The organism is Sphingomonas sp. 2378, from assembly GCF_038084995.1.
Lineage (GTDB): Bacteria > Pseudomonadota > Alphaproteobacteria > Sphingomonadales > Sphingomonadaceae > Sphingomonas.
Genome location: NZ_JAXCMJ010000004.1, coordinates 57,187 through 172,529, shown reverse-complemented (window position 1 = coordinate 172,529; position 115,343 = coordinate 57,187). Strand labels below are relative to the sequence as shown.

Here is a 115,343-nt window from a genome sequence, read left to right as displayed (position 1 = left end):
CGAGGGGCGGCTGATCGGACTGGCGTCGCGGCTGGGGACGCCGGGCGGGATGCAGTGGATACGGCCCGTGACCGGCGCGGCATAGGCATGGACCTGCCGCTCCGCCTCGTCGCGGGTGGAGACGATGATGGCATCGGCCCCGGCGATGGCGCTGCGTTCGGCGGCGATCCGTCCGTCCAATGCGGGGCTGTTGCCCTGATGCTTGCGCTTGTCGATGCCCAGCGCATGGGGGGTGTAGATGAAGGGGATGGCGAAGCGGCGCCGTGCCTCGGCCGCGACGGCGGCGGCGTCGGAGAAATGCGCGTGGATCACGTCGGGCAGACGCGGCAAGCCTTCCAGATGCGCGCAGAACGCCTCGGTAAAGGCCGCCAGGTCGTTGGCCAGCGCTTCCTTTTCGAGATAGCGGTGATCGCCCGTCGCGATCCGGTCGATGGTCAGCTTGGGCGAAATCCGCTCGCTGGCCAGACCATGTTCGCGGTCCAGCGCCACATCGTCGAACAACCGGGTGACGATCGAGACTTGATCCGTATCAATATGATCCGCCTGCGCCATCGCTGCATCGAGAATATAGGCGATATGGCCGCCCGTGTCGGCGGTGATGCCATAATGGACAGGCGGCGATTTCAGGCAGCCGCCAAGTGCCAGATGCAGGATGAACAATCTCGCCCCTTTCGTTATGGAGCAAGAACGTTAGTAATATTGATTAGCTCCCAGTTGTTTCAGGGATTTATCGGGGCGGCGGCCACGATGGTTTTCGTTGTTCCGATCTTGATCTTTATCAAGTTTGGCTGGACCGATCAGGTTGGGGCGTTGGTCAGAAAGGCGATGGCTCCCGTGATATCCGCCGGTTCGGCACCGTTCCCCGAAGGCTTCAAGAATGCGCGTCGGGAACACTCCGACAGAAGCGCATGGTTTGGGAGCGCGAGGCAAACTCGTAACGCATGATCGGGCCCACTGGCGCGGGACATGAACATTATTTTATGTTGCGGAGCGGAGCGGCATTTCGCGCTTTTTCGCCTCCATCGACGAATGGTGGAGACGTCAGGATGAATCGACGCACGGCGCGTCGCGCGGTGGGCGCGGCGGTGATGACGGCCATGGCGGCTGCGGCCCAGGCGCAGGATGGTCGGATGCCCGACAAGGCTCCCGGCGCGGATCGGCCTGTGCTGGGCCAGACCGAGCGGGACGCGCCGTTCGCGACCGAGTCCGCGATGGTCTACCCCAGGACGATCGGCTGGCCGGAGGGGCGGACCCCCGTCGCGCCGCGCGGCTGGCGCGTCACCAAATTCGCGGGCGGGCTCGACCATCCGCGCCAGGCGCTGATCCTGCCCAATGGCGACGTGATCGTGGCGGAGGCGCGCACCGCCCTGAAGCCCGACCTCGAACCCGAACAGGCGCGGGCGCGGCATATGGCACGCGGCTATGGCTTTTCGGCCAACCGGCTGACCCTGCTTCGCGATGCGGACGGCGACGGCGTGGCGGAGCAGCGTCATGTCCTGCGCGAGGGGCTGAACCAACCCTTCGGGATGCAATATGCGAACGGGCGGCTCTATGTCGCCAACACCGATGCGGTACTGAGCTTTCCCTATCAGCCGGGGCAGACGCAACTGACCGGTGCGCCGCGCACCGTGGTCTCGCTTCCGGCGGGCGGGTATAACAATCACTGGACGCGCAACCTGCTGCTCTCGCCAGACGGGCGCACGCTGTACGTCTCGGTCGGGTCGGCCTCCAACGTCGCCGAGAACGGTATGGACGAGGAAAAGCGCCGCGCCGCCATCCTCGCCATCGACCTGTCGAGCGGGCGGGAACGGCTTTACGCCTCGGGTCTGCGCAATCCGGTGGGGATGGACTGGGCACCGGGATCGGGGACGCTATGGACCGCCGTCAACGAGCGCGACCATTTCGGCGATGATATCTCTCCCGACTATCTGGTCGGGGTGAAGGAGGGCGGCTTCTATGGCTGGCCCTATAGCTATTACGGCAAGCAGGATCCGCGCCATGCCAACAACCGGCGTGACCTGTTGGCGACGACCCTGATGCCGGATGTGGCGGTCGGTGCCCATGCCGCCGCGCTCGGCCTCGCCTTCGCCAAGAACACGCCGGCGGACGCGCAATATGCCTATGTCGCGCGGCATGGGTCGTGGAATCGATCGACGCTGAACGGCTATGACGTGCTGGTCGTCCCCTTCGCGCAGGGCCGCCCGACCGCCGCGCCGCAGCCCTTCCTGACCGGCTTCGTCGCCGACGCTAAAAAGCGGGAGGTGTTCGGTCGTCCGGTCAGCATCCAGACGCGCTCCGACGGTGCGCTCTATGTCGTCGATGATGCCGGGGATACGGTCTGGCTGGTCCGACGCGCCGGATGATGCTCCGGCTCGCGGGGCTGCTCGCGCTGCTTCCCGCCGCTCCGCTATGGGGGCAGAGCGTGCCGCTGGTCGATACCGAGGACGCCACATTGTCCTCGGTATCGGTGGGCGGGGGCGGGATGCATCCGATCCTGACCCTGGACGTGCGCAACGGCGATTATGCCCGCGCGACCTATGACCAGGACGGACCGGGTGTGGACCGCGTGCCGGTTCATGCCACCATCGGGCTGGCGGTGGTGCTGGATCGCGATGCGGCGGGACGGGGGCGCTGGTTCCTGACGGGGCAGAGTTCCAATGGCTTCCACGCGCCGTCGCCCGGCGAGCGCAGCCGCCCGCGCGCTTTTTACGAAAGCAACACGATCGCGGCGCTGGCGTGGCGTCCGGTCGAGGGGCTGACGGCGGCGCTCGCCTATGCGGTGAAGACCAGCCCCAACGGCGTCGATCCCACGACACAGGAGGCGAGCGTGACCATGGCCTGGACCGGCAAGGACGCGCTGGGCGATCTCGGCCCCAATATCGTGGTCACCCGGCGGACGCAGGGCGATGGCGGGTTCTTCACGCTGGCGAGTCTGTCGCCGTCGCAAAAATTGGGCGAGGGCGAGGATGCGGCGCAACTCTCCCTGCCGTTGGCGTTCGGCATGGGTTGGGATGGGTTCTACGGCGAAGGCCTGGGCGACCGCGCCTATGGCAGCGCGGGGTTTGCTCTGTCGCAACCGCTGACGCTGGGCGGCGCGAAAGCGACCTTGCGCGCGGAGATATTGGCGCTGATCCGCGACGGGGCACTGGCCGCATCGGAAGCGCCCAATGCGACCAGCGACCGGATCATACCACTCGCCACCCTGTCCTTGCGGATGGGGTGGTGAGCGGCGTGGGAATCAGCGCTTGGTGAAACCGCCGATCCCGGCGATCGCCAGCTTTTCGGCGGGCTTGGACATTTCGGCGAAGGTCAGCCGCAGATAGCGGACCGGGCGGACGCTGGTGAAGGGCAGGCGCTGGGTCGATAGGGCATAGGCGATGTTGGAGAATTCGCCCGACCCCGCCGGGGTCCAGCTTTTCCCGTCGACGCTCGTCTCCGCGACATAGCCGCGCGGCGGGGCGGCGTCGATCATCACTTGGCGCGACGGGGTCAGGCTGAAGCCCGCGACATCCTGCGTCTTGCCCATGTCGATGGTCACGCTGGCGGGCTTGCCCGGTGTCGGCGCGGGCTGGATCCAGATGGTCTTGGCGTCATTGTCGAGCAGCTTTTCCGCCCCCGGCGCGCTGGCCGACACGATGGCCCAGCCCTTGGTATCCATGACCGTCGGGTCGCTCGACACGATGGCGGGCACGGGGACCGGCGCGACGCTTTTGAAGAGCGAAACCTCGCTGATCGCGGGGCAGACGGCTGCGTCGACGATGCGCAGGCGGATGCGGCGTGCGGTGATCGGCGCGGGCAGGCGGATGATCCGCTGTGCGCTGATGCACTCATGCTCGGCCAGTTGCTGCCATGCGCCGTTCACCTCGGCATCGACCGCGAAGCGCGTCACGCGGACGCCCAGCGGCAGATATTCGCGGATGCGGATCAGGTCGAAGCTGCGCCCCGGCGGCAGGTCGAGCGTCAGGCTGGGCGTGGTCACGCCATCGGGGGCGGACCAATAGGTATCGCGGTTGCCGTCCAGCACTTTGGCCGCCTCGAACCCCTTGCCGCGCACATGGCTGGCGCTCGCCACCGCGCCTTGGGCGAGGTCGCTCGCGAAGCTGGCGCGGATCGCGTCGCCGAAGCTCTTGAGGATCTTCACATCCTGATCGGGGATGCGCCCGCGCCGGTCGGGCGGCAGGTTCAGGTTCATGTTGGTGCCGCGTGCGACCGAGGTGTCGAAATAGCCGACCAAATTTTCCGGGCTGCGGACCTTGGAGTCCTCGTCGGCATGATAGAACCAGCCGGGCCGGATCGAGGTGTTGGTCTCGGCAGGCCACCAGAGCGCACCCCCTCGCACGCCCGAATTGCCTTCGGACTGGACGTACGGATGGTTCGGCATGGTCGGCCAGCAGGGATCGCCCGCCACGCCATCCTCATTGCCGACCCAGCGAATGTCCGCGCCGAGCGGATCGAAGGTGCAGGCCATGGGCTGGTGCTGGTGGACCAATGCGATGATCGAGGGCCAGTTATAATATTTGGGCGCATCGATCTGCCGCGTCTCGCGCGCGCCGCCATAATAGCCGTCGCCGCCATTGGCCCCGTCGAACCAGAATTCGAACAACTCGCCATAGCCGGTGCAGAGTTCGACCACCTGCTTGCGGAAATACTCCACATAAGCGGGCCGACCATATTCGGGGTGGTTGCGATCCCAGGGCGAAAGATAGATGCCGAACGCCATACCGGCACGCTTGCAGGCATCCGACATCTCGCGAACGATATCGCCCTGGCCGTTCTTGTAGGGCGAGTTGCGGATGCAATGCTCGGTCAGCTTCGTCGGCCAGAGGCAGAAGCCGTCATGATGCTTCGCCGTCAGGATGATGCCCTTCAAATTCCCCGCCTTGGCCGCCGCGACGATCTGGTCGGCGCTGAAATCGCTGGGGTTGAAGGTCCTCGGGTCTTCGTCGCCATACCCCCATTCCTTGTCGGTGAAGGTATTCATGGCGAAGTGGATGAAGGCATATTGCTCGCGCTGATGCCAGCGCCACTGCCGCGCCGAGGGGACCGCGCCATAAGGGGCGGGGGCACCCGGCCCGGCTTTGGCGAAGGCGGGCGTGGCGGAGGCGACGAGCCCGGTGGCGAGGACGGCGCGGCGGGAGAAATCGGTCATCTTCAAGGCGGCTCCGGGAGGGATCAGGCGGGCAGGTGGTCGAAGGAGGGCGGGCGGTCCTTGGGGTTGCGACCAAAGGCGCGGTTGGGCTGCGCGCCCATGGTGAAGGACAGGGTGCCGCCCTTGGACAGCGTCGCATGGTCGATCCAGCTCTTGGTCCAGGGACGACCGTTCCAGGTCACCGACTGGATATAGGGCGTGGTCGGACCATTGCCCTTGGCCTCGATGGTCAGGGTTCGATCCCCGCCCATCGCCACCTGTGCCCGATCGAACAGCGGACCGCCGAACACATAGGCGCCGCTGACCGGATCGACCGGATAGAAGCCGAGCGCGGAAAAGAGGAACCACGCGCTCATCTGGCCGCAATCGTCATTGCCGATGATGCCGTCGGGGGCGTTCTTGTACATCTCGGTCAGCAGGCGGCGGACCATGGCTTGGGTTTTCCACGGCGCGCCGACATAGGCGTAGAGATAGGCGGCATGCTGGTCCGGCTCATTGCCATGCGCATATTGTCCGACCAGCCCCGAAATGTCCGGCGGCGCGTTCTTGGGCAGCGTCGAGGGCGCGCTGAACAACTCGTCCAGCTTGGCCTCGAACTTGGCATCGCCGCCCATGTGGCGGATCAGGCCGTACACGTCATGCTGGTTGAGGAAGGTCGCCTGCCAGCCATTGGCCTCGGTATAATCCCGCCACCAGGGCTTGGGCATATGGCCGAGTTGGACGGGATCATAATCCTTCCACCAGCTACCGTCATCGAAGCGCGGACGGGCGAAACCGATCGAGGGATCGATGACGTTGCGCCAATTGCCCGAGCGCTTGAGGAGGCGGTCCGCCTCGGCCGTCTTGCCGACCCGGCGCGCGATGTGCGACGCGGCCCAGTCGTCATAGGCATATTCCTGCGTCCGGCTGACGCTTTCGAACCATTTGTCGGCGGGGACATAGCCCTTGGCGTCGTACAGGTCGCGGCCCTTGCTATTGTCCAGATCGGGCGCGGAGAAGTCGAAGCTGCGCTTGGCGATGCCGGGCCAGGCGGCGGCGTAATCGGCGGGAATGCCCTTCACCATCGCCTCGGCCATGATCGGCGTGCCGTGCCAGCCGATCATGATGCCCGTTTCCTTGCCCTGAAGCGTCCAGACCGGCGGGCCGTAGAGGCTCTGTTGGGTCTGGCGGATGACGTCCTCGATCAGCTTCCTGGCCTGTTCGGGCTGGGTCAGGATCAGCCAGGGGTGCAGCGCGCGGTACGTGTCCCAGGTGGAATAGGTGCTGTAGGCGAACTGGCCAGCGGGTGTCGTGTGCACCCGCCCGTCCAGCCCGACGTAACGCCCGTCCACGTCGGAGAAGAGCGTCGGCGCGATCAGCGTGTGGTAATTGGCCGAGGCCATGATCGTCCGCTGATCCGGCGTCCCGCCCTCGACCCGGACCCCGCCCAGCGCGGTCGCCCAGTGGCGTTGCGCCGCCTCCAGCACGCGACCGAAGTCCCAATGCGACGCCTCCGCCGCCAGATTGGCCTTCGCCCCCGCCACATCGACTGCCGAGATGCCGCAACGGATCAGCAGCGGCGCATCGCCCAGTTCGTCGAAATGGAGCGCCGCCTTCAACCGGTTGCCCTTGGCGTTGGTGCCCGCAACCGGCGCATCGCCGTCACCATAAAGCTGGATACGGCTCGGCCTCTTCGACAATTGCATCGCGAAGAAGATGCGCCGTCCCTTGGCCCAGCGGAACACGCGGCGGGTGCCGGTGATCGTGCCGTCGGGCTCGATAGTCAGCTCGGCATCGGTGATCAGCGGCCTGGCATCGCTTTTGTCGAGGACCAGATGCGACAGGTCGATCAGGACATGGCCCGGCCCCTTGGGATAGGTATAACGGTGCCACCCCGTCCGCTCGGTCACGGTCAGTTCGGCCAGAACGCCGGACTCCAGCTTCACCCGGTAATAGCCGGGTTCGGCCATCTCGTCGGAGTAGCGCTGGCGATAGCCTTCGTCCAGGTTGGACAGCGGCCCCGGCACCAGCTTCAATTCCCCGCGCGTCGGCACCACCAGCACGTCCAGCATGTCGCCGATCCCGGTGCCCGACAAATGGGTATGGCTGAACCCCATGATCGAGCCGTCGCCATCGTGATAGCCCGAACAGGTGTCCCAGCGCTCGACATCGGTGTCGGGGCTCAACTGCACCATGCCGAAGGGCAGGACCGCGCCGGGATAGGTATGACCGTCGCCGCCCGTCCCGACGAACAAATTGGGGCGGGTCGGTAAGGTGGGCAGGCTGGCCATCACGCCGCGAATGGGGAGGGCGGCGAGCGCGGTTCCGGCCAGGAGCGCGCGGCGGCTCAGGATCATGCAAAGGTCTCCCGCAGGACTTCCGGCCTTATGGCCGCGACATGGACGACCAGTTCGCCGAACAGGCCATTGGCCCAGGCGAACCAGTCGCGCGTGAACTTGGTGGGATCGTCGATATCGACCCCTTCGTGAATGAAGCCGGTTCCGCCGTGCGACTGCCGGATCATGGCGAGGCTCGCGCGAAGCAATGCCGGATCGGTCGAGGTCAGCGCGCGGGTGACGACCGACATGGGCCAGACCTGGCCCGGCCCGGTATGGGGGCCGCCGATGCCGCTGATTGCCCGCCCCTCGAAATACCAGGGATTGTTCCGGCTCCAGCAGGCCGCGACGGTGCGCTGCCACAGCGGATCGGCGGGATCGACGCAGCCCAGATAGGCGAGGCCGGAGAGCGAGGGCACATTGGCGTCGTCCATGAAGACGGCATTGCCATAGCCATCGACCTCATAGGCCCAGACCCGCTCGCCATTCGGCAGCGTCATCGTGCCGAACTGCCTGAGCGCGGTTTCGACTTCGGCACCGAGGGCTGTCGCATCCTGCGCCAAGGCGGCCTCCCCGACCGCGTTCGACAGCGCGGCGAGTTCCCGAAGCACCGTCATCGCGAACAGATTGGCGGGCACGAACTGCCCGTACAGGCACGCATCGTCCGAGGGGCGGAAGCTCGAATGGATCATGCCATTGGGCCGGGTCGGCAGGCCGGTGCCGCGATACAGTGTCTCGGTCGGCTCGGGCGCGGACCGCCGGAAGCGATAGGGGCCGGGGCCATCCTTGCGCTGCTGCTCGCGGAAGGTCTTCACGATCAGCGCGGCGGAGGCCTTCCACTCCGCATCGAACGGCGTCGTGTCCCCCGTTTCGCGCCAATAGCCATAGGCCAGCCGGATCGCGTAGCAGAGCGAGTCGATCTCCCATTTCCGCTCGGCGACGCCGGGTTTCATTTCGGTATCGTCGCTCAGCGCCCATTTCAGGTTCGTCCGGGCGCTCGGGTCCTGCATGAAGGCATTGGCGTAAGGATCGATCAGGATCGACCGCGCCTGTCGCCCGATCAGCCCCCGGAAGAGCCGCCCCAGCGCCGGGTCGCGCTTCACGAGGTGAAGGTACGGCCGCAACTGCGCCGCCGAATCCCGCAGCCAAAGGCACGGAATGTCGCCGGTGATGACGAAGGCATCCGGCTTGCCATTCACCTCGCCCAGCGACAGGACGGTGGTGTCGAGCGTGTTGGGATAGCAGTTGCCGAACATCCAGCGGAGTTCGGGGTCGGCGATCATCTTCGAGACGCGGGTGATCTCCGCCTCGACCGCCTTCGACACGAAGCGGCGTTCGGCCACCGGCGGTCGCTTGCTGATAAGCGAAGGCGCGGCGGCGAAGGCCGGGGCGGCGGCCAGCGCCGCGCCCCCGGCGATCAGTTCACGACGGCTGGGCCTCACTTGGGCAGGTCCTGCGCCTGACCGGTGACGGTGAACTGCGTCCACTGGCCCACGCCGTCACCCGGCTGGCCGCCGCCGATATAGAGCTTGTACGTACCCGGCAGGATGCGGCGGCTGCCGTCGCGCCATACCTGGCTCATCAGGCGCGGATCGATGGTGAAGCGCGCGGTGCCCGCCTGGCCGGGCTTGAGCGCGACACGGGTGAAGCCGACCAACTGGCGTTGCAGCACGGGGTCGGTCATCACCGGCTTCTCGTCGGTCGAGGGCGGGACCAGATAGGCTTGCGCGACTTCCTCGCCGCTGCGCTGGCCGATATTGCGCAACTGCACCGCGACCTCGACCGGCTGGCCGACGGCGACGCTGGCGGTCACGCTCGGCTGGCCATAGTCGAATTTGGTGTAGCTGAGGCCATGGCCGAAGCCCCAGGCGGGCTTGCCGGTGAAATAGCGATAGGTCCGCTCCTTCATGCCGTAATCGGCGAAGGCGGGCAGGTCGGCGGTCGATCGATAGATGGTGACGGGCAGGCGACCCGAAGGGTTCACGTCGCCCGAAAGGATCTCGGCCAGCGCCGTGCCGCCCTCGGCCCCCGGATAAAAGGCCGCCAGCGTCGCGGCGGGCTTGATGTCACCCAGCGACACCGCCGAGCCCGACACGACGACCGCAACCACCGGCTTGCCGGTCGCCTGGAGCGCGGCGAGCAGCTTGCGCTGCATCTCGGGCAGCACGATGTCGGTGCGGTCGCCCCCTGCGAAACCGGGGACCGAGACGCCCAGCGCCTCGCCCTCCAGATCGGGCGACAGGCCGACCACCGCGACCAGCACATCGGCATCGCCCGCGACCTTCAACGCCTCGGCCTGAAGCGCCTCGGCGGGGGGGAGCCATTGCAGGCGGAAACCTTCGTCGCCGCCCTTATGGTCGATCTCGACGCGGATGCGGCGCTGCGCGCTGCCGTCGATCGCGGTTTCCAGCGTCTTGCCGCCGATCACGTCGTCGATAACCAGTTGGTCGTCGATATAGAGCTTCACCGCGTCATGCGCCGGGCAGGCATGCCAGCAGGCCGGGCCGTCGAGCCGCAGACGATACTGGCCCGGCCCCGGCGGGGTCAGCGTGCCGGTCCAGCGGCGCTGGAAGGGCGCGGTCTTGGTATAGTTGAAGTCGATGCGGCGGTCCTGACCCGCCGCCGACCACTGGCCGTTCGCGCCCAGTGTCTCGACGGCGAGGCCGGTCTTGCCGTTCGCCGACAGCGCGGTTTCGGGGACGCCGACGAACGCCCCCTCGGCCAGCACCGAGCCTTGCGCATAGCGGACATCGCGCCCGAACTTCGCGCGGATGCCCTCCAGCGGCGTCACCGGGTTGATCGCGGTGCCGTGGTAATTGCCCTCCAGCACGCCCAGATCATCGGCATTCGCACCGAACACCGCGATCCGCTTGCCCTTGAGCGGCAGCAGGTCGCTCGGATTGTCGAGCAGGATGATGCCCTTGCGCGCCGTCTCCAGCGCCAGCGCGCGATTGGCGGGGGTGGCGAGTTGGCTGGGCTTGATCCGGTTCCATGGGCTATCGACCGTCAGCATGTGCCGGACCGCCAGCGCACGGGCCAGCGCGGTGTCGATCTCCGCCTCGGTCACCAGGCCGCGCTTCACCCCTTCGGGCAGCGACAGATAGGCCTTGCCGCAATTCAGGTCGGTCCCCGCGCGCAAAGCCGCCGCCGCCGCCGCGGGCGCGTCGGGCTGGGCATGGTGGAACATCCAGATATTGCCGACCGCGTCGCAGTCCGACACGACCAGCCCGTTGAACCCCCAATCGGTGCGCAGCCGCTGGGTCAGCAGCATCGGGCTGGCGCAGACCGGCGTGCCGTGGATCGCATTGTACGCGCACATCAGCGACAGCGCCTGCCCCTCGGTGATCGTCGCGCGGAAGGCGGGAAGATAGGTCGCCTCCAGATCGCGCGGGGACACCATCACGTCGAAGCTGTCGCGCCCGCCCTCCGGCCCCGAATGGACCGCGAGATGCTTGACGGTGGCGATGACCTTGGGGTGCTTGAGGTCCGGCCCTTGCAGGCCACGGACGAAGGCGATGCCGATGCGGCTGGTGAGGAAGGGGTCCTCGCCATAGGTTTCCTGACCCCGTCCCCAGCGCGGATCGCGGAAGATGTTGATGTTGGGCGACCAGATGGTGAGCCCCTGATACAGCCCGCGATCGGCGTTCAGCGGCCGGGAATTGAACTTCGCGCGCGCCTCGACCGCGACGACATCGCCGACCTTCTGGATCAGTGCGGGATCCCAGGTGGCGGCCATGCCCATCGCCTGCGGAAAGACGGTCGAGGGCCCGTTGCGCGCGATGCCGTGCAGCCCCTCGCTCCACCAGTCATAGGCGGGCAGGTCGAGCGCGGGTTCGGCGGGGGCCTCGTTGACCAGTTGCGCCGCCTTCTGCTCGATGGTCAGCTTCCGTGCGGCTTCGGGAAGGGCGGGGGGAGCAGCCTGACCGGCGGCGGCGAGGAGGAGGAAGGGGATCACTGGGCGTCCTTCGGACCGAGGGTGTAGATGGCAAGCGTGCGCGCCAGCGTGGCGGCGTCCGCGTCACTCCGAATGGTGAGCGTGATGCTCTCGCCTGGCAACAGGTCGAAGCCATCGTCGGACGGTTCGGCGGCGATGGTGCCGAAATTGACCTGCACCTGCCGCGCGAGGTTGCGCGCGCTCAGCGTCAATTGCTTGCCCTCCCAGCGGGCGGTGATGCCGGGGGCGGGATAGGCCATGTCGCGCGGCACCTTCCGCTCGACGATCTGGCGCGCGATCGCCTTGTCGCCGTCGAACAGTTCGGCGACGGCGTAGCTGCCTTCGGGCGCGGCATTGGCGAACAGCGCTGCGTCGGGAATCATCGCGACATCGCTGGCCGAGGCGGCGGCCATGGTCACGCCGCCCGATTGCGAGCCCAGCTTGCGGCCGTCCATCGCATAGCCGGTGACGCGCCAGCCCAGCGGCTTGGGCGTCGTGGCGTCCGACACCAGGGCGATCCGGGTCGCACCGGGCTTCGTCTCGGCCACGATGGTCTGCGGCGCGAAGAAGCGGCGGACCTCGTGCTGGAGCATCTTGTCATGCCCGGTCCAGTCGATGCTCGACCAACTGATCGCGGGCCAGCTATCGTTGAGTTGCCAGTAAAGCGAACCCAGCGTCACCGGGCGGCAGGCGCGGTGATGGCGCGCGGCAAGGCCGATGGCGCGCGCCTGCATCGCTTGGGACAGATAGACCAGATCGGCAAAGTCGCGCGGGTCGCGCAGATTCTGCTTCAGGTAGAAGGTGATGCGGTCATTGCCTTCACCGCTCAGGAACTTCTGGTGCGCCTTCATTACCGGGCTGTCGATGCGGAAGTCCGCCGGGTCGGCGAAGGTCGCGATGGTCGACAGGTCGGGGAAGGCCTGGAAGCCATATTCCGACATGAAGCGTGGGCAGCTGTCGGTATAGCGCTCGACCGGCTTGGAGCCCGACCAGACGTCCCAGAAATGGCGGTCGCCATCCTTGTCTGTGTCGGTCGGCCCCTCATAATCGGTGGAGGGCGAGCCCGGCCAATAGGGGATGCCGGGTGAATTCTTCGTCACCGCTTCGCGCAGCACGCGGTCGAACAGCACCGCCATGCCGGTGCCGATCCGTTCCTGTTCGTCCGGGCCGACCGCCTTCTTGAACGCCTTGCGATCCGACCAGTTTTCCCAGCCCGACAACACCTCGTTATTGCCCGCCCAGATGACCAGCGAGGGGTGCGATTGCAGGCGCGCGACCTGTTCCTCGGCCTCGATGCGGACATTCTCGCGGAACTTCGCGTCGGGGGGCGTCACGCTGCCGCCGAACATGAAGTCCTGCCAGACCATCAGGCCCAGTTCGTCGGCGGCGTCGTAGAAGCTGTGCTCGGGATAATAGCCCCCGCCCCAGATGCGGACCATGTTCATGTTCGCGGCGACCGCCTTTTCCAGCATCTGTCGCTCGGTCGCGGCGGAGACGCGCGCGGGGAAGGCGTCGAAGGGGATGACGTTGGTCCCCTTGGCGAAGATCACGTTGCCGTTGATCTTCAACCCGAAGCTACCCCCTTCACGGACCAGTTCGACGGTGCGCAGGCCGGTGCGCTTCTCCACCGCATCCGCGCCCGCCAGCGTGGCGTTGACGGTGTAGAGCGGATGCGCGCCGAAGCCGATGGGTTGCCAGCGCTGTGGGCGGGCGATCGAGACGGGGACGGTCACGTCATTCTCGCCCGCCTGCAGCGCGACCTCGCGGCGGACCCGGATGCGGCGACCATCGGGTCCGGTGACGGTGACGTCCATCCGCCCGGTCTGGGCACGGTCCGCCACCACCGAAGCGCGGGCGAGGATACGTGCCTCGGCATCGGTCAGTGCCTCCTGCTCGATGCGCAGGCCATCGATCCGCGCGGCGTCCCACGCCTCCAGCCGGACCGAGCGCCAGATGCCGATATCGACGATGCGCGGTGCCCAGTCCCAGCCATATTGGTATTTCGGCTTGCGGATATAGGGGGAGGTCTGAACGCCCTTGGGCTCGTCGCCATAGGGGGAGTCGTACTCACCGGGCAGCGGATGCTTCTCGGCCAGCACCATCGGCTGGAGCGTCTTGATCGGCGAGGCGAAGGTGACGACGATCTCGTTCGCGCCAGCCTTGAGCAACGGCTTGGCATCCGCGCGCCAGCGGCGATGCGCGTTGTCGGCGGACAGCAGCGTCCGACCGTTCACGCTGACGGTCGCGAAAGTGTCCAACCCCTCGAACACCAGGTCAAGGTGATCGCGGCGGAACATCTCCGGCGTGACGTTCAGCGAGGTCCGATACTGCCAGCCGGTCAGCCCCGCCCATTGGATCGGCGCTTCGTTCGCGCCCTTATAGGGATCGGGGACGATCTTGGCGGCGATCAGGTCCTGCTGCACGCTGCCCGGCACCGTCGCGGCCAGCCAGTTCGCCGCTTGGGGGTGCGCACGCGCGGCCTCTGCGTCCTTCGGATCGATCCGCACTTGCCAGCGGTCGAGTGTCGCCACCGTCTTGGGCGCGGCCAGCGCGGGGAAGGCCATGGGCAGGGGGAGGGCGAGTGCGGCCAGGATCAGGCCGAGGCGATGTTTCAAGCGGATGCTCCCAGAAGCTGACGGCTTCGCAGGTGCCGCGAGCGGCAAGCCGATGGGTGAAATTCCCTGCAATGTCAGGCTCGTCTTCGGCACCCGCATCCCCCTTGCTTACCGGCTTATCATGCGCCGGTATTCTCATGATATGTTTTGGTATCATGGCAAGGCGGACCAAGGGCGTCCACCCTTTTATGAGTTCGCGAGCATCGCACCGGCGATGCAACCGATTGGCGGGTTACTGACGGGCGGCAGGCGGGTTCAGTGCGCGATACCGAGCGCCAGCAATCCAATCACCCAGAGCAGCAGGACAAGCTCCGCCATCACGCACAATATGATGGTCATGACCAGGCCGGACAGCCAGCCCAGCCCATAGGCCCCGCGCGTCTGGAAGAAGAGATGGACCGGGAAGGCGAGCAGCAGAAAGGCCTCGCCCGGCAGATGCGCCAGCTTCGCCCACAGGATCATCATCGCGAGCAACAGGCTGACGAAGCTGAGCGAATAGGTGACGAAGACCGCATGGTCGAACATCGCCACGCCGCGCTTCCAGATGAAGACCAGCCCCATGAAGGGCATCGACAACAGGATCAGCGCCCAGGAGAATTTATAGCCATTGGCCTCCATCTTGAAGAGGAGGAATTCCGGGTCGCGAATGGCATGGGCCAGCTTTTCGTCGAGCGATTTCCAGCCCGTTATGACCCGCTCTTCATGCTCGCCGTCGCCCGACGCACTCGCCTTCGTCGCGCCACCGCCCAATGCGGTGCTGGTCAGTTCGAGCTGGCGATAGCGCTCCGCCAGCCGCGCACGCTCCTGGTCGACCGCCGCTACATCGCCCTTGTCGGCGAGGATGCTCGATCGCTGGCGGTCGAGCGCGGCGATCTGGCCCTGCGTCTTGACCGCCTCGGCATGGATTTCGGTCGCCGCTTCCCGCGCGTCCGAGGCGTTGATCGACCCGAATCCCCCGAATATCGAATAGGCGACGTACAATAGGAAGACGCTGAACAGATAGAGCGCCAATGGCGACAGAAAGCGTCGCCGCTCACCCGCGATATAGCGGCGGGTCAACTCGCCGGGCCTGGTGACGAGCATCGCTATCGTCCGCCACACCTGCCCCTCGATATGCAGCACGCCGTGGCTGAAATCATGCCACCATGCGCCCAGAGTCCGGTGGATATGCGAGGACTGGCCGCAATCATGGCAATAATGCCCGACCAGCGTCGCGCCGCAGTTCAGGCAGTTTTCCCCGACATTCCCGTGCATCCCACACCCCTCGACGCGAACCCCGTTGGCGAGACACGATAATTTTCGCGACCGCGCAAGCGCAAAGATGACGGCCGCGTCAGCTTTGCGCGGAGAGGCGCGTGTCGATCAGGTCGAGTTCACGCCCCAGTTTCTGTGCCGTGCCGGAGCCGATCATCCGTGCGTTGAGCATCTCGAACACCACCCGCCGCTCGGCACGGATCGCGGCGAGGCGCATCTTGCGCTCGACCTCTTCGAAACGCTTGGCATCGGGATCGAAGTCGCCTTCCAGCGTGTCGATCCGGCTGCGATAGCCGTCCATCAGGCGCGAGGCGATCTCGACATATTGGTCGGCATCGTCGCGCCCCTCCGCCATTTCGTGCTGGAGCCGCTCCAGTTCGGCGATGGCGGCCTTGGCGGCGGCGACGCGGGTGCGGTCGAGTTCGCTGGCTCCGTCTTCGCTCGGCAAGGCGAGCCCGCGCAGCAACAGCGGCAGGGTCAGGCTGGCGATGACCAGCGATGACAGGATGACACCACAGGCGAGGAAGATCACCAGATCGCGCGCCGGAAAGGGCGTGCCGTCGGTCAGCGTCAGCGGCAGGGTCAGCGCACCCGCCAGCGTGATCGCCCCGCGCGCACCCGCCACCGACATGGCGGTGATGACCCGGCGCGGCGGGCTGGCGCGGACGGGAATGTGGCGCTGGCGGAACAGGGTCAGGCGCAGCGCGACCCAGGTCCAGGCGAAGCGCAATGCCGCCAGCCCCGCGACGATGGCGAGCACGTACAGGCCCAGCCACCAGACGCTGTCATGCCCGGTCAGCATCACCGTGTCGCGCGCGCCGGCGAAGACCTGCGGCAATTGCTCGCCGAGCAGCACGAAGATGATGCCGTTCAGCGTGAATTGCAGCATGTCCCACACCGCCTGCCGCCGGATGCGGGTCGCGGCCTTGGCCCCGGACGAGACGTTGGTGAAGGACATGGCGATACCCGCCGCCGCCGCCGCCAGCACGCCCGAACTTTCGATATGCTCGGCGACCAGATAGGCGGCGAAGGGGATCAGCAGGCTGACGAGAATATTCGATCCGCTGTCATCGCCGAAGCGGCGGGCGAACAGCCCCTTGGCGGTGATCGTGCCCCAGGCGATCGCGACGCCCAGGCCGACGCCCGACACCGCCATCCACAGGAAGGTAAGACCCGCTCCGGTCAGCGAAAACGCCCCCGTCAGCGCCGCCGCCACCGCGAAGCGCAGGCAGACGAGACCCGACGCATCGTTGAGCAGCGATTCGCCCTCCAGAATGTGCATCATCCTTTTGGGAATCGGCGCCTTTTGCGCGATGGCGGACACCGCGATCGGATCGGTCGGCGACACCACGGCGGCGAGCGCGAAGGCGACCGCATAGGGCATGGCCGGGATCATCCAGTGGATGAACAGCCCCATGCCCAGCACCGTCAGGAACACCAGCCCCAGCGCCAGCCCCAGCACCGCGCCCGCGTCGCGAAACAATTCGTCCTTCGGAATGCGCCAGCCGTCGAGGAAGAGGAGCGGCGGCACGAACAAGAGGAAGAAGATTTCCGGATCAAGCTCCACCCGGATTTGCGCGATGCCCCCGATCACCGCGCCCAGCGCGATCTGCACCAGCGGGCGTGGCAGCGCCGAGGGCAACAGGCGGGAGATGACACCGCTCAACACCACGGCGAGCAGGAGAAACAGGCTGAGCGTAATGACGTCCAATCGGGGACCTTTCGGGTGCAGCGGTTGGAGCGGCCATGGCGACGAGCGGCACGACCGAAAAATCAGCGACAGGCGGGCCAAACCCGCACCGAATCGCGCGAAGCCCATGAATGACATGGGCGGCAAGGGTGGTTCAACCCGTTAAACGGGTTTTCGGGGGAGGGGGTGGTGGTTTGGGCCTCTTCCTCCCCTCGCAGGGGAGGAAGAGCGACCTACGCCGCCATGCGTAGGCTTCGGTCGATCGGGGCGAGGGCCGCCAGGAATTGTTCGGCGCTCGCCCGCCAAGTGAAGCCCTGCCCATAGGCCGCACAGCGATCGCGATCGAGCGTCAGGGCTTTCGTGATGGCCCGCTCCAGTGCCTCGTCCATCACCCCGACCTGGGGGTTCAGCACATCCAGCGGCCCCTGCACCGGCAGCGCGGCGACCGGCGTGCCGCAAGCGAGCGCCTCGATCATCACCAGTCCGAAGGTGTCGGTCCGGCTTGGGAAGACGAACACATCCGCCGCGCGGTAGATGGCGGCCAGATCCTGACCGAACTTGGCGCCCAGGAAGTGAACCTGCGGATATTCCGCCGCCAAGGCCGCGCGGGCCGGGCCGTCGCCGACCACGACCTTCGATCCCGGTCCATCGGTCGCGAGGAAGGCGGCGATGTTCTTCTCCACCGCGACGCGGCCCGCATAAAGCTGGACCGGGCCGGGCAGGGCGCGGACGACGCCGTCGCTTGGGCCATCGGCGCGGAACAGCGTGGTATCCACCCCGCGCCCCCAATGGCGGCTTTGCGGCAGGCCATGCGCCGCCAGCGCCCGCGCCACGCTGGGCGTCGAGGCGAGGATCGCGGCGGAGGGCGCATGGAACCAGCGGACATAGCGCCAGACGAACTCCGGGCTGACCGCCCGTATGCGCGCCGCGACATATTCGGGAAACTGGGTGTGATAGGCGGTCGTGAAGGGCAGCCCCCGGCTCAGGCACCAGCGGCGCGCCGACAGTCCCAGCGGCCCCTCGGTCGCGATATGGACCGCTTCGGGCCGGAACGCCGCCAGCGTCCGCCCGACTTCGCCCGGCCTGGGCAAAGCCAAGCGGATTTCGGGATAGGTGGGGCAGGGGACCGAGGGGTAAAGATCGGGCGAGACGATCGACAGGTCATGCCCCATCGCGCGCAACTCCGCCGCGACCGATTGCAGCGTGCGGACCACGCCGTTCACCTGCGGCGACCAGGCGTCGGTAACGATCGCGATGCGCATGACCCGTCCGTCCCTCTCGTTCAGGCGGCGATGGCGGCGACCGTCGGCAGATTGCGCCGCGCCTCCATCTCATCGCCCCAGTGCAGGATTTCCATCGTGCCGTCGAAATGCTCGACCAGCGCGGTGCAACCCTCCACCCAGTCGCCGTCATTATAATAAGTGACGCCGCCGATCTCACGGATTTCTGCGGTGTGGATATGGCCGCACACCACCCCGTCGACACCGCGCGCGCCCGCCGCATGAGCGACGACTTCCTCGAAATGCGAGATGAAGGCGACGGCGTTCTTGACCTTGGCCTTGGCGTGCTTGGACAGCGACCAATAGGGGCGCTTCATCCACCGCCGGACGATGTTGACCCAGCGGTTCACCTCCATCAGAGCGGTATAGGCGAAGTCGCCGACATGGGCGAGCCAGCGATGCGCCAGGGTGATCGCGTCGAACTCGTCGCCATGCAGGATCAGCAGGCGGCGGCCGTCCGCCGTCTCGTGGATCGCCTTGCGACAGATGGCGATGCCGCCGAAGTCCATGCCGGTGAACTGGCGGAAGATCTCGTCGTGATTGCCGGGGATATAGACGACGCGGGTGCCCCGCTTGGCACGCTTGAGCAGACGCCAGACCACGTCGTTGTGCGCGGCGGGCCAGTAGAATTTCTTCTTCAGCCGCCAGCCATCGATCATATCGCCGACCAGATACATGGTTTCGCTGTCGACATGATCCAGAAAGTCGATCAGCATCTCTGCATTGCAGCCGCGCGTGCCGAGATGGACGTCCGAGATCCAGATGGTGCGATAACGGCGGCGTTCATTGCCTTCCGGCTCCGGCGTGACCGGCGCGCGGGGGATGAAGTCGAGAATGGCGGCGTCTTCGTGCAATGCGCCATCGATCGGAATGCTGGTCATCGGCATCGGCGTTCCCCCACGCTTGGGCGTCGATGCTGTCATGCCCGTCATCTGTTACACCCGCATCGCAGATCGGTGACAGAGGCAAAGCAGTTTCGTGACCGGTTCAAGTCATGGGCAAAGAAAAAGCCCGCCGATCCATGGGACCGACGGGCTGTCTCGACGAACCGAACTTCGTGTGTCTCACGCCCCTCCCGCAAGCGGGAGGGGATGGGGGAGGGCAGGGATTCTCACCGAGGCTATCGCCCGCGGCCTTTCCCTCCCCAAACCCCTCCCGCCTGCGGGAGGGGCTTAAGAAGAGAGGAAAGTTAGAACCGCACCGCCACGGCTGCGGAATAGGTCCGGCCGTTCTTATAGAAGGCGGTCGGACGGTCCGGCGTCGCGTTATACTGGTAATAGGTCTCGTCCAGCAGGTTCTGGGCGTTGAAGGTCAGCGTGATCTCCTTGGACAGGTTCACACCCGCCGAGAAGTCGAGCTGGCTGTACGGCGCCACCATCTCGCGCGAGCCCAAGCGACCGATCGTGCGGAAATAGCTCGAACGATAATTGTAGCTCAGGCGTGCCTGGAAGATCCCGCTTTCGAAGTACGGGATCACGTTGACGGTGTGCCGCGACAGATAGGGCAGGTTGAGCGCCGCACCCGTCGTGTCGACCGACGAGGTCGAGCTGTCTTGGTACGAATAGTTCGCCTGAATGCCGAAGCCGCCCCAGATTTCGGTCTGACCCGAAATCAGCGCGCCATTGACCTTCGCCTTGCCGCCATTGATCGGCTGGTTGATGTTATAGGTGGTCAGCGCACCCGCCAGCGTGTTGAAATACACCGCATTGGTGCGGGTGTTGATGATGTAGTTCGAGATGTCGCGACGGAACAGCTCGACCGCCACCAGCGAGCCGGCGCGCGGATACCATTCCGCCGTCAGTTCGTAATTGGTCGACTCATACGGCTTCAGGTTCGGATTGCCGCCGCCGCCATCGAGGGTGACGTTGTTGAGCGACAGAGATGCCGCCAGATCCTCATAGCGCGGCCGCGAGATCACCCGGGCGACCGCACCGCGCACGATCACCTGCGGGCTGATCGAATAGGCGAGGTTCACGCTGGGCAGGAACTTCAGATAATCGGTGGTGGTCGTGGTGGGCACCGGCACCGGGTTGGTGAGGTTGCTCTGCGTCACTGCGTAGCGGGACTGGTCGCGGGTATAGACCAGACGGCCACCGATATTGCCGCGCAGGCCGCCCTGGTCGAAATTCGCCTGGACATAGGACGCCATGACCGTTTCGCGCACGCGGGTGGAGGCGCCGATCTTGTTGACCAGCGGGCTGTTGATCGCCTTGGACAGGATGTCGATCACCGCCTGGTCGGGCAGGTTCAGATACTGGGTCGCATTGCCCGAGCCGCCGGTTCCGTCGAACACGCCGCCCGGCGTGACCAGCGTGGGCACGCCCAGTTTGTCGGCGGTCATCGAAGTCGTCATATAGGTGTTGATGCCGCGCGCATCGAGCCGGTTGACGTGGTCGGTCACGCGGCTGCCCAGCAGGATCTGGGTGAAGGGGCCGAATTCGACCGGGATGGTCGCGTCATAGCCGCCGTAAATGTCACGGTCGGTGGTGACGCTGTAATCCAGCCCGCCGATCTGCGCGGCGTTCAGCGGCTGGCCGTTGACGATGACCGGACGGCCCTCGATCGTGGCGGCATTGTTGTTCGGATTGGTAAAATAATTGGCGGGGTTGGTCGGATCGCCGACATAGTTCACCGTCGCCGACTTCGGCCCGAACGCATAGCTGAACGGCAGCCTGGTCTGCACGTTGAACAGATATTCGGGGTTGCGGCCACCGACCGCGCGCGACCAGCCGCCCGCGAAGCTGACCTTCGCGCCGTCATCGCCTTCCCAATCGGCGAAGAAGTTGAGGTTGTCGGTCTTCAGCTTGGTCTTGCGGACCAACGTGTCGAGCTGCGACGACTGGCTGTTGGCCGCGCCGAAGCTGGCCGAGTTGACCGTGCCGTTGCTGACATTGGCAGTCTGCAACACGTCGCCGGTCCAGGCGCCGGGGATGGTGTACATCGACTGGCTGTAATTGTTGTAATTGCCGTCGATGTGCAGCCCGTTCAGGGTCAACGTCAGATTGTCTGCCGGGCGATACTGGATCGTGCCCGACACGCTGGCGCGCTCGCGGGTCTGCTGGAAATAGGCATAGTTGATGCCGAAAGGCAGATAGGCGTTGGCCAGATCCTGGCGCGTGCCGCCGGTGACCGTGGCGTTGGTATTCTTCAGCAGCGGCTGGCCGCCCGCATCGTAGATCAGCAGGGGGCGGCCGTCGGCGCCGCGCAGCGTCTCGTCCTTGGCGTTCTTCTGCGTCTGGAAGAAACGCTCGTCGCCGCGCTCATAGCCGAAGAACTCGACACCCGCGCGGGTCAGGCTCTGGCGGTCATAGGTGGCGGCGACCAGGAAGCCGAAATTGTCGGCCTGATTGTGCCAGCTATACAGGCCCGAGGCGCGGACATTGCCCTTTTCGGAACGGTCATTGTACGAATAGCCGCCCGAGGCGAAGACCGAATTGGGCGCGAGGTCGAGCGGACGACGGGTGCGCACGATGACCGTGCCGCCCAGGCTGCCTTCCTCGATGCGCGGTTCCGGCGACTTGTAGACTTCGAGGCGGTCGACCAGTTCGGGGGCGAGCAGCGAATAGTTGAAGGTACGGCTGGACGGGTCGTTGTCATTGCCGCCCCAGTCGGCCGAGGCCAGCGCGTGGCCGTCGAGCAGCATGCGGTTGAGCGCCGGATCGGTGCCCAGGATCGCGACCTTCTCGCCCTCGCCGAAGCGGCGGTCGATGCTGACGCCCGGGATGTGCGACAGCGATTCCGCGACGTTGCGGTCGGGGAACTTGCCCACGTCCTCGGCGGTGATCACGTCGACGACGGCGTTCGCCTCGCGCTTGACGTTGATGGCGTTGCGAAGGCTGCTGCGGATGCCGGTGACGACGACGTCGCCGCTGCTATCGGACTGATCGCTGCCCGGCGCGGTCTGCGTCGGCGCGTCGGCGGTCTGTCCGCTGGTCTGTGCGAAGGCGGTGCCCTGGATACCCGCGAGTGCGGTCGCGGTCAGGATGATGCTACGAAAGCTCAACACGCTGAAATCCCCCCAATTGCTGTCGCGCCATCTCGCGAAGCCTTGTCGATCCTCGGGTCGGGAGGTCGATGGCTTCCTCCCGTCGGCATCTTTTTTATACAGTATGCTCGAGACACCAACTTGTAACCAAAATGACATTGGTCCGTAAACGGGAAAAATGTGACGTTTGGTTCATGGGACCATTATGCTGGCGCATCGCGCCCCGTGCTGCTTAAATGACGCAATCCCGGCGTTCGCCGTGTCAGGAGCGGAGCGGCCGTCGAGAAGAGACTTTGGGGGATGCAGGCCATGGCGATACCACCGTCCCGAATTGGGTCGACGCTGTTGGAGATTTGCGTCGACGATGCCGATGGCGTGGCTGCCGTCGCGGCGGCCGGCGGCGACCGGATCGAGCTGTGCGGGGCGCTGGCGCTGGGTGGGCTCACTCCGTCGGCTGCCCTGGTCGCCTGCGCGGTCGAATCCGGTGTGCCGGTCCATGCCATGGTACGCCCGCGCGATGGCGATTTCCGTTATGACGACCGCGATGTCGCTCTGGCGACGGCGGAAATCGAGCGCATGGTGACGCAAGGCGTTGCGGGCGTCGTGGTCGGCGCGATGGCGGACGACCGGCAACTGGACCTCGACATATTGGCGCGCTGGCGGGATGCGGCCAAGGGCGTCGCGATCGTGCTCCACCGCGCCATCGATCTGGTCGCGGACCCCGTCGCGGCGGTCGAGGCGGTGGCACGGCTGGGCTATGACCATGTGCTGACCTCGGGCGGTGCGGCGACGGCGGAACAGGGCGCGGCGGTCATCGCGGACATGGTTGCGGCGGCCAGCGGGCGCATGGCGATCATCGCGGGGTCGGGCGTTTCGGCGGACAATGCGGCGCAATTGGTCGCCCGGACCGGGGTCGATGCGGTCCATGCCTCCGCCAGCGTGCGCGAGCCCTGGGGGGATTCGCGGATCGAGGCGATGGGCTTCGCATCGGGCCCCCGACGACGAACCGACCCCGCGCGGATCGCGGCGCTAAGACAGGCTATCAAGGGGAGATGAAATCCAATGTATGCCAAATATAATACCTATTGCCCGACCGGTAGGGCTGCGATAGATCAAGTGGCGAAGCGGGGCGTGGCATGAGTGACGCCCGGGCAAAGGGGGATGGCGCGGCCATGACATTTTCGGCGCAGGTCGGCTCCTTCCGAAAGGGGAACCCCGCGCCGTTATACCTTCAGCTTCAGCAGCTGTTGCGCGACGCGATCAACGGCAATGTGCTGGCGGAGGACGATGCCATCCCGGCCGAGCGCGATCTGGCGATCGAATATGACGTGTCGCGGATCACGGTGAGGAAGGCGATCGGCGGTCTGGTCGAGGAAGGGCTGCTGACGCGGCGTCGCGGCGCGGGCACCTTCGTCGCCGGGCGTGTCGAGAAGAGCTTCTCCAAGCTGTCCTCCTTCTCCGAGGACATGATCGCGCGCGGGCGCACGCCGAGCAGCCAGTGGGTCAGCCGCGCGCCGGGTACGGTCACGCCGGAGGAAGCGCTGTCGCTGGGCCTGTCGCCGGGCGCGCCGGTCTATCGGTTCCAGCGCGTGCGCTTCGCCGATGAGGTGCCGATGGCGGTCGAGGTTTCGACCATCGCCGGTTTCGCGCTCCCCTCGATCGAGGCGGTCGACCGCTCGCTATACGCGGCGCTGGATCGGGCGGGGCATCGACCGGTGCGCGCGCTGCAACGCCTGCGCGCGGTGCCGTTCGGCGCGGACCATGCCAAGATGCTGAATGTCGATCCGGGCCATGCGGGCCTGTTGATCGAGCGGCGCGGATTTCTGCGCGATGGACGGGCGGTGGAATATACCCAGTCCTTCTATCGCGGTGATGCCTATGATTTCGTCGCGGAGTTGACAGATGTCTGAACTGATGACCGCCGGTAAAGCGGGAACCGGCACCCTGATGGGAGCGGAAGCGGGGGAGGCGCCGGAGGCGATCGCCCGGCTGCTCGCGCGCAACGCGCCGACCGTCAGGGCGCTGGCCGAGCGGCTGCGTGCCGCCCCGCCGCCGGTGATCATCACCATCGCGCGTGGGTCGTCGGACCATGCCGCGACCTATGGCAAATATATTCTGGAAACCAAGACCGGGGTGCCGGTGTCGTCGGCGGCTCCCTCGGTCGCGTCGATCTTCGAGACGCCGATGAAGGTGCAGGGTGCGCTGGTCATCGCCATCTCGCAGTCGGGGCGCAGCCCGGACCTGCTGGCGACGGTCGAGGCGTATCGGGCGGGCGGTGCGCATATCGTGGCGCTCGTGAACGATGAGGAGTCGCCGCTGGCAACCGGCGCGGACACCTTCCTGCCGCTGTCGGCCGGTCCCGAAAAGGCCGTGGCCGCCACCAAATCCTGCCTGACCGCGCTGGCGGGTCTGGCGCAACTCGCCGCCGCCTGGGCGGGGGACGAAACGCTGGAGGCCGCGCTCGCCGAACTGCCGGGTCAGGTCGAAGAGGCGCTGGGCCTCGACTGGTCCCCGGCGGTCGAGGGATTGCGCGAGGTCAGCCAGATGTTCGTGCTGGGTCGCGGTTACGGTTACGGCGTGGCGCAGGAAGCCGCGCTGAAGCTCAAGGAAACCTGCTCGATCCAGGCCGAGCCGTTCAGTGCCGCCGAAGTCCGGCACGGCCCGATGCGCATCGTAGAGCCCGGCTATTCGGTGCTCGGCTTCGCCACCTCGGATGTGGCGGGCGAGGATGTGAAGGCGGTCGCCGACCAGTTCGCGGAGCGTGGCGCCAAGCCGTTCGTCGCGGGGCAGGGCGGTGCGCTGCCCATGGTCGAAGGCCACCCCGCGCTGGAGCCGATCGCGATGCTCGCCAGCTTCTACCGCATGGTCGAGGCGCTGGCGCTCGCCCGTGGCATGGACCCCGACTCGCCGCCGCACCTACAGAAAGTGACCCGTACGCTATGACCCGCTTCCGCTTCATCAATGGTCATGTCGCGACGGCGGACGGTGTCCTGCCGGGCGCGGAGATCGTCGTGCAGGGCGACCGGATCGCGTCGATCGGCGCGGTGGAGGGCGTTGGTCAGAATGGGGGCGACACGATCGACCTGAACGGCGGCTGGGTCGTGCCCGGCTATATCGACACGCAGGTCAATGGCGGCGGCGGTGTGCTGTTCAACGATCGCCTCGACGTGGACGGCATCGCGACCATGGCGGCGGCCCATGCCGCCTATGGCACGACCGCGATGCTGCCGACCCTGGTCAGCGAAACGCCCGACAAGATCGCCCGCGCCCTCGACGCCATCGATGAAGCGATCGCGGCCGGAGTGCCCGGCATCGTCGGCATCCATGTCGAGGGGCCCGTGCTCAACCCGGCGCGGAAAGGTATCCACGACCCGACGCGCTTCCGCGATCTGGACGACGATATGGTCGCCGTCCTGACCCGTCCGCGTCGCGGCAAGGTCATGCTGACCATCGCGCCCGAGCGCGTGCCGGTCGCGACGATCGAGCGGCTGGTCGCGGCGGGCGTGCTGGTCAGCGCGGGGCATAGCGAGGCGAGCTATGAGCAGGCGATGGCGGCGTTCGATGTCGGCCTGTCGGGCATCACGCATCTCTACAACGCCATGCCTGCGATGCAGCAGCGGGTGCCGGGGCTGGCGGGCGCGACGCTCGACGATCCGCGTCCCTATAGCGGCCTGATCATCGACGGCTTCCACGTCTCCGCGCCGATGCTGCGGCTGGCGTTGAAGGCGCGGCCCTTCGACAAGCTGATGCTGGTCACCGATGCCATGTCGTCGGTGGGCGCGGTCCAGAAGGACTTCGTGCTGCACGGACGGCATATCGATGTGTCGGGCGGCAAGTGCACCTATGCCGACGGCACGCTGGCGGGTTCGGACCTCGACATGGGCTCGGCGGTCGCCAACGCGGTCGAGCAGTTGCGCATCACCGTCGATCGGGCCGCCGCGATGGCTGCGACCAATCCGGCGGCGTTCCTGGGCCTCAGCCATGAGCGTGGTTCGCTCGCCCCCGGCCTGCGCGCCGATTGGGTGGTGCTCGACGCAGCGCTGAAGCCGGTCGAGACCCGCATCGCCAAGCCAGAGAGGATTGCCGCATGACCGTCGCGCGCCGCGAACTGCTGCTGGGCAGCGCCGTCGTGGGACTGGTCGGGGGGATCGCCCCCATGCCCGTCTTCGCCGCACGGCGCCGCCCGGCGGACGGAGCCGGTGCGCTTCCCATGCCCGAACCGGTCGATACGCTTCCCGCCGCCCTGCCGGTGCAGGACGCGGCGCGCGTGCTGATGGATCGCGGCTGGATGTTCCATGAGGGCGATGTCGAGCCCGCGCCGCTGGAGACGCATGACGCGACCTATGCCTCGGTCAAGGCGGGCAATGCGCGCGGCGCGGCGGCGGTCGATTTTGACGACAGCGACTGGCAGTCGGTCGATCTGCCGCACGACTGGGCTTCGTTCCAGCCCTTCGAGAAGACCGCCAATGTCGCGCAGGGCTATCGCGCGCGCGGCATCGGCTGGTATCGCCGCACCTTCCGGCTGGACCCCGCGCTTCGCGGTCGCCGGATCGAGCTGGAGTTCGGCGGCGTCGCGACCAACTCCACTGTTTGGGTCAATGGCAGCGTCGTCTCGCACAATTTCTCCGGCTATAGCGCGATCCGCATCGACCTGACGCCCTTCGCGCGGTTCGGGGACGAGGCCAATGTCGTCGCTGTCCGCGTCGATGCCAACGCCATGGAGGGCTGGTGGTATGAGGGCGCCGGGCTCTACCGCCATGTCTGGCTGGGCGATTATGCGGCCGTCTCGATCGCCACGGACGGCGTGCATGGCGATCCCCGCCGCCGCGCCGATGGCGGCTGGCATGTCCCCCTCACCACGACGCTGACCAGCATTGCCCCTACGGAAACCCCGGTCACGGTCGAGGCGCGGCTGCTGGATCCGCAGGGCCGCGTGGTCGCCACTGGCCAGGCGCAGGCGAGCGTGCCGTCGCTGGACGAAGGGACGGCGACGCTGGACCTGCCGGTCAGCGACCCGACGCTCTGGTCGATCGAGCGGCCGACGCTCTATACCCTGCATGTCCGGCTGCTCCGCGACGGGCAGTTGGCCGATGAGCGCCGCGTGCCGATCGGCTTCCGCACCATCCGCTTCGATGCGGACAAGGGCTTTTTCCTCAACGAAAAGCCGGTCAAGCTGAAGGGCGTCTGCCTGCATCAGGATCATGCGGGCGTGGGCACCGCGATCCCCGATGCGCTGATCGGCTGGCGGTTGGAGCGGTTGAAGGCGATGGGCTGCAACGCGGTCCGCTCCAGCCACAATGCGCCGACGCCCGAGCTTCTCGACTGGTGCGACCGGCTGGGTCTGGTCGTCATGGACGAGAACCGCCAATTCAACCCCGCGCCCGAATTTCGCGCGCAACTGGAATGGCTGGTCCGCCGCGACCGCAATCATCCCAGCGTCATCCTGTGGTCGGTCTTCAACGAAGAACCGATGCAGGGCACGCCGTCGGGCGTCGAGATGGTCAAGCGGATGGCGCACTGGGTCCGCGCGCTGGACGACAGCCGACCGGTGACGGCGGCGATGAACGGCGCCTTCTTCAACCCGATCAACGTCGCGCAGGTCGTCGATGTGACCGGGTTCAATTATTACCAGGGCGATTACGACCGCTATCATCAGCTCAATCCGACCAAGCCGATGACCAGCTCGGAGGATACCAGTGCCTTCATGACGCGCGGCGCGTTCGAGAGCGATCCCGCGCGCCACATCGCCTCCAGCTATGACGACGAGGCGGCGAGCTGGGGCGCGACCCACCGTGTCGCGTGGAAGAAGATCGCCGACCGGCCCTATGTCGTGGGCGGCTTCGTGTGGACCGGCTTCGACTATCATGGTGAGCCGACGCCCTATGAGTGGCCGACCATCGCCAGCTTCTTCGGCATCATGGATTTGTGTGGCTTCCCCAAGACCGCATTCGACATCCACCGCGCCGCCTGGGTCGATGACGAGGCCGTCGTTGCGATCGCGCCGCACTGGACCTGGCCGGGGCGCGAGGGCAAGCCGACCAAGGTCATGGTCCTGTCCAATGCCGAGCGTGTCGTCCTTCGCCTGAACGGCAAGACGATGGGCGAGGCGGCGGTCAATCGGCTGATGGGGAATGAATGGACCGTGCCTTACGCGCCGGGCCGGATCGAGGCGATCGCCTATCGCGGCGGGCGCGAGGTGGCACGCACCGCGCATGAGACCACCGGCGCGCCGGTCGCGCTGCGACTGACCCCGGCGCGTACCGTGATGGCGGGTGATACCGAGGATGCGCAGGCCATCACCATCGACGCGGTCGATGCCAAGGGGCGTCACGTTCCGACCGCCAATCTGATGACCCGCTTCACGATCGAGGGCGGGGCGATCATCGGCGTGGGCAATGGCGATCCCAACAGCCACGAGCCCGAAAAGGGCAACCAGCGCTCGCTGTTCAACGGTCTGGCGCAGATGATCGTGCGGCCCGATACCGGGCGCGGGCGGATCACGATCCGGGCGACGGCTGACGGATTGAAGCCCGCCACCCTGCGGCTCGACCGGCTGGGTGTGGCCCCGCGCGCACAGGTGCCGGTGGCGGCGGGCGACATGGACCTGCGTGACTGGCGGCGGTCGGAGCGACAGGACGCCAGGCCTTCGCCCGATTTCGCGCCCGCCTCGAACGACAATAATGGCTGGGCCTTCGTCAAGGCGGGGACTCCGACCCCGGCGGAGGCGGCGGGATATCGCGTCTATCGGACTGTGATGACGCCGCGTCATGCGGTGGCGGCGCGGGGCGGGGAGATCCGCTTCGCCTCGGTCGGCGGCATGGCCAGCCTGTGGGTCGATGGGAAGATGGTCGCGGAGAAGCGCGATCCTCAGCCCGGCCCGCTCGTCGCGCCGCTGGCGCCGGGCGTGGGCAAGCGGACGATCGTCCTGATCGTCGCGGGGCTGGGCAATATCGAGAGCGGCCTGCTGGGCCGGGTGTCGGTGCGCGACCGCTGACCGGCGGGGCCTGCTCGACCGACAAAGGAAGCGATTTGGCGAAAGTGACTGCAATGAGTGACCTGACCGTTTTTGCCCCTCTGGCGGGTTGGGTGACGCCGCTGGCGGGAGTGCCGGACGCGGTTTTCGCCGAGAAGATGCTGGGCGACGGGATCGCGATCGACCCGGTGAACGACATGCTTTGCGCCCCTTGCGACGCGGTCGTCCTGACCGTGCACGAGGCGGGGCACGCGGTCACCCTGCGTAGCACCGATGGCTATGAGTTGATCTGCCATATCGGCATCGACACCGTATCGCTGGGTGGCCAGGGGCTGACCCCGCAGGTGCAGGCGGGGGCGAAGGTGCTGGCGGGGCAGCCGCTGATCCGTTTCGACCTCGACCATCTGGTGCGCAATGCGCCCGCCGTGGTGACGCCGATCATCGTCGCCGACGCCACCCTCTATGGTGTCGAGTTGATCGCCAAGGGGCTGGTCGCGGTCGGCGATCCGCTGTTGCGCGTCGTGCCGCTCGCGGGTGAGGCCGTTGAAAGCGTCGCCGGTGGCGAGACGCTGGTGCAGGAAACGGTCGTCGCACTGTCGCACGGTCTCCACGCCCGCCCCGCCGCGCGACTGGTCGAGGCGGTGCGGCGGCATGAGGCGAAGGTCACGCTCTATCACGGCGATCGCCATGCCTCGGCTTTAAGCGCGGTCGGATTGCTGGGGCTGGGCCTGGGCCATGGCGCGACGGTTCGGATCGAGGCGAGCGGCGCGCAGGCCGCCGCCGCGCTGGCCGATGTCATCACGTTCCTGAACGACGCCACGGTGGAGGAGACGCCGGTCGAGGCCCCGGAGCCCGCCCGTGCCGAAGGGCCGGGGCTGGGCGGCGTGCCCGCCGCACCGGGGCTGGCGGTAGGGCCGATCCACCGGCTGACCCGTGCGGCCATCCCGGTCGAGACGGTCGCCGGATCGGCGGACGAAGAAACCGCGAAGCTGAACGATGCGCTGGCCCGCGTCCGCGAGAGGCTGGAGCAGGCCGCCACCGCCGGTGGCGCGCGCGGTGGGGTGATGGCCGCGCATGGCGCGATGCTGTCCGACCCGACGCTCAGCGAGGCGGCATCGGCGGCGATCGACCGGGGCCTCAGTGCGGGCGTGGCGTGGCAGGAGGCGATCGCCGAACAGGTCGCCGTCCTTCTGTCGAGCGGCGATCGGCGGATCGCCGAGCGGGCCGACGATCTGCGCGATCTGGAACGTCATGTCCTGGCCGCCCTTGCCGGATTGCCGATCGAGGGGCCCAGCGTCCCCGCCGGGGCGATCCTCGTCGCCGAGGACCTGCTGCCCAGCCAGGTCGCCGCGCTTGACGCCGCGAATGTGGCGGGCATCGCGCTCGTCAAGGGCGGGCCGACCTCGCACGCGGCTATCTTGGCGGCGGGCATGGGACTGCCGATGGCGGTGGCGTTCGGCGATCCGCTGGCGGTGTTGGAGGATGGTCGCGTCATCATCCTCGACGCCGATCGCGGCCTGATCGATCCCGACGCGGATGCCGAGGCGCAAGCCGAGGTGCGCGATACCATCGCCCGCCGCAAGGCCGAGATGGAGGCCGCCCGCGCTGCGCAAGGCCCTTGCCGCACGCTCGACGGCACCCGGATCGAGATGTTCGCCAATCTGGGCTCGGTCGCCGACGCCGAGGCGGCGGTGCGGGAGGGGGCGGAGGGTTGTGGCCTGTTGCGCACCGAATTTCTGTTCCTGGACCGCGCCACCGCGCCGACCCGCGAGGAACAGGCCAGGGATTATCAGGCGATCGCCGATGCTATGGGCGACCGGCCGATGATCGTCCGGCTGCTCGACGTCGGCGGAGACAAGCCCGCGCCCTACATGGACCTGCCCGTCGAGGAGAACCCGGCGTTGGGCCTGCGCGGCATTCGTGTGTCGCTGGCCGATCCGCAATTGCTGGAGGATCAGGTCGGGGCGATCCTGTCGGTCCGCCAGCCATGCCGGATCATGGCGCCGATGGTCGCCAGCCTGTCCGAACTGGAGGCGGTCCGTGCGGTCGTCGAGCGACAGGGCGGAAAGGCCGAGGTCGGCGTGATGATCGAAACGCCCGCCGCCGCGATCTCCGCCGATATCCTTGCGCGCAAGGCGGACTTCTTCTCGATCGGGACCAATGACCTGACCCAATATACGCTCGCCATGGATCGCGGTAACGCGGCGGTGGCGGCCGGGGTAGATGGCCTTCATCCGGCGGTGCTGCGGCTGATCGGCGCGACCTGCGACGGCGCGGCGCGGCATGACACGCCGGTGGGGGTGTGCGGCTCGCTCGCCGCCGACCGGCTGGCGGTGCCGATCCTGCTGGGGCTGGGCGTGACCGAATTGTCGGTGCCGCCGGCGCGCGTCGCCGCGATCAAGGCGCTGGTCGGCAAGCTCGACCTCGCCCGTTGCCGCGCGGCGGCGATGCAGGCGCTCGCGCTGCCTTCCGCCCCGGCGGTGCGCGCGCATATCACCAAGATGCTTCAGGAGATCGGCGCATGAGCTCGCCCATGGCCTCGCTTCAATCGCTCGGTCGGGCGCTGATGCTGCCCATCGCGGTCTTGCCGGTGGCGGGGTTGCTGCTCCGGCTGGGGCAGCCCGACCTGCTGAACATCGCCTTCATGGCCAATGCCGGCAATGCGATCTTCGACAATCTCGGCCTGTTGTTCGCGGTCGGCGTCGCCACCGCCTTTGCCCGCGACGGCAATGGCGCGGCGGCGCTGGCGGGAATCACCTGCTACCTCGTCACCATCAAGGGCGCCGAGACGCTGGTCGTACCGCCGCCCGGCACCGGCGCGGGGCTGGCCAAGGATATCGCCGCGACGATCGATGCCGCATGGCGGACCAAGGCGGTTCACAAATTCGATGTGCCGGTCGGGATCGTCGGAGGGTTGATCGGCGGCAGCTTCTATAACCGTTTCGCCACGATCAAGATGCCGGAATATCTGGCCTTCTTTGGCGGTCGGCGGTTCGTGCCGATCATCTCGGGGATTGCGGGCCTGGCGCTGGCGGGCCTGCTGGGCGTGGCGTTCGGGCCGGTCAATGCCGGGATCGATGGCCTCAGCCAGGGCGTGGTGCAGGCCGGCGGCCTGGGGCTCTTCGCCTTCGGCGTGCTCAACCGGTTGCTGATCGTCACCGGTCTCCATCACATTCTGAACACCGTGGCCTATTTCGTGGTCGGTGACTTCCACGGCAAGACCGGCGACCTGAACCGCTTCTTCGCGGGCGACCCGACGGCGGGCGCCTTCATGAGCGGTTTCTTCCCGGTCATGATGTTCGGCCTGCCCGCCGCCTGCCTCGCCATGTATCACGAGGCGCTGCCTGAGCGGAAAAAGGCGGTCGGCGGGATGCTGTTCAGCCTGGCGTTGATGTCGTTCCTGACCGGCGTGACCGAGCCGATCGAATTCAGCTTCATGTTCCTGGCGCCCGTCCTCTACGCCTTTCACGCCGTGCTGACCGGCCTGTCGGAAGCGCTGATGAACGCGCTGGGCGTGCGGCTGGGCTATGGCTTTTCGGCCGGGCTGTTCGACTATGTGCTGAACTTCGGACAGGCGACCAAGCCGTTGCTGCTGATTCCTGTCGGAGTGGCCTATGCGCTGATCTATTATGCCGTGTTCCGCTTCGCCATCCGCCGCTGGAACCTCCAGACGCCGGGCCGCGACGTCGAGGCGGTGACCGAAGGCGATACGGCCAACGAGCCCGCGTCTGCGGTCGAGGGCGGGCGGGGCGCGTCCTTCGTCGCCGCGATGGGTGGCAGCGCCAACCTGACCGAGGTTGCCGCATGCACCACGCGCCTGCGCCTGATCGTGGCCGATCCGGCCCAGGTCGACGAGCCCGGATTGAAGCGACTGGGCGCGCGTGGCATATTGCGGCCCTCAGCGAACGGGGTGCAGGTTGTGCTGGGTCCGGTGGCCGATACGGTTGCGATGGAGATGCGAGCGGCGATGGAGGCGGGGCCGATCGCGGCCTCGGCGGCACGCGTAACCGCTACGCCGATTGCGGCCGACCCGGCAGTATCCGCCCCCGTGGCCGCGAAGGCGGAAACCCTGCCCGATGCGCTGGCGCGCGTCGTGGGCGGTTCGGACAACATTCGGTCGGTCACTCGATATGCCGGGCGTTGGCGCGTCGAACTGAAGGACGATGCCAAGGTCGCGACCGAGCTTCCGTCATCGGCTCGGGGGCTGGCGCGCGTCGGGCTGAACGTCGTCCATCTGCTCGACGGTTAAACTAGGTTGGATTTAAGTTTCTGATATTGCCGCCCATTGGGCAATCGGAGTAGGCGTTGCGGAACGTTGCATGGAGCGATTCCGACCGGGCGGTACTGGGATCGCGATGGAGATTCCTGATTGATTATGGATAGGGTTGCCAACGTTGACGACAAGCGCCTCTACCGAGCGCCGGCGTTGGAAAAGGGGCTGGACATACTCGAACTGCTGTCGGCCGAGGAAAGCCCCCTGACGGTGAGCGCCATCGTCAACCGGCTGGGACGCTCGACGGGCGAGTTGTTCCGGATGATCCAGGTGCTCGAACATCGCGGTTACGTGACGCAGGGTCCCGATGGCTATGTCATCACCTCGCGCCTGTTCCATCTGGGTCTGAAGCGGCCGCCGGTCCGTAGCCTGATGGAGCAGGCGCTGCCCGAGATGCGGCTGCTGTCGGATCGGATCGGCCAATCCTGTTATCTCGCCATCGCATCGGGTGCCGCTTCGTCGGTCATCGCGCGCATGGAGGCGGACACCACGGTCGGTTTCTCGGTGCGCGTCGGCTATCGCCGCCCCATGCATGAAACGCCGTCGGGCATCCTGCTCTATGCGTGCCAGCCGGAGGCGATCCGTCGGGAGTGGGAGGCGATGTTCGATCCGCCATTGTCCGAACAGGCACTGAGCGAATTGCGGGTCGAGGCGGATGCGATGCGGGCACAGGGTTTCGCCCAGGCGGAAAGCGTCGAACTGCTCGGCATGGTCGAACTGGCCGCGCCGATCATGCGCGGGTCGCGCGCCTGCGCGGTGTTGACCGTCCCGTTCGTCCGCATCATCGACGCGATCGCCGGCGAGGATGAGGTTCTGGCCGAACTTTGCGATGCGGCGAAGCAGGTGTCGGAACAACTGATCGGCGGCGATCTGCGCATCTGATCCCGGCTTGTCGCGATCCCGCTTCGCGGCGATAGAGCCCTTTGCCCGATGAACAAATCCGGCGGCCCGGACTTTACCGTCCGACCGCTGGATCGCCATGTGCGGTCGGTGCGGAAGCGACAGGGGGTTCGTGCGTGCTGCTGAAATATTATAAGGGTTCCTTCCTCTTCACGGCGCTCTGCCTGGCCGCAGCGGCGTGGCTGGGTTTCCAGAGCACGGGAAGCCTGCCCGGCACGCTCGGCGTCCTTTGGATCGTCCTGGTGCTGGGCGTGCTGGAGGTTTCGCTGTCGTTCGACAATGCGGTCGTCAACGCGACCGTCCTGCGCGACATGGACGACAAATGGCGTCATCGCTTCCTGACCTGGGGCATCCTGATCGCCGTCTTCGGGATGCGGATCGTCTTCCCGCTCGCCATCGTCGCGATCGCCGCGCATATGGGCCCGATCGAAGCGGTCAAGCTGGCCGCCGGGAACCCTGTCCGGTACGAACAGATCATCACCTCGGCCCATGTCGGCATTTCGGGGTTCGGCGGCAGCTTCCTAGCGATGGTCGGCCTCAACTTCTTCCTCGATGAGGAGAAGGAGGAGCATTGGATCGGCCCCATCGAGCGTCCGCTCGCCGCGCTGCGCCGGATTTCGGGACTGGCGATGGGGATCGTCCTGCTCGCACTGTACGGCATCGGGCAGTTCATTCCGGCGGAGGAGGCGATGACCTTCCTGACGGCGGGCATATTCGGCCTGCTGACCTATATCGTGGTCCATGCCATCGGCGTGCTGCTGGAGGGCGATGGGGATGCCGTAACCGGGGCCGCGGCGCGGTCGGGGTTCGCGGCCTTTCTGTATCTGGAAGTGCTGGACGCCAGCTTCTCGTTCGACGGGGTGATCGGGGCCTTCGCCTTGTCGAACAACCTGTTCATCATCGCATTGGGGCTGGGCATCGGCGCGATGTTCGTCCGATCGATGACGATCATGCTGGTCGATAAGGGGACGCTGACCCAATATCGTTACCTGGAACACGGGGCCTTTTATGCCATCGTCGCGCTGGCCGCGATCATGCTGTTGTCGGTGCGCTTCCATATCCCGGAGACGATCACCGGCCTGATCGGCGCGACCCTGATCGGCCTGTCCTTCTGGGCCTCGGTGCGCCGCAATCGCAGGCATCCCGAACAGGCGCTGGAGGAGGCTCGGCCGGTCCGCCCGTCCGGCAAATCGGTCGGCGCGTAGTCGCCCGCGGGCGGCGACGGAACCCTTTGCCCTGGCCGGGGATTTGCCCTGGTGTCTGCCACGGGAGGGATCGCGCCATGTCGGTGTCCGCCATCGATACGCTGAGACAGCCAAGGCCGAGCAAGGATCGACCAAGCCTGACCGGCCTGTTCCTGAAGGACCGCGGGCGCGAGACGATGACGCCCGAGGAGATCGCCATGCTGGAAAACAGCGTGGACGAGGTCCGCTCCATCCCCGCCCGCACCATCGTCATCCGCCGGGACGAGCGTGTCCGCAACAGCAGCCTGCTGCTGGAAGGCGTAATGTGCCGTTACATGGACGACCGGCAGGGCAATCGTCAGATCGTGGCGTTTCACGTACCCGGCGATTTCGTCGACCTGCATGGCTTTGCGATGCGGTATCTGGATCATGACGTCGCGACGCTTACCCCGACGCGGGTGGCCCTGGTCGGGCATGATCGGCTGGAGCAGATCGTCGAGCAGCAGCCGCGTCTGACCCGCCTTTTGTGGTTCTCGACCTTGCTCGACGCCGCGATGCACCGCGAATGGGTGTTCCGCCTGGGACGGCTGGAAGCGGATGGGCGCGTGGCGCATCTGTTTTGTGAGCTCCATGCGCGGCTGGCGATGGTCGACTTGGTGCGGGACGGCATGTTCCGCTTTCCGTTGACCCAGATCGACATCGCCGAGGCGGCGGGCGTCACCCCGGTCCATCTCAACCGCGTCCTGCGATCGCTGCGGGAGAGGGGGCTGATGACCTTTCGCGGCGGCGCCGTGCACATCCAGGATATCGGGGCGTTGACGGCGCTCGCCGATTTCGACCCGGCCTATCTGTATGGCGGCGGGCCGACATTGGAAGGGGCGGGGTCGTGACGCCGCCGGTCGCGGGGGCGCACGTGCATAGCGAGGCCGGGCTGGCGACGGCGGAACAGGGGATCGTGATGCTCGACGGTCCCAACGGCGTGGCGGTATCGATGACGCCATCCGCCGCGCGGGCGACAGGCGAGGGGCTGGTCGCCGCCGCTCGATTGGCGGAGAAGCAGCAACGCAAGGGGTAAAGCGTTTCGTCGCAGGACTTTACGTGATGGGCTCGTGGCTTATGGTGATGACGCGTCTTTCATGACCGGGAGTTCACTTTGCGTCATCTGCCTCTTGCCGTCGCTCTGGCGGCCCTTATGAGCACCTCCGCCATGGCCAGCCCCCCGCAGGCGGCCCAGGCCCCCGCCACCAATCCGTTGCTCAGCCCCTGGACCGGCTCCTATGGCGGGGTGCCGCCCTGGGACAAGGTGAAGCCCGAACTGTTCCCGGCGGCCTTCGCGGCGGCACTGGCCGAGCGGCGGGCGGAATATGACCGGATCGCCAACGATCCGGCCAAGCCGAGCTTCGCCAATACCTTCGTACCGATGCAGAATGCCGGGCAGACGTTGAACCGCGTGATGACGCTGTTCGGGGTGATGACGGGGAACATGAACTCGCCCGCCTATCAGGCGCTTGACCGCGAATGGTCACCCAAGCTTGCCAAGGCGTCGGACGAAATCACCTTCAACCCCAGGCTGTTCGCGCGGATCGAGGCGATCTACAAGGCGCGCGATACATCGGGACTGGATGCCCAGCAGAAACGGCTGGTCACGCGAACCTATGACAGCTTCGTGCGGCAGGGCGCCAAGCTGACCCCGGCCCAGAAGGAAGAACTGTCCGCCTTCAATCAGAATCTGGCGATCAATTTCAGCGAGTTTTCGCAGCGTCTGCTGGCGGACGAGGGCACGGCCATTATCGTCACCGACGAGGCGCGGCTGGCAGGCCTGCCCGACAGCGTGAAGGCGGTCGCCAAGGCGGCGGCGGCCGAGCGCGGGCAGCAGGGCTGGGCGATCGTCAACACGCGGTCGGCGGTCGATCCCGTGCTGACCTTCGCCACCGACCGTAGCCTTCGCGAGCAGGTGTGGCGTGCTTTCACCAAGCGCGGCGACAATGGCGACATCAACGATACCAAGGCGACCATCGCCCGCATCGTCCGCCTGCGGGCCAACCGTGCACATCTGCTGGGGTTCAAGACCCATGCCGACTGGCGGATGCAGGACACGATGGCCAAGACCCCGGCCGCCGCGATGGACCTGATGATGCGCGTCTGGCCCGCCGCCAAGGCGCGCGTGGCGGAGGAAGTCCGCGATATGCAGGCGATCGCCGATAAGGAGGGCGCGAAAATCACGATCGAGCCCTGGGACTATCGCTTCTATCAGGAGAAGGTGCGCAAGAGCCGCTACGACCTCGATCAGGCCGAATTGAAGCCCTATTTCGAGTTGAACAACATCATCCAGGGTTCGCTCTATGCCGCGAACCGGCTCTATGGGCTGGAATTCAAGGAGATCACCGGCACGGTTCCGGTGTTCGAGCCGAACATGCGGGTCTGGCACGTCACGCGGAACGGCAAGGAGGTCGGCCTGTTCTACCGCGACGATTTCGCGCGGACCGGCAAGCGTTCGGGCGCCTGGGCGAACACCTATCGCGGCCAGCGCAACCTGCCGCCGGTGCAGAATGTCCTGTCGTCGAACAACAACAATTTCGCCAAGGGCGCACCCGGCGAGCCGGTGCTCATCAGCCTGGACGATGCCGAGACGCTGTTCCACGAATTCGGCCACGCCATCCACGCGATGCTCCAGAACGTCACCTATCCGGGGCTGGCGGGCACACCGCGCGACTTTGTGGAATATCCCAGCCAGGTGAACGAGCATTGGCTGCTGACCCGCGACGTGCTCGACAAGTACGCCCGCCACTACAAGACCGGCCAGCCCATGCCGCAGGCGCTGCTCGACAAGATCAAGGCGTCCGAGACCTTCAACCAGGGGTTCGCGACGACCGAATATCTGTCCTCGGCAATCGTCGACATGAAGCTGCATACGATCCCCGATGGGATCGTCGATCCGGCGGCGTTCGAGGCGACGACCCTGCGTGAGATCGGGATGCCGAAGGAATTGGTGATGCGGCACCGCCTGCCGCAGTTTAACCACCTGTTCTCCTCCGACAGCTACTCGGCCGGCTATTACAGCTATCTCTGGTCGGAGACGATGGACGCCGACACCTTCGCCGCCTTCGAGGAAGCGGGTAGCCCGTGGGACAAGGCGACGGCGGACCGCTTCGCGCGGATCCTGTTGTCGACGGGCAATGAAACCGACCGCGCCGAGGCGTATCGTGCATTCCGAGGTCGCGACCCAGACGTCAACGCGCTGTTGAAGCAACGCGGCTTCCCGACGAAGTAACCACTTAAATCCTCCCCATCGTCAGATGGGGAGGGGGACCGCGCCCGCAGGGCGTGGTGGAGGGGCAGGGCCGGTCCGTCTCGCCCCTCCACCATCCTTCGGATGGTCCCCCTCCCCAAGCATAGCTTGGGGAGGAATTGGGGTTACAGCGCCTTCAACCGGATCGCCTGGCCACCGCCGGGGGCGAGCGACAGGGTGAGGGTATCCCCCTTCTTCACCTTCCGCGTCTCGAACGCGATCGAATGGCGGGCGTCGGTGGCATAGGTCGCACCGGGGCCGTCCTTATAGACCTGCGCCTCATAGGTCTTGCCGGCATCGAGGAAGTCGAGCGTCACGGTCAACGCTCGAGCATTTTCGTCGGTGATCGCGCCGATATACCAGTCCCGGCTTTTCCGATCCCGCCGCGCGAAGGTGACGTAATCGCCGACCTCGCCGTTCAGCACCCGGCTGTCCTCCCAATCCACGGGCACATCCGCGATGAAGCGGAACGCCTGTGGGTATTTGGCGTAATTCCCCGGCGTATCGGCCGCCATCTGCACCGGCGAGTAGAGCACCACGTACAGCGCCAGTTGCTTGGCGATGGTCGACTGGATCGGGCTGTTGTCGCTGCCGGTCAGGCTCAGCACGCCCGGCGTGAAGTCCATCGGGCCTTCGAGCATCCGGGTGAAGGCCAGGTTCGCCTCATGCTCGGGCGGGTTCTTGCCCGGCCAGGCGTTATACTCCATCCCCCGCGAGCCTTCGCGCGCCAGCCAGTTGGGATAGGTGCGGCGGAGCCCCGTGTCCTTCACCGGCTCATGCGCATCGATCGAAACCTTATATTTCGCGGCGGCCTCCAGCACGCGGAGATGATGGTTCACCATCCACTGGCCCTCATGCCATTCACGCGACACCGAGCCGTCGGGGTTCACCCGCTCGATCTGGCCCGCATCGGCGACATAGCCGGTCTTGACGACATGCTCGCCATGATCGGCGGCGAATTTAAACGCCGGGTCGAACTGGCTCTCATAATGGCTGACCGCGCCGCCGGTTTCGTGATGGCCGATCAGCGAGACGCCCTTGGACCTGGCGTATTTGGCCAGCGCGTCGGCGTCGAAATCCTCCGCCGGGGTCGCGAATTGCATCGCCGAGCCATTGCCCGCCCAGTCGCCGTCCCAGCCGATATTCCACCCCTCGACCAGCACGCCGGGGATGCCGTATTTGGCGGCAAAGTCGATATAGGTCTTCACATTCGCGGTGGTGGCTCCGTGGCGCGGCCCACGCGCCCAGCTCCACTCGCCCTTGATCATCTTCCACCAGACGCCGACGAACTTGCCGGGCTTCACCCAGGAGACGTCGCCCAGCTTGTTGGGCTCGTTCAGGTTGAGCATCAAATGGCTCATATACAGCCCGCCCGCGTCGGGGGCGATCAGGAAGGTGCGCCAGGGCGTCGTCCAGGCGCCGGTCTTCATGACCTTGGGCGCGCCCGAGCCGGGGGTGAGGACTGCCTTGAAGCTGTTCCCCTCGGTCTTCATCAGCCCCATGCTGGCATAGTCGACCAAGGCCGCCTCATGGATGGCGATGTGCGTGCCGTCGTCCAGCTTCATGGTGATCGGTGTCGCCGCCGTGCCGACCGCATTGATCGGCGTGCGGTTGTAGAGATATTCCTCGCGGTTCCACAGGAAGGCGGGTTTCCACCAGGCGGTGCCGCCTTGCGCGATGTTGAACTCGGTCAGTTCCTCGGCGATGTTCGCGTGCGGCATCGCCTGCTGCTCGGGAAATTCATAGCGGAAGCCGACGCCGTCGTCCTGCACGCGGAACACCACGTCATAGCGGCGGTGGAGCGCGCTGGACTCCATCAGGCGGACGCGCATCTCGCGGTGATTGTCGCGGATGGTGCGCCATTCGCCCCAGGGCTGGGTCCAGCTCGTGTCGGACTTGGCGTGGGTGACCGCTTTGATCTTCAGGCCGCGCTCGATCTTGGGCGCGTCGGTGAACATCATGCCCAGCCGTGAGGGCGCGACGATCGCCTTGCCGTTGCGGGCGATCATATAGACGGCGCGGCCGTCATTGTCGGTCGAGACCTGCACGGTAATCTGGCCGTTGGGCGAGGTTTCCACCGCGTCGGGCTGTCCGGCGGGCCTGGCGAATTTGAACGTCTCGTTGACCGCCGGATCGGCGGGGCCGTTCTGGGCGGAAGCGGTACTGGCGATCAGGCCGAGTCCGATCGCGATGGTCGTCTTCATGCAGTCATCTCCCGGATCGCCGCTCCGAACGCGCCCAGGCGTTTGTCGGTGGCGTTATTGATTTGGACCAGCACCCGTTCGCCGCGTGGCAGGTCGGGCGGAAGCTGGACGGGCGTGTCGCCCAGGTTGAACAGACAGAGCAGGCGCTGGCCGCCCTCGCATCGCTCGAAGGCGAGCAATTGGTCATCGGCATGGAGCAGCGTAAGGTCGCCGACTGCCAGGGCGGGCGTCTCGGCACGCAGGCGGACCAAGCGGCGGGTCAGGTTCATCAACGAATCCGGGTCGCCTTCCTGCCGATTGACCGCCAGTGCGGCATGGTCGGGTCCGGTGGGGAGCCAGGGCTCCGCATCCGAAAAGCCGCCGTGGATCGCATTGCTGCTCCACGGCATCGGCGTGCGCACCCCGTCGCGGGACAGGGTGAGGGGCCAGTTGGCGATGGCCTCGGGATCGACCAGCCGCTCGAACGGTACATCGACCTGGGTCAGCCCCAGTTCCTCGCCCTGATAGAGAAAGGCGTTGCCGCGAAGCGAGAGCAGCAACAGCATCTTCATCCGCGCGAAGGCCTCGCGATGCTCCGGCGTGGTCCAGCGGGATACGGCGCGCGGAGCATCGTGATTCTCGAACGCCCAACTCGGCCAGCCGACCCCCGGCTCGGCGGGCCATTTCGCCAGCGCCTCCGCGACGATGCGCGGGGTCAGCCGATCGGCATAGAGGAAGTCGAAGCCATAAGCGGTGTTCAGCCGGTGGTCGCCGGCGGTGAACAGCTTCATCTCGCGATCCGCCTCGTCGCCGCCGACCTCGGCCACGGTGAAGCGGTCGCCATAATCGTCCAGCGTGGCGCGGATCCGCTCCAGGAAGGGGACGATATCGGCGTGGCTCTGATTGTAGAGCTTGACCTGGAAGTCGAACGGCCGGGTGCGCGTCTTGCCGGTGTCGGGGGCGGGCGGGTTATCCCGCAGGGTCGGCTCGTGCATCATGAAGTTGATCGCATCCAGCCGGAAGCCGTCCACCCCCCGGTCCAGCCAGAAGCGCGCCGTCGCCAGCAACTCAGCCTGCACGTCCGGGTGATGGACGTGAAGCTGCGGCTGCTCCTTCAGGAAATTGTGGAGATAATATTGCCCACGCCGCGCGTCCCAGGTCCAGGCGGGGCCGCCGAACACCGACTGCCAGTTGGATGGCGGCGAGCCATCGGGCTTGGCATCGGCCCAGACATACCAGTCGGCGCGGGCGTTGGTCCGGCTCGAGCGGCTTTCGGTGAACCAGGGATGCTCGTCGGAAGTGTGGCTGTACACCTGATCGATGACGACCTTCAGCCCCAGTTCGTGCGCGCGCGCGACCAGCGCGTCGATATCGGCGAGCGTGCCGAAGATCGGATCGACATCCCGGTAATCCGCCACGTCATAGCCGAAATCCTTCATCGGCGAGGTGAAGAAGGGCGACAGCCAGATCGCATCCACACCCAGGCTGGCGACATGGTCGAGCCGCGCGGTGATGCCGGGCAGATCGCCGATGCCGTCACCATTGCTGTCGGCAAAGCTGCGCGGATAGATTTGATAGATCACCGCGCCTTTCCACCAGGGGCGGGGGGCGGTGGGAATGCTCTGGGTCATCAACGGCTCTCCGCCGCGCAGACGGCATAGCCGAAGGCGGGCAATTCCAACATCAGGCTCCCCGGCGCGGCGGCGGTCGGGGCACAGGCACCGGCCATGGTTATGAACTGTTGCGATACCGTTTCAACCTGCACGGCCTGGGTGATCGGCTTGGCCGAAGTGTTGAACGCGATCACATATTCGCGGCCCGTCGCGGGGTCGAAGCGCGACACCGCGAACAGGCCGGGCGCATCGCCGCGCGCACGGATCACCTGCCGCCCCCGCGTCAGCGCCGGGTTGGCCACGCGGAGGCGGGCGAGGGTGGCGATCTCGCGATAGAGCGGATGGGTGGGCACGAAGCTGTCGGTCGCGGTGGTCTTGGTCGTGCCGACCAGCTTGTTGTCGTTATAGCTGGCGACCTTGCTGGCAAACATGTCCTCGCGCGCGTCCTGGTCGTTGCCGTCGCCCGCAAAGCCCTGTTCGTCGCCCGAATAGATGGTCGGCACGCCGCGCAGGGTCAGCAGCATGGCGTGGCCGAGTTCGACGCGCTTGAGTATCTCGTCATCCGAGGCATCGGGGTTCGCCAGCCGTACATCGCGGGCGAAGCGGCCATGGTCGTGATTGCCGAGGAAGGTCGGCAATATGTCCGCCGTCGCCTCCTCCCTGGCGTAAAGCACGTCGCCCTCGAACAGGCTGGATAGGACCCGCGTCGGTTTGTTCTCCGCGACCGTCTGGATCACCGCGTTCATGAAGGCGAAGTCGAGGACCGCTGGATAGTCGGCGATCTTGGTCCAGCGCGCCAGATAGCCGGGCTCCATCCCCGCCGTCACCTCGCCGAAGATGTGGAAGTTCGGAATGCCCTTCGCCTTGGCGCGATCGAGCATCGCGGGCACGAAGCTGCGCCAGAATTCCGGATTCACATGCTTGGCGGTGTCGATGCGATAGCCGTCGATGCCGAACCGGTCGATCCAGCTCCCATAGATGTCGATCATACCTGCGATGACGCGCGGATTTTCGGTATAGAGATCGTCCAGCCCGGAAAAGTCGCCGGTGGTCGAGCTTTCGTCCTCGAAGGTCGTGTTGCCGCGATTGTGGTAATAGATCGGGTCGTTGAGCCAGGCCGGGGTCTTGGCGTTCTTCTCGCGCGCCGGGACATAGGGCGTGTAGGCGTAGGTCGGATCGGTCAGATGCGCGAAGTTGGCTGCCGTCTGCACGTCGTCGCCGAGAAATCCGGAATTGATCGCGTTGCCGCCGACGCCGCCCTGCCGCTGATAGGGCCAAGTCGCGCGATCGCGATAGGGGCAGGGCGATCCCTCGCCGCATTCACGATACTGGATCACGTCAGCCGTGTGGTTGACGATGATGTCCATATAGACCTTCATCCCTCGCACGTGTGCCGCGTCGATGAAGGCGTGGAGATCGGCCTCGGTCCCCAGATGCGGGTCGACGGTGGTGAAGTCGGTGATCCAGTAACCGTGATAGCCAGCGCTTTCCTGGCCTCTGGCACCTTGCACCGGCTTGTTCTTGAAGATCGGCCCCAGCCAGATCGCCGTCGCCCCCAGCCCCTGGATATAGTCGAGCCGCTTGGTCAGCCCCTTCAGATCGCCGCCGTGATAGAAGCCCTTGTGCGTCGGATCGAAGCCGGTGGTCAGCGGCCCGCCCTTCAACCCGCCGCGATCGTTGGTGGTGTCGCCATTCTCGAACCGGTCGGGAAGGACGAAATAGATGACCTCGTCCTGCGGCAGGCGCTGGCGATAATCCTGTGCGGCGAGCGGCGTGGCGGTTGTCAGAAGGGCGAGCAATAACGTCTTCATGCGAAAGCCTTTTGAATGGGCGCGGCGCAATGCGCGGCGAGGAAGGCGTCGTGCGTCGGCAGCCGGCCGGCCACCTGCGCGGCATGACGCCGGGTGAGGCTGAGGAAATCGTCCAGTTCGTCCGCCGACAGCCCATCGGCGAGCGCGTGATGCCCGGCGGGGACGATGCCCTGGCCGATCATCACCTGCACCCAGGCGGGCTCGGCGAAGAGTTCGTCGCCCTCGCGACGGAACCGGCCATGGGCGCGGAACAGTGCGATGCGGGCGGCGAGGCTCTCGGGCAGGGGCACCGCACGTCGCTCGGTCCAGAAGGGCTCGGCACGGCTGTTGGCGTGATAGTGAAGGATCAGGAAGTCGCGAACGGCCCGCCATTCGGCCGCCGTCTCCCGGTTATAGGCGTCGATCTCGACAGGCTGGAGCGCCCGTCCGGGCCAATAGTCGAGCAGTCGTGCGATGCCCGATTGGATCAGATGGATGCTGGTCGACTCCAGCGGTTCGAGGAACCCCGCCGCCAGCCCCAATGCGATGCAATTGCCGACCCAGGCGCGTCGCCGCCGTCCGGTGGTGAAGCGCAACAGTCGCGGCTCGCCCGTCGCTTCGCCGTTCAGCGCCGAGAGCAGCCGGTCGGCCGCTTCGTCCTCCGACAGATGGCGGCTGTCATAGACCAGCCCATTGCCGGTGCGATGCTGGAGCGGAATGCGCCAGCGCCAGCCGGCTCCATGGGCGATGGCGCGGGTATAGGGGGGCAGGGGGGCGGCACGCTCACCCGCCACCGCCAGCGCGCGGTCGCAGGGGAGGAGGTCCGACCAGTCGTCGAACGGCTCGGCCAGCGTCTCGCCGATCAGCAGCGCGCGAAAGCCGGTGCAATCGATGAACAACTCGCCCGCATGGGTCTCGCCGCCTTCCAGCACGACATGGTCGATCCGCCCGCCCGCATCCCGCGCGACCGAGGCGATGCGGCCTTCCACCCGCACCACGCCCGCCGCTTCCGCATGACGGCGGAGCAGCGCGGCATAGAGGCTGGCGTCGAAATGATAGGCCCAGGCGAGGCCGCTGGGCAGGTCGGGGCGGCCCTGATCGGGGGCGAAGCGGCCCGCCATCGCGGCTTGTGCGCTTGCCATATGGCCCCAGAGCGAGGCGGGGTTCGCCGCTCCGCCGCCGCGCAGCCAATAATGGTGGAAGGGCACCAGCCCCAGGCCGCGCCCGATGCTGCCGAACGCATGGAGATAGCCGCTGCCTTCACCCGACCAGCCCTCGAACCTTATGCCCAGCTTGAAGCTGCCGTTGGTCGCGCCAAGGAGCTCGGCTTCGTCAAGCCCGAGCATCTGGTTGAACAGTCGGATGCCGGGAATAGTCGCCTCGCCCACTCCGACCGTGCCGATCGCATCGGACTCGATCAGGGTGATGCGGGTGGCGGCGGGCAGGAACCGCGCCAGCGCCGCCGCCGCCATCCATCCGGCGGTGCCACCGCCGACAATCACGACCTTTCCGGCGATACGGTCCGTGGTGGGGCGGGCGTCCATGCGGCATCTCACATTCGGGATTCCCGCGCCGGATATGGGGGGACCGGCGCGGGAAACTTGTATCAGAAGCGATAGGTAAACCCGGCGAGGAACCGGCGGCCATAGCTCTGATAGTCGATCACCTGATCGCGCTGTCCGCCATTGGTCGTGACGAACGGCGTGTCGGTCAGGTTCTGGCCCTGCACGAACAGCGACAAGCCCTTGAACGTGCCATCCTGGAAGTCATAGCCGATCTGGCCATCGACGATCGTCTCGTCGATCGCGCGGCGGCGGACGCGGTTGGCGCCGAAGCCCGACAACTCACCCACGAAGGTCGAGCGATACCGGACCGATCCACGGATGTTCAGGCCCCACTTCTCGAAAAAGGCGGTGCCGTTCGCCACCCAGCGCGAATAGCCGGGAATATCCTCGGGCTCGCCGCCGGGGGTCGGGGTGATCTCGGTCTTGGTGTACGACCCGCCGCCCGTCAGGCCGAAGCCGTCGAGGAAACCGACCACCTGACCCAGCGGCAAGGTGCCCGCCAGTTCGACGCCGTAGATCGTGCCGCCGGTCCCGTTGATCGGACGGGTGATCCGGCCCTGAAGCGGAATGCCGACCGGCAGCGACGCGGGAAGGGGCAGGCCGGTATAGTCGTAAGGCTGCTCAAGATTGTAAACGAAGCTCTTGAGATCCTTGTAGAAGCCCTGCGCCGCCAGATAGCCGCGCGTGCCGAAATATTTCTCGATCGTCACGTCGTAGGAATTGGAGCGGATCGGGCGGAGGAACGGATTGCCGCCATTGCCCGAGATGATCCCCTGCGCCGTGTCGAAGCCATAGGAGAGTGCGACGCGCATGTCGTCGAAGCGCGGGCGCATCATCTGACGCGCCGCCGCGACGCGGAACACCCAGTCGCTGGGCAGGCGAAGCGACAGATTGGCGCCGGGCAGGATGTCCCAGTAATCGTCGCCCTGGACGATCGTGTTGAAGCCGGTGCCGTTATAGACCAGGCCGCGCGACTTCTGCTCGGTCCCCACCGCCTGCACGCCAATATTGCCGGTCAGCTCCGCCGCGCCGATCTGCGCGCGCAGATCGGCCTGGAGATAGGCGGTCATCAGATGCTCGGTCGTGGTGTACGCCTTGGCGGGCACGTCCGGGCTGGTGTTGGGCGTCAGCGTATAGACGCCGCCCGCCAGCAACGCGCGCGGGTCGTAGCTGAGCATCGGTCCCAGACCCAGATAGGTCAGGTCGGTCGGCGTCTGGCGATATTGCTGCGGCAGGGGCGCGATGGTCGCGCCGCCAGGCAGGGTGACGAAGGCCTCGTTGGGGGCCAGCGACTTGGCATGATCGGTATAGTTCAGGCCGAAGCGGATGGCGTGGACGATCGGGGTCTCGACCTCGCGTTCGATCTCGACGCGGTACTGCTTGATCTCGTCGGTGACCTTGCGATCGTTGTAATAGCCCGCCTGGCGCGTGGTGCCGCCCCAGCCCAGCGGATCGGTGAGCTGGATCAGATTGGGGTCGGAATAGTTCAGCGTCGGCTGGAATACGGTGCCGTTCCGGCCCGTGGTGAAGCCGAGCGTATCGGTCGCGCCATTGCCCTGGCCGTAACCGGTGCCGCTATAGGTCTCCAGCGTCACCTCGTCGCGGTCGGTGCGCGAATAGCTGAGGTCGATAAGTGCGCTCCAGCCGTCATCGCCCTTATACTTGCCGTTATAGCCGAACGAATAGAGCTTGGCCTTGCGCTGGAACGAGTCGTTGCGGACCACGCCCTCGACACCGCTGAACGTGCCCGATGTGACCAGGCCGTTATTGACCACCGCGTTGGTCAGCGACGGATTTGCGCCCGATTGCAGCGGCAGTTCGATGCCGCGCTTGATCTGGTCGTCGTTGAAGTCGGAATAGAAGCCGTCGAGCGTGCTGGTGAAAGTGTCGCTCATTTTCCACTGGAGCGTGCCCGAAAGACCCAGGCGCTTCAGCGTGGTCGAGGTGACATAGGATTTGGACCCGCCGATGACGTTGGCAGAGGCGCCGTTCACCGTGACCGGCGCATAGCCCCAGGCATTGCCTTCCTGAATCTGGTATGGTTCGTTGAGATAGCTGGCCGACAGCGCGACGCCGATCGTGTCGTCCGCGAACTGGTCGACATAGGTGGCCGAGGCGCGATAGCCGAAGTCCTTCGACCCCGCGTTCAGCTTGCCGATATCGGCATAGGTGCCACGCGCGCCGACCGAGAAGACGCGCTTGCCATAGTCGAGCGGGCGGATCGTCTTCAGGTCGACCGTGCCCGACAGGCCCTGGCCGATCAGCGCGGCATTGGCGGTCTTGTAGATCAGCACCTGGTTGACGACTTCCGCCGGATACTGGTCATATTCGACCGCACGGTTGTCGCCGGTCGAGGTCTGCTCGCGACCGTTCAATAGCGTCGTGGAGAAGTCGGGGGCGAAGCCGCGGATCGAGATGGCGTTGGAGCGGCCATTGACCCGCTGCGACGTCACGCCGGGCAGGCGGGCGATGGACTCGGCGATCGAGGCGTCGGGAAGCTTGCCGATATCCTCGGCCGAGACGGATTCGACGACCAGGTCGCGGTTCTTCTTCTCAGCGACGGCATTTTCCAGCGCGGCGCGAAAGCCGGTGACGACGATATCGCCGGGTTCGGCATTGTCCTGCGCTTGCTGGGCGGCGGTGTCCGCGGTGCCGCTGTTCGGCGCGGGTACGACCGCGACGCTTTGCGCACATACCGGCGCGGCGACGATCAGGGCGAGCGTGCTGACGCCGAGCTTCAGGAACGAGCGCGCGGCATCGGCCGGCGCCACAGGGCGAACCGTCATGAAATCCCCTCCAGGAAACCCCGCTTTCTTTCGATGAACGGGTATGGTTGTTGCCGCACCTGTGAAATCGATCGCGATGAAAGGGAATGATGCCGCATACGTATTCAATGCGGCCATATCGGCCTGTTGTATTATTACGACAGGGCTCCCGCTTAACCTGGTACAGCAAAGCCGGTATGGGGGGGCGAGGAGGATGCCCTGATCTTGGTCGGCCAGCGAAAGCCCACATCGTTCGATATCGCGCAAATGGCGGGCGTGTCGCAGCCTACGGTCAGCCGTGCGCTTCGGGGAAGTCCTTCGGTCAGCGCCGCCACCCGCGCGCGGATCGAGGCGATCGCCAAGACGCTGAACTATACGGTCGACCGCGCCGCCTCGAACCTGCGGAGCGGGCAGACTCGGACGCTGGCGCTGCTGCTGTTTCGCGATCCTTCGCCGGGGCGGACGCTGATAAACCCCTTTTTCCTCGGGATGCTGGGCTCGATCATGGAGAGTTGCGCGGAGGTCGGATACGACCTGCTCGTTTCTTTCCAGAACCCGACCAGCAACTGGCAGGCCGATTATGAAGACAGCCACCGCGCCGACGGGCTGATCCTGCTCGGTTACGGGGACTATGCCGATTATCGCGAGCAGCTCGATCAATTGGTCGCGCGCGGCACCCATTTCGTGCGCTGGGGCTCGGTCGCGCCGGGCCAGCCGGGGCTGACCATCGGATGCGACAATCATGCGGGCGCGCTGGCGGCGACACGGCATCTGGTGGCGCAGGGGCGCAAGCGGATCGCGTTCCTGGGCGATGCGACCGACCATTATCCCGAATTCCATGACCGTTATCGCGGCTATTGCGATGCGCTGGCCGAGGCGGATTTGCCCTGCGATCCCGCGCTTCAGGTCGGCGCGATCTCCAGCGAGGAAGAGGGCGAACGCGCCGCGCGCGAATTGCTGGCGCGGGGGCGGCCCTTCGACGCGATCATGGCGGCGAGCGACCTGATCGCCCTGGCGGCGATGCGCGTGCTGGCGGAGGCGGGGCTGCGGGTGCCCGACGATGTTTCGCTGGTCGGGTTCGACGATATTCCGGCGGCTAGCTTCGCGCATCCGCCGCTCAGCACGGTGGTGCAGGATGCGGCGGCGGCGGGGCGGCTGCTCGTCCGCGCGCTGCTCGCCGAGATTTCGGGCAAGCCCCGGACGCCGACCCTGCTGCCCGCCACGCTGGTCGTGCGCGGGTCCAGCATCCGGCCATAAAACACAATGATAACAGAATATCGGGAGAGGTTATGGAGAAGCCGCGTCAGGGCTTTTGGGGGCTGTGGAACACGTCGTTCGGCTTTTTCGGAATCCAGATCGGCTTTGCCCTGCAAAATGCCAATGTCAGCCGCATCTTCCAGTCGCTGGGCACCGCCGAGAAGGACCTGGCGTTCCTGTGGATCGCCGCGCCGCTGACCGGGCTGCTCGTCCAGCCGGTGATCGGCCATTATAGCGACAGGACATGGGGCCGGTTCGGGCGGCGGCGGCCCTATTTCCTGGCGGGCGCGGTTCTGGCGACGCTGGCGTTGGTGGGGATGCCCAATGCGGGCGGTCTGCTGGGCGCCGCGATGCTGCTCTGGCTGCTCGACGCCTCGCTCAACGTGTCGATGGAGCCGTTCCGCGCCTTTGTCGGCGACATGCTCCCCAGCCGCCAGCGGACGGCGGGCTATGCCTTCCAGACCGGGTTCATCGGGGCGGGCGCAGTGCTGGGGTCGCTCGCGCCCATGGTGCTGACCGATGTCTTCCATGTCGCCAATGTCGCGGGGCCGGGCGAGGTGCCGCCGTCGGTGCGCTATGGCTTCTATATCGGGGCGGCCGCCCTGTTCGGCGCGGTGCTCTGGACCGTGCTGACCACCCGCGAATATTCGCCCGAGCAGATCGCGGCCTTTGCCGAGAGCGACGAGGGGCAGGTGGCGCATAGCGATGCCGTGCCGTCCGAACGGATCGGCACCGCACCGCTCTGGATCGTCGCGGGCGTGTTGGTCGTCGCGGGCGTGGGGCTGCTGGGGCTCGACAAGCCGGTCTATCTGCTGGGCGGCGGATTGATCGCCTTCGGTCTGGCGCGGATTCTCAGTGCGGCGCTGGTGCGGAGTGGGAGAGGAGCCAATGCGCTCAGCCAGATTCTGGCCGATCTGGCGGCGATGCCCGCGACGATGAAGCGGCTGGCGCTGGTCCAGTTCTTCACTTGGTCGGCGCTGTTCATCATGTGGATATACACCACGCCGATCGTCGCGGCGCGGGTCTTCCACACCACCGACGCCTCGAGCGCGGCCTTCAACGAGGGGGCCAATTGGGTCGGCGTGCTGTTCGCGGTGTACAGCGGCGTCGCGACGCTCTGGGCCTTCGCACTGCCATGGCTGGCGCGGGCGATCGGGCGGCGGAACACGCATGTCGTCGGCCTGCTGTGCGGCGCGGCGGGGTTCGCGTCGTTCCTGATGATCCGGGACGCCTGGTGGCTGTTGGGGGCGATGGTGTTCGTCGGCATCGCGTGGGCGTCGATCCTGACCATGCCCTATGCGATCCTGTCGGCGGCGCTTCCGGCTGAGAAGCTGGGCATTTACATGGGGTTGTTCAACATCTTCATCGTGCTGCCGCAACTGATCGTGTCCTCGATCATGGGGGCGGTGGTCAGCCATTTCTTCCCCGGCGATCTGGTATGGGCGATGGCGATCGCGGCGGGGGTGATGGGACTGGCGGCGTTGGCCATGCTGAGGGTGGCGAAGGACGCCTGAGCCAACTCCTCCCCGTGCCGGGGAGGATTATCTCGGCAGCGTGATCGTCGCGGCCAGCCCGCCTTCGGGCCGGTTGGAGAGGCGGATATCCCCGCCCGCCTCGCGGACGATCGAGCGGGCCAGTGCGAGGCCCAGTCCGATGCCGCCCGTATCCCGGTTGCGTGAGCTTTCCAGGCGGATGAAGGGATCGAACACCGCCTCCAACTGATCGGCGGCGATGCCGGGGCCCTGGTCGGCGACGATGATCGCGACATGATCGGCCTGTGCATCGATCCGCACATCGGCGGAATGACCATATTTTACCGCATTCTCGATCAGGTTGCGGACCGCGCGCCGCATCAGCGTGGGGCGCAGCTTCAGCCGGAGCCGCCCGCCTTCCTCGAAGGTCACGTCCTGTCCCAGGTCCAGGAAATCGGCGACGACCGCATCGACCAGCGCGTTCAGGTCGACATCGGTCTCCGCTTCGCTCGGACGCCCCGCGCGGGCGAGCGAAAGGATGTCCTCCAGCGTCTTGTTCATCTCGGCGATGGTGTCGGCCATGCGCAGCCGGTCCTGTTCGTCCTCGACCGACTCGATGCGGACCCGCAAGGCGGCCAGCGGAGTGCGCAGGTCATGCCCGATCGCGCCCAGCATCCGGTCCTTTTCCTCCAGCATCGCCCGGATCCGCAGCCGCAGCGCGTTGAACGCCGCGATCAGGCCGGAGACGTCGAGCGGCCCCTGTTCGGGAATGGGTTCGCCGGGCTCGCGCGGGTCGAAACGCTCCGCCGCGCGGGTCAGGTCGCGCAAGGGGCGCGAAATGCGCCGTCCGATCCACAGCACGGGCAGCAGGATGACGCCGTACAGGATCAGGGTCTGCGCGATCAGCCGCCAGACCAGATACATCCCGTCATTGGGCCAGAAGGAGCGCGTGACCAGCCAGCCGCCGGTCTTGCGCTCGACGGCGATCAGCAGTTCCTGTGCCGGAGGACGCCGCCGGTCGACACGGCGGCGGGGCCAGTCGAAATCCTCCGGGCGGAACGGGCGGATGCCGGTGACGACGCGCAGCACCGGATGCCCCGATTCGGCCAGTCCCTCGCGCACCAGCGCCTCTACCGCGGGCACGCCCGGCAGGTTGGGGCGGATCGGATTGTTGCGCGACATCCGCACCCGGCCGCGATCGGGGGCGGGCGGGCGGCCATTGGCGGCGCGGTCGATCGCATCGGTCAGCCGCGCAATGGCGGGCCCCGATGTCTGTTCCAGCAGCAACGTCCGCCGCTCGTGCAACAGCAGCGCGAAGTTGATCGCCTGCGCCACGAACAGCGCGATGGCGAGCAGCAACGCCATCTGCGCCGCCAGCCGACGCGGCCAGAAGCGGAGCCTCACAGGCGGGTCACTTCGGCGGCCAGCGTATAGCCGCCGCCCCAGACCGTCTTGATGATTTCGGGCGATTTGGGGTCCGCCTCGATCTTGCGGCGCAGGCGGCTGACCTGATTGTCGATCGCACGGTCGAAGGCGGCGGCCTCGCGTCCCTGGGTCAGGTCGAGCAACTGGTCGCGGGTCAGCACCTGGCGAGGACGGCTGACCAGCGCGAGCAGCAGATTATATTCGCCGGTCGACAGCATCACCGACACGCCCTCGCGATCGACCAGCGACCGCTCGCCCGATTTCAGCACCCAGCCCGCAAAGGCGTAGGAGCCGCTGTCCGGCGCATGGAGCCGCGCGCCGCCCGCCTGGGTCCGGCGCAGCACGACCTTGGCCCGGGTCGCCAGTTCGCGCGGGGAAAAGGGCTTCACGACATAGTCGTCCGCGCCCATTTCCAGTCCGACGATCCGGTCCGTCTCCTCGGCGCGGGCGGTCAGCAGGATGACCGGCACCTCGCTGGTCGCCGCGATATGGCGGCAAAGGCTCAGCCCGTCCTCGCCCGGCATCATGATGTCGAGGATGACCAGGTCGATGGCATAGGCCGCGAGCCGGGTGCGCGCCGAGGCGGCATCGCCCGCCTGGGTCACGCGGAACCCCTGTTTGGTCAGATAGACGGCGAGCGGCTCGCGGATGGAACGCTCGTCATCGACGAGCAGCAGGTGCGGCGTGTCGGACATGGGGGAGGGGTCTAGCATGGCAAGCGCGGCTCGCAAGCGGGGCGACGGATGGGGGGATCGGTCGCCCCGCCTGACGGCTCAGTCGTCCTGCTGGGGGGCAGGCTGAGCTCCGGGGGCCATGCCGCCATGGCGGCGGCCACCGAACCGGGGGGCGGCGGCGCGTTCGGCCACGTCGATCTTGCCGTCATGATTGATGTCGAGACGATCGAACACCGCCACGGCGCGGGCGCGGAAGGCGTCGGCGGTGATGGGTTGCGGGGCGCGACGGCCGGGGCGGTCACCGCCGCCCTGGCGACGCTCTTGCCACTCGGCACGGCGCTGTTCGCGATAGGCGCGCATCTCGTCCGGGGTCACGGTGCCGTCGTGATTGACGTCCATGGCGGCGAAGCGCTGGTCGGCGGCGGCAATGGCGGCGGCGCGAGTGATGTTGCCCGAGGCATCGGGCTGCATCCCCATCATCGCGCCGCCCATCCGGCCGGACGGCGGGGGAGGAGGGGCCGAGGTCTGTGCCTGCGCGGCGGTGGCGGTCAGCAGGGTGGCGAGGGAAAGGCCGATCAGGGTCTTTCGCATGGGTTTCGGGTCCTTTGCGGCGGAGAGGAAAATCCCTTCCGGTCGATGGCCCTTCTCGCCTGCGGCTGTCGCCCGATCATGTCGGGCGACGGCCGCAATTGTCGCAAATTGTGCGCTATCAGATCGGATCGATGTTCCGATATGCCCTTCTTTTCCCTCGCCCCTCATAGAGGGGAGAGGGTTGCGCAGACTTGGTCTTTGCGAAAGCAAAGGCTTAGTCGGAGCTGGGTGAGGGGTGCTGCGCGCGGAGCGCGCGCGAGCCTATGGCTCGCTCAACCCCTCACCCAAGCTGCGCTAGCCAGCAGGCTGGCAAGCTCCGCTAACCCTCTCCCCTGTCCAGGGGAGAGGGAAGAAGGAGTGGCATGAATGTCGATTGGCCCTAGGCCCTAGTCCAGGAAACGATCGTCGAACATGCCGTAGAGGATGGTCGAGGCATAGAGTGCGATGGCGTGGGGGCGCTCCATCGTGCCCGCCCATTTGCGCATGTCGAAGGCCGCGTTCTGGATCGCCATCAGCGCCTGGGCCGCGATCAGCGCATCGACCGCGCGCATCGACCCTTCCGCCACGCCGTCCATGATCGTGCCCGCATAGCGCCGCGCGATCCCGTTGGAGCGCTCGACCATTTGCGCGCGCACGTCGCCCGGCAGGCTGGCGAGCGCGGTGGTGCGGAGCAACGGCCCGCGTTCGGCGAACTGGACGTCCAGCAGGGTCGCGATCGCGCTGGACAGCCGGTGCCAATGGCTGCTCCCGGCCGCATCGGCCAGTTGCTGCGCGGCGGTGATCGTGTCGAAGCTGCGGCGGTAACAGGCGGCGACCAGATCGTCCTTGGCGTCGAGATGGTGATAGAAGCTGCCCTTGGTAACGTTCAGCTCGCTGGCGATCCGCTGCACGCTGGCGCCGCGATAGCCGAGCTGGTTGATCAGCCGGGTCGCGGCCAGCAGAAACGCCTCGCGCCCCGGCTCGGTCCGCTGCGCCATCCGCGCGTCGAGGTCGAGCATGGCGGGGGACCAGGTCGATCCCTTCGCCGCGATGCCATGGGTCAACACGTCGAGCAGCCGTTCCTCGACGCGGGGAAACTGGTCCAGTTCATACCGGACCAGCCAGATCGGCAGCCAAAAGGTGTTTTCCAGCAGAACATGCGCCCGCGCGCCGTGCAGGTCGGTATGCGCGCGGCTGGGGGCCGGACCCCACAGGCTGCGCGTGGCGCGGAACACTTTCTGCCACCCGGCCATCAGGCGCCCCCGGATCGGCTCCTCCATGGCGCGAAGGTCGGACAGGACGGCGAAGGGCGCCTCCTCGCCTCGTTCGATCCGGGCGAGCCGGGCCATGTTGATCGACAGATAACGCGCGACGCGGGCCTGCGGCGTGGGTGCCTCGGCAGCGAGCGTCAGCATTTCGAGCAGCCGGTCCAGCGTATGCTCGAACGCCGCCGCCGCCAGTTCGTCCTTGCGACGGAAATAATAGGTGACGCTGGTGGTGTTCAGCCCGACGCGCTGCGCGACATCGGCGAAGGTCATGCCCTTGGCCGATTGTTCGTTGATCGCCTGCGCCGCCGCCGCCAATATGGCGTCACGCTTCTGTCGATAGCGTTCGGTACTCTGCTCTTCCTCGACGGACGTTGCCGCCATTGCCGTCACCCTCTCGATACTCGCCCGTCGGACCGTCGATCCGCGACGGACCGATATTCCCTATCTCGAAAAACGACGCCGGTCATCGCTTTTTGCGGAATCGAGGATTGGGCGAGTGCGCCGCCCCTCTCAAATCCGAAATCGGGTATGGCCGAAACGGCTTGGACCGTCTTTGGATCATATCGCGCCGGTAACGAGCCATTAACAAAGGTTTAGTCCATTTTGGGCAATGAGAGCCCATGGGTATCGAACTTTTCCCCGCAAAGCCTGACCAGATTTGGCAGCGGGAGGACATGATGTTCCGGGCGATCGACCGGACGCATCTATTGGTGGTGTTCGATACCGATGGCGTCATTCAATGGGCCAATGACAATTTCCTTCAGGTCTTTGGTCATACCGCTACCGAATTGGCAGGGCGGCCCCATGCGATGCTGTGTCCCGCCGGTATCGCCGCGTCGGCGGACCATGAACAATTCTGGTCCGATCTGCGCCGGGGCCTGCCCCATAGCGGGGCCTATCGCCGGATGGGGCGGCAGGGGCGGTCGATCTGGCTGGAGGCACGCTATCTGCCCATCCTGGATGCGGACGGGACCGTCACCCAGGTCCTCAAGATCGCGACCGATATCACCGGGCATTGCCTGACCGATGGGGAGGCGCATAGCAAACTCGCCGCGATCGACCTGTCGCAGGCGGTGGTGGAATTCGATCTGAAGGGCCGTGTGCTGGCCGCGAACGACATCTTCCTGTCGCTGATCGGATACTCGCGCGCGGCGACGATCGGCGTGCATCACAGCCGCTTTTGCAGTGCCGACCATGTCCGCTCGCCCGCCTATGCGCGCTTCTGGGCCGATCTGGCGGCGGGGCGGTTCATCGCCGGGCGGTTCGAGCGGCGGCGCGCCGATGGGACGGCCCTTTGGCTTCAGGCCACCTACACCCCGATCCTCGACGCCGAGGGCGTGCCGTACAAGATCGTGAAGTTCGCGACCGACATGACCGACCGGGTCCGGCTGGAGGCGGAGGCGAGCGAGCGGCTGGATCAGGCCGAGCGGTTTCGCCTGATGGCGGAGGATCGCCAGACCGCGCTGGAGACCATGCTTCGCGACATGGAGGGCCTCGTCGACAGCATCGCCGCCATCGCCGGACAGACCAACATGCTGGCCCTGAACGCGAGCATCGAGGCGGCGAGGGCGGGCCCCGCCGGGCGCGGCTTCGGCATCGTCGCCGCCGAGGTCAAGAAGCTGGCCGAGGATACCCGCAGCGCCACTCAGTCGGTGCGCGAGATGCTGCGCCGTTAAACGCCGGCCTTGGGCGAACGCAGGCGAATCAGCCCTTCCTGCGCGACGCTGGCGACCAGCCGTCCGTCGCTGGTGAAGATGCGGCCCCGGTTGAACCCGCGCGCATGGCCCGCCCAAGGGCTGTCGGTCGTGTAGAGCAGCCATTCGTCCGCCCGGAACGGCTCGTGCAGCCATAGGGCGTGGTCCAGGCTGGCCGTCTGCATATCGTCGATCAGCCAGTGGACCGCGTGCGGCAGGGTGGAGGTGCCGAGCAGCGCGAAATCGCTGGCATAGGCCAGGATCGCGCGGTGCAGCGCGGGATCGTCGCCGACCGGCGCGACGAGGCGGAACCAGATCGACTGGGACGGCGCGCGGGGCTCGGGCTTGAGCAACTGCCGGGGATCGACGGGCCGCAGTTCGATGGGACGGGGACGCGACAGAAAGGCGCGGAGCGGCTCAGGGATTTGGTCGCCCAGCGCGGCCAGCAGCTCCCGTTCGGGCGTCAGCGTATCGGGTGCGGGGACGTCGGGCATGGCGTCCTGATGATGCAGCCCTTCCTCCGGCGTCTGGAACGAGCAGGCCAGGTTGAGGATCGGCTTGCCCTTCTGCATCGCGATCACCCGCCGGGTCGCGAAGCTGCGCCCCTCGAAATCGCGCTCGACGCGGTAGACGATCGGATAGCGTTCGTCGCCCGGCCGCATGAAATAGGCATGGAGCGAATGGGCGATGCGCGGTGCCTCGGTCGAGCGTTGCGCCGCCTGGAGCGCCTGTGCGATCACCTGTCCGCCGAAGACCCGCCCCTCGCCACCGGGGCGCCGCGCGCCGCGATAGAGGTCGGTGTCGATCTCCTCGACATCCAGCAGCGCGACAAGGCCCTGGGCCATGATTTCGGGGGAAGGGGGCGGTCGATGATCCATGTCGTGGTGATGATTGTGCTTGACGTAAACGTCAACCGCTGATCCCTTGTGCGGAAAAGATACTTTCACCGGTGCCTGGGCATCGCTACACAGTCGCGGTCGATCAGATCCTGGAGTTGGCGATGGACGCATTGAACGAAGACGGCGCGTCGGAGCGTGCGGAATTGCACTTTCTGGCGGCCCTGACCGAAGAACTGATGCGTCACCTGATGGAGGCGGGCGTGCTGTCCCGCACGCAGCTCCAGTCCATCGAGAATGCGGTCGCCGAACGGACCGGCGGCATCCCACGCGCCTGGTAAGGCCGTGCGCGCCGGTGATCGGTGCGCTTCATGACACAAACGTCATCCCCGCACGGCGTTAGCGGCTTTCCTGACCCGGGAAAGCCGCTAACGTGATCGCCATGAGTGACGTGCATGACGACGCGACCGCCAAGGCTCCCATGGCCGGCGATTCGATCCTGGGAACCCCGGCGGGCATGGGCTCGCGGGAGGCGATGCGGATCGCGATGCGGCGTGATCGCCTGCTCGCCGGGCTGACGCTGACGGCGGGGGCGGGGTTCACCCTGGCGCTGCCCTTCGCGCTCAAGGAGGGGGCCGAGTTCTTCCTGCCGCTGACCACCGCGCTGGTCATTGCGATCGCGCTGGTTCCCATTCTCGAATGGCTGGAGCGGCGGCGGGTGCCGTCTTCGCTGGCGGCTTTGCTGTGCGTCCTGCTGTTCCTGGTCGTCGCCAATATCGCGCTGGCGGCGATCATCGTGCCCGCGACCGATTTCTTCCGCCTGCTGCCCAGCCGGATCGGACGCATCCAGGACAATCTGGCGCCGCTGCTCGACCTGTATTCCAACCTCGAACGCTATGTGAACAAGGCGCTGCGGCAGGTCGCCTCGGCCCCGATCCGCCAGCCGCAGACGAGCGCCGTCTCGCCGCCCAGCTCGATCCTGGAGCTTGCCGCGACCTCGGCCCCGACGCTGATCGTCCAGTTCCTGTTCGGCGTCCTCGTCGTCTTCTTCGTCCTGTCGGGCTGGACCCGGATGCGGCGCGAGACGATCCGCGGGCGGACCAGCTTCGACGGCGCCATGGCGACCGCGCGGGTGATCCAGGAGGTAGTGGACGACGTGTCCGCCTATCTGGGCACCATCACCATCATCAACCTGGCGCTGGGCGGCGCGGTGGCGGGGGCGCTGTCGCTGTTCGGCATGCCCTATCCGTTGATGTGGGGCGGTATCGTCGCGCTGCTCAACTACATCCCCTATTTCGGGCCGGTGATCGGCGCGCTGCTATTGGCGGTCGGCGGGCTGATGACGTTCAGCGACATCTGGGTCGCGCTTGCCCCGCCCGCGATCATGTACGGGATGCACCTGATCGAGGCGAACCTCATCACTCCGCTGGTCGTCGGACATCGCCTGACCATCAGCCCGGTCATGATCCTGGTCTCGCTCAGCTTCTGGGGATGGGTGTGGGGGACGCTGGGCGCGCTGCTGGCGGTTCCGCTGCTCATCATCCTGCAAACCGTGCTGAAGGCGGCGGGCAAGCCGGACATTGCGGGCTTCCTGTTCGAGCATGGTACGCTGACCTATCTCGACCGTGACAGCGACCCGGAGGACGTTCCGCAAGAAAGTTCGAAATGAAGCGTTGACAGGGTCGGGAGGCTCGCCTAGTTGGCGCGCCTCGACGCTTTCAGCGGGTGTAGCTCAGTTGGTTAGAGCGCCGGCCTGTCACGCCGGAGGTCGCGGGTTCGAGCCCCGTCACTCGCGCCATTCCTTCCCTGGAATGGTGGAAAATATCGAAATCCCCGAAAGGGCCGATGCCGGATATATGCGGCGTCACATGGCTTTCAAGCGGGTGTAGCTCAGTTGGTTAGAGCGCCGGCCTGTCACGCCGGAGGTCGCGGGTTCGAGCCCCGTCACTCGCGCCATCCTTTGGGATGGCGTTTTCGTTTCCGGGTTACGGGGACGTTCCATTTCTCCCGACATTCCATTCGTCATCCCAGCGAAGGCTGGGATCTCTGGCGACGGGCCACTGCGATCGAGAAAGGCCCCAGCCTGCGCTGGGGCGACGCGATTGGACCTTCGCTCAGGATAAACTCCGGCGCACTGCCAAAGTCGAAGGGAAACCCTAACCCCGTCCCCCCTCCATCCACCGCAACAGCGGCTTCATCGGCGTGATCCACACGATCCCGGCGACGACATAGAAGGCCAGTTGCAACACCCAGTGCCACTGGCCCACCACGCCCGACAGGCTGGCGACCAGCACCGCCCACAGGACGATGATCGCGACGATCAGCAGCATTCCGGCGGGCTTGCGCCAACTGGGGGTCATGGGACGATCCATTCCGATTCGGTGGCGATGGCGTGGAGAGGAACGTCCCAGTCATCGGGGGCCAGCGCCTCGACCTCCTGCACGCCCCAGGTGAGCCCGACGCGCCAGGCGTCGGGGTGTGCGGCGAAGGCGCGGTCGTAATGCCCCGCGCCCTGGCCCAGCCGGTTGCCGCGCCGGTCGAAGCCGACCAGCGGGGTCAGGATGATGTCGGGCATGCATTCGGGCGCACCCGGGTCCGGCTGGTGAAGCCCGAAAGCACCGACATGCAGATCCTGTCCCTCCGCCCATGTCAGGAAGCGGATCGGGCTCGCGCGGTCGACGACATGGGGCAGGGCGATGGTCGCACCGGCGTGCAATGCCGCCTCGACCCACAGCGCCGGATCGGCCTCCGCCCCGATCGGGCGATAGGCGGCAATGATCTGTCCGGGCAGCAGGCGGTCGAGAAAGGGGCGCGCCACCGGCAGCAGGCCGGGGCCGTGCGCATCACGCGCCGCCCGAATCCGGGCGCGAAGGGCGCGTTTGTCGGTCATGTCAGAGAAAGGCGGGTGGCGGGACCGCCATGGCCGTTTGCCGTAATATCCACTGACGCCCAATACGTCAGGTGGGGACCATGTGCGTCGGACCAGGGTCCGGGCAGGGACAGCCCCCTTGGATGAAGAATAGCCTCAGGGATTATCGTGGCTCGTACCGGGCAGAGCCCGCCACTGACCCATGTAGGGGAGAGGCCCGGCTTACTCAAGGGGCCCGCGTCCTTCGGAATCCAGCGCATCGGCCAATCCCTCCAGCCGCTCGGCGATCCGGGTGAGCGCGGCCTCGCTGACCGCGGCCCCGGCGGGCGGGCGACGCTCCGCCTCTTCCAGCGCGTCGGCCAGCATCAGCGCGACGAACAGCAGCGCGCGTTCGCCATTATGCCCGCCCGAGGCGCGCATCGCCGCCGGCCAGCGCTGGTCGAGCATCTGGCCGAGCAGGCGGACCCGTGCTTCGCCGCCTTCCTGGCAATAGACGGTATGGGGGCGGTCGCCGATCGTGATCGTGACTTCGGCCATCAGACGGCGCTCCCCCGGCTGATCACTTCGTCCAGCGCGGAAACGGCGTCGGCCATGCGGGCCTTGAGCGCGGCATGGCGTCGCGCGAGCGCGTCTTCCTTGGCCGCGCGGGTGCGGATCGTCTGTTCGATGCGGGCGATCGCGCGGTCGATGCGCTCGACGGAGGAGAGGACATCGTCGGCAATGGGTTCGGGCATGGGATCGGCTTAGCAGGATGGCTTGACGCGGCAACCCGCAATTGGACGATGCGAAGCCTGGGGGCGGTTGACAGCGAACCCATCGGCTCCGAAAGGCGTGGCGCGAACGATGGAATCGCGGGACGTGCCCGCCTTCACCATCCAACCGGGGGCGGTGCCGTCCAGGCAGTGCCCGTATGAGACAGGAGCTTGCTGGCATGACGGTCAAGGTTGCAATCAATGGTTTCGGTCGCATCGGCCGACTGGTCGCGCGCGCCATTCTCGAACGGGGCGGCGACGCGCTGGAACTGGTCGCGATCAACGATCTCGCTGACGCCAAGTCCAACGCCTGGCTGTTCAGCCGCGACAGCGTCCATGGCCGCTATCCGGGTGAGGTGTCGGCGGACGGCAACGACATCGTGATCGACGGCAAGCGCATCCGCGTCACCGCCGAACGCGACCCCGCCAACCTGCCGCACAAGGAACTGGGCGTCGACCTGGTCCTGGAGTGCACCGGCTTCTTCACCGACAAGGCGTCGTGCGAGAAGCACATCGCGGCGGGCGCCAAGAAGGTGCTGATCTCGGCACCGGGCAAGAATGTCGACCTGACCGTCGTGTACGGCGTCAACCATGACAAGCTGACCGCCGACCACACCATCGTGTCGAACGCCTCGTGCACCACCAACTGCCTGGCGCCGGTCGCCAAGGTGCTGAACGACGCGATCGGTATCGAGCGCGGCCTGATGACCACGGTCCACGCCTATACCAACGACCAGAAGATCCTCGACCAGATCCACCCCGACCTGCGCCGCGCCCGCGCCGCCGCCATGTCGATGATCCCGACCACCACCGGCGCCGCCCGCGCGGTGGGCGAGGTTCTGCCCGAACTGAAGGGCAAGCTGGACGGCTCGGCCATCCGCGTGCCGGTGCCGGACGTCAGCCTGGTCGACCTGACCTTCACCCCTGCGCGCGACACGACCAAGGAAGAGGTCAACGCCATCCTGAAGGCGGCCGCCGAGAGCGGTCCGCTCAAGGGCGTGCTGGTTTATACCGACGAGCCTTTGGTCTCGATCGACCTGATGCACTCGCCCCAGTCCTCGACCGTCGACAGCCTGGAGACGGCGGTGATCGACGGCAAGCTGGTGCGCGTCGTTTCGTGGTACGACAATGAATGGGGCTTCTCGAACCGCATGGTCGACACCGCGACCGCGATGGCGAAGTTCCTCTGATGAGCGACGGGCGGGTGATGACCGGGCATCTGGCCGGTATCGCCCGCCATGCCGTGCCGAAGGGGAGGGTGGAGGTGCTGGACACCGCCATCGTCACCCTGGCGGGCGGCGTGGAAGGCGATTGTCGCGGGCGGATCAAGCCCGGCGGGCGGGGCAGGCGTCAGGTGACGCTGATCGAGCGCGCCGACTGGGACGCCGCGCTGGCCGAGATCGACCGCGATATCCCCTGGCAGGAACGCCGCGCGAACCTGCTGGTCGAGGATTTCGACCTTCCCCAAATTCCGGGCACCCGGTTGCGTATCGGGCCCGTCCTTCTGGAAATCACCATGGAATGCGATCCGTGCCACCGCATGGACGCGATCGCCGACGGGTTGCAGGCGGCCCTCCGTCCCGATTGGCGCGGCGGCGTGTGTACCCGCGTAATCGAGGGCGGCACGATCCGCATCGGCGACAACATCAGGATCGAGGAATCATGACCAAGGCTTTCAAGACGCTCGACGATATGGGTGACGTGTCCGGCAAGCGCGTGCTGGTCCGCGAGGATCTGAACGTGCCGATGGCCGATGGTCGCGTGACCGACGACACCCGCCTGCGTGCGACCATCGCGACGGTGACCGAACTGGCCGACAGGGGCGCGATCGTCCTGATCCTCGCCCATTTCGGCCGCCCCAAGGGGCAGCGTAACCCCGAATTCTCGCTGGCGATGCTGACCCAGCCGTACAGCGACGTGCTGGGCCGCCCGGTCCGCTTCATCGACGATGTCGCGGGCGAGGCGGCGGAAGCGGCGGTCGCGACGCTGAACCCCGGCGATATCGCGATCCTGGAAAACACCCGCTTCCATGCCGGTGAGGAAAAGAACGATCCCGAACTGGCGGCCTCGATCGCCAAGCTGGGCGACTTCTACGTCAACGACGCCTTCTCGGCGGCGCACCGTGCGCATGTCTCGACCGAAGGGCTGGCGCGTCAGCTTCCGGCGTTCGCGGGCCGCGCGATGGAGGCTGAACTCGACGCGCTCGAAAAGGCGCTCGGCAATCCCGAGCATCCGGTCGCGGCGGTGGTCGGCGGGGCCAAGGTCTCGACCAAGCTCGCGGTGCTCAAGCATCTGGTCGGCAAGGTCGATCACCTGATCATCGGCGGCGGCATGGCCAACACCTTCCTCGCCGCGCGCGGGGTCGATGTGGGCAAGTCGCTGTGCGAGCATGACCTGACCGGCACGGCCGAGGAGATTCTCGACGCGGCCGATAAGGCGGGCTGCACCGTGCATCTTCCCTATGACGTGGTGGTCGCCAAGGAGTTCAAGCCGAACCCCGCGACCCGCACTGTCAATGTGCACGAGGTCGCGGCGGACGAGATGATCCTCGACCTCGGCCCCAACGCGGTCGAGTCGCTGGGCGACGTGCTGAAGAATTGCCGCACGCTGGTGTGGAACGGCCCGCTCGGCGCGTTTGAGACGCCGCCCTTCGACATGGCGACCGTCGCGCTCGCCAAGACGGCGGCGGCACTGACCCAGGATGGCAGCCTCGTCTCGGTCGCGGGCGGCGGCGATACGGTGGCCGCGCTCAACCAGGCGGGCGTGGGGACGCAGTTCACCTTCGTCTCGACGGCGGGCGGCGCATTCCTGGAATGGATGGAGGGGCAGGACCTGCCCGGCGTCGCCGCGCTGACGGCCTGATGTCTCACGGACCGTCCCTCTTGGGAGGGACGATCCGACAGGACCCCGTCGCCCTTTCGGGCGGCGGGGTTTTTCGTGGCCGCGCGACAATGCTTGAATACACTTGTCGGACTTGCTAGGTTTAACGCGTTAAACGAAGGAATGGGCAATGCTTGGCGTCCGCCTCGACACCGAATTGGAAGAGCGGCTGGCGGCCGTGGCGCGCACCCAGGGGCGCAGCAAGAGCGACATCGCGCGTGAGGCGGTGCGCCGCTATGTCGACCTGCACGACGAAGCCTATCGCCGCGAGGCGCGTCGCCAGTCGACCCGCGCCTCCAAGCGCGACACGGCGGAGGATTTCGCCTTTTGGAACGCGCTCGCCACGGATGCGGCGTCACAGGAGCCGGACGCGTGAAGATTTCCCACGCCGCCATCGTGCTCGCGACCACGGGCGAAGGCAGGGATCACCGTCCCTTCCTGGTCGTCCAGTCGGACCTGTATAACGAAACGCACAACACCATCACCGTCTGCCCGATGACCTCGGTGGTCGGCGGCGAGGCGCTGTTCCGCGTCGCCTTCTCGCCCCGCGAGCATACCGGCCTGACCGTCGAGTGCGAGGTCCAGGTCGACAAGATTTTGTCCATTCCGCGCAATCATATCGTCAAGGTGCTGGGACATGCTTCGCCCACCCGGATGGAGCAGGTCGAACAGGCCATGCGCCGCTGGCTGATGCTCTGATGCCCCGTTTTCCGACCCCAACGACCCGATCTGGAGAGAATTCATGACCCCGACCGTGAAAGCCATTCTCGACAAATATGAAGCCACGCCCGCCGCGGTGAAGGCCAATCTGGCGCGCATCCTGATGCAGGGGAAGCTGGGCGGCACCGGCAAGCTGATTATCCTGCCGGTCGATCAGGGTTTCGAACATGGCCCGGCGCGCAGCTTCGCGGTCAACCCGCCCGCCTATGACCCGCATTACCATTTCCAACTGGCGATCGATGCCGGGCTGTCGGCCTATGCCGCGCCGCTGGGGATGCTGGAGGCGGGGGCCGACACCTTTGCGGGGCAGATCCCGACGATCCTGAAGATCAACAGCTCGAACAGCTGGGGCACCTCGATCACCCAGGCGGTGACGGGCAGCGTGCAGGACGCGGTGCGGCTGGGTTGCGCGGCGATCGGCTTCACCATCTATCCGGGGTCTGACGGCATTTTCGACGCGATGGACCAGATCGCGATCCTGTCCGCCGAAGCGCGCGAGGCGGGTCTCGCCACCGTCATCTGGAGCTATCCGCGCGGCGGCAAGCTGACCAAGGACGGCGAACTGGCGCTCGACGTCGGGGCCTATGCCGCGCATATGGCGGCGCTGCTCGGCGCGCATATCATCAAGGTCAAGCTGCCCAGCGACCATATCGAGCAGGCCGAGGCGAAGTCCGCCTATGAGGGCATCGACTGGTCCAACCAGGCCGATCGCGTGCGCCATGTCGTCCAGTCGAGCTTCGCGGGGCGCCGCATCGTCGTCTTCTCGGGCGGCGCGGCCAAGGGGGCCGATGCCGTCTATCAGGACGCACGCGACATTCGCGATGGCGGCGGCAATGGCTCGATCATCGGCCGCAACACCTTCCAGCGTCCGCGCGACGAGGCGCTGGCGATGCTCGACAAGCTGATCGCGATCTACAAGAACGAAGAATAAGTTCTTGCAGGGCTGGGCGTTTCGGTTGGGGAACCGGGGCGCCCATTCCTTCCCGCCGCCGTCACAGGTGACGGGGCGTGCGTCAGGCGCTAGGGAAGGCGGCATGACGCTTGATGACGATCCTCTCGGCCCGCTCGATCCCGAATTCGCCACCGCCTTTGTACGGGACATGCGACGGCCGCCCTGCCAGCTTTACCTGATCTCGCCGCTCGACGTGACCGGCGGTTTCGCGGACCGGCTGGCGCGCGCGCTCGATGCCGGGCCCGTCGCGGCCTTCCAGTACCGCGTGAAGGACATGGACCAGCACGCCGCCGCCAAGCTGGCCGAGCCGCTCCAGCGCATCTGCGCCGACCGTGAGGTGGCGTTCATCGTCAACGACAGCATCAGCCTGGCCAAGCGGCTGGGCGCGGACGGTGTGCATCTGGGCCAGGGGGACGGCGACGCCCGCGAGGCGCGCGACGTGCTGGGCCCGTCGGTCCAGATCGGCGTGACCTGTCACGACAGCCGTCATCTGGCGATGGAGGCCGGGGAGGCAGGGGCGGACTATGTCGCCTTCGGTGCCTTTTATCCGACGACGACCAAGGAAACCAAGCATCGGGCCGAACCGGTGGTGCTGTCCTGGTGGTCGACGCTGTTCGAACTCCCCTGCGTCGCGATCGGCGGGATCACGCCCGAGAATGCGGGAACGCTGGTCAAGGCGGGCGCGGACTTTCTGGCGGTGTCGGGCGCGGTATGGAACGGCGACGAGGCGGCGGCGGTCAAGGCCTTTGCCGAGGTATTGAAGTAGGGCGCTCCGACAGGGGCATGGCGATCACCTCGCCATTCCATCCATTAGGCTGTGCCGCCATTCTAACATGCTCTTCTTTTCCCCTGCTCCTCATAGAGGGAATAAGGAGCCGCATGAATGTCGATTGGCCCTACGCCCTGCGTGAGCCCACCGGTATGATCGCCTATCCGTTGCGCATCGGAAACAAGCGTCCTTCGCCTGCGTTCAACAGACAGGCTACGAACGACGCGGAGGAGCGGCGCATGACAAGACTGGCGATCGCCCTGGGGACGGGGGTAGCCATGGCATTGGTGGCGGTGGCGACGCATCCCACGCCCGCACCCGCCTATCCGATCGAGCCGGGCAGCGGTGCGGCGTCGCCGAGCGGCGTTGGCGCGCCCCCCGCAAGCGCGATCACGCCACTGGGCAAGCACAAAGTGCCGCAGGAATGAGGCGAAGCGGGGGCAGGGGCCCGCTGTCGCGCTTCGGCTGGGTGATGCTGGGCCTGATCGTGGTCGGGGTCGGCGGCTTTCTGTCGATGCTGTCCGTCGGCTCGGGCGATGTCGTGGTGCCCGAAGCACAGGCGCCTGCCTCCGGGGGCGTGACGGGCGGCGCGGCGGCGCTCATCATGCCGATCGCCGACTATCCGGTGGCCTCGCTCCGCCACGACTGGGGCGACCCGCGCGAAGGCGGCGAGCGCCGGCATCGAGGGATCGACCTGATGGCACCGGGCGGCACCCCGGTCGTGGCGGCGCTTCCGGGCACGGTCGAGAAGCTGTTCGACAGCGCGCGGGGCGGCCATACGCTCTATATCCGCTCGCTCGACCGGCGCTGGAGCCTCTATTACGCGCATCTGAAAAGCTATGCGCCAGGCCTGACCGAGGGGCAGCGCGTCGCGCAGGGGCAGGTGGTCGGCTATGTCGGGGATACCGGCAATGCGGGGGCGGGCAACACCCATCTCCATTTCGGGGTCAGTTGGATGCGCGCCGGGGATGACTGGTATCAGGGCGAGCCGGTCGATCCCTATCCGCTGCTTGCCGGAAAGACCGCTTCAAGCTAAAGCAGCGTCCACGGACCGCCGGGCTGCGTCACCGCCCCGGCATCCTTCGCTCTTTCCAGCAGGTTGAAGACCCATGAAGATCAGCGGCGTGGACATTCGTCCCGGCAACATCATCGAGTATGAAGGCGGCATCTGGCGCGCCGTGAAGATTCAGCATACCCAGCCCGGCAAGGGCGGTGCGTATATGCAGGTCGAGATGAAGAACCTCATCGACGGCCGCAAGACCAATGTGCGCTTCCGCTCCGCCGAGACGGTCGAGCGCGTCCGCCTGGACACCAAGGACTTCCAGTTCCTGTTCGCCGAGGGTGACGACCTGACCTTCATGGACAAGGAAACCTATGAGCAGATCACGCTGCCGCGCGACCTGCTGGGCGATGCCGCCGCCTTCCTCCAGGACGGCATGGACGTGGTGATGGAACTGCACGAGGAGCGTCCGATCTCGGTCCAGCTTCCCGACCAGATCGAAGCCACCATCGTCGAGGCCGACGCGGTGGTGAAGGGGCAGACCGCCTCGTCGTCGTACAAGCCCGCCATCCTCGACAATGGCGTGCGCGTGATGGTGCCGCCGCACATCGCCAGCGGCGTGCGCATCGTCGTCGACGTGTACGAACAGACCTACGTCCGCCGCGCGGACTAATCGGTATCGGCGGATGACCGGCGCGACGATGCGCGACCCCGTCATCCGCCGTCCCGGCCCGTCGTTCGCGGCGGGCCTTTTCATTATAGCGCCGTGGAGATGCAGCGGCGCGATCGAAAGGACGATCATGGCCTCGCACTCCGGGCTTCTCACCATCATGGAACGCGCCGCGCGCAAGGCTGCCCCGCGTCTCCGCCGCGACTTCAACGAGGTTCAGCACCTCCAGGTCAGCCGCAAGGGCCCCGCCGACTTCGTGTCGATGGCCGACAAGCGCGCCGAGGAAACCGTCTTCGAGGAACTGAAGAAGGCGCGCCCCGACTGGAACTTCCTGATGGAAGAGGCTGGCGAGATCAAAGGCGATCCGTCCAAGCCGCGCTTCATCATCGATCCGCTCGACGGCACCTCCAACTTCCTCCACGGCATCCCGCACTTCGCCATCTCGATCGCGGTCGAGGAGCAGTTGCCGAGCGGCAAGCGCGAAGTGACCACCGGCCTGATCTACCAGCCGCTGACCGACGAAAGCTTCTGGGCCGAGAAGGGCCGGGGCGCGTGGTTGCAGGACGGTCGTCTGCGCGTGTCGTCGCGCCGCGATCTGTCGGAAGCGCTGATCTCGACCGGCATCCCCTTCCTGGGGCACGGAGATTTCGTCCAGTGGAGCCGCATTTTCGGTGCGATCGCGCCGCAGGTCGCTGGTATCCGCCGGTTCGGCTCGGCCGCGCTCGACCTCGCCTGGGTCGCGGCGGGCCGCTATGACGGTTTCTGGGAGTCCGGCCTGAAGCCCTGGGACGCGGCGGCGGGCATGCTGCTGGTGCGAGAAGCGGGCGGTTTCGTCAGCGACTTCCGGGGCAGCGACAAGTCGCTCGAGCGTGGCGAGTATCTGGCCGCCAACGAAGGGCTGCATTCCAAGCTGCACAAGCTGCTGGCCAACGCGCTGCGCTGATATTCCGAGGGGATTTGAACGCAATCGCTTGCGGCTATTGCGTTCAAGCCTTTCAAATACCATCTGAAAATCTGTCCGATGGGGTGAATGGCACGGTTCAGTTGCGATTCATTCTCATGCCTCCGCTGACTTGCTCCGGCGGGTTCATCGGCCTAAAGCCATCCGCATCCAGTTCCGCATCTGCGAGAGAAAAACTTGGTCGATCTGTCGCAATATCTGCCGATCCTCCTGTTCCTGGGCGTTGCCCTGGTTCTGTCGACGGCCTTCGTGTTTCTGCCGATGCTGGTCGCGCGCCTGACGGGTGCGCATCAGCCCAACGAGCAGAAGCTGTCCGAATATGAATGCGGCTTCCCCGCGTTCGAAGACCCGCGCAGCCAGTTCGACGTGCGTTTCTACCTCGTCGCGATCCTGTTCATCATCTTCGATCTGGAAGCGGCGTTTCTGTACCCCTGGGCGGTCAGTGTGTTCAGCCTCGGCTGGACCGCCTGGTTTTCGATGATGATCTTCATCGGCGAGCTCGCGCTCGGGCTCGTCTATGCGTGGAAGAAGGGAGCGTTGGATTGGGAGTAAATCTTCACTCCGGTCCGGTCGAGTTCAAGCCGCAGGCCCATGGCGGAGTCGTCCATGACGGCCAGGCCGTCATCCAGCCCGATCAGGGCTTTTTCGACGGACTGAACGGCGAACTGACCGACAAGGGCTTCCTCGTCACTTCGACCGAGGAACTGTTCCAATGGGCGCGCACCGGCTCGCTTTGGTGGATGACCTTCGGTCTGGCGTGCTGCGCGGTGGAAATGATCCACGTCAACATGCCGCGTTACGACATGGAGCGTTTCGGTGCCGCGCCGCGCGCGTCGCCGCGCCAGTCGGACGTGATGATCGTCGCGGGTACGCTGTGCAACAAGATGGCTCCGGCGCTGCGTCGTGTGTACGACCAGATGTCGAACCCGAAATATGTCATCTCGATGGGTAGCTGCGCCAATGGCGGCGGCTATTACCATTACAGCTATTCGGTGGTGCGCGGCTGTGACCGGATCGTGCCCGTGGACATCTATGTCCCCGGCTGTCCGCCGACCGCCGAGGCGTTGCTCTATGGCGTGATGCAGTTGCAGCGGAAGATCCGCCGCGCCGGGAGCATCGAACGGTGAGGGCGCCCGCTCCCCGTTTCGCCTCGAACGACGGCGTGATCGATGCGGCGCGCGCCGCGCTCGGCCCCTGGCTGGTCGATGCGCGCGAGCATGTGGGTGAGGTCGCGCTGATCGTCGATCGTGCGAACCTCGTGCCCGCCATGATCGCGCTGCGCGACACCAAGGGGCTGGAATATCAGCAGCTCATGGAGATCGCCGGCGTCGACTATCCCGAGCGCGACGAGCGTTTCGAGGTAGTCTATTGCCTGCTCTCGCTGACCCGCAACCACCGCCTGCATGTCCATGTCTGCACCGACGAGGACAAGCCGGTGCCGTCGGTGACGGGCCTGTGGCCGGTCGCGGGCTGGCTGGAGCGTGAGGTCTATGACCTGTACGGCGTGCTGTTCTCGGGCAATAGCGATTTGCGTCGCATCCTGACGGACTATGGCTTCCGTGGCCATCCGCTGCGCAAGGACTTCCCGCTGACCGGCTATACCGAGTTGCGTTACTCGGAAGAGGAAAAGCGCGTCGTCTATGAGCCGGTGAAGCTGGCGCAGGACTTCCGCAATTTCGACTTCCAGAGCCCGTGGGAAGGGGCGGAATACGTCCTTCCCGGCGACGAAAAGGGCTCGCAGCCGGAAGGCAAGGGCGCGCAGACCCCGGCCAGTGCCGATGCGGTGAAGAAAGCCGATGCCGCGCCGGACAAGACCGCGCCGTCGCAGACCGCCGAGACGAAGACCACCGAAAGCCCCAAGCAGACGGGCGCGGGCGAACCGCATCCGGGCAACAAGGCCGAAGGTAAGCCCCAGGACCCGGACGTCGTGCCGGGCAAGGGCGGAGGACAGAATCAGTGAGCGACTATGTCGACGAACTGCTCCACAAGACCGACGCTGTCGACCCGACCACGGGAGACGTGTCGATCCAGAACTATACGATCAACTTCGGCCCGCAGCATCCGGCGGCGCACGGCGTGCTTCGCCTCGTCATGGAGTTGGACGGCGAGATCGTGGAGCGTATCGATCCGCATGTCGGCCTGCTCCATCGCGGCACCGAAAAGCTGATCGAATACAAGACCTATTCGCAGGCGCTGCCCTATTTCGATCGCCTCGATTACTGCTCGCCGATGTGCATGGAGCACAGCTATGTGCTGGCGGTCGAGAAGCTGCTCGATCTGGAAGTGCCGCTGCGTGCGCAATATCTCCGGACGTTCTTTGCGGAACTGACCCGCATTTCGAACCACATGCTCAATCTGGGCAGCCATGTGATGGATGTCGGCGCGATGACGCCGAACCTGTGGATGTTCGAAATCCGCGAAGACTGCATGAACTTCTATGAGCGTGCTTCGGGCGCGCGCATGCATGCGAACTATTTCCGCGTCGGCGGCGTCCATCAGGACGTGCCGCTCAAGCTGCTGACCGATATCGCCGACTGGCTCGACACCCGTCTGCCGCAGCTTTTCGAGGATGCGATCGGGCTGGTTGCGAACAACCGTATCTTCAAGCAGCGCAATGTCGATATCGCGGTGGTGAACCGCGAGGACGCGATCAAATGGGGCTTCTCCGGTCCGATGATCCGCGGCTCGGGCATTCCGTGGGACCTGCGCAAGTCGCAGCCCTATGACGCCTATGACAAGGTGGACTTCGATGTGCCGGTGGGCACCAGCGGCGATTGCTATGACCGGTTCATGGTGCGCGTCGAGGAAGTGCGCCAGTCGGCCCGGATCATGAAGCAGTGCCTGGCGCAGATGCCCGAAGGTCCGGTGCTGGCCAGTGATCGCAAGGTCACGCCGCCCAAGCGCGGTGAGATGAAGCGCTCGATGGAAGCGCTGATCCACCATTTCAAGCTCTATACCGAAGGCTATCACGTCCCCGCCGGCGAGGTATATGTCGCGACCGAAAGCCCCAAGGGCGAATTCGGTGTGTTTCTCGTCTCCGACGGATCGAACAAGCCCTATCGGTGCAAGATCCGCCCGACCGCGTTCAGCCACCTCCAGGCCATGGAATTCATGTCCAAGGGGCATATGCTGGCCGACACGACCGCGATCCTGGGCGCGATGGATATCGTATTCGGGGAGTGCGATCGTTGAGCGCGATCGCTTCTCCTGCGCGCATCGCGATCGCACGCCAGATGATCGCGCATTACAATGCGCAGGACGCCGACGCCTATGTCGCGCTGATGACCGAGGATGCTTGCGAAGCGGGTTATCGCGGGGCCGTGTTGCGCGAGGGGCGCGAGGGCGTTCGTTCGGGGCTGAAGGCCATGTTCGCGCAGTTCCCGCAGAACCGCGCCGAGATCGTGGCCGAACAGGCGTTCGGTGAGACCGTGCTGCTGCATGAAAAGGTCGAACGTGCGCCGGGAGGCGAGGCGTTCGAGGTCATGTCCATCTATTCCTTCGAGAACGACAAGGTGTCGCGCGTGGAGTTCATTCGCTAATGGCCGACGCAGCCATCATTCCCGACGAGGCCGAAGTCCGCGCCCGCTGGGGCAATTTCGCCTGGACGGACGAGAACCAGAAGAAGGCGAACGAGATCCTCGCGCGCTATCCCAAGGGTCGCGAGCAGTCCTGCTCGATCCCGTTCCTCGACCTGGCCCAGCGCCAGGTCGGTGCCGAGACGCAGACGCAAGGCTGGTTGCCCGTGCCGGTGATCGAGTTTGTGGCGCGCCAGCTGGGTGTCGCGTATATGCGCATCTATGAGGTCGCGACCTTCTATACGATGTTCAACCTGGCGCCCGTGGGCCGCTATCATGTGCAGGTGTGCGGCACGACGCCGTGCATGTTGCGCGGGTCGGACGATGTGCTGGCAGCGTGCAAAAACAAGGGGCTGATCAAGGGCAAGACCACGCCCGACGGCTTGTTCACGCTGACAGAGGTCGAGTGCATGGGCAATTGCGCTTCCGCGCCGATGGTCCAGATCAACGACGACAATTACGAAGACCTGGATTACGACCGCACGGTCACCATCCTGGAGGCGCTGGCCAAGGGTGAGAGCCCCAAGACCGGCACGCAGGAGCCGGGTCGCCACACGGTCGAGCCGCTGGGCGGTCCGACCACGCTGACCGCCATGGTCGGCGACAATCACGACTATCGCGGGGAGTGGGGCGCATAATGCTCGCTGACAAGGACCGCATTTTCACCAATCTCTACGGCTATCAGCCGTGGAACGTCGACGCGGCGATGAAGCGCGGCGATTGGGACAATACCAAGGCGCTGCTCGAACTGGGCCAGGACAAGATCATCGACGTCATCAAGGCGTCGGGTCTGCGCGGGCGCGGCGGTGCGGGCTTCCCGACCGGCATGAAGTGGAGCTTCATGCCCAAGGAACCGCGCCCCGACCGGCCGAGCTTCCTGGTCATCAACGCCGACGAGTCCGAGCCGGGCAGTTGCAAGGACCGCGAGATCATCCGCCACGATCCGCACAAGCTGATCGAGGGGGCGCTGGTCGCGGGCTTCGCGATGCGCGCGCGGGCGGCGTATATCTATATCCGCGGCGAATATATCCGTGAGGCGGAGACGCTGTTCGCGGCGGTGGCCGAGGCCTATGACCGGGGTTTCCTGGGCAAGAACGCCTGTGGCTCGGGTTATGACTTCGACGTCTTCGTCCATCGCGGCGCGGGTGCATACATCTGCGGCGAAGAAACCGCGATGATCGAAAGCCTGGAGGGCAAAAAGGGCCAGCCGCGCCTGAAGCCGCCTTTCCCGGCGGGTGCGGGCCTCTATGGCTGCCCGACCACGGTCAACAACGTCGAGTCGATCGCGGTCGCGCCGACGATCCTGCGGCGCGGGGCCGAGTGGTTCTCCTCCTTCGGACGCGAGAACAACAAGGGCACCAAGCTCTTCCAGATCTCCGGCCATGTCGATCGCCCCTGCGTGGTCGAGGAAAGCATGTCGATCACGTTCCGCGAACTGATCGAGCGGCATTGCGGCGGTATTCGCGGCGGCTGGGACAATCTGCTCGCGGTGATCCCGGGCGGTTCGTCGGTGCCGCTGGTGCCCGCCGCCCAGATCATGGATGCGCCGATGGATTTCGACGGCCTGAAGGCGGTCGGATCGGGCCTCGGCACGGCGGCCGTCATCGTCATGGACAAGTCGACCGACATCGTCCGCGCGATCAGCCGCCTGTCCTATTTCTACAAGCATGAAAGCTGCGGCCAGTGCACCCCGTGCCGTGAGGGTACCGGCTGGATGTGGCGCGTGATGGAGCGGATGCGCACCGGCGATGCCGATGTGGCCGAGATCGATACGCTGTTCCAGGTGACGAAGCAGGTCGAAGGCCACACCATCTGCGCGCTCGGCGACGCGGCGGCCTGGCCGATCCAGGGCCTGATCCGCCACTTCCGCCCGGAGATGGAACGCCGCATTCGCGAACGCAAAGGCGAGACGGGCGGCAACGCCCCGATGATGGAAGCTGCCGAATAATGCCTAAGGTCAAAGTCGACGGCGTCGAGATCGAGGTGCCGCAGGGCGCCACCGTGCTGCAGGCCTGCGAGCTTGCGGGTAAGGAAATCCCGCGCTTTTGCTATCATGAGCGGCTGTCCATCGCGGGCAATTGCCGCATGTGCCTGGTCGAGGTGAAGCCTGGGCCCCCCAAGCCGCAGGCGTCTTGCGCGCTTCCGGCGGCGGAGAATCAGGAAATCTTCACCACCACCCCGATGGTGAAGGCCGCGCGCGAAGGCGTGATGGAATTCCTGCTGATCAACCATCCGCTGGACTGCCCGATCTGCGATCAGGGCGGCGAGTGCGACCTACAGGACCAGTCCATGGCCTATGGCAAGGGCCATAGCCGCTATGACGAGAACAAGCGGGCCGTCACCGAGAAGTACATGGGTCCGATCGTCAAGACGGTCATGACCCGCTGCATCCAGTGCACCCGCTGCGTCCGCTTCGCCGAAGAGGTCGCGGGCGTGGAAGAGATCGGCGCGATCTATCGCGGCGAGAATATGCAGATCACCTCCTATCTCGAACAGGCGGTGTCGAGCGAGCTGTCGGGCAATGTCGTCGACCTGTGCCCGGTGGGCGCGCTGACGTCCAAGCCCTATGCGTTCGAGGCGCGTCCCTGGGAGTTGAAGAAGACGCTCGCCATCGACGTGATGGACGCGGTCGGCACCAACATCCGTCTCGACAGCCGGGGTCGTCAGGTGCTGCGCTGCGTGCCGCGCATCAACGACGAAGTGAACGAGGAGTGGGCGAGCGACAAGACGCGTCACGCGATCGACGGCCTGGTCCGTCGTCGCCTCGACCGTCCGTTCATCCGTCGCGACGGCAAGCTGGTGCCCGCGACCTGGGACGAGGCGTTCGCCGCGATCCGTGACGTGAACGCCGGTTCGAGCGTCGCCGCCATCGCGGGTGATCTGGTCGATTGCGAGACGATGTTCGCCGCCAAGGCGCTGCTGGCCAAGATGGGTTCGAGCCTGCTCGAAGGCCGTCAGACCGGCATGGATTACGACACGTCGAGCCTGGCCGCGGTCAACTTCAACACGACCATCGCGGGCGTCGAGCGCGCCGATGCGATCCTGCTGATCGGCACCAATCTGCGCTGGGAAGCGCCGCTGGTGAACACCCGCATCCGCAAGGCGATTAAGAAGGGTGCCAAGGTCTTCGCGATCGGCCCCGAAACCGACCTGACCTACAAGGTCGAGTGGCTGGGCGCCGACCTGTCGGTGCTGGGCAACCTGCCCGAGGCGGTGACCGAGTGGTTCGGCAAGGCCGCGCGTCCGATGGTGATCGTCGGTGGCGGTGCGCTGAAGGGTGCGCATGGCGCGAGCCTGAAGCTGGTCGACCAGTTCAATCTGGTGCGGACGCTGGAGGACGGTTCGGCGTGGAACGGCTATAATGTCGTTCACATGGCGGCTTCGCGCATGGGTGGGCTGATGCTCGGCTATGCGCAGAAGGGCGGCATTGCGGACGTGGTTGCGGCCGCGCCGAAGCTGGCCTTCTTCCTGGGTGCGGACGAGGTTGATTTCGCCAAGTTCGGCAGCAGCTTCAAGGTGTTCGTCGGCCATCATGGCGACAAGGGTGCGCATCACGCCGATGTCATCCTGCCGGGCGCGACCTATGCCGAGAAGTCGGGCACCTGGGTCAATCTGGAAGGCCGGGTGCAGCGCGGCGAGCGGGCGGTCTTCGCCCCCGGCGATGCGCGCGACGACTGGACGATCTTCCGCGCGCTGTCCGAAATGCTGGGCCAGACCCTGCCTTTCGACACGCTGGAGGCTCTGCGCGCCGCGATGGCCGCGGAGGTTCCGGCGCTGGGCCAGCTCGGCCTCGTGACTTTCGGCTGGGCCGCGCCGTCGCTGAGTGCGACCGCGACCGGTACGCTGGAGGGTTATCCGATCAAGGACTTCTACCTCACCAACGCGATCTGCCGCGCCAGCCCGACGATGCAGCGCTGCTCGGCTGAACTGGTCCATGGTGAGAGCTATGCGGAGGCAGCGGAGTGACCGCGTTTTTCAACACGACGCTCGGCCTTCCTTATGGCTGGGCCTGGGGAATCGCGACGCTGGTCGGGATTCTGGCGATCGCACTGCCGCTGATGCTGGCGGTGGCGATGGTCATCTATGTCGATCGCAAGATCTGGGCGGCGATGGCGCTGCGCCGGGGGCCGAACGTGGTCGGCCCCTTCGGCCTGCTCCAGTCCTTCGCTGACGGTCTGAAGGTCTTCCTTCAGGAGACCATCGTTCCGGCCGCCGCCAATCGCGGGCTGTTCCTGCTGGCACCTATCATCACCTTCACGGTTGCGCTGATCGTCTGGGCGGTGGTGCCGTTCCAGCCGGGCGTGGTCGTCGCCGACATCAATGTCGGCCTGCTCTATGTCCTCGCCGCCTCGTCGCTGGGCGTGTACGGCGTGATCCTGTCGGGCTGGGCGTCGAACTCGAAATATCCCTTCTACTCGGCGCTTCGTGCCGCCGCGCAAATGGTGTCCTATGAAGTCGCGATCGGCTTCATCCTGATCTCGGTCGTCATGTGGGCGGGCAGCTTCAACCTGACCGCGATCGTCGAGGCGCAGCGCAGCGTGCTGGGGATTCCGGTCAACGGCTTCTTCCTCAACCCGCTGCTCTTCCCGATGGCGGTGATGTTCTTCATCTCGGCCCTGGCCGAGACGCAGCGCGCGCCGTTCGATCTGACCGAAGCGGAGTCGGAACTCGTCGCGGGCTACCAGACCGAATATAGCTCGATGTCGTTCGCGCTGTTCTGGCTGGGTGAGTACGCCAACGTCATCCTGATGTGCGCGCTGAACGCCATCCTGTTCTGGGGCGGTTACCTGCCGCCGCTGGACTGGGCGCCGCTCTACGCCGTGCCGGGCATCGTCTGGCTGCTGCTGAAGATGTGCTTCTTCTTCTTCGTCTTTTCCTGGGTGAAGGCGACCGTGCCGCGCTATCGGTACGACCAGCTCATGCGGCTGGGCTGGAAGGTGTTCCTGCCGGTGTCGCTGTTCTGGGTATTTTTGGTGTCTGGCGTGCTGATGGTTGCGCGCGTGGGAGTTCCGGCATGAGCGTCGCTCAGTACGTCAAGGCTTTTACGCTGTGGGAGTTCGTGAAGGGGCACGCGCTGACCCTTCGCTACTTCTTCAAGCCGAAGGCGACGATCAATTATCCGTTCGAGAAGAACCCGATCTCTCCGCGCTTCCGGGGCGAGCACGCGCTGCGTCGCTATCCCAATGGCGAGGAGCGGTGCATCGCGTGCAAGCTGTGCGAGGCGATCTGCCCCGCCCAGGCGATCACGATCGAGGCGGAACCGCGCGACGACGGCAGCCGCCGCACGACGCGCTACGACATCGACATGACCAAGTGCATCTATTGCGGGCTGTGCCAGGAGGCTTGCCCCGTGGATGCCATTGTCGAGGGGCCGAACTTCGAATTTTCGACCGAGACCCGCGAAGAGCTGATCTACGACAAGTCGAAGTTGCTCGATAACGGTGACCGCTGGGAAAGCGCGATCGCGGCGAACCTTGCCGCCGATGCGCCGTACCGTTAAAGCCCGCGACCAACGGTTCGGGGCGGACAGAAAAGGGGCCTGACAGGCAGTGATACAGGCTATCGCCTTCTATATTTTCGCGACCGTGGTGATCGTGTCCGCAGGGCTCACGATCGCGTCGCGCAATCCGGTGCACTCGGTCATGTGGCTGATCCTGGCGTTCTTCAACGCTGCGGGCCTCATGGTGCTGTGCGGGGCCGAGTTCATCGCGATGCTGCTCGTCATCGTCTATGTGGGCGCGGTCGCGGTCTTGTTCCTCTTCGTCGTCATGATGCTCGATATCGAGGTCGCGGCGATGCGGGCGGGCTTTGCGCGCTACCTGCCGCTGGGTCTGGCGCTCGCCGTCGCCCTGCTGGCCGAGATCATCATCGCGTTCCAGGCGTGGAGCGTCGGCGGCGTGCAATTGGCCGCGCGTGCCGCGCCCATCGCGCCGGAGGTGTCCAACATCCAGGCGATCGGCAACCTGCTCTACACGCGCTATCTGTTCATCTTCGAGGGCGCAGGGTTGGTCCTGCTCGTCGCGATGATCGGCGCGATCGTGCTGACACATCGCAAGCGCGGTGGCGTCCGTCCGCAAAACATCGCCAAGCAGAATGCGCGTCAGCCGCATGAGGCGACCCGCAATATCAATCAGCCCATCGGGCAGGGGGTGGAACTGTGACGATCGGTCTCGTCCATTATCTGGTCGTCGCGGCGATCCTGTTCACCATGGGGGTGCTGGGTATCTTCCTCAACCGGAAGAACCTGATCGTCATCCTCATGGCGATCGAACTCATCCTGCTCGCCGTGAACCTGAACCTCGTCGCCTTCTCGGCCGCGCTTCAGGATCTGGTGGGGCAGGTCTTCGCCATGTTCGTGCTGACCGTGGCCGCCGGTGAATCGGCGATCGGTCTGGCAATCCTGGTCATCTATTTCCGTGGCCGCGGCACCATCGCGGTCGACGACGTCAACCGGATGAAGGGGTAATCGGGTTGATCCTCGCTATCGTCTTCCTGCCGTTGCTGGCCGCCGCCATTGCGGGGTTCGGCAACAAGGCCATCGGGAACGTGCCCGCCAAGGTCGTCACGACCGGCGCGCTGTTCATTTCCTGTGCGCTGTCCTGGCCGATCTTCATCGGCTATCTGAGCGGTGCCGATGTCGCGACCGTCACGCCGGTGCTCCACTGGATCACCAGCGGCGACATGTCGGTCGACTGGTCGCTGCGCGTGGACTCGCTGACCGCGATCATGCTGGTGGTCATCACCAGCGTCTCGGCGCTGGTCCATCTCTATAGCTGGGGCTATATGAGCGAGGAGCCGGATCAGCCGCGCTTCTTCGCCTATCTCTGCCTCTTCACCTTCGCGATGCTGATGCTCGTGACGGCGGACAATCTGGTCCAGATGTTCTTCGGCTGGGAAGGCGTGGGTCTTGCGTCCTATCTGCTGATCGGCTTCTGGTTCCGCAAGCCGTCGGCCAATGCGGCCGCGATCAAGGCGTTCGTCGTCAACCGCGTCGGCGATCTAGGCTTCATGCTGGGCATCTTCGGAACCTTCCTGGTGTTCGGCACCGTCTCGATCCCCGCGATCTTGGCCGCCGCACCCGGCATGGCGGGCTCGACCATCGGTTTCCTCGGATACCGGTTCGACACGATGACCGTGCTCTGCCTGCTGCTGTTCGTCGGTGCGATGGGCAAGTCGGCGCAGCTCGGCCTCCACACCTGGCTGCCGGACGCGATGGAAGGCCCGACCCCGGTGTCGGCGCTGATCCACGCGGCGACCATGGTGACGGCGGGCGTGTTCATGGTGTGCCGCCTGTCGCCGATGTTCGAAACCTCGCCGACCGCGCTCGGTGTCATCACCGTGATCGGCGCCTGCACCTGCTTCTTCGCGGCGACCGTCGGCACGGTGCAGACCGACATCAAGCGGGTCATCGCCTATTCGACCTGTTCGCAGCTCGGCTATATGTTCTTTGCCGCAGGCGTCGGCGCGTATGGCGCGGCGATGTTCCACCTGTTCACCCACGCCTTCTTCAAGGCGCTGCTGTTCCTGGGTGCGGGCTCGGTAATCCATGCGATGCACCATGAACAGGACATGCGCTATTATGGCGGCCTGCGTCGTCACATCCCGGTGACCTTCTGGGCGATGATGATGGGCACGCTGGCGATCACCGGCGTCGGTATCCCGGCTCTGTTCGGCAATCCGATGGCGTTCGGTTTCGCGGGCTTCCACTCAAAGGACGCGATCATCGAAGTCGCCTATGCGGGTGGTTCGGGCTTCGCCTTCTGGGCGGGCGTTATCGCGGCGCTGCTGACCAGCTTCTATTCGTGGCGTCTGATGTTCCTGACCTTCTGGGGCAAGCCGCGCTGGACCGGGTCGGAGCATATCCAGCACGCGGTCCATGACGCGCATGGTCACGGCCATGACGATCATGCGCACGGCCACGCTCATGATGCGCATCACAATGACGCGCATTCGGAGGATGCCGGTCACGAGCCGCATACGCACGACGCGGGTCACACCGACGTGCCGGAAGGTACCGGCGGCTATCATCCGCATGAGAGCCCGCTGGTCATGCTGATCCCGCTGATCGTCCTGTCGATCGGTGCGATCGCGGCGGGCTTCGTCTTCCATGGCTGGTTCATCGAGCCGGAAGCGGGCGAGAGCTATTGGAAGGGCGCGATCGCCTTCAACGAGCATCTGATGCACTCGATGCATGGCGTGCCGGTGTGGGTGAAGCTGTCGGCGACGGTGGTGATGCTGCTCGGTCTGCTGACCGCGTATCTGACCTATATCCGTGCACCGGAGTTCCCGGCCAAGTTCGCGGACCAGTTCCGCATCCTGTACCGCTTCCTCCTCAACAAATGGTATTTCGACGAGATCTACCATTTCCTCTTCGTGCGCCCCGCCTTCGCGATCGGCCGGTTGCTGTGGCACCGCGGCGACGAGAAGACGATCGACCGCTTCGGCCCCAACGGTGTCGCTTGGCTCGTCCAGCTCGGCAGCAAGGGTGCGGCGCGCTTCCAGACGGGATACCTCTACAGCTATGCCTTCGTCATGTTGATCGGCCTGACCGCGGCCGTCACCTGGGCCATTTTGGGTTGATCGCGTGATGCAGGGCTTCCCGATCCTCTCCGTCATGCTGGCGGTCCCGGCCATTGCCGCGATTGCCTGCCTCTTCCTCAACGCGAACGGCGCGCGGATGCTGGCGCTGGCCGCCACGCTGGTCGACTTCGCCCTGGGCATCCTGCTCTGGACGCAGTTCGATGTGGGCGGCGCGCAGTGGCAGTTCGTCGAACATGCCCCCGGCATCTTCGGCCCGTTCGGCTGGTCGCTCGGCATCGACGGCTTCGCGCTGCTGCTGATCATGCTCAGCGTGTTCCTGATGCCGATCTGCATCGGCGCAAGCTGGCGTTCGATCGACAAGCGGGTGCCCGAATATATGGGCCTGTTCCTGTTCACCGAGGTGCTGATGATCGGCACCTTCGCGGCGCAGGATCTGTTCCTCTTCTACGTCTTCTTCGAAGCCGGCCTGATTCCGATGTACCTCATCATCGGCATCTGGGGCGGAGCGAACCGCATCTACGCGTCGTACAAGTTCTTCCTGTACACGCTGCTCGGCTCGCTGCTGATGTTCGTCGCGATGCTCTATATGGCGCGCACGGCGGGTACGACGTCGATCCCGGCGCTGCTGGCCTATGACTTCCCGACCTCGGTCCAGACCTGGTTGTGGATCGCCTTCTTCGCCTCGTTCGCGGTCAAGATGCCGATGTGGCCGGTCCACACCTGGCTTCCCGACGCGCACGTTCAGGCCCCGACGGCGGGTTCGGTCATCCTGGCGGGCGTGTTGCTGAAGCTGGGCGGTTATGGCTTCCTGCGCTTCCTGCTGCCGATGTTCCCGGAGGCGAGCGGACAGCTTACCTGGCTGATCTTCGCGTTGTCGGCGGTGGCGGTCATCTATGCCTCGCTGGTCGCGCTGGTGCAGTCCGACATGAAGAAGCTGATCGCCTATTCGTCGGTCGCGCACATGGCGATCGTGACCATCGGCCTCTATGCCTTCAACCAGCAGGGCATCGAAGGCGCGATGATCATGATGCTCAGCCACGGGCTGGTGTCGGGGGCGCTCTTCCTGTGCGTCGGCGTCATCTATGACCGGCTGCACACCCGCGAGATCGCGCGCTACGGCGGGCTGTCGATCAACATGCCGAAATATGCCGTGCTGTTCCTGTTCTTCACCATGGCGTCGATCGGTCTGCCGGGCACCAGCGGCTTCGTCGCCGAGTTCCTGTCGCTGATGGGCACCTATCAGGTGTCGACCTGGACGGCGTTGCTTTGCACCACCGGTATCATCCTGGGTGCGGCCTATATGCTCTATCTCTATCGGCGGGTCGCTTATGGCGAGATCAAGTCGGACGAGGTCGCGGCGATGCCCGACCTGTCGCACCGCGAACTGTGGTTGCTCGCTCCGATCGCGGCGGTGACGCTGTGGATGGGCGTGTATCCCGAGAGCTTCCTCGCGCCGATGCGCAAGGACGTGACGATCCTGCTCCAGCGGATCGACCGGGCGAACCCCGGTTCGGACAGCCGTCCCACCGCAGGCAACCCCGCGCTGGCCACCACCCATGCCCCTGAGCACCAAGCTGCGCACGGGGAGGCGCACTGATGAGCTATTCGTTCAATCTTCTGATGGTCCTGCCCGAGTTGGTGCTGACCCTCGGCGCGATCGCGCTGATGCTCGTCGCCGCCTGGGGCGGGACCGCCTCGACGCGGGGTATCTCGATCGCGGCGGTGTTCGTGCTGGCGGGGGCGATGGTTTCGCTCGCCGGTCCTTCGACCACGGGCGGGCTCGCCTTTGGTGGCCTGTATCGCGCGGACGCCTTTGCGGGTTTCGCCAAGGTGCTGATCTATCTGGCGACCGCGGTGGCGATCGTCATGGCGCCAGGCTTCTTCGCCAAGACGGCGGGTGAGGATTTGCGGCCCGAATATCCCATCCTCATGCTGCTCTCGGCCGTGGGCATGGGCATGATGGTGTCGGCGGGCGATCTGCTGACGCTCTATGTCGGCCTCGAACTCCAGAGCCTGTCGGCCTATGTGCTGGCCAGCTTCATGCGCCGTGACAGTCGTTCGGCGGAAGCGGGTCTGAAGTATTTCGTCCTCGGCGCGCTGGCCTCGGGTATCCTGCTTTACGGCATCTCGCTGGTGTACGGCTTTTCGGGGTCGACCGATTTCGCTCAGATCGCGACCGCCTATGGCCGTGATGCCGCGATGGGCACGCGCTCGCTGGGCCTGATGTTCGGCCTGGTGTTCGTGTTCGCAGGTCTGGCGTTCAAGATGTCGGCGGTGCCGTTCCACATGTGGACCCCGGACGTCTATGAAGGCGCGCCGACCCCGGTGACGGCCTTCTTCGCCTCGGCCCCCAAGGTCGCCGCCATGGCGCTGGCGATCCGCGTGGCCGTGGAGGCCATGGGGTCGGCGGTGCAGCAGTGGCAGCAGATCGTGACCTTCGCAGCGCTGGCGTCTATCATCCTGGGTGCCGTGGCGGCCATCGGGCAGACCAACATCAAGCGACTGCTGGCCTATTCGTCGATCAACAATGTCGGTTTCGCGCTGATCGGTCTGGCGGCGGGCACGGCGCAGGGCGTCGCGGCGGTGCTGACCTATCTGACCATCTATGTCATCATGACGCTGGGTGCGTTCCTGATCGTCATCCGGATGCGCGACGAGAACGGCAATCCGCTGGAGTCGATCGCCAGCCTGTCGGGCCTGTCACGGACCCGTCCGGCACTGGCCTGGGCGATGGCGTTCTTCATGTTCTCGGTCGCGGGCATTCCGCCGCTGCTCGGCTTCTACGCCAAGTTCGCGGTGTTCAATGCGGCGGTCGCGGCGGGGCTGTTCCCGCTGGCGGTGATCGGTGTCGTCGCCTCGGTGATCGGCGCTTATTATTATCTGCGCATCATCAAGACGATGTTCTTCGATGAGCCGGCGGGTGCCTGGGACAACGGCGATGCGCAGCCGGTCGAGAACGGTCTGATCGCGCTGTCGGCGCTGTTCGTTTCGCCGGTCGGTTATCTGGCGATCCCGCTGCTCGGCGCATGGTCGCTGGCGGCGGCACGGGCGCTGTTCTGAGCCGATTGCTGCATGTCCCGGAAACGGGATCGACCAATGCCGATCTTCGCCAGCTTGCCGAAGCAGGCGGCGAAGACGGTAATTGGGACGGCCTTTGGCTCCGCGCCGACCGGCAGACGGCGGGGCGCGGACGCCAGGGGCGGGAATGGTCCTCGCCCTCCGGCAATTTCTATGGCTCGACCCTGGTGCGCTTGCGCCCTGGCGATCCGATGCCCGCGACGCTGGCACTGGTCGCCGCCGTCGCGATCGAGGACGCCGTCCGGTCCTGCATCCCCGACATCGGCCCGCGGCTCTGCCTGAAATGGCCCAATGACCTGCTGATCGACGGCGCCAAGCTGTCGGGCATTCTTCTGGAGCGAACCGGCGATGCGGTCGTCATCGGCATGGGGATCAACCTGGCGTCGGCCCCGGACCTTCCCGACCGCGCCACGACGGCGCTCCGCGATCATGGCGTCGATGTCGCGCCCGCGACGATGCAGGCGCTGCTCGCCGATGCGATGACCCATTGGGTCGCAGTCTGGCGTGGGGTCGGTCTGTCCGCCGTGATCGAAAGGTGGGAAGGGCGGGCCCATCCACAGGGCACCACGCTGACGGCCAGACTGCCCGATGGTCAGGCGCTTACGGGCCGTTTTCAGGGACTGGCGCCGGACGGTGCGCTGCGACTCGGCTTGGCGGATGGCGTGACCCATGTCATCCACGCCGGTGACATCTTCCTGGTCTGAAGGACGAACCATGCTGCTTGCGATCGATGCCGGGAACACCAACGTGGTCTTCGCGCTGCTCGAAGGGCGCACGATCAAGGGCCGCTGGCGCATTGCCACCGATCCGCGCCGGACGGGCGATGAATATGCGGTGTGGCTCAGTCAGTTGCTGGCGCTCGAAGGCTATTCCCGTGAGGACGTGACCGGCGTCATCATCGCCACCGTCGTGCCGCGTGCGTTGCACAATCTTCAGGTGCTGGCCCAGAAATATTTCAAGGTCGATCCGCTGATCGCAGGGAGAGCGCCGACCGAGTGGGGGATCGCGATCGACGTGGACGAACCCGCTTCGCTGGGCGCGGACCGTGCGGTCAACACCATCGCGGCGCATGAACTCCATGCGGGCGATCTCATCACCATCGATTTCGGCACGGCGACCACCTTCGACATCAGCGACTATCGGGGTGCCTATAAGGGCGGGATCATCGCGCCGGGGATCAACCTGTCGCTCGATGCGCTGGTCACCGCCGCCGCCAAGCTGCCGCGCATCGCGATCGAGGCGCCGGCCAGCCGCAACGTCATCGGCCGCAATACGGTGGACCAAATGCATATCGGCATCTTCTGGGGCTATGTCGCGATGATCGAGGGGCTGGTCGCGCGACTGAAGGCGCAGGTCGGGCGGCCGGTCAAGGTGCTCGCGACCGGCGGCCTGGCCGCGTTGCTCAGCCCGCATACCGATGTTTTCGACCATATCGAACCCGACCTGACCATTCAGGGGCTGGCGATCCTGTGGGAACGCGCCCATATTGGCCGATGAAGTTTCGGATCGGACAGCCCGCGAAAAGCCGCAGGGCGTCCGCATCCGCAAAGGAATGACCGCGCCTTGACCGGCGCACCCCTATCGCCCCGAACCCGCTTTCAGCGGGGTGGGCGTCCATTGTCAGGAAGTGAATGACTCCCAAGAAAGAATTGCTGTTCTGCGCGCTCGGTGGCTCGGGCGAAATCGGCATGAACGTGAACCTGTACGGCACCGAAGGTAAATGGGTGATGGTCGATTGCGGCATCACCTTTGCCGATCCGGCCTATCCCGGCATCGACGTGATTCTGCCCGACCTGAGCTTCATCGAGGACCGGCTGGACGATCTGGTCGGCATCGTGCTGACCCATGGCCATGAGGACCATATTGGCGCGCTGCCCTATCTGGCCGAAGACCTGGGCGTGCCGATCTACGCCACGGCGTTCACCGCCGGATTGGTGCGCGGCAAGCTGGAGGAAGAGGGCAGCGCCAACCGCGTCAAGCTGCGCGTCATGGAAGCGGGCAAGGGGTTCGAGGTCGGTCCGTTCGACTTCACCTTCGTGCCGTTGTCGCACTCGATCCCCGAGGCGAACGCGTTGCTGATCGAGACGGCGGTGGGCCGCGTGTTCCACACCGGCGACTGGAAGATCGATGCGACCCCGGTGATCGGCAAGCCCGCCAGCCCCGCGCAATTGTCGTCGATCGGCGACCGCGGCGTGGACGTGCTGGTATGTGACTCCACCAACGCCTTCAACACCGAGGCGTCGGGCTCCGAAGCCAGTGTCCGCCCCGGCATCGCCGAAACGGTCGCCAAGGCCAAGGGGCGGGTGGTCGTCACCACCTTCGCCTCCAATGCCGCGCGTCTGGTGACGCTGGGCGAGGTCGCCAAGGAGACGGGGCGCAAGCTGTGCGTCACCGGCCGTTCGCTCGACCGGATTTTGAAGGTCGGCAAGGCCTGTGGCTACTTCAAGGGCTTCCCCGAGACGGTCGATCCCGAAACCGCGATGCGGCTGCCCAAGGACCGCGTCCTGATCGTCGCGACCGGCGGACAGGGTGAGCCGCGCGCGGCGCTGTCGCGGATCGCGGAGGGCAGCCACACCATCCGGCTCGACACCGGCGACACGGTGATCTTCTCGGCGCGCCAGATTCCGGGCAATGAGACGGCGGTCGGTCGCATCCAGAACATCCTGGCGGGCAAGGGCGTCCGCATGGTCACCGAGCGTCAGGCGCATGTCCATGTCTCCGGCCATCCCGGCCAGCCCGAACTGGCGCAGATGTACAAGTGGCTGCGGCCCAACACGCTGATGCCCGTCCATGGCGAGATGCGCCACATGATGGAACATGCCCGCTTCGCGACGACGCAGGGTGTGCCGCAGACGCTGGTCCAGTCGGACGGCGACATGGTCCGGTTGCTGCCGGGCAATGCCACCAAGATCGGCAAGGTGCCGGTCGGGCGGCTGGTGCTGGACGGCGACGTCATCCTGCCGTCCGACGGATCGACCATGAACGAGCGACGCAAGCTGGCGATCAACGGTCAGATCTCGGTCGGTGTCGCGGTTGCCAAGGGGCGGCTGGTCGGCAGTCCGCAGATTCGCGTCCAGGGCGTGCCTGTCGAGGACGAGCGCGACGCGTTCATCGCCGAGGCGATTGCCGCCGCCGCCAAGGCGGTGGATGGCCCGCGCCGCGCCAGCGACAAGCTGCGCGAGGATATCCGTCTGTCGGTGCGCAAGGTCGCGACGCGCTGGACCGGCAAGAAGCCGATCGTCGACGTCCTGCTGATCGAGGGATAAGCCATGCACTGGACGTCGGCCCTCGCGATCTACGTCCTGTTCTGGTTCCTGGCGGTGTTCCTGGTCCTGCCCTTCGGGGTCAGGACCGCGCATGAGGCGGGGGCCGAGCATATCCCCGGCACCGCCGAAAGCGCGCCGCATGTCTTTCTGATCGGACGCTTCTTTCGCCGCACGACGATCGTCGCGACGGTGATGTTCGGCCTGTTCTATCTGAATTACGTCTATGGCTGGATCACCGCCGACATGCTCGACTGGAGCGGGGTGAGCCGGGGCGTCTGACATGGCGCGCGCGTCCCGCCTGTTCGATCTGCTGCATTTGCTCCACCGCCAGAGCCGCGCGGTCAGCGGGCGTCATCTGGCCGAGCAACTCGGCATATCGTTGCGCACCCTGTATCGCGACATCGCCACACTTCAGGCGATGGGCGCGGATATCGAGGGCGAGGCGGGGCTGGGCTATCGGCTGAAACCCGGTTTCCTGCTGCCGCCGATGAGCTTCCCGGTGGAGGAGGTCGAGGCGCTGGTGCTCGGCGCGCGCTGGGTCGCGGAGCGGGCGGACCCGGCCATGGGGCAGGCGGCGCGCAGTGCCGTCGCGCGGATCATGCGCGCGATGACGCCGGAACAGGCCGAAGCGATGCGCGCCACCCATTTGTTCATCGGTGTGCGCTCCGAGGCCTATGAGGCGGAGGTCGATCCCGCTCCTCTCCGTGCGGCGATCCGCAGCGAACGTCGTCTGTCGTTGATCTACCGCGATGCCGAGGGGGCGGCGTCCGAGCGGATCATCTGGCCCTTCGCGATCGCGCTGTTCGACCGGGCGGACGTGCTGCTCGGCTGGTGCGAGTTGCGGGGCGACTATCGGACATTCCGAATCGACCGCATCGTCGCGGCCCGCCCCTTGCCCGAGCGCTATCCACGCCGCCGTGCGGTGCTGTTGCGCGAATGGAGCGAGGCCCATGGCATTCCGCAGGAGCGCTTCCTGCTGACGGAAACTGACGCGGGTTCCGACTAGGCAGGTTTCCTCTCGAACAAAGGAGCCTTGTCATGGAATGTCCGACCACCACCATTCTGCTGCATGTCGCCGATCCCGCCGTCAGCGCCGATTTCTATCGCCGGGTCCTAACCCAAGAGCCCGTGGATGCCAGCGAGGCGTTTGTCCTGTTCCTTCTGTCGTCCGGCCAGGCGCTGGGCCTTTGGCGTCGCGACGTGATCGATCCGCCCGCAACCGGCGTGACCGGCGGTATCGAGATCGGGTTCAAGCAGAGCCATGAGGGCGTCGATACGTGTCACGCCGACTGGGTCGAGCAGGGCGTCACGATGCTGATGCCGCCGACCGACCTACCCTTTGGGCGAAGCTTCGTCGCGCTCGATCCGGACGGGCATCGGTTGCGGGTCTATGCGCTGAACGGGTGAGGCGAGGGCGGCGCGCGGCCTTCGACTTCGCTCAGGCTGAACGGGGGTGAGGGTAGGCCCAAGCCTCCGTTCGCACTGAGCGAAGTCGAAGTGCGTGGGACATCCGCGCCGCCCCGTTACCGCAACCGCTCGATGGCCTGGGCCAGCGCGACGTAGAGCTTGCCCATGTCCGACGACAGCAACGTCACGCCCAGCGGCGATCCGTCCCGCTGGGCGAGCACCCCGCGCAGCATCGCTTCGAAATCATGGATGTAGCGGTTCACATGGTCGCGGAACTTGGCATCGTCATCGTACAGATCGGCGATGTTGCGCGCCTGATGCGAGTCGAGGATCCGCACCGCCCGCCGGGTGAAGACGCCGCGATCGCCCTTCAGATAGGCGGCCCAGGCGCTGTCGGTGACTTCGGGCGCATAGATTTTCGCAATGTCGATCGACGCCGAATTGAGCGATTCGACCAGCAGCGAGGCGCGACGCGCGAAATTGTCGCGTTCGGCTTCCTCGCGCTCGGTCCGCGCTTCCTCTAGCCGCGATTCGACGATCGCGGTCCTCTCGACGATCAGATCGGCCTGTTTGGCCAGCCGCTCGGTCGCGCGGGTGGCGGCTTCGACCGCGCCCTGGGTCGCGTCGACAATGGCATGGACCTGACGCTCGACCGTGTCGCCGGTGGCGCGGCGCATCGCCTCGGCGCTGGCGAGTTCCAGCGCATGGGCGGCCTCGGGAATGACGTCGGCCAGCGTCTCACGCGCCTTTTCAGCAGCGGTCGCGGCGGTCTCGCGCACGCGGAGCAGCGCATCGACCAGCTTGGGGGCCGCTTCGTCGGCGAAACGGTGTGAGCGTTCGATGGTTTCGTCCACCATCATGCCCAGCGCATCCGCCTTGGCGCGCCCGCTCGACAGGGTTTCGAGCAGTGATCCCGACAGGCTTTCCAGCGTCTGGCGCTGTTCGGCGATGACGTCCGCGATCGCCTCGATCGCTTCATGGGTGCTTTCGGCGGCGGCGACCAGCGCCAGCAATTCCGGCTTGGTTTCCACCACGACCGCATGGCTGGCCTGCATCCGTTGATCGAGCCGGTCGAGCGCTTCGGGCAGGGTTTCATCCATCTCGCGCGCGGCGGCGTCGAGCGCGATCAGCAGCGTCTCGGTCGTGCCGATGACGCGGTTGGCCATCTGCTCGCCCGCCTCCAGCGCGCCGGTCATCGCATCGGCCGATCCGCCGAGTGCACTGATCGAGGCGGCCAGCATCTGTGACTTTTCGGTGCCCTGCATATGGAGCAGCGCGATCCGCGTCTCGACCCGTTCCAGTTCGCCGTCGAGCGACTGGACGATCGCCGCGCCCGCGATACACTGGGCATCCAGTTCCTGGGTCAGCCGGGCGACGGCGGCATCGACACCGGCGATCCGCTCGGCCAGCGCATCGGCGCTGTCGCGCGCCGCACTGTCCAGCGCCGCCTGATTCGCGCCGACCATGGCCAGCATCGTCTCGCTTTGCGCGGCCAGGCTCTGCCGCGACCGGTCGATGGCATCGGCGGTGCGATCGAGCAGGGCGTCGATGGTGGTCGAGACGGTAGCGGTCACCTTTTCCAGATGCTGGCTGGCGGAGCGGCTGGTCGTCTCCATCTGTTCGATATGGGTGGCCAAGCGCATCGCCGCGCCGGTGGCGATGGTGTCGGCATCCTGGCCACGCCGTCCCAGCGCGACCAGTTGGGCGTCCAGCGCGGCGACATGCGTCTCCGCCGCGCGGGCGATATCGGCCATCCGGTCGCTCGCCTCGCTGACATCCTCCGCCGCCTGGGGCAGCGCGCCCAGCAACTGGGTCAGGCTGGCTCCGCTGGTCGCGGCGACATCGGCCAGGGTGCGGCCATGCGCCTCGACCATCTGGATATCGTCGGTCAGGTCGCGCGCGATGGTGGTGAAATGCCTTTGCGCCAGTTCCATCATATCCGACAGGCTTTCCGCCTGCGCCGCCAGTTCGTCCCGGTTCGTGGCGAGCGCCTGGCCAATGGCGGCGACCGCGCGCTCCAGCGCGACCGCCTCTGCCCGCATCTCATGCGCGGTCAGGGCGAAGCGGCGCTGCTCGGCGCGGCTGCTCCGCTGCACGATCAGCCATAGGACGGCGATCGTCATCGGCCCCGCCAGCGCGAGCGTCATCAGGGGCGGCAGGGTGGCGATCGACAATTCGCCCGAGCGCGACAGGCCCCAGGCGGCGACCGCCCCGACCCAGCCGATCGCCCCCGCCAGTGCCAGCAGCATCGGCCAGCGCGCGGCGGGCTCCTCCGCCACGGGATCGGGGACGGCCCCTTCGTCCAGCCAGGGGCTGCCGGTCATCGCGGTCATGTCCTGCGCGCTATCATGGGCCATGTACGGCGCGCCATGGTCGGCCATATCCGACGCCGTTTCCGGCATGTCCGACCTGTCCTGACGCTCCGCGCGCACATCCACGATCATCAAAGCCCCCGTGTCACAATGGGTCGGTTTATCACGTTTGCCCGCCGCAGGAAGCGATTTGCGCTATTCCGTGGCGGGCGGCTTCCGGTTTATGAGGGGGCAATGACTTATGAACATGGAACGATCGACTCCGCCCTGGCGGCAGTTGCCGGCGATGAGCCCGCCGTCATCCAGGATCTGCGCCGTGCTTTCGTCGAGGGCGTCACCCATGTGCTGGAGGTGATGCACCTGGCGCAGAACGGTCAGGAATGGCGCGAGGCCGCCCTGCGGCTGAAGGGGCTGGCAGCGAGCGTCAATGCCCTGCCACTGATGACCCTGGCCGCCCAGGCGGCGGAGCGCGACGGCCGCGACGCCGCGCTGCTCGACCAGATCGGGAAGCTCGTTGCCCGCCTTTGAACGAGGTGGGCGGGGGCGTGCGGTCGGGGCTGGCAAGGACCGCCCCGAGCGCCTAACAGCGGACGATGCTGTCCGGTCTTCTTTTCGCGATTGACGACGCCGACGACCGCCCCGGGCGGTTGACGGCCACCTTGCCGTTCGCCGGCGTGACGCTGATCGAATATCAGGCCCGGCTGCTGATCGCGGCGGGCGCGGCGCAGATCATCATCGTGGTCGCCCGGCTGACCCCCGAATTGCTGGGCGCGATCGCCCGTATCGCCCAGCGCGGCGTGGTGGTCGACACCGTGCGCAGCGCGGTGGAAGCGGCGGAGAAGCTGCATCCCCTGTCGCGGCTGGTCGTGCTCGCCGACGGCCTGATCACCACCGAGGATACCATCGCGCTCGTTCTGCGCGACACCGGCCATGACGCGCTGGTCGTCGTGCCGGAGGCGGGGGCCGAGGCGGGGCTGGAGCGGGTCGGCGGCCAGATGGCCTGGGCGGGCGTCGCGCGGGTCGATCCGCGCCGCGTGGCCGAGGTCGCCGCCCTGCCGCGCGATTACGACCTGCAATCGACGCTGCTGCGGCTCGCGGCGCAGGCCCATGCGACCCATATTCTCCTCCCCGGCGATGCGCAGAAGGCCGGACATGGCATCGTCCATCGTGCCGAGACCCTGGATGCACAGGGGCGTGCCGTGGTCGCCCGGCTGGTATCGGGGCGGCGGAGCTGGTTCGACCGTTATGTCCTGGCACCCATCGCGCGGTTGAGCCTGCCGCGTCTGGTCGAGCGGGCCGTGCCCGCGCATGTCGCGGGCGGGGTGGGGACGGGACTGGGCCTGTTGGGGCTGGTGCTGATCGGTTTCGGGCTGCCCGCCTTCGGACTGCTTGTCACGATCATCGGTACGCTGGGTCTGGGCCTGGCCGAGACGCTGGCGGGGCTTCGCGACGAGCAGGGGGCGGTGCGGGCGCATTCGGCGCTGATCGCCGGGCTGGCCGCGCTCGCCATCGCCGTGCTGGGGTGGCAGCATTATCGCCTCTGGGCCGACGATCTGGCGCCGATGTTCGCCATCATGCTGATCGTCCTGGCGATTCTGACGGAGCGGGCGGCGCTGTATCGCTTTCGGCGGCGCTGGTGGGCCAGCCCTCCGGCCTATCTGCTCGTCGTCCTGCCCGCGACCATGCTGGGCATGACGCTCGGCGGACTGGTGCTCGCCAGCATCTATGCGATTGTCACTTTGGCGTCCGCAATCGAGACATTACGCGCGCAAGTTTAGTGTCGCTTTAACATCAAAGGCATTAGCGATGCCGGATGGCGGTCGCACCGGACCCATTTGATGCCCTCGATTGGCAGCGCGCTCGGCTATCCGAGCGGGTGGCCATGGCGCGTATGCGTGCCGCCGCGCGGCGTCAGGGCGCGGTGGCCGACCTGCGGCTCGACTATGATTCGCGACTGACCGACCGGATACGGTTCGAGGTCGCCGCGCGGTTGGACGCGCTGGTCGAAACGACCGCCGCCGACCTGTTGCACCAGGCCGAGCGGCTGCGCGCCGAGGACGACGGCGAACGCGATCCCGTCGCTCCGCCTTCGCCAGCGGAGGCGATGGCGCGCATGCGGCGGGCGGGGCTGTTCCATGCGCCCGATCTGGTCGCCGAACTGGTCGCGCAGGTCCGCCAGCAATTGCTGGCCGAGGCGCTACCCATCGAAAGCATGGCGGGCGACGGGCCCAGCCTGCTCGTTCGCCTGATCGAAGCACCGGACCGGATCGTCGCCGCGTCGGCCCGCGCCGTACTGGCCGCTGAGGGTCGCGCGCGCATGGTGGAAGCGGATGGCGAGGCGATCGCCTTGCCCGGCGCGGTGCGTCGCAATCTGGTCTGGACCGTCGCCGCCGCACTGCGTCAGGGCGACGATGCGGGGCTGGACCGCGCCCTGGCGCAAGCGGCGGAGCGGGTGCTGGCCGCGCATGGCGAATCGGAGAGCCCGGATGCGGCGGTCCTGAGGCTGGCGGAGGCGATCGATGCGCGTCCCGCCGAACTGCCCGACCTTCTGCTCGAGAGCCTGTCGGATCGGCAACTCGGCCTGTTCATTGCGCTGCTCGCCCATGCCACGGGCATTGAGCATGACGAATTGCGCGACATCGTGCTGGAGCCGGAGGGCGATCGGCTATGGCTGGTCCTGCGGTCGCTTGACCTGGGCCGCACGGCGGTGGCGCGGATCGGCCTTGCCCTGTCGGAGGCGGATGGGCGACGTGACGTGGACGGCTTTGCCGACGCGCTGGATGCGATCATGGCGATCCCGGCGGCGGACGCGCGGCGCGCCATCGCCACGCTGGGCCTGCCGCGCGCCTTTCGCGAGGCGATGGCGCGGCTGGACGAGGGGGCGTCGCGTTGACCTCGATCGACGGCCCCGGCGAATCGATGGTGGCGCGCGCCATATTGGATGCGGGCGATCATCTCCTCTCCGCCGACCCGCCCATCGAGTTGCTCCACATGCGTGCGGGCGGCGGCGCGGACGATCCGATCGCGGTCCCGCCCATCGCGCGGATCGCACGACTGGCGCGCCGTCTGGGAATATCCGTATCGCGCAAGGTGCGGGTCGCCGATGACGAGGGCGATCTCGACCTGTGGGTGCAGGCACGGCCCGAGACGGGGCAGATCAGGCTGAGCGTCAGCGGCTGGCGCGACCGACCCGCTTGGCGGCCCGTTGCGACGCCGCCGGACCATGCCGCGATGGGAGCCGATTTCCGCTGGGAGACCGACGCCGCGCTACGCCTGACCTTCCTGTCGCGCGAGGCGGGGGCGCGATACGGCTTCGACCCCGACGCATTGCTCGGGCGCCCCTTGAACGCGCTGTTCGCCTTCGATCCCGCGACGGGAGATACCAACGAGTTGATGCGCGCCGCCGCGCCGCTCGACGGTCGCTGTGCCCGGCTTCGCCCGACCGATGCGCCGGTTCGGCTGTCGGCGGCGATCCGGCATGACGGGATGGGGGGGGTCGCGGGGCTGACCGGCGCGACCTTCCTGATCGACCAGCCGGGCGAGGGGGAGGGCGACACCCCTTCGCCGATCCATCAGCCGCCCTTGACCGAGAGCTTCACCGCCGGGCTCGACCGTGCGCTTCGCACGCCGCTCGCCCGGATCGTCGCGAATGCCGACAGCATCGCGGCGCGTGCCGATGGGCCGATCGCGGCGGACTATGCCGAATATGCCGGGGATATCGCCCATGCGGGGCGGCATTTGCTGGGGCTGGTCGACAATCTGGTCGAGTTACAGGCGATCGAGCAGCCGGACTTCCGCCTGGCCGCGACACCGATCGATCTGGCCGATGTCGCGCGCCGCGCCGCGGGGCTGCTGGCCGTGCGTGCCGATGCGGCGGGGGTGACGATCCGTCGCCCCGGCATGGCGGAGGGGATGAGCGCGGTCGGCGATTTCGGCCGCTCGCTTCAGATCCTGATCAACCTGATCGGCAATGCCCTGCGCTACTCCCCCCATGGTGGGGAAGTGGTGGTCAGCGTCGCGCGGGAGGCTGACTGGGCGATGGTCCGCGTCACGGATCACGGCAAGGGGATAGCGCCCGAAGACCAGCCGCGCATCTTCGAGAAGTTCGAGCGGGTCGATCCGTCCGAACCCGGCGGCAATGGCCTGGGCCTTTATATCGCGCGGCGACTGGCGCGCGCGATGGGCGGCGACCTGACGGTCGAGAGCGAGGCGGGGCAGGGCGCGACCTTCACCCTGGGCCTGCGCGCCCGATAGAAAAGGGCCTCCGAAGGAGCCCTTTTCCCACATCGGCCGGATCGATCAGCGCCGCCTGGGCAGTCGCCGTGCGACCAGGACCAGCACCAACCCCGCCACCGCGACGAAGGCACCGCGATCGGCCCATTCGCCCTGGCCGAGCATGAAGCTTTCCTGCGGCCAGCGGATATAGCCCAGGCCCTGACCGATCCACAAAAGCCCTGTCAGCGCCAGAAGGACGCCGATGGCGATCAGGATCGGCCGGACCCGGTTCATGGCTTAGCGCTGCTCGACCGGAACGTAAGCGCGCTGCGTCGGGCCGGTGTAGAGCTGACGCGGACGGCCGATCTTCTGGTCGGGATCGGTGATCATCTCGTTCCACTGCGCGACCCAGCCGACGGTGCGGGCGAGCGCGAACAGCACGGTGAACATCTCGGTCGGGAAGCCGATCGCCGACAGGATCACGCCCGAATAGAAGTCGACGTTCGGGAACAGCTTCTTCTCGACGAAATAGTCGTCGTTCAGCGCGATCTCCTCCAGACGAAGCGCCGTCTCGAACAGCGGGTCGTTGACCTTCAGCGCGTCGAACACTTCGCGCACGGTCTTCTGCATCACGGTCGCGCGCGGGTCGTAGTTCTTGTAGACGCGGTGACCGAAGCCCATCAGGCGGAACGGATCGTTCTTGTCCTTGGCGCGGGCGATGAACTCGGGGATGCGATCGGGCGTGCCGATCTCGCGCAGCATGTTGAGAGCGGCTTCGTTCGCCCCGCCATGCGCCGGACCCCAGAGACAGGCGATGCCCGCCGCGATGCAGGCGAACGGATTGGCGCCCGACGACCCCGCCAGGCGCACGGTCGAGGTCGACGCGTTCTGCTCATGGTCGGCGTGCAGGATGAAGATGCGGTCCATCGCCTTTTCGACGGCCGGGTTCACCTCATAGGCCTCGGCAGGGACGCCGAAGGTCATGCGCAGGAAGTTGCCGGTGTAGGACAGCGAATTGTCCGGGTACAGGAAGGGCTGGCCCACGCTGTACTTGTACGCCATCGCCGCGATCGTCGGGATCTTGGCGATCAGGCGGTGCGACGCGATCGTCCGCTGCACCGGGTCATGGATGTCGGTCGAATCGTGATAGAAGGCCGACAGCGCGCCGACCACGCCGCACATGATCGCCATCGGGTGCGCATCGCGACGGAAGCCACGGAAGAACGCCGCCAACTGCTCATGCACCATGGTGTGGCGCGTGATCGTGGTGTTGAAGCCCTCCAGTTCCGCCTTGTTCGGCAGTTCGCCGTTCAGCAGCAGATAGGCGACCTCCATGAAGCTGCTATTCTCGGCCAGTTCGCCGATCGGATAGCCGCGGTGCAGCAGCACGCCTTCATCACCGTCGATATAGGTCAGCTTCGACTGGCACGACGCGGTCGAGGTGAAGCCGGGATCATAGGTGAAGGCGCCCGTCTGGGCATAGAGTTTGCGGATATCGACCACGTCCGGGCCGATCGAGCCCGACATGACCGGATAGTCGAAGCCCTTGCCGCCGATGTTGAAATTCGCGGTATCGCTCATGCTCAGTGATCCTTCCTATCTGCGGTCATTTGGTCCGCGATCCGACCCAGGCTTTCCTCACGGCCCAACAGGCTGAGCACGTCGAAGATCCCCGGAGACGTCTTGCGTCCGGTCAAAGCGGCGCGGAGCGGCTGGGCGACCTGGCCGAGCTTGACGCCCTCTGCCTCGGCCACCTTGCGTACCGCGTCTTCCAAAAGCTCCGTATCCCAGTTGTGCACCGCGTCAAGCGCGGCGTGTACCGAAACGAGAATGTTGCGTGCCTTTTCGTCGAGAAGGCCCTGCGCCGCCTCGTCCATGGTCAACGGACGGGTCGCGAAAAGGAAACGCGCGCCATCGGCGAGTTCGTTCAGATTCGCGGCGCGCGGTTTCAGAGAGGGCATCGCGGCGGTCAGCAGCGCGATATTCTCGACGCCCATCCGCTGGGCGACCAGGTCGGCCAGGCGCGTATCATCGGCTTCGCGGATATAATGGCCGTTGAGATTTTCGAGCTTCTTCAGGTCGAAGCGCGACGGCGCCTTGCCCACGGCGGACAGGTCGAACCACTTGACCGCCTCCTCGCGCGCGATGATCTCGGCATCGCCATGCCCCCAACCCAGGCGGAGCAGGTAATTGTCGAGCGCTTCGGGCAGGATACCCATCTCGTCGCGGTAAGCCTCGATCCCGACCGCGCCGTGACGCTTGGACAGCTTGGCGCCGTCCGATCCGTGGATCAGCGGGATATGCGCATAGATCGGCTCGGGCCAGCCCATCGCCTTGTAGATCGGCAATTGGCGGAAGGCGTTGTTCAGGTGATCGTCGCCCCGGATCACATGGGTCACGCCCATGTCGTGGTCGTCGACCACCACCGCCAGCATATAGGTCGGGGTGCCGTCCGAACGCAGCAGGACCAAATCATCCAGTTCGGCATTCTGGACGGTGACGCTGCCCTGTACCCGGTCCTCGATCGTGACCGCACCTTCGCGCGGCGCACGCAGGCGGACGACGAAGGGCTGGCCTTCGGGGGCGGTCGCGGGATCGGCGTCGCGCCAGGGCGAGCGGATGCGCAGCGGCTGCTTGGCGGCCTGGGCGGCCTCGCGCTGGGCGGCGATCTCCTCCTGCGTCATGTAGCAGCGATAGGCATGGCCGCGCGCCATCATCTCCCGCGCGACCTCGGCATGGCGATCGGCGCGGGCGAACTGGAACACCGCCTCGCCGTCCCAGTCCAGGCCCAGCCAGCGCATGCCCTCCAGGATCGCGTCGATCGCGGGCTGGGTCGAGCGGGCGCGATCGGTATCCTCGATGCGCAGCAGGAACTTGCCGCCATTCGCTCGCGCGAACAGCCAGTTGAACAGCGCGGTGCGCGCGCCGCCGATGTGGAGGAAACCCGTCGGCGAAGGCGCGAAGCGGGTCACCACGGGCGTGGCGTTCGATCCGGCGGCGATATCATCTGTTGCGCTCAACCGCGCATACTCCCAATCATGAAATCCGATGGCCCATTCAGCCGCCGCAGCCCCTAGCATCAAGCGTCCGCGCCGCCAAATGCCGCGCCTTCGCTTATTGGAACATTGGGCCGAGGCGGAGCGGAACCAGTTGCCGCTATGGGTGCCGGTGATGCTGGGCGTCGGGATCGCGGCATGGTTCATGCTGCCCGATCCGCGCGCGTGGATCGCCGTGGTGCTGGCGCTGACCGGAATGGGGCTCGGCGCGGCGACGCTGGCGGATGGCGGACGGGTGCCGCGCTTGCTGGCGATGGCGGCGTTGCTGGTCAGCGCGGGGGTGCTGCTTGCTTGGGCGCGTGCCGAGTCGGTGGGCGCTCCGGTGCTTGGCCGACCGACGATCGCGACATTGGTGGCGGATGTGGAGGGGGTGGACCGGCTGGCGGCACGGCGGATCGTGCGGCTGATGCTGCATCCGCTGGCCGCGCGCGATGGTCGGGGACGCGCATTGACCTTGCCGCCGCGCATCCGGGTTTCCTTGGCGGAGGAGGATGCGATCGATGGTTTGGGCGCGGGCGCGCGGGTGAGCTTGCGGGCCCGGTTGATGCCGCCTGCGGGTCCGGTCGCGCCGGGCGGCCATGACTTTGCGCGAGCGGCCTGGTTCCAGGGGATCGGCGCGACCGGGCGTGGCTTCGCACCGGTTACGCTGTTGCGCCCGTCTCCGGAGGCCATGGGGCTTAGGCAGCGTCTGTCGGCGCGAATCACGGCAAGGATCACGGGCAGCGAGGGTGGTATCGCGGCGGCGCTCGCCACCGGGGATGTGGGCGCGATCGATGATTCGGATGCGGAGGCGATGCGCCGGGCTGGGCTCGCCCATCTGTTGTCGGTCAGTGGCCTGCATATCACCGCCGTGGTCGGGATCGTCATGGTCCTGACCATGCGGCTCTTGGCGTTATGGCCGTGGCTGGCTTTGCGGGTCCGTTTGCCTTTGCTGGGGGCAGCGGCGGGGGCGGTCGCGGCGATCGGCTATACCTGGCTGACCGGGGCGGAGGTGCCGACGATCCGGTCCTGCGTCGCGGCGATGCTGGTGCTCGCGGCACTCGCGCTGGGGCGGGAGGCGATGACCCTGCGGCTGGTAGCGGCTGGCGCGTTGATCGTTCTGCTCTTCCGGCCCGAGGCGCTGATGGGGGCGAGCTTCCAGCTTTCCTTCGCGGCGATCACCGCCATCGTGGCGCTGCACGATCATCCCGCGATGCGGCGCTGGTTCGGGCCGCATCCGGACTGGCGGTGGTCGGCGCTTCGCCATCTGGCGGCGCTGCTGGTGACCGGACTGGTGGTCGAGGCGGCGTTGATGCCGATCGCGATCTTCCATTTCCATAAGGCCGGGCTCTACGGCGCGATGGCGAATATCATCGCCATCCCCTGGACCACCTTCGTCGCGATGCCGCTGGAGATGATCGCGCTGTTGCTCGAGCCGTTGGGGGTGGCCGGACCCTTCTGGTGGCTGCTGGGGCGGTCGCTGGGCCTGCTGCTGGCGCTGGCACACCATGTCGCCGCAATGCCTGGCGCGGTCGTCGCGCTGCCGGTCGCACCGGGCTGGGCCTTTGCCGCGGCGGTGGGCGGGGGGCTTTGGGTGGCGCTGTGGCGGACCCGCTGGCGGTGGCTGGGGCTGCCGACGCTCGCCCTGGGCTTCGCCGCGATGCTGCTCGCCCCGACGCCCGACCTGATCGTCACGGGGGACGGCCGTCATGTCGCGGTGGTGAGTGCAAAGGGCGTCGCCCTGCTGCGCGACCGGGCGGGCGATTATATCCGCTCGGCCCTGTCGGAAATGGGAGGAGCCGACGGGGAACCGCAGGCGCTCGCCGATCGACCCAGCGCACGATGCGGGCCGGATATGTGCGTTACACGGGTTACACGAGACGGCAAGGTCTGGCGGATCGCAGCGACCCGGAGCGGCTATGCGCTGCCCTGGCGCGACCTGATCGCGCTATGCCAACGCATGGACATCGTCATCGCCGACCGCCGCTTGCCGCCCGATTGTCGTCCGCGCTGGCTGAAGCTCGATGCGCCAGCTTTGCGACGGACGGGCGGAGTGACGATCCGGCTCGGGCCGCCGCAGGTCGATATGGTGCACCGACCGGGCGATCGTCACCCCTGGATCGAGGCCGCGACAGCGGCCCGTCCGGCTCAGTCGTAGCGGCGTAGGATACCCGACAGCCTGCCCTGCACCCGAACTTGCGCGGGGGCGTAACGCTGGGGATCATAAGCGCGGTTGGCCGGATCGAGCCGGACCATCGAACCCTCGCGACGGAAATATTTAAGCGTCGCTTCGGCATCGTCGATCAGTGCGACGACGATCTGGCCGTCGCGCGCCACATCGGTCCGGCGGATTAGCGCATAGTCGCCATCGAGAATCCCCGCCTCGACCATCGAATCGCCCGAAACCTCCAGCGCATAATGCTCGCCCGATCCCAGCAGCGCGGCGGGCACGGCCAGGGTCGAGCTACCTTCGAACGCCTCGATGGGAAGGCCGGCGGCGATCCGGCCATGCAGCGGGATTTCGACCACGTCATTGGCGGGTTCCGCCACGGGGCGGAGCGAGGGGCTGCGGACAGCGTCCGAGGTCGCCGCTGGTGCCGAAGCCCCCATGGGCTTTTCGGGCCGATCGGGCATCCGCAACACCTCCAGCGCGCGGGCGCGGTTGGGCAGGCGGCGGATGAAATGGCGTTCCTCCAGCGCGGAGATCAGGCGGTGGACGCCAGACTTGGACTTGAGGTCCAGCGCCTCCTTCATCTCCTCGAAGGACGGCGACACGCCGGTTTCCTTCAAACGGTCATTGATGAAGCAGACAAGCTCATGCTGCTTTGCGGTGAGCATCGCGATCCTCCGTCCAGAACAGACGTGGAACTTATATGGAACGTTTGGGCTTGCGTCAAGCGAGCATCAGGATTTCCGCCGAGTCGCCCGCCAGAGCCGCCGGGGCATGCGGCGGGCGGATCACCAGGCAGGTCGAACGCGCCAGGGTCAGCAGCATCGAGCTGTCCTGGATCGCCGCCGCAAGGACCCGCCCGTCGATCATCGCCGCGCGCAGATAGTCGATGCGCGGCCCGTTGGCGGGCAGATCCTCTCCGAGGATCGCGGGAATCGGCGTAGGGAAGGGGGCCGCCGCGCCCGCCATGTGCGCGATCAGGGGACGAACGAACAGGGTCGCGGTGACGAAGGCCGAAACCGGATTGCCCGGTAGGCTGAGCACCACCGTCTCGCCCAGCCGCCCCGCCATCATCGGCTTGCCGGGACGCAGCGCGATACGCCAGAAATCGATGCTTCCCCCGGCGGCTTTCAACGCGGGCTGGACGAGATCATGGTCACCCACCGACGCGCCGCCGGTCGTGACCAGCAGGTCGGCATCAACCCCCGCGAAAGCATCACGCAACCGCCCCAGATCATCGGGCAGGATACCCAGATCGATGATTTCGACCGGCAGGTCGGCGAGCATCGCGGCGAGCATCACGCCGTTCGATTCGGGCAGGGCGTCTGGGTTGCCAAGCCCTGGCGGCACGAGTTCGTCGCCGGTTGCGGCGATGGCGACGCGGATGCGCGGGCGGACGGGCAGGGTGCCATGCCCCCCCGTCGCCGCTACCGCGATGCGGGCGGGGGTCAGGCGCTGTCCGGCGGCGATCAGCCGGTCGCCCGCCGTGAAATCCAGTCCCCGCCGCCGGACGTTGCGCCCGCGATGCGCGGGGCCTTCGCCGGTCAGGGTCAGCGTCGCGCCGTCACGGCCCGCTTCTTCCTGGATCAGCACCGTGTCGGCTCCGGGGGGCAGCGCCGCCCCGGTGAAGATGCGGGTGGCCTGGCCCGGTTCGATCGCACGGGGAAAGGGCCGCCCCGCCGCACTCTCGCCGATGACGGTCCATGGTCCCGGCATATCGGCGAAGCGGATCGCATAGCCGTCCATCGCCGACAGGTCGCTCGCCGGTTGGGTTCGTATCGCCGCTATGTCGCGCGCGGCCCATCGACCGGCGGCCTCGCGCAAGGGCAGTTCGACGATCGGACGCTCGGTGGCGAGGGCGAGCAGGCGCTGCTGGGCTTCGGCGACGGGTAGAAGAATGACGGTCACTCCTGTTGACCCAAGGACGCTTCGACTGCGATCCGCGTTCCCGGCCGCATCCCCGGCGTCAGGCGCGCCAGTCGCCGGATTTGCCGCCGGTCTTCGACAACAGGCGAATGTCGCCGATCGCCATGCGCTTATCCAGCGCCTTGGCCATGTCATAGACGGTCAGCAGCGTCACCGTAACGGCGGCAAGCGCTTCCATCTCCACGCCCGTCTGCCCCGCCGTCGCGGCGGTGGCGGTGGCGGTGACGCCCTCGGCATCCAGCACCAGGTCGATCTCGACCTTGCTCAGCGGCAGGGGGTGGCACAGCGGGATGAGGTCGCTGGTCTTCTTGGCGGCCATGATGCCCGCGACCCGCGCCACGGCCAGCACATCGCCCTTCTGGACGCTGCCCGCTCGAATCGCGGCGGCGGCCTCGGGCGACATGGTGATGTGCCCTTGCGCCACCGCCTGCCGGGCGGTCACCGACTTGGCGCCGACATCGACCATCCGCGCCGATCCGCTATCGTCCAGATGGGTGAGGCCGCTCATCCGATCAGCGCGCGGGTCGCCGCCTCGACATCATGTTCGCGCATCAGGGCTTCGCCGATCAGGAAGCAATGGATGCCATGCTCGGCCATCGCGTCGAGATCGGCGCGGGTCGTCAGGCCGCTCTCGGCGACGAACGTGCTGTCCTGCGGCGCGCGCCCGACCAATTCATAGGTGCGCTGGAAATCGACCGTGAAGTCGCGCAGATCGCGGTTGTTGACTCCGATCAGCCGCGACTTGAGCCGGGCGGCGCGCTCCATCTCGGCGGCGTCATGGACCTCGACCAGTGCGTCCATCCCGCATTCGATGGCGGCGGCTTCGATCTCTTGCATCTGCGTATCGTCGAGCGCCGCGACGATGATCAGGATCGCATCGGCCCCCAGCGCGCGCGATTCATGGACCTGCCACGGATCGACCATGAAGTCCTTGCGCAGCACCGGGATCGACACCGTCGCGCGGGCCTGTTCCAGATAGGCGTCCGCCCCCTGGAACCAGCGTTCGTCGGTCAGCACCGACAGGCAGGCGGCACCCCCGGCCTCATAGGCGCGGGCATGGGCAGGGGGATCGAAATCGGCGCGGATCAGGCCCTTGGACGGGCTGGCCTTCTTCACCTCGGCGATCAGCGCATGGCCGGTCCTGGCGTCCAGCGCGTCGCGAAAACCTCGGGGCGCGGAGACGGTCTCGATCTTGGCGTCGAGATCGGCGAGCGACATCGTCGCCTTGCGCGCGGCGACATCGGCGCGCTTGGTCTCCAGGATGCGGTCGAGCATCGTCATCGGTAGGCAATCCATCGATCGAGAAGCGCCGCGGCATTACCCGTATCGATCGCGCGAGCAGCGGCCACGGCCCCTTGGGACAGGTCGGCGCTATGCCCGGCGACCAGCAGGGCCCCGGCGGCGTTGAGGAGAACGGCGTCGCGATACGCGCCCGGCTCTCCGGCGAGAAGACGGCGAAGCGCTTCGGCATTGTGCCGCGCGTCGCCGCCACGGATGGCGGTGATGGGATGGCGGGGCAGGCCCGCATCCTCCGGCGAGATCGTGGCGGGCGCGTCGATGCCACCCACCGACACCGCGATGCTGGGCCCCGCACCCGACAGTTCGTCAAGGCCCTCTTCGCCCGACACGACCAGCGCAGCCTCCGCGCCGAGCTGCTCCAGCGCCTCGGCATAGACCGTCGCATAATCCGGCCGGGCGATGCCGATGAGCTGACGCCCGACATGCGCGGGATTGGCGAGCGGGCCCATCAGGTTGAAGATCGTCCGCCGCCCGATCCGCCGCCGGATCGGGGTGATCCGCGCCATGGCGGGATGGTGGTTGGCGGCGAAGAGGAAGGCGATGCCGATATCGGCCAGGCTCGCCTGCGCCACCTGTCCGGCGCGCTCCATGTCGAGGCCCAGCACCTCCAGCGTGTCCGCCGCGCCCGCTTTGGACGAGGCCGCGCGGTTGCCATGCTTGGCGACCGGCACACCCAGCGCCGCGACGACCAGCGACACGGCGGTCGAGACGTTCAGCGTGTGATGCCCATCCCCCCCGGTGCCGCAGACGTCGATCGTGCCCGCAGGGGCTTCGATCGGGATCAGCCTTTCGCGCATCGCGCGCGCGGCCTCGGCGATTTCGATCGAGGTCTCGCCGCGCTCGGCCAGCCGGGTCAGGAAGTCGGCGGTCGCCTCGTCACCTGCGCGCCCGTCGAGAATGTCGGCGAAGGCGGCATGGGCCGTCTCGCGCGACAGCGGGCTGACGGGATCGGGGAGCAGCGAGACGGTGGTCACGCCGCACGCTCGACCGGGGGACGAAGTCGCTCGGGCAGGTCGTGCGCGACGCCCGCCTCGCGCAGGAAATTGGCGAGCATGGCATGGCCATATTCGGTGGCGATGCTCTCGGGGTGGAACTGAACGCCGTGAATGGGCAGCGTCCGGTGGCGGAAGCCCATCACCGTGCCGTCCTCCGCGCGCGCGTTCACCACCAAGCTGTCGGGCACGTCGTTGACGATCAGCGAGTGATAGCGGGTGGCGGTGAAGGGCGAGGGCAGGCCGCGGAACAGCCCGGTCCCGTCATGATGGACGGGCGACGTCTTGCCATGCATCAGCCCGCCGCGCTGCACCAGCCCGCCGAAATGCTGGCCGATCGCCTGATGGCCCAGGCACACGCCCAGCAGCGGACGGCCCGCCTCGGCGGCGGCGGCGACCAGGTCCAGGCTGACGCCCGCTTCGGTCGGCGTGCAGGGACCGGGGGAGATGAGAAAGGCTTGCGCCCCCGACGACAGCGCTTGGCCCGCCGAGATCGCGTCGTTGCGGACCACCTCCACCTCGCTGCCCAATTCCTGAAGATAATGGACGAGGTTCCAGGTGAAGCTGTCGTAATTGTCGACGACCAGGATCATGGGGACCGCCATAGCCGATCGTGCGGGCGGTGCAACGCCTGCTTGACGCAATCGATATGTCGGGCGGTATGTCGGGCCCGGACGGACCGGACGACGCATGGCCGCAATTTCGCCCGAAAGACGCCGTTAGGGCGAACCGTTCAGCGTGGAGCCATGCGCCGCGTTCGACGTTGATGTCTCAAAGGAGTCCCGTTGCCATGGTCCGAGCCGCCCTGATTGCCGCCCTCTTGCTGACCCCGGGCGCCGCCTTCGCGCAACAGGCGACGCAGGACCAACAGGCCGCGACCGGCCAGCCGCCCAAGCGGGTGCGGCAGGTGACGCTGACCGGCGATCAGAAATGCCCGGAAAGCACCGCCGAGGAAGTGGTGGTCTGCGGCCGCGACGACGAACCCTATCGCATCCCCAAGGGCCTGCGCGACGACAAGCCGATCCCGGCGCAGAACCAGAGCTGGGTCAACCGCGCCGCGACGATGGACCAGGTCGGGCGTGTCGCTGGCGGCATCCCCGACACCTGCTCGCCGGTCGGCACGGGCGGGCAGAGCGGATGCAGCATGACCTGGAACCGCCAGTTCGCCGACGAACGTCGTGCCCGCCGCGCGGAACAGACCCCGCCGGCTGCCGACGGGAATTGAGGCGGTCGTCGCCCCTGACGCCATGACTTGATGTCGAAACGCCTCGGCGAAGGCCGGGGCGTGGAGTCGGTCGGGATTCATTTTCACGCGAAGACGCGAAGACGCGAAGAATGTGTTCGCGCGGAGGCGCGGAGAACGCAGAGAGGTTGAGCCCGAGGCGACGGCAGTCCGTTTTCGCCATAGGATGAAGCATGAGGCGCGCTACCGAGCGTGTATAGCTTCTCTGCGTCCTCTGCGCCTCTGCGCGCAAAAAAGGATTGGCGTGTTCGCTTGAATTCTTGGGCCTGATCGACATTCAGGCGGCGTCCTCATTCCTCCCTGCAAGGGGAGGGGGACCAGCGAAGCTGGTGGAGGGGCGTTCCCCTATCGAGAGCGCGACACCCCTCCGTCAGGCCTGACGGCCTGCCACCTCCCCTTGCAGGGGAGGAATAGGCGAAAGTCGGTCGGCCTTCGCCGGGGTGGTTCGGGGGTGTGGTAGGGGCCGCTTCTCGCGGATCAGTCTTGAAGAAGCGTCCGGAGAACGGCCAAACCGCCCCTATTGCCCGAAACCGCCTTCGCCCGCCCGCGCCACCGCGTCCCTGGCGGCGGCGAGCATCGCTCCGGCCTTGGCTTCGCATTCGCGCTGTTCATAGGCGGGGTCGCTGTCGGCGACGATGCCCGCGCCCGCCTGGACGTGGATGGTTCCGTCCTTGACCACAGCGGTCCGCAGCACGATGCAGGAATCCATCGACCCGTCCGGCGAGAAATAGCCGACGCCGCCCGCATAGGCACCGCGCCGCTCCGGCTCCAGTTGGGCGATGATCTGGCAGGCGCGGACCTTGGGCGCGCCGCTGACCGTGCCCGCCGGGAAGCCCGCGAACAGCGCATCCAGCGCGTCCTTGTCGTCACCCAGCCGTCCGACGACGTTGGAGACGATGTGCATGACATGGCTGTAGAATTCGACCGTATAACTGTCGGTCACCCGCACGCTGCCCGCCGACGCCGCACGACCGACATCGTTGCGGCCCAGGTCGAGCAGCATCAGATGCTCGGCGCGTTCCTTGGGATCGGCGAGCAGGCTGTCGCGGTTCGCGGCATCCTCGGCCCCGGTACGCCCGCGCGGACGGGTGCCCGCGATCGGGCGGATCGTCACCTCGCCGTCGCGGACCCGGACCAGGATTTCCGGGCTCGACCCGATCAGCGAGAAGCCGGGCAGGTCGAGATGGTAGAGGAAGGGCGAGGGGTTGATCCGCCGCAGGCTACGGTACAGCTCGAACGGGGGCAGGGCGAAGGGGGCGGAGAAACGCTGCGCCAGCACCACCTGAAATATGTCGCCCGCGACGATATAGTCCTTCGCCCGCGCGACCATCTCGGCATAGCGGCCCTGCGGCAGAGCAGGGGCGTAGGCGGGCTCGGGCAGGTCGGCGCGGACGGGCGAGGGAAGCGCGGTCGTCGCCAGCCGGGCGGCGGTCGCGTCCAGCCGTTCCTCCGCCTCGGCGATCATCCGGTCGGCATCGCGTGCGGCATCGGGCCAGACCGGCGCGACCAGATAAAGCGCGTCGGCCAGCCGGTCGAAGACCAGAATGACCGTGGGGCGCACGAAGATCATGTCGGGCAGGCCGAGCAGATCGCTCTCCGGCTGGGGCAGATCCTCGACCAGTCCGACCGTCTCATAGCCGAAATAGCCGACCAGACAGGCAAGAGCGGAGGGCAGCCCTTCCGGCACTTCGGCGCGACATTCGGCGACCAGGCTGCGGAGCGCGGCGAGCGTCGGTTGCGAGCACGGCTCGAACGCCTCGCGGTCGGTGGCCCAGCGACGGTTGATCGCCGCCGCATGGCCATGCGCGCGGAACACCAGATCGGGGGCGAGGCCGATCAGGCTGTAGCGCCCGCGCGTCGCGCCGCCCTCGACCGATTCGAGCAGGAAGTCGCCGCGACCCGGCTCGATCAGCTTGAGCGCCGCCGCCACCGGGGTTTCGGTGTCGGCGATCTGCCGCCGCCAGATCAGCATCGGGCGACCGGCGCGAAGCCGGTCGGCGGCGCCGTCGGCGGCGTTCGCCTCAGTTGCCGCCATTGTTCAGCAGTTCTGCGCGGACCTTCGCCACCGCCTTGGGATCGGTCTTCACGCCCACCGAGTCGCGAACGGCGCGGGCGAATTGCGAGACATATTCGCGGCCGATCAGGCGACCGATATCGGCGCGCGCGGCGCGGATCGCGGCTTCGTTGCCGGCGGCGTTGCCCGCCTCGATCTTGTTCACGCGCAGGACGTACCAGCCTTCGTTCTGCGGAGCCTCCAGCGTGCGCGCCTTGTTCTGCGGCATCGAGAAGAGCAGCGCGAGCGGCGCGGCGGCGGGTGTGTTCTGCGCGGCGGCCAGATCGCGGCGCGACGCGGCGATGGGGCGGACCGGCGGCACGGCCAAGCCGGTTTCCTTCAGCGCCTGCGCCATCGGCATGCCTTTGTTCACCTTGGCGAGCACCGCATTGGCGAGCTTGCGCGCGGCGGCACGGGCGCGGTCGGCATTCAGGTCGGCGAGAACCTGATTGCGTACATGCGCCAGCGGACGCGGGGCGGAGCGCTGGATCTGCCCGACGCCGACGACCGCGAAGCCGCCATCCTGCCCGACCGGCACGATCTGCGGCGCATCGCCTTCTTCGGCGGTGAAGGCGGCGGTGATCATCGCGCGCTGTTCCGGCGTCGGCTGGAAGGCCGGCGCATCGGGGGCAGCCCCTTGCGCGGTCACCGCCGGAGTGGTCTGCGCCTGAAGCTTGCGGTCGGTGACCACCTCATCGAAGGTTGCATTGCCCGACAGCGCATCCTCGATCGTGTTGCGCATCTCGCCCAGCGCGGCGGCCTGCTTCTGCTTGGTCAGTTCAGCGACGATCTCGGGCCGTGCCTGCGCCAGCGTCTTGCCGGGAACCTGGGTGATCGCATCGACCTTGGCGACGACGAAGCCCAGCGTGCCGCGAACCGGACCGACGACCGACCCTTGCGCGGCGCCGAACACCGCGTCGGCGACGGCGGCCGAGGCCTGCGTCGTATAAGCGGCCTTGTCGACACCCTTCTGGGTCGAGGCTTCCAGCCCGGCGGCGCGGGCGGCATCGGCGAGCGAGGCACCACCCTTCGCCTTGGCCGCCAGCGCGTTGGCGCCCGCCTGATCGGCGACGATCACCTGGGTCACGTCACGCTTCTGGGTCGCGGCATAACGCGACTGGTTGGTCTGGTAATAGCGGGCGATCTCCGCCTCGCTGGGCGTCGCGCCGGCCGCAACGGCGGCGGGCGTCACCAGTGCGTAGCGGACGACGCGGCGTTCGGGCAGCGTGTAGCGCTGGACGTTGCGCTGATAGAAGGTCTGAATCTCGGCATCGGTCGGCGCGGCCCCGGCGGCCACCAGACGGGTCGGGACATAGCCGACCTCGCCCTCACGCTTTTCCAGCAGCAGCGAGGCATAGGGCAGCGCCATCTGCATCGCGAACTGGGTCGCGCCGATGGTCGGTACCGTCAGTTGCTGCGCATAGCTGGTCCGCTCGATATCGGTCCGCACCTGCGCGTCGGTCATCTTCCGCTGCGCCAGAAGCTGCTGATAGAGCGCCGGATCGAACTGCCCATTGGGCCCGCGAAAGGCGGGGATCGAGGCGATCTGGCCATCGACCAGGCGGCGCGACACGACCATGCCCTGATCCTTGCCGAACTGTTCGAGCGACAGGCCGGTGATCTCGCGCTGAAGCACGCCCTCGAACCCGCCCGCCGCGACGAACTGTGCCATGTCGAGCGTCGGCTGTTCCTGGCGATAGGCCGCGACCTCGTTCTGCGCGGCGGTGCGCAGGTCGTTGGCGGTAACCTTCGCAGCGCCGACCTTGGCGACGTCGGACCCGCCCAGGCCGCCCGCCATGCCGGCGATGTTCGACACGTCGCCCGCCGCGAACGCGATCGCGATCACGCCGAGGACGATGAAGGTCACGACGACGCCGGCCTTGGAATTGATGATCCGGCGGAAGAAGCTGAGCATGGACGACCGATCGGCAAGGAATAAAAACGTCCCCGCTTTAGGGGGCAGTCGCGCCCGCATCAAGCTTGTGCGGACGCCACGATCCGCTATCGGTGTTGAACACGTACAACATGCGACTCAATGGGAGCCTGAATATGGCAAGGCGCAAATTGGTGGCGGGCAACTGGAAGATGAACGGCTCGCGCGCCGCGCTGGCCGAGCTGGACGCCATGGCGCGGGCGGCGGAGGCGGCCCCGAACGTCGATGTCGCGATGGCCGTGCCCTTCACTCTGATCGGCCCCGCCGCCGAGCGGGTGCCCGGACTGTCGATCGGCGCGGAGGATGTGCACGAGGCCGATTCGGGCGCGCATACCGGCTGCGTCTCGGCGGCGATGGTCAAGGAGGCGGGCGCCCGCTTTACGATCGTCGGCCATTCGGAGCGTCGTGCGGATCAGGGTGAGACCAGCCAGGACGCCTGGGCCAAGGCGGCGGCGGCGCATCGCCAGGGGTTGAACGTCATCCTGTGCTGCGGCGAAACCGAGGCGGAGCGCAATGCGGGCCGCGCCGAACGCGTGGTGCAGGCGCAGATCGAGAAGTCGGTGCCCGACAATGCGGACGGAAGCTGGTTCACCCTGGCCTATGAACCGCGCTGGGCGATCGGGACGGGGCGCACCCCGACGCTGGACGAGATCGCGACGATCCACTCCATCGCGCGCGCAAAGCTGCGGATGCTGATCGGCGATGCGGCGGATGCGGTGCGCATCCTGTATGGCGGGTCGGTGACGGGGGACAATGCGGCGACCTTGCTGGCGGTCGAGAATGTCGACGGCGCGCTGGTCGGCGGCGCGAGCCTGACCGCCGCGAAGTTCGTGCCGATCATCGAGGCGGCGGCGGGGTTGTAACGCCGGGAGGCCACCGTCGCCCCAGCGAAGGCTGGGGCCTTTTGCGGCGGATCGGTATGGCCGCCAAAGATCCCAGCCTTCGCTGGGATGACGGTTGGGGGCTGGTCGTCAGCCCGAATACCGCCCCTTCAACATCCGATACGCCGCGCGCAGGGCATAGGCATCACCCCCCTTGGGCCGCCCCGGCTTGGCCGAGGGCCGCCAGGCGAACACGTCCAGATGCGCCCAGGCCGTTTCCTTGGGCACGAAGCGTCGCAGGAACAGCGCCGCCGTGATCGCGCCCGCGAAGCCGCCGTCCGGGGCATTGACCATGTCGGCGATGTCGGACTTCAACATCTCGTCATAACCGTCCCAGAGCGGCAGGCGCCACACCGGGTCCTCCTCTGCGACACCCGCCGCCAGCAGGTCCGCCGCCAGCGCCTCGTCATCGGTGAACAACGGCGGCAGGTCCGGCCCCAGCGCCACGCGCGCCGCGCCGGTCAGGGTCGCGAAGTCGAGGATCAGCTCGGGCTTCTCCTCGCCCGCGCGGGTCAGCGCGTCGCCCAGGATCAGGCGACCTTCGGCATCGGTATTGGTATTCTCGACCGTCAGACCTTTGCGGGTCTTCAGCACGTCGCCCGGGCGGAAGGACGCGCCCGACACGGCATTCTCGACCGCCGGGATCAGCAAATGGAGCCGCACCGGCAGCCTCGCCGCCATCACCAGCCCAGCCAGCGCCAAGGCGTGGGCCGCGCCGCCCATGTCCTTTTTCATAAGCCGCATGCCCGCCGACGGCTTGATGTCGAGCCCGCCGGTGTCGAAGCACACGCCCTTGCCGACGATGGCGATGCGCGGGTGCGCGGGATCGCCCCAGTTCAGTTCGATCAGGCGCGGGGCGCGATCGCGCGTGGCGGCCTGTCCGACGGCGTGGACCATCGGGTAATCGCGCGCCAGCGCCTCGCCCGCCGTCACGGTGACGGCCGCGCCATGACGACGGGCCAGCGTTTCCGCCTCCGCCTCCAGTTCCGCGGGGCCGAGATCGCCCGCGCCGCTATTGACCAGATCGCGGACCAGCGCGGTGGCGGCGGCGATGCGGATCACCTCGTCACGATGCGCCAAGTCGCGGGTCAGAAGCACGCGCGGCGCGGCGTCCTCGGCCTTGCGATAGCGGGTGAACCGGTACTGGCCGAGCAGCCAGCCCAGCGCATTGGCCCCGACCTCCGCGCCGTCGAGGCGATAGCAGCCCTCTGGCAAGGTTTCGGCCAGCCTGGCCAGCGCCCAGGGCGATTCGGGATCGCTCATGCCCGCGACCATCGCGATCCCGTCCTCATGGGGAAGGAGGAGGTGCGTGTTGGGCTTGGCGGCGAAACGCTGGGCGGTAGCCAGCGCGCGGATCGATGCCGTCTGACGGTTCAGCCAGCCGTCGAAGGCGTCGGCGGTCAGCAACGTGATCGTCCGCGCGGGCTGTCCGCGATCGGGTTGGAGCAGGGGGGCGAAATCCGTCACTGGGCGGGGCTCACGAGGAATTGTTCGATCCTTCCGTTCGTCCCCGGTTCGGCATATGTGCTGATCCTGAGGCTGCGGTTCGGGTAGGTGACGCGATAGGAACGGTTGACGAAGCCGCCGCGCAGCCGCGTCTTGCCCACCTGTTCGATCTTCGTCGGCGCGCCGAGCGGCGACAGGCTGGTTCGATAATCCGCCATGGTCGCGGGCGTGAAATAATAGGCGGCGTCCTCGGTCAGAAGCGCCCGGTCGAGTTGGCCCGTCTGAAGCTGGAGATAAATCCGCTTCGTCCGATCGAGCGCGGCGGCATCCTCGACATTCGCCCTGGGGGCGGGGAGGACGATGTCCGAAAGGCCCTTGGCGATCCGGTCATGGGCGTCGGCGAACCAGGCATTGACGGCGACCACCACGGCGGCCTTGTCGTCGGGATAGACGATATTCTCGGTCAGGAAGCCGACCGCCTCGCCGCTATGTTCGACCATGCGGCGTCCATTGTCATTGCCGACCCCGACGCCCAGCCCGTAATTGGTGTTGGAGCCGTCGGTCAGCTTGACCGGGTTTTCCTGCTCGGCCCAGTCCTGGGGCGGCAACAGGCTGCGGTTGATCCGCGCGACGTCCCATTTGGCCAGGTCTTCCGGCGACATGGCGAGTTCGCCCGCCGCATAGAGCCAGCCGGGGGCGGCGGGCGTCTCGACCCGGACGGGGCCGAGCGCGTGGCGCAGATAGCCCTGGGGGAAGCCGGGGCCGACCGCCTTGTCCTGATCGACCGCCCGCATGCCGAGCGGGCGGAATACCCTTGCCTGGAGGAAGTCGAGCAGCGGCTGGCCAGACAGTTTCTCGACGATCATGCCCGCCACGACATAGCCGGTGTTGGAATATTGCCACTGGGCACCGGGCTGGAAATCCAGCGGTGCCTTGGCCCAGCGGTCGACGATGCCCTGCGGGCTGGTCGGGGTCGCCATCGCCCTGAAGCTGTAATCCTGCGGCCAATAGTCGCGCAGGCCCGAGGTGTGGCTGAGCAACTGGCGAATGGTGATCCTGTCGCCATCGGTGATGCCGGGGATGTATTTCGAAACGGTGTCGTCCAGCGACAGCTTGCCTTCGTCCGCCAGCAGCAGGATCGCGGCGGCGGTGAACTGCTTCGAGACGGAGGCGATCTGATAGGGGAGTTTCGGGTCGGCGGGGCCGGTCTGCCCTTCGAACTGCTTGCCGTACGCCTTGGCGAGCACGACCTTGCCGCCGCGCACCACCGCGATCGAGGCGGAGGGGACGCCGGTGTCCGCCAGCGTCTTTTGCACCAGGGCATCGATCTTCTGGGTTTCCGCCGGGGTAAGCGCCTGGGCGAGCAGCGGGGCGGGGGCGATGAAGGCGATCGCCGCCAGCAATGTCGGGTATCTCATGCGGGCAAGGAAGCAGGTTTGTGCGGGTGGTGCAACGGGTTCGGAGCGTGCGCTTCGACTTCGCTCAGCGTGAACGGTAGTTGGAACGGACCCCCTCGCGCGTTCGGCCTGAGCGAAGTGTGGGAGGAATGCCCCTCCACCACCGCTCTGCGGCGGTTCCCCTCCCCAAGCAGAGCTTGGGGAGGAATTGGGATACCCGGCGGACCGACAGGCCCCAATCCTCCCCAAGCTTGGCTTGGGGAGGGGGACCGCTCGCGTCAGCGAGTGGTGGAGGGGCGGGGCAACGCCCGTGACGATCGGTTATGGATGCTCATGCGTTTCCGGTGACGGGAACGCCGTACAGGTCGTGGTCGTCCGCATCCTCGATCGCGACCGGCACGATGTCGCCGACCGTCAGATGCCCGGCGTCGCGCAGGAAGACCTCGCCATCGATCTCCGGTGCATCGGCCTGGGACCGGCCGGTCGCGCCGCCTTCTTCGTCCACCGCGTCGATGATGACCGGCAGGGTGCGCCCTACCTTCGCGGCCAGCTTGGCGGCGGAGATCGCGGCGGTCTTTTCCATGATCCGCGCGTAACGCTCTTCCTTCACCGCCTCGGGGACGTGATCGGGCAGGGCATTGGCGGCGGCGCCCTCGACGGGCTCGAAGCGGAAGGCGCCGACCCGGTCGAGTTGCGCCTCGTCCAGCCAGTCGAGCAGATATTCGAAATCCTCCTCCGTCTCGCCGGGGAAGCCGACCACGAAGGTCGAGCGGATCGCGATGTCGGGGCAGATGTCGCGCCACTGGTGGATGCGCTGGAGCACCTTTGCGTCGTTGCCGGGACGCTTCATGCGGCGAAGCACGGACGGCGCGGCATGCTGGAACGGAATGTCCAGATAGGGCAGCACCAGTCCTTCCGCCATCAGCGGGATCACCTGATCCACATGCGGATAGGGATAGACGTAATGGAGACGCACCCATGGCGCGATCTTGCCGAGTTCACGGGCAAGGTCGGTCATGTGCGGCACGACCTCCTGCCCCTTCCACAT

General features: G+C 66.7%; 98 protein-coding genes and 2 tRNA genes (2 of these 100 only partly in view). 60 read left to right on the top strand and 40 right to left on the bottom strand.

Going from position 1 to position 115,343, the window contains the following annotated elements:
• Nucleotides 1–660 carry the 5' end (the start) of an HAD-IIB family hydrolase gene (locus SM191_RS03910; protein WP_341505055.1) on the bottom strand. Its footprint begins 1,380 nt before the window's first position, so only the first 660 of its 2,040 coding nucleotides appear in the window; it begins with the start codon at nt 658–660; its stop codon lies beyond the left edge, outside the window.
• A 386-nt stretch (nt 661–1,046) separates the two neighbouring features.
• Between SM191_RS03910 and SM191_RS03905 the strand changes: the two genes are divergently transcribed.
• Nucleotides 1,047–2,363: a PQQ-dependent sugar dehydrogenase gene (locus SM191_RS03905; protein ID WP_341505054.1), complete on the top strand. Its 1,317-nt coding sequence runs from the start codon at nt 1,047–1,049 to the stop codon at nt 2,361–2,363.
• Nucleotides 2,360–3,226 carry a hypothetical protein gene (locus tag SM191_RS03900; protein WP_341505053.1) on the top strand — a complete coding sequence of 289 codons (867 nt, stop codon included), beginning with the start codon at nt 2,360–2,362 and terminating at the stop codon, nt 3,224–3,226. The genes SM191_RS03905 and SM191_RS03900 overlap by 4 nt, the downstream gene beginning before the upstream one ends.
• A gap of 12 nt (nt 3,227–3,238) precedes the next feature.
• On the opposite strand, the gene SM191_RS03895 is transcribed toward SM191_RS03900, so the two are convergent.
• The 10 genes from SM191_RS03895 to SM191_RS03850 all read right to left on the bottom strand — a co-directional run bounded on the left by SM191_RS03895 (nt 3,239) and on the right by SM191_RS03850 (nt 22,240).
• Nucleotides 3,239–5,149, bottom strand: coding sequence for an alpha-L-fucosidase (locus SM191_RS03895; RefSeq protein ID WP_341505052.1), 1,911 nt, complete (start codon nt 5,147–5,149; stop codon nt 3,239–3,241).
• A 23-nt stretch (nt 5,150–5,172) separates the two neighbouring features.
• Nucleotides 5,173–7,485: a GH92 family glycosyl hydrolase gene (locus SM191_RS03890; RefSeq protein ID WP_341505051.1), complete on the bottom strand. Its 2,313-nt coding sequence runs from the start codon at nt 7,483–7,485 to the stop codon at nt 5,173–5,175.
• Nucleotides 7,482–8,906 (bottom strand): glycoside hydrolase family 125 protein, encoded by a 1,425-nt coding sequence (locus SM191_RS03885; protein ID WP_341505050.1) that lies wholly within the window; start codon nt 8,904–8,906, stop codon nt 7,482–7,484. The genes SM191_RS03890 and SM191_RS03885 overlap by 4 nt, the downstream gene beginning before the upstream one ends.
• Nucleotides 8,903–11,419: a glycoside hydrolase family 3 C-terminal domain-containing protein gene (locus tag SM191_RS03880; protein WP_341505049.1), complete on the bottom strand. Its 2,517-nt coding sequence runs from the start codon at nt 11,417–11,419 to the stop codon at nt 8,903–8,905. Before SM191_RS03880 ends, SM191_RS03885 begins: the two co-directional genes overlap by 4 nt.
• A complete protein-coding gene (locus SM191_RS03875; RefSeq protein WP_341505048.1) occupies nt 11,416–14,013 on the bottom strand; it encodes a beta-mannosidase in 2,598 nt (865 codons plus the stop codon). Before SM191_RS03875 ends, SM191_RS03880 begins: the two co-directional genes overlap by 4 nt.
• A gap of 255 nt (nt 14,014–14,268) precedes the next feature.
• Nucleotides 14,269–15,267: a DUF3667 domain-containing protein gene (locus SM191_RS03870; RefSeq protein WP_341505047.1), complete on the bottom strand. Its 999-nt coding sequence runs from the start codon at nt 15,265–15,267 to the stop codon at nt 14,269–14,271.
• A 79-nt stretch (nt 15,268–15,346) separates the two neighbouring features.
• Nucleotides 15,347–16,978, bottom strand: a complete 1,632-nt coding sequence (locus SM191_RS03865) for a Na+/H+ antiporter (RefSeq protein ID WP_341505046.1) — start codon at nt 16,976–16,978, stop codon at nt 15,347–15,349.
• 212 nt (nt 16,979–17,190) lie between these two features.
• A complete protein-coding gene (locus tag SM191_RS03860) occupies nt 17,191–18,219 on the bottom strand; it encodes a glycosyltransferase family 4 protein (protein WP_341505045.1) in 1,029 nt (342 codons plus the stop codon).
• Between the two features lie 20 nt (nt 18,220–18,239).
• On the bottom strand, nt 18,240–19,124 hold the full coding sequence (locus SM191_RS03855) for a UDP-2,3-diacylglucosamine diphosphatase (RefSeq protein WP_341505074.1): 885 nt from the start codon (nt 19,122–19,124) through the stop codon (nt 18,240–18,242).
• 302 nt (nt 19,125–19,426) lie between these two features.
• Nucleotides 19,427–22,240: a TonB-dependent receptor gene (locus SM191_RS03850; protein ID WP_341505044.1), complete on the bottom strand. Its 2,814-nt coding sequence runs from the start codon at nt 22,238–22,240 to the stop codon at nt 19,427–19,429.
• Nucleotides 22,241–22,531: 291 nt separating this feature from the next.
• Here SM191_RS03850 and SM191_RS03845 point away from each other — a divergent pair, with 291 nt between their 5' ends.
• The 12 genes from SM191_RS03845 (at nt 22,532) to SM191_RS03790 (ending at nt 38,823) form a co-directional block, all read left to right on the top strand.
• Nucleotides 22,532–23,278 carry a copper homeostasis protein CutC gene (locus SM191_RS03845; RefSeq protein WP_341505043.1) on the top strand — a complete coding sequence of 249 codons (747 nt, stop codon included), beginning with the start codon at nt 22,532–22,534 and terminating at the stop codon, nt 23,276–23,278.
• Between the two features lie 116 nt (nt 23,279–23,394).
• The gene (locus SM191_RS03840) at nt 23,395–24,132 is read left to right on the top strand and encodes a GntR family transcriptional regulator (protein ID WP_267433681.1); all 738 of its coding nucleotides are present in this window, start codon (nt 23,395–23,397) and stop codon (nt 24,130–24,132) included.
• A gap of 4 nt (nt 24,133–24,136) precedes the next feature.
• Entirely contained in the window at nt 24,137–25,165 is a 1,029-nt protein-coding gene (locus SM191_RS03835; RefSeq protein ID WP_307003143.1) for an SIS domain-containing protein, read from the top strand.
• A complete protein-coding gene (nagA, locus tag SM191_RS03830; RefSeq protein ID WP_341505042.1) occupies nt 25,162–26,313 on the top strand; it encodes an N-acetylglucosamine-6-phosphate deacetylase in 1,152 nt (383 codons plus the stop codon). The genes SM191_RS03835 and nagA overlap by 4 nt, the downstream gene beginning before the upstream one ends.
• Nucleotides 26,310–29,216, top strand: a complete 2,907-nt coding sequence (gene galA, locus SM191_RS03825; RefSeq protein ID WP_341505041.1) for a beta-galactosidase GalA — start codon at nt 26,310–26,312, stop codon at nt 29,214–29,216. The genes nagA and galA overlap by 4 nt, the downstream gene beginning before the upstream one ends.
• A 53-nt stretch (nt 29,217–29,269) precedes the next feature.
• Nucleotides 29,270–31,720, top strand: coding sequence for a phosphoenolpyruvate--protein phosphotransferase (ptsP, locus tag SM191_RS03820; RefSeq protein WP_341505040.1), 2,451 nt, complete (start codon nt 29,270–29,272; stop codon nt 31,718–31,720).
• Nucleotides 31,717–33,444, top strand: a complete 1,728-nt coding sequence (gene nagE, locus SM191_RS03815; protein WP_341505039.1) for an N-acetylglucosamine-specific PTS transporter subunit IIBC — start codon at nt 31,717–31,719, stop codon at nt 33,442–33,444. Before ptsP ends, nagE begins: the two co-directional genes overlap by 4 nt.
• Before the next feature lie 126 nt (nt 33,445–33,570).
• A complete protein-coding gene (locus tag SM191_RS03810; RefSeq protein ID WP_341505038.1) occupies nt 33,571–34,350 on the top strand; it encodes an IclR family transcriptional regulator in 780 nt (259 codons plus the stop codon).
• Nucleotides 34,351–34,487: 137 nt separating this feature from the next.
• Nucleotides 34,488–35,573, top strand: coding sequence for a DUF475 domain-containing protein (locus SM191_RS03805; protein WP_341505072.1), 1,086 nt, complete (start codon nt 34,488–34,490; stop codon nt 35,571–35,573).
• A 77-nt stretch (nt 35,574–35,650) separates the two neighbouring features.
• The gene (locus SM191_RS03800) at nt 35,651–36,442 is read left to right on the top strand and encodes a Crp/Fnr family transcriptional regulator (RefSeq protein WP_341505037.1); all 792 of its coding nucleotides are present in this window, start codon (nt 35,651–35,653) and stop codon (nt 36,440–36,442) included.
• Nucleotides 36,439–36,627 carry a hypothetical protein gene (locus SM191_RS03795; protein ID WP_306999732.1) on the top strand — a complete coding sequence of 63 codons (189 nt, stop codon included), beginning with the start codon at nt 36,439–36,441 and terminating at the stop codon, nt 36,625–36,627. Before SM191_RS03800 ends, SM191_RS03795 begins: the two co-directional genes overlap by 4 nt.
• A gap of 132 nt (nt 36,628–36,759) precedes the next feature.
• Nucleotides 36,760–38,823: a M3 family metallopeptidase gene (locus SM191_RS03790; RefSeq protein ID WP_341505036.1), complete on the top strand. Its 2,064-nt coding sequence runs from the start codon at nt 36,760–36,762 to the stop codon at nt 38,821–38,823.
• Nucleotides 38,824–38,966: 143 nt separating this feature from the next.
• Here SM191_RS03790 and SM191_RS03785 read toward each other — a convergent pair whose 3' ends face one another.
• From SM191_RS03785 to SM191_RS03765, 5 genes are all read right to left on the bottom strand, one after another.
• Entirely contained in the window at nt 38,967–41,045 is a 2,079-nt protein-coding gene (locus SM191_RS03785) for a glycoside hydrolase family 97 protein (protein ID WP_341505035.1), read from the bottom strand.
• Complete coding sequence (locus SM191_RS03780; RefSeq protein ID WP_341505034.1) at nt 41,042–42,655, bottom strand: alpha-glucosidase family protein; 1,614 nt, start codon at nt 42,653–42,655, stop codon at nt 41,042–41,044. The genes SM191_RS03785 and SM191_RS03780 overlap by 4 nt, the downstream gene beginning before the upstream one ends.
• Nucleotides 42,655–44,448: an alpha-amylase family glycosyl hydrolase gene (locus SM191_RS03775; protein ID WP_341505033.1), complete on the bottom strand. Its 1,794-nt coding sequence runs from the start codon at nt 44,446–44,448 to the stop codon at nt 42,655–42,657. Before SM191_RS03775 ends, SM191_RS03780 begins: the two co-directional genes overlap by 1 nt.
• Entirely contained in the window at nt 44,445–45,971 is a 1,527-nt protein-coding gene (locus SM191_RS03770) for a tryptophan halogenase family protein (RefSeq protein WP_341505032.1), read from the bottom strand. The genes SM191_RS03775 and SM191_RS03770 overlap by 4 nt, the downstream gene beginning before the upstream one ends.
• Before the next feature lie 62 nt (nt 45,972–46,033).
• Nucleotides 46,034–48,778 (bottom strand): TonB-dependent receptor, encoded by a 2,745-nt coding sequence (locus tag SM191_RS03765; RefSeq protein WP_341505031.1) that lies wholly within the window; start codon nt 48,776–48,778, stop codon nt 46,034–46,036.
• A 204-nt stretch (nt 48,779–48,982) separates the two neighbouring features.
• On the opposite strand from SM191_RS03765, the gene SM191_RS03760 reads away from it, so the two are divergent.
• Both SM191_RS03760 and SM191_RS03755 read left to right on the top strand, forming a co-directional pair.
• Nucleotides 48,983–50,014 carry a LacI family DNA-binding transcriptional regulator gene (locus SM191_RS03760; protein WP_306999742.1) on the top strand — a complete coding sequence of 344 codons (1,032 nt, stop codon included), beginning with the start codon at nt 48,983–48,985 and terminating at the stop codon, nt 50,012–50,014.
• Between the two features lie 32 nt (nt 50,015–50,046).
• Nucleotides 50,047–51,528, top strand: a complete 1,482-nt coding sequence (locus SM191_RS03755) for an MFS transporter (protein WP_341505030.1) — start codon at nt 50,047–50,049, stop codon at nt 51,526–51,528.
• 27 nt (nt 51,529–51,555) lie between these two features.
• Here SM191_RS03755 and SM191_RS03750 read toward each other — a convergent pair whose 3' ends face one another.
• From SM191_RS03750 to SM191_RS03735, 4 genes are all read right to left on the bottom strand, one after another.
• Complete coding sequence (locus SM191_RS03750; protein WP_307003145.1) at nt 51,556–52,851, bottom strand: sensor histidine kinase; 1,296 nt, start codon at nt 52,849–52,851, stop codon at nt 51,556–51,558.
• Nucleotides 52,852–52,886: 35 nt separating this feature from the next.
• A complete protein-coding gene (locus SM191_RS03745; RefSeq protein ID WP_261268163.1) occupies nt 52,887–53,606 on the bottom strand; it encodes a response regulator in 720 nt (239 codons plus the stop codon).
• Nucleotides 53,607–53,684: 78 nt separating this feature from the next.
• Nucleotides 53,685–54,176 carry an EF-hand domain-containing protein gene (locus tag SM191_RS03740; RefSeq protein WP_341505029.1) on the bottom strand — a complete coding sequence of 164 codons (492 nt, stop codon included), beginning with the start codon at nt 54,174–54,176 and terminating at the stop codon, nt 53,685–53,687.
• A gap of 386 nt (nt 54,177–54,562) precedes the next feature.
• A complete protein-coding gene (locus SM191_RS03735; RefSeq protein WP_306999745.1) occupies nt 54,563–55,804 on the bottom strand; it encodes a TetR/AcrR family transcriptional regulator in 1,242 nt (413 codons plus the stop codon).
• Nucleotides 55,805–56,043: 239 nt separating this feature from the next.
• Here SM191_RS03735 and SM191_RS03730 point away from each other — a divergent pair, with 239 nt between their 5' ends.
• Nucleotides 56,044–57,099, top strand: a complete 1,056-nt coding sequence (locus SM191_RS03730; protein ID WP_341505028.1) for a methyl-accepting chemotaxis protein — start codon at nt 56,044–56,046, stop codon at nt 57,097–57,099.
• Here the strand turns inward: SM191_RS03730 and SM191_RS03725 are convergent.
• Complete coding sequence (locus tag SM191_RS03725) at nt 57,096–57,962, bottom strand: acyl-CoA thioesterase (protein WP_341505027.1); 867 nt, start codon at nt 57,960–57,962, stop codon at nt 57,096–57,098. The two genes, SM191_RS03730 and SM191_RS03725, sit on opposite strands and share 4 nt — an antisense overlap.
• 104 nt (nt 57,963–58,066) lie before the next feature.
• Here SM191_RS03725 and SM191_RS03720 point away from each other — a divergent pair, with 104 nt between their 5' ends.
• The 4 genes from SM191_RS03720 to SM191_RS03705 all read left to right on the top strand — a co-directional run bounded on the left by SM191_RS03720 (nt 58,067) and on the right by SM191_RS03705 (nt 59,909).
• Complete coding sequence (locus SM191_RS03720) at nt 58,067–58,294, top strand: hypothetical protein (protein ID WP_341505026.1); 228 nt, start codon at nt 58,067–58,069, stop codon at nt 58,292–58,294.
• A gap of 140 nt (nt 58,295–58,434) precedes the next feature.
• Nucleotides 58,435–59,622 (top strand): AI-2E family transporter, encoded by a 1,188-nt coding sequence (locus SM191_RS03715; protein WP_445949805.1) that lies wholly within the window; start codon nt 58,435–58,437, stop codon nt 59,620–59,622.
• Nucleotides 59,623–59,674: 52 nt separating this feature from the next.
• Nucleotides 59,675–59,751 (top strand) — tRNA-Asp (locus tag SM191_RS03710).
• Nucleotides 59,752–59,832: 81 nt separating this feature from the next.
• Nucleotides 59,833–59,909 (top strand) — tRNA-Asp (locus SM191_RS03705).
• A 200-nt stretch (nt 59,910–60,109) separates the two neighbouring features.
• On the opposite strand, the gene SM191_RS03700 is transcribed toward SM191_RS03705, so the two are convergent.
• The 4 genes from SM191_RS03700 to SM191_RS03685 form a co-directional block, all read right to left on the bottom strand.
• Entirely contained in the window at nt 60,110–60,313 is a 204-nt protein-coding gene (locus SM191_RS03700; protein ID WP_341505025.1) for a DUF2842 domain-containing protein, read from the bottom strand.
• A complete protein-coding gene (locus SM191_RS03695) occupies nt 60,310–60,843 on the bottom strand; it encodes a 5-formyltetrahydrofolate cyclo-ligase (protein WP_341505024.1) in 534 nt (177 codons plus the stop codon). Before SM191_RS03695 ends, SM191_RS03700 begins: the two co-directional genes overlap by 4 nt.
• A 201-nt stretch (nt 60,844–61,044) precedes the next feature.
• Nucleotides 61,045–61,359: a cell division protein ZapA gene (locus tag SM191_RS03690; RefSeq protein WP_341505023.1), complete on the bottom strand. Its 315-nt coding sequence runs from the start codon at nt 61,357–61,359 to the stop codon at nt 61,045–61,047.
• A complete protein-coding gene (locus SM191_RS03685; RefSeq protein ID WP_267433658.1) occupies nt 61,359–61,556 on the bottom strand; it encodes a hypothetical protein in 198 nt (65 codons plus the stop codon). The genes SM191_RS03690 and SM191_RS03685 overlap by 1 nt, the downstream gene beginning before the upstream one ends.
• A gap of 197 nt (nt 61,557–61,753) precedes the next feature.
• On the opposite strand from SM191_RS03685, the gene gap reads away from it, so the two are divergent.
• From gap to SM191_RS03525, 32 genes are all read left to right on the top strand, one after another.
• Complete coding sequence (gene gap / locus SM191_RS03680; protein WP_341505022.1) at nt 61,754–62,764, top strand: type I glyceraldehyde-3-phosphate dehydrogenase; 1,011 nt, start codon at nt 61,754–61,756, stop codon at nt 62,762–62,764.
• Nucleotides 62,764–63,240 carry an MOSC domain-containing protein gene (locus SM191_RS03675; protein WP_306999751.1) on the top strand — a complete coding sequence of 159 codons (477 nt, stop codon included), beginning with the start codon at nt 62,764–62,766 and terminating at the stop codon, nt 63,238–63,240. Before gap ends, SM191_RS03675 begins: the two co-directional genes overlap by 1 nt.
• The gene (locus SM191_RS03670) at nt 63,237–64,436 is read left to right on the top strand and encodes a phosphoglycerate kinase (protein WP_341505021.1); all 1,200 of its coding nucleotides are present in this window, start codon (nt 63,237–63,239) and stop codon (nt 64,434–64,436) included. Before SM191_RS03675 ends, SM191_RS03670 begins: the two co-directional genes overlap by 4 nt.
• A gap of 148 nt (nt 64,437–64,584) precedes the next feature.
• Nucleotides 64,585–64,830, top strand: a complete 246-nt coding sequence (locus SM191_RS03665; RefSeq protein WP_341505020.1) for a ribbon-helix-helix protein, CopG family — start codon at nt 64,585–64,587, stop codon at nt 64,828–64,830.
• Nucleotides 64,827–65,153, top strand: a complete 327-nt coding sequence (locus SM191_RS03660) for a type II toxin-antitoxin system PemK/MazF family toxin (protein WP_267433653.1) — start codon at nt 64,827–64,829, stop codon at nt 65,151–65,153. Before SM191_RS03665 ends, SM191_RS03660 begins: the two co-directional genes overlap by 4 nt.
• 43 nt (nt 65,154–65,196) lie before the next feature.
• Nucleotides 65,197–66,105: a class I fructose-bisphosphate aldolase gene (locus tag SM191_RS03655; protein WP_341505019.1), complete on the top strand. Its 909-nt coding sequence runs from the start codon at nt 65,197–65,199 to the stop codon at nt 66,103–66,105.
• 103 nt (nt 66,106–66,208) lie between these two features.
• Complete coding sequence (gene thiE / locus SM191_RS03650; RefSeq protein WP_341505018.1) at nt 66,209–66,892, top strand: thiamine phosphate synthase; 684 nt, start codon at nt 66,209–66,211, stop codon at nt 66,890–66,892.
• Nucleotides 66,893–67,005: 113 nt separating this feature from the next.
• On the top strand, nt 67,006–67,323 hold the full coding sequence (locus SM191_RS03645; protein ID WP_341505017.1) for a hypothetical protein: 318 nt from the start codon (nt 67,006–67,008) through the stop codon (nt 67,321–67,323).
• Entirely contained in the window at nt 67,320–67,931 is a 612-nt protein-coding gene (locus SM191_RS03640; protein ID WP_306999758.1) for a M23 family metallopeptidase, read from the top strand. The genes SM191_RS03645 and SM191_RS03640 overlap by 4 nt, the downstream gene beginning before the upstream one ends.
• A 73-nt stretch (nt 67,932–68,004) precedes the next feature.
• On the top strand, nt 68,005–68,568 hold the full coding sequence (gene efp / locus SM191_RS03635) for an elongation factor P (RefSeq protein WP_267433648.1): 564 nt from the start codon (nt 68,005–68,007) through the stop codon (nt 68,566–68,568).
• 127 nt (nt 68,569–68,695) lie between these two features.
• The gene (locus SM191_RS03630; protein ID WP_306999759.1) at nt 68,696–69,508 is read left to right on the top strand and encodes an inositol monophosphatase family protein; all 813 of its coding nucleotides are present in this window, start codon (nt 68,696–68,698) and stop codon (nt 69,506–69,508) included.
• 195 nt (nt 69,509–69,703) lie between these two features.
• Entirely contained in the window at nt 69,704–70,078 is a 375-nt protein-coding gene (gene ndhC, locus SM191_RS03625) for an NADH-quinone oxidoreductase subunit A (protein ID WP_306999760.1), read from the top strand.
• On the top strand, nt 70,069–70,653 hold the full coding sequence (locus SM191_RS03620) for a NuoB/complex I 20 kDa subunit family protein (protein WP_373461756.1): 585 nt from the start codon (nt 70,069–70,071) through the stop codon (nt 70,651–70,653). Before ndhC ends, SM191_RS03620 begins: the two co-directional genes overlap by 10 nt.
• The gene (locus SM191_RS03615; protein ID WP_341505015.1) at nt 70,650–71,486 is read left to right on the top strand and encodes an NADH-quinone oxidoreductase subunit C; all 837 of its coding nucleotides are present in this window, start codon (nt 70,650–70,652) and stop codon (nt 71,484–71,486) included. The genes SM191_RS03620 and SM191_RS03615 overlap by 4 nt, the downstream gene beginning before the upstream one ends.
• Entirely contained in the window at nt 71,483–72,718 is a 1,236-nt protein-coding gene (locus SM191_RS03610; RefSeq protein WP_341505014.1) for an NADH-quinone oxidoreductase subunit D, read from the top strand. The genes SM191_RS03615 and SM191_RS03610 overlap by 4 nt, the downstream gene beginning before the upstream one ends.
• A 41-nt stretch (nt 72,719–72,759) precedes the next feature.
• Entirely contained in the window at nt 72,760–73,065 is a 306-nt protein-coding gene (locus tag SM191_RS03605) for a nuclear transport factor 2 family protein (RefSeq protein ID WP_341505070.1), read from the top strand.
• A complete protein-coding gene (locus tag SM191_RS03600; RefSeq protein ID WP_306999764.1) occupies nt 73,065–73,739 on the top strand; it encodes a complex I 24 kDa subunit family protein in 675 nt (224 codons plus the stop codon). Before SM191_RS03605 ends, SM191_RS03600 begins: the two co-directional genes overlap by 1 nt.
• On the top strand, nt 73,739–75,049 hold the full coding sequence (gene nuoF / locus SM191_RS03595) for an NADH-quinone oxidoreductase subunit NuoF (protein ID WP_306999765.1): 1,311 nt from the start codon (nt 73,739–73,741) through the stop codon (nt 75,047–75,049). Before SM191_RS03600 ends, nuoF begins: the two co-directional genes overlap by 1 nt.
• The gene (gene nuoG / locus SM191_RS03590; RefSeq protein WP_341505013.1) at nt 75,049–77,067 is read left to right on the top strand and encodes an NADH-quinone oxidoreductase subunit NuoG; all 2,019 of its coding nucleotides are present in this window, start codon (nt 75,049–75,051) and stop codon (nt 77,065–77,067) included. The genes nuoF and nuoG overlap by 1 nt, the downstream gene beginning before the upstream one ends.
• Nucleotides 77,064–78,119 (top strand): NADH-quinone oxidoreductase subunit NuoH, encoded by a 1,056-nt coding sequence (gene nuoH, locus SM191_RS03585; RefSeq protein ID WP_341505012.1) that lies wholly within the window; start codon nt 77,064–77,066, stop codon nt 78,117–78,119. The genes nuoG and nuoH overlap by 4 nt, the downstream gene beginning before the upstream one ends.
• A complete protein-coding gene (gene nuoI / locus SM191_RS03580) occupies nt 78,116–78,601 on the top strand; it encodes an NADH-quinone oxidoreductase subunit NuoI (RefSeq protein WP_042483186.1) in 486 nt (161 codons plus the stop codon). The genes nuoH and nuoI overlap by 4 nt, the downstream gene beginning before the upstream one ends.
• A 49-nt stretch (nt 78,602–78,650) precedes the next feature.
• A complete protein-coding gene (locus tag SM191_RS03575) occupies nt 78,651–79,262 on the top strand; it encodes an NADH-quinone oxidoreductase subunit J (RefSeq protein ID WP_306999768.1) in 612 nt (203 codons plus the stop codon).
• Nucleotides 79,259–79,567 (top strand): NADH-quinone oxidoreductase subunit NuoK, encoded by a 309-nt coding sequence (gene nuoK / locus SM191_RS03570; protein WP_007404079.1) that lies wholly within the window; start codon nt 79,259–79,261, stop codon nt 79,565–79,567. The genes SM191_RS03575 and nuoK overlap by 4 nt, the downstream gene beginning before the upstream one ends.
• Nucleotides 79,567–81,681, top strand: coding sequence for an NADH-quinone oxidoreductase subunit L (nuoL, locus tag SM191_RS03565; RefSeq protein WP_341505069.1), 2,115 nt, complete (start codon nt 79,567–79,569; stop codon nt 81,679–81,681). The genes nuoK and nuoL overlap by 1 nt, the downstream gene beginning before the upstream one ends.
• Nucleotides 81,682–81,688: 7 nt before the next feature.
• On the top strand, nt 81,689–83,239 hold the full coding sequence (locus SM191_RS03560; RefSeq protein WP_341505068.1) for an NADH-quinone oxidoreductase subunit M: 1,551 nt from the start codon (nt 81,689–81,691) through the stop codon (nt 83,237–83,239).
• Entirely contained in the window at nt 83,239–84,702 is a 1,464-nt protein-coding gene (gene nuoN / locus SM191_RS03555; RefSeq protein WP_341505010.1) for an NADH-quinone oxidoreductase subunit NuoN, read from the top strand. Before SM191_RS03560 ends, nuoN begins: the two co-directional genes overlap by 1 nt.
• Before the next feature lie 5 nt (nt 84,703–84,707).
• The gene (locus SM191_RS03550; protein WP_341505009.1) at nt 84,708–85,424 is read left to right on the top strand and encodes a biotin--[acetyl-CoA-carboxylase] ligase; all 717 of its coding nucleotides are present in this window, start codon (nt 84,708–84,710) and stop codon (nt 85,422–85,424) included.
• 10 nt (nt 85,425–85,434) lie between these two features.
• The gene (locus SM191_RS03545; RefSeq protein WP_341505008.1) at nt 85,435–86,217 is read left to right on the top strand and encodes a type III pantothenate kinase; all 783 of its coding nucleotides are present in this window, start codon (nt 85,435–85,437) and stop codon (nt 86,215–86,217) included.
• A gap of 134 nt (nt 86,218–86,351) precedes the next feature.
• A complete protein-coding gene (locus tag SM191_RS03540; RefSeq protein WP_341505007.1) occupies nt 86,352–87,986 on the top strand; it encodes a ribonuclease J in 1,635 nt (544 codons plus the stop codon).
• A 3-nt stretch (nt 87,987–87,989) separates the two neighbouring features.
• Nucleotides 87,990–88,265 carry a DUF1467 family protein gene (locus tag SM191_RS03535; RefSeq protein WP_341505006.1) on the top strand — a complete coding sequence of 92 codons (276 nt, stop codon included), beginning with the start codon at nt 87,990–87,992 and terminating at the stop codon, nt 88,263–88,265.
• Nucleotide 88,266: 1 nt separating this feature from the next.
• Nucleotides 88,267–88,992 (top strand): helix-turn-helix transcriptional regulator, encoded by a 726-nt coding sequence (locus tag SM191_RS03530; RefSeq protein WP_341505005.1) that lies wholly within the window; start codon nt 88,267–88,269, stop codon nt 88,990–88,992.
• A 32-nt stretch (nt 88,993–89,024) separates the two neighbouring features.
• Nucleotides 89,025–89,393 (top strand): VOC family protein, encoded by a 369-nt coding sequence (locus tag SM191_RS03525; protein WP_341505004.1) that lies wholly within the window; start codon nt 89,025–89,027, stop codon nt 89,391–89,393.
• Nucleotides 89,394–89,509: 116 nt separating this feature from the next.
• Here the strand turns inward: SM191_RS03525 and SM191_RS03520 are convergent, their stop codons facing one another.
• Nucleotides 89,510–91,837: a hypothetical protein gene (locus tag SM191_RS03520; protein WP_341505003.1), complete on the bottom strand. Its 2,328-nt coding sequence runs from the start codon at nt 91,835–91,837 to the stop codon at nt 89,510–89,512.
• A gap of 102 nt (nt 91,838–91,939) precedes the next feature.
• Here SM191_RS03520 and SM191_RS03515 point away from each other — a divergent pair, with 102 nt between their 5' ends.
• The 4 genes from SM191_RS03515 (at nt 91,940) to SM191_RS03500 (ending at nt 95,959) form a co-directional block, all read left to right on the top strand.
• Nucleotides 91,940–92,233 carry an Hpt domain-containing protein gene (locus SM191_RS03515; protein WP_306999779.1) on the top strand — a complete coding sequence of 98 codons (294 nt, stop codon included), beginning with the start codon at nt 91,940–91,942 and terminating at the stop codon, nt 92,231–92,233.
• A 65-nt stretch (nt 92,234–92,298) separates the two neighbouring features.
• On the top strand, nt 92,299–93,483 hold the full coding sequence (locus tag SM191_RS03510; protein WP_341505002.1) for a hypothetical protein: 1,185 nt from the start codon (nt 92,299–92,301) through the stop codon (nt 93,481–93,483).
• Nucleotides 93,484–93,587: 104 nt separating this feature from the next.
• Nucleotides 93,588–94,598, top strand: a complete 1,011-nt coding sequence (locus tag SM191_RS03505; protein ID WP_341505001.1) for a hypothetical protein — start codon at nt 93,588–93,590, stop codon at nt 94,596–94,598.
• Entirely contained in the window at nt 94,595–95,959 is a 1,365-nt protein-coding gene (locus SM191_RS03500) for a sensor histidine kinase (protein WP_341505000.1), read from the top strand. The genes SM191_RS03505 and SM191_RS03500 overlap by 4 nt, the downstream gene beginning before the upstream one ends.
• Before the next feature lie 45 nt (nt 95,960–96,004).
• Here SM191_RS03500 and SM191_RS03495 read toward each other — a convergent pair whose 3' ends face one another.
• From SM191_RS03495 to gltX, 3 genes are read right to left on the bottom strand one after another with little or no spacing between them, the layout of a single operon-like run.
• A complete protein-coding gene (locus SM191_RS03495; RefSeq protein WP_341504999.1) occupies nt 96,005–96,214 on the bottom strand; it encodes a hypothetical protein in 210 nt (69 codons plus the stop codon).
• Nucleotides 96,215–96,217: 3 nt separating this feature from the next.
• On the bottom strand, nt 96,218–97,501 hold the full coding sequence (locus tag SM191_RS03490) for a citrate synthase (RefSeq protein ID WP_341504998.1): 1,284 nt from the start codon (nt 97,499–97,501) through the stop codon (nt 96,218–96,220).
• A gap of 2 nt (nt 97,502–97,503) precedes the next feature.
• A complete protein-coding gene (gene gltX, locus SM191_RS03485; RefSeq protein WP_341504997.1) occupies nt 97,504–98,940 on the bottom strand; it encodes a glutamate--tRNA ligase in 1,437 nt (478 codons plus the stop codon).
• A 79-nt stretch (nt 98,941–99,019) separates the two neighbouring features.
• Here gltX and SM191_RS03480 point away from each other — a divergent pair, with 79 nt between their 5' ends.
• On the top strand, nt 99,020–101,113 hold the full coding sequence (locus SM191_RS03480) for a ComEC/Rec2 family competence protein (RefSeq protein ID WP_341504996.1): 2,094 nt from the start codon (nt 99,020–99,022) through the stop codon (nt 101,111–101,113).
• On the opposite strand, the gene lexA is transcribed toward SM191_RS03480, so the two are convergent.
• The 6 genes from lexA to SM191_RS03450 are packed head-to-tail and all read right to left on the bottom strand — an operon-like array spanning nt 101,104 to nt 105,935.
• Complete coding sequence (gene lexA, locus SM191_RS03475) at nt 101,104–101,793, bottom strand: transcriptional repressor LexA (RefSeq protein ID WP_341504995.1); 690 nt, start codon at nt 101,791–101,793, stop codon at nt 101,104–101,106. The two genes, SM191_RS03480 and lexA, sit on opposite strands and share 10 nt — an antisense overlap.
• A gap of 55 nt (nt 101,794–101,848) precedes the next feature.
• The gene (locus tag SM191_RS03470) at nt 101,849–103,033 is read right to left on the bottom strand and encodes a molybdopterin molybdotransferase MoeA (RefSeq protein WP_341504994.1); all 1,185 of its coding nucleotides are present in this window, start codon (nt 103,031–103,033) and stop codon (nt 101,849–101,851) included.
• 58 nt (nt 103,034–103,091) lie between these two features.
• On the bottom strand, nt 103,092–103,559 hold the full coding sequence (gene moaC, locus SM191_RS03465) for a cyclic pyranopterin monophosphate synthase MoaC (protein ID WP_341504993.1): 468 nt from the start codon (nt 103,557–103,559) through the stop codon (nt 103,092–103,094).
• Nucleotides 103,556–104,332, bottom strand: a complete 777-nt coding sequence (gene trpC / locus SM191_RS03460; RefSeq protein ID WP_341504992.1) for an indole-3-glycerol phosphate synthase TrpC — start codon at nt 104,330–104,332, stop codon at nt 103,556–103,558. Before trpC ends, moaC begins: the two co-directional genes overlap by 4 nt.
• Nucleotides 104,329–105,324, bottom strand: coding sequence for an anthranilate phosphoribosyltransferase (trpD, locus tag SM191_RS03455; RefSeq protein ID WP_341504991.1), 996 nt, complete (start codon nt 105,322–105,324; stop codon nt 104,329–104,331). The genes trpC and trpD overlap by 4 nt, the downstream gene beginning before the upstream one ends.
• Nucleotides 105,321–105,935: an anthranilate synthase component II gene (locus SM191_RS03450; RefSeq protein WP_341504990.1), complete on the bottom strand. Its 615-nt coding sequence runs from the start codon at nt 105,933–105,935 to the stop codon at nt 105,321–105,323. Before SM191_RS03450 ends, trpD begins: the two co-directional genes overlap by 4 nt.
• A gap of 197 nt (nt 105,936–106,132) precedes the next feature.
• Between SM191_RS03450 and SM191_RS03445 the strand changes: the two genes are divergently transcribed.
• Nucleotides 106,133–106,567, top strand: coding sequence for a hypothetical protein (locus SM191_RS03445; protein ID WP_306999795.1), 435 nt, complete (start codon nt 106,133–106,135; stop codon nt 106,565–106,567).
• A 535-nt stretch (nt 106,568–107,102) separates the two neighbouring features.
• On the opposite strand, the gene trpE is transcribed toward SM191_RS03445, so the two are convergent.
• On the bottom strand, nt 107,103–108,620 hold the full coding sequence (gene trpE, locus SM191_RS03440; RefSeq protein WP_341504989.1) for an anthranilate synthase component I: 1,518 nt from the start codon (nt 108,618–108,620) through the stop codon (nt 107,103–107,105).
• Complete coding sequence (locus SM191_RS03435) at nt 108,607–110,553, bottom strand: peptidylprolyl isomerase (RefSeq protein WP_341504988.1); 1,947 nt, start codon at nt 110,551–110,553, stop codon at nt 108,607–108,609. The genes trpE and SM191_RS03435 overlap by 14 nt, the downstream gene beginning before the upstream one ends.
• 134 nt (nt 110,554–110,687) lie before the next feature.
• Between SM191_RS03435 and tpiA the strand changes: the two genes are divergently transcribed.
• Nucleotides 110,688–111,434, top strand: coding sequence for a triose-phosphate isomerase (tpiA, locus tag SM191_RS03430; protein ID WP_341504987.1), 747 nt, complete (start codon nt 110,688–110,690; stop codon nt 111,432–111,434).
• 108 nt (nt 111,435–111,542) lie between these two features.
• Here tpiA and SM191_RS03425 read toward each other — a convergent pair whose 3' ends face one another.
• The 3 genes from SM191_RS03425 to rimO form a co-directional block, all read right to left on the bottom strand.
• Nucleotides 111,543–112,919, bottom strand: a complete 1,377-nt coding sequence (locus SM191_RS03425; protein WP_341504986.1) for a leucyl aminopeptidase family protein — start codon at nt 112,917–112,919, stop codon at nt 111,543–111,545.
• A complete protein-coding gene (locus tag SM191_RS03420; protein ID WP_341504985.1) occupies nt 112,916–114,316 on the bottom strand; it encodes a serine hydrolase domain-containing protein in 1,401 nt (466 codons plus the stop codon). The genes SM191_RS03425 and SM191_RS03420 overlap by 4 nt, the downstream gene beginning before the upstream one ends.
• A 310-nt stretch (nt 114,317–114,626) precedes the next feature.
• A protein-coding gene (rimO, locus tag SM191_RS03415; RefSeq protein WP_341504984.1) for a 30S ribosomal protein S12 methylthiotransferase RimO crosses the window boundary here: on the bottom strand, nt 114,627–115,343 show its 3' portion. 624 nt of this gene lie beyond the right edge of the window; 717 of the gene's 1,341 nt are visible here — the last part of the coding sequence; its start codon lies off the right edge, out of view; the stop codon is at nt 114,627–114,629.

Excerpts from the sequence above, each read along its gene's own strand:
- SM191_RS03905 (WP_341505054.1), top strand. The coding sequence starts at position 1,047 with ATGAATCGACGCACGGCGCGTCGCGCGGTGGGCGCGGCGGTGATGACG.
- SM191_RS03900 (WP_341505053.1), top strand. The coding sequence starts at position 2,360 with ATGATGCTCCGGCTCGCGGGGCTGCTCGCGCTGCTTCCCGCCGCTCCG.
- SM191_RS03895 (WP_341505052.1), bottom strand. The coding sequence starts at position 5,149 with ATGACCGATTTCTCCCGCCGCGCCGTCCTCGCCACCGGGCTCGTCGCC.
- SM191_RS03890 (WP_341505051.1), bottom strand. The coding sequence starts at position 7,485 with ATGATCCTGAGCCGCCGCGCGCTCCTGGCCGGAACCGCGCTCGCCGCC.
- SM191_RS03870 (WP_341505047.1), bottom strand. The coding sequence starts at position 15,267 with ATGCACGGGAATGTCGGGGAAAACTGCCTGAACTGCGGCGCGACGCTG.
- SM191_RS03860 (WP_341505045.1), bottom strand. The coding sequence starts at position 18,219 with ATGCGCATCGCGATCGTTACCGACGCCTGGTCGCCGCAGGTGAACGGC.
- SM191_RS03855 (WP_341505074.1), bottom strand. The coding sequence starts at position 19,124 with ATGCCGATGACCAGCATTCCGATCGATGGCGCATTGCACGAAGACGCC.
- SM191_RS03845 (WP_341505043.1), top strand. The coding sequence starts at position 22,532 with ATGGCGATACCACCGTCCCGAATTGGGTCGACGCTGTTGGAGATTTGC.
- SM191_RS03840 (WP_267433681.1), top strand. The coding sequence starts at position 23,395 with ATGACATTTTCGGCGCAGGTCGGCTCCTTCCGAAAGGGGAACCCCGCG.
- SM191_RS03835 (WP_307003143.1), top strand. The coding sequence starts at position 24,137 with ATGACCGCCGGTAAAGCGGGAACCGGCACCCTGATGGGAGCGGAAGCG.
- nagA (WP_341505042.1), top strand. The coding sequence starts at position 25,162 with ATGACCCGCTTCCGCTTCATCAATGGTCATGTCGCGACGGCGGACGGT.
- galA (WP_341505041.1), top strand. The coding sequence starts at position 26,310 with ATGACCGTCGCGCGCCGCGAACTGCTGCTGGGCAGCGCCGTCGTGGGA.
- ptsP (WP_341505040.1), top strand. The coding sequence starts at position 29,270 with ATGAGTGACCTGACCGTTTTTGCCCCTCTGGCGGGTTGGGTGACGCCG.
- nagE (WP_341505039.1), top strand. The coding sequence starts at position 31,717 with ATGAGCTCGCCCATGGCCTCGCTTCAATCGCTCGGTCGGGCGCTGATG.
- SM191_RS03810 (WP_341505038.1), top strand. The coding sequence starts at position 33,571 with ATGGATAGGGTTGCCAACGTTGACGACAAGCGCCTCTACCGAGCGCCG.
- SM191_RS03800 (WP_341505037.1), top strand. The coding sequence starts at position 35,651 with ATGTCGGTGTCCGCCATCGATACGCTGAGACAGCCAAGGCCGAGCAAG.
- SM191_RS03790 (WP_341505036.1), top strand. The coding sequence starts at position 36,760 with ATGGCCAGCCCCCCGCAGGCGGCCCAGGCCCCCGCCACCAATCCGTTG.
- SM191_RS03785 (WP_341505035.1), bottom strand. The coding sequence starts at position 41,045 with ATGAAGACGACCATCGCGATCGGACTCGGCCTGATCGCCAGTACCGCT.
- SM191_RS03780 (WP_341505034.1), bottom strand. The coding sequence starts at position 42,655 with ATGACCCAGAGCATTCCCACCGCCCCCCGCCCCTGGTGGAAAGGCGCG.
- SM191_RS03775 (WP_341505033.1), bottom strand. The coding sequence starts at position 44,448 with ATGAAGACGTTATTGCTCGCCCTTCTGACAACCGCCACGCCGCTCGCC.
- SM191_RS03770 (WP_341505032.1), bottom strand. The coding sequence starts at position 45,971 with ATGGACGCCCGCCCCACCACGGACCGTATCGCCGGAAAGGTCGTGATT.
- SM191_RS03765 (WP_341505031.1), bottom strand. The coding sequence starts at position 48,778 with ATGACGGTTCGCCCTGTGGCGCCGGCCGATGCCGCGCGCTCGTTCCTG.
- SM191_RS03755 (WP_341505030.1), top strand. The coding sequence starts at position 50,047 with ATGGAGAAGCCGCGTCAGGGCTTTTGGGGGCTGTGGAACACGTCGTTC.
- SM191_RS03750 (WP_307003145.1), bottom strand. The coding sequence starts at position 52,851 with ATGGCGTTGCTGCTCGCCATCGCGCTGTTCGTGGCGCAGGCGATCAAC.
- SM191_RS03745 (WP_261268163.1), bottom strand. The coding sequence starts at position 53,606 with ATGTCCGACACGCCGCACCTGCTGCTCGTCGATGACGAGCGTTCCATC.
- SM191_RS03740 (WP_341505029.1), bottom strand. The coding sequence starts at position 54,176 with ATGCGAAAGACCCTGATCGGCCTTTCCCTCGCCACCCTGCTGACCGCC.
- SM191_RS03735 (WP_306999745.1), bottom strand. The coding sequence starts at position 55,804 with ATGGCGGCAACGTCCGTCGAGGAAGAGCAGAGTACCGAACGCTATCGA.
- SM191_RS03730 (WP_341505028.1), top strand. The coding sequence starts at position 56,044 with ATGGGTATCGAACTTTTCCCCGCAAAGCCTGACCAGATTTGGCAGCGG.
- SM191_RS03725 (WP_341505027.1), bottom strand. The coding sequence starts at position 57,962 with ATGGCCCAGGGCCTTGTCGCGCTGCTGGATGTCGAGGAGATCGACACC.
- SM191_RS03715 (WP_445949805.1), top strand. The coding sequence starts at position 58,435 with ATGGCCGGCGATTCGATCCTGGGAACCCCGGCGGGCATGGGCTCGCGG.
- SM191_RS03700 (WP_341505025.1), bottom strand. The coding sequence starts at position 60,313 with ATGACCCCCAGTTGGCGCAAGCCCGCCGGAATGCTGCTGATCGTCGCG.
- SM191_RS03695 (WP_341505024.1), bottom strand. The coding sequence starts at position 60,843 with ATGACCGACAAACGCGCCCTTCGCGCCCGGATTCGGGCGGCGCGTGAT.
- SM191_RS03690 (WP_341505023.1), bottom strand. The coding sequence starts at position 61,359 with ATGGCCGAAGTCACGATCACGATCGGCGACCGCCCCCATACCGTCTAT.
- SM191_RS03685 (WP_267433658.1), bottom strand. The coding sequence starts at position 61,556 with ATGCCCGAACCCATTGCCGACGATGTCCTCTCCTCCGTCGAGCGCATC.
- gap (WP_341505022.1), top strand. The coding sequence starts at position 61,754 with ATGACGGTCAAGGTTGCAATCAATGGTTTCGGTCGCATCGGCCGACTG.
- SM191_RS03675 (WP_306999751.1), top strand. The coding sequence starts at position 62,764 with ATGAGCGACGGGCGGGTGATGACCGGGCATCTGGCCGGTATCGCCCGC.
- SM191_RS03670 (WP_341505021.1), top strand. The coding sequence starts at position 63,237 with ATGACCAAGGCTTTCAAGACGCTCGACGATATGGGTGACGTGTCCGGC.
- SM191_RS03665 (WP_341505020.1), top strand. The coding sequence starts at position 64,585 with ATGCTTGGCGTCCGCCTCGACACCGAATTGGAAGAGCGGCTGGCGGCC.
- SM191_RS03655 (WP_341505019.1), top strand. The coding sequence starts at position 65,197 with ATGACCCCGACCGTGAAAGCCATTCTCGACAAATATGAAGCCACGCCC.
- thiE (WP_341505018.1), top strand. The coding sequence starts at position 66,209 with ATGACGCTTGATGACGATCCTCTCGGCCCGCTCGATCCCGAATTCGCC.
- SM191_RS03645 (WP_341505017.1), top strand. The coding sequence starts at position 67,006 with ATGAATGTCGATTGGCCCTACGCCCTGCGTGAGCCCACCGGTATGATC.
- SM191_RS03640 (WP_306999758.1), top strand. The coding sequence starts at position 67,320 with ATGAGGCGAAGCGGGGGCAGGGGCCCGCTGTCGCGCTTCGGCTGGGTG.
- efp (WP_267433648.1), top strand. The coding sequence starts at position 68,005 with ATGAAGATCAGCGGCGTGGACATTCGTCCCGGCAACATCATCGAGTAT.
- SM191_RS03630 (WP_306999759.1), top strand. The coding sequence starts at position 68,696 with ATGGCCTCGCACTCCGGGCTTCTCACCATCATGGAACGCGCCGCGCGC.
- SM191_RS03605 (WP_341505070.1), top strand. The coding sequence starts at position 72,760 with ATGATCGCGCATTACAATGCGCAGGACGCCGACGCCTATGTCGCGCTG.
- SM191_RS03600 (WP_306999764.1), top strand. The coding sequence starts at position 73,065 with ATGGCCGACGCAGCCATCATTCCCGACGAGGCCGAAGTCCGCGCCCGC.
- nuoF (WP_306999765.1), top strand. The coding sequence starts at position 73,739 with ATGCTCGCTGACAAGGACCGCATTTTCACCAATCTCTACGGCTATCAG.
- nuoG (WP_341505013.1), top strand. The coding sequence starts at position 75,049 with ATGCCTAAGGTCAAAGTCGACGGCGTCGAGATCGAGGTGCCGCAGGGC.
- nuoI (WP_042483186.1), top strand. The coding sequence starts at position 78,116 with ATGAGCGTCGCTCAGTACGTCAAGGCTTTTACGCTGTGGGAGTTCGTG.
- SM191_RS03560 (WP_341505068.1), top strand. The coding sequence starts at position 81,689 with ATGCAGGGCTTCCCGATCCTCTCCGTCATGCTGGCGGTCCCGGCCATT.
- nuoN (WP_341505010.1), top strand. The coding sequence starts at position 83,239 with ATGAGCTATTCGTTCAATCTTCTGATGGTCCTGCCCGAGTTGGTGCTG.
- SM191_RS03545 (WP_341505008.1), top strand. The coding sequence starts at position 85,435 with ATGCTGCTTGCGATCGATGCCGGGAACACCAACGTGGTCTTCGCGCTG.
- SM191_RS03540 (WP_341505007.1), top strand. The coding sequence starts at position 86,352 with ATGACTCCCAAGAAAGAATTGCTGTTCTGCGCGCTCGGTGGCTCGGGC.
- SM191_RS03535 (WP_341505006.1), top strand. The coding sequence starts at position 87,990 with ATGCACTGGACGTCGGCCCTCGCGATCTACGTCCTGTTCTGGTTCCTG.
- SM191_RS03530 (WP_341505005.1), top strand. The coding sequence starts at position 88,267 with ATGGCGCGCGCGTCCCGCCTGTTCGATCTGCTGCATTTGCTCCACCGC.
- SM191_RS03525 (WP_341505004.1), top strand. The coding sequence starts at position 89,025 with ATGGAATGTCCGACCACCACCATTCTGCTGCATGTCGCCGATCCCGCC.
- SM191_RS03520 (WP_341505003.1), bottom strand. The coding sequence starts at position 91,837 with ATGATCGTGGATGTGCGCGCGGAGCGTCAGGACAGGTCGGACATGCCG.
- SM191_RS03515 (WP_306999779.1), top strand. The coding sequence starts at position 91,940 with ATGACTTATGAACATGGAACGATCGACTCCGCCCTGGCGGCAGTTGCC.
- SM191_RS03510 (WP_341505002.1), top strand. The coding sequence starts at position 92,299 with ATGCTGTCCGGTCTTCTTTTCGCGATTGACGACGCCGACGACCGCCCC.
- SM191_RS03505 (WP_341505001.1), top strand. The coding sequence starts at position 93,588 with ATGGCGCGTATGCGTGCCGCCGCGCGGCGTCAGGGCGCGGTGGCCGAC.
- SM191_RS03495 (WP_341504999.1), bottom strand. The coding sequence starts at position 96,214 with ATGAACCGGGTCCGGCCGATCCTGATCGCCATCGGCGTCCTTCTGGCG.
- SM191_RS03490 (WP_341504998.1), bottom strand. The coding sequence starts at position 97,501 with ATGAGCGATACCGCGAATTTCAACATCGGCGGCAAGGGCTTCGACTAT.
- SM191_RS03480 (WP_341504996.1), top strand. The coding sequence starts at position 99,020 with ATGCCGCGCCTTCGCTTATTGGAACATTGGGCCGAGGCGGAGCGGAAC.
- lexA (WP_341504995.1), bottom strand. The coding sequence starts at position 101,793 with ATGCTCACCGCAAAGCAGCATGAGCTTGTCTGCTTCATCAATGACCGT.
- moaC (WP_341504993.1), bottom strand. The coding sequence starts at position 103,559 with ATGAGCGGCCTCACCCATCTGGACGATAGCGGATCGGCGCGGATGGTC.
- trpC (WP_341504992.1), bottom strand. The coding sequence starts at position 104,332 with ATGACGATGCTCGACCGCATCCTGGAGACCAAGCGCGCCGATGTCGCC.
- SM191_RS03450 (WP_341504990.1), bottom strand. The coding sequence starts at position 105,935 with ATGATCCTGGTCGTCGACAATTACGACAGCTTCACCTGGAACCTCGTC.
- SM191_RS03445 (WP_306999795.1), top strand. The coding sequence starts at position 106,133 with ATGGTCCGAGCCGCCCTGATTGCCGCCCTCTTGCTGACCCCGGGCGCC.
- trpE (WP_341504989.1), bottom strand. The coding sequence starts at position 108,620 with ATGGCGGCAACTGAGGCGAACGCCGCCGACGGCGCCGCCGACCGGCTT.
- SM191_RS03435 (WP_341504988.1), bottom strand. The coding sequence starts at position 110,553 with ATGCTCAGCTTCTTCCGCCGGATCATCAATTCCAAGGCCGGCGTCGTC.
- tpiA (WP_341504987.1), top strand. The coding sequence starts at position 110,688 with ATGGCAAGGCGCAAATTGGTGGCGGGCAACTGGAAGATGAACGGCTCG.
- SM191_RS03420 (WP_341504985.1), bottom strand. The coding sequence starts at position 114,316 with ATGAGATACCCGACATTGCTGGCGGCGATCGCCTTCATCGCCCCCGCC.